Raw genomic sequence first — 92433 nt, 5'->3', positions numbered from 1 at the left:
GTTTGGCACCTCGATGTCGGCTCGTCGCATCCTGGGGCTGAAGTCGGTCCCAAGGGTTGGGCTGTTCGCCCATTAAAGCGGCACGCGAGCTGGGTTTAGAACGTCGTGAGACAGTTCGGTCCCTATCCGCCGCGCGCGCACGGAGACGTGCGGGGAGCTGTCCCCAGTACGAGAGGACCGGGACGGACGAACCTCTAGTCTGCCAGTTGTCCCGCCAGGGGCAGGGCTGGTTCGCTACGTTCGGCACGGATAACCGCTGAAAGCATCTAAGCGGGAAGCCCACCCCAAGACCACGTCTCCCACCCCCCACCGGGGGGATAAGGCCCCCAGCAGACGACTGGGTCGATAGGCCCGACATGCACCCACAGCAATGTGCTCAGTGGACGGGTACTAACCGGCCGAACGACGAACACCCACACCCCACCCCCGCGCTCGCCACCACTACACAGCCTCAACCACCCACCCCCCAACAAGGGGCACCACAACTCCATACAACACACGCCCCCGCCCCCCCGTGGCGGCGGGGTCGGTGGCCACAGCGGAGCGGGACACGCCCGGACCCATCCCGAACCCGGCAGCTAAGCCCTCCAGCGCCCGACCTACTGCACCCCCACGAGTGCGGGAACCACGGACACCGCCGACCCCCCACCACACCCACCCCCCCACAAAGGGGGGCGTTTTCATATTGAACCCACCGACATCGGCTCTCCTTCGCCGATCCACTGTGCTACACAGTCCCGTACGGTTTTCAGCAGCCGTGCCGAGGGACGCACAGGATTGGCGGAATCGATGAAACAGGGCATGAACCGTGATGGTTCTGTCCCCCGCCCGGAGATCGGTGCGGGACGTGAACCGGTTCGAGTCTCCACACATGCCTGGATCGGACGATTACTCGGTCCGTTACTGGCGATCGTGGTCTACACGGTACTCCCGGACGGGGTGACCCACGCGGGTCGTGGAGTCGCCGCCGTCGGAACACTGATGGCCGTCTGGTGGATGAGTGAGGCGCTCCCGCTGGCCGCCACGGCCCTGCTGCCCGTTGCCTTGTTCCCCTTGCTGGGGGTGGGCGACATCGAGGACGCGACCACGCCGTACGCCAACGACATCGTCTTCCTGTTCATGGGTGGGTTCATGCTCGCCCTGGCGATGCAACGGTGGGGGCTGCATCGGCGTATCGCCCTGCGCACCGTCCTGGCCGTGGGAACGCGCCCGGTGCGCATGGTGGGTGGGTTCATGCTGGCCACCGCTTTTCTGTCCATGTGGGTCAGCAACACCGCCACCACCGTGGTGATGTTGCCGATCGGCATGTCCGTGCTGACCCTGGTGTTCGAACACCTCCACGGCAGTTCCGCGGCGGAGGACACGGAGCGGGTCACCGCTACGACGAACACCGACTCGGGTCGTTTCGCGGTGTGTCTGATGTTGGCCATCGCCTACGCGGCGAGCATCGGTTCACTGGCCACACTGATCGGCACACCTCCGAACCTTTTCATGGCGGGTTTCCTGTCCGAGAACCACGGGGTGCACATAGGATTCGCGCAGTGGATGGTTTTCGGACTTCCACTGGCCGCCGTGCTTCTGGTGTTGGCCTGGTTGCTGTTGACCAGGGTGATCTATCCGACGAACATCACCGAGATTCCCGGTGGGCGGGAACTCTTCCGGAACGAACTCGCCAAACTCGGGCCGATGAACCGAGGGGAACGGTTCGTCCTCGTGGTCTTCGTGCTGACCGCCGCTCTCTGGATTCTGCGCCAACCGCTTTCCGACCGGCTTCCCTGGCTCAACCTTTCCGACGCGGGGATCGCGATAGCGGCCGCCCTGGTACTGTTCGTGATCCCGCTTCACCCCCGCCAGGGAGTGTTCGCTCTGGACTGGGGCTCGGCGGGCGAACTGCCCTGGGGAGTCCTGTTGTTGTTCGGCGGTGGCCTCTCGTTGGCCTCCGCCGTCGGGTCGAGTGGGCTCGACACGTTCATCGGTACCCGAGTGGGGGCGCTCGATAGTGTTCCGTTGCCGCTGCTGGTGTTGATCGCGGTGGCGGCGATCATCTTCCTCACCGAAATGACCAGCAACACCGCCACGGCCGCCACGTTCCTGCCGATCCTGGCCGGTGTGGCCCTGGGACTGGACACCGACACGCTGCTGCTGGTCGTGCCCGCCACGGTGGCGGCCAGTTGTGCCTTCATGCTTCCGGTGGCGACGCCTCCGAACGCGATCGTGTTCGGTTCCGGCTACGTGACGATCCCGCAGATGGTCAAGGCGGGCTGGTGGCTCAACCTGGCCGCGCTCGTACTGATCCCCCTCGCCCTGTACGGTCTCGGCGGCTGGGCACTGGGGATCACCCTCGGCTGATTCCGTTCCCGACCGGATACGGTCGAGGCAGATCGCCGGTGATGTGTGGCACAGCCTCGGTCGGCCCGGTAGGTTTTCCGGTAGGTGTGGCGGTATGGGACGTGAGGCGGCGCAGCGGGACCGTGGTGATCCGCTCGAGGAGGACGCGGAGTGCGCACGGCGGAAACCGTCGCGTGCTCGCCGTCGCTCCCCCGGAGGACCGGTGGTCACCGTACTGCTGGTGCTCTCGGCCGTGTCCCTCTGCGGAGTGGCACTGGTGCGGTTCGCCGGACTGGAGCGCGGTCAGATCTCCTCGGCATTGGTCGCGGTACTGCCCTACGTCACGGTGGGCGGTGGAGTGCTGGTGCTGCTGGCACTGGCGCTGCGGCGCTGGTTGACCGCGCTGGTGGTGAGTCTGGTGACGGCGGTGCTCGCCGTCAGTCTCGCCCCTCGGGTGATCGCCGACGAGCCCACCGAAGTCCGGGGGCGTCCCCTGACCGTGTTGAGCGCGAACGTGTACTTCGGCCAGGCCGACGCCGAGCAGCTGGTCCGGCTGGTGCGGGACAACGACGTGGACGTGCTGAGCATGCCGGAGCTGGACTCGGGGATGGTGGAGAAGCTGCGGGAGGCCGGTCTGTTCGAGACGCTGCCGTACCGTGTGCTCGCGCCGGAGGAGGACGGCGACGGCTCGGGGATCGTCGCGCGCTATCCGCTGCGCGAGCTCTCGCTGGCCTCCGACAGCACCATGCGACAGCCCTCGGCCCTGGTCGACCTGCCCGGCCAGCGGGACGTGCAGTACGTCGCGGCACATCCCGTGGTCCCGGTCGGGGGTGACACCACCACCCGGTGGAAGCACGAGATCACCTCACTGCCCGCGCCGACCACCGATCGGCAGCGGCCGGTGCGGATCCTGGCCGGGGACTTCAACGCGACGCTGGATCACACGCCGCTGCGGAAACTGTTGGGGCGCGGTTACTCGGACGCCGCCGAGCTGACCGGCCGCGGACTGACTCCGACCTGGCCGGAACTGGGACGTCCCTGGGCCCCGCCGGTCACGCTCGATCACGTGCTGGTCAGTGGGGACACCGCCGTACGCGAGTACCGCACCTTCACGGTGCGCGGCACCGACCACCGGGCCGTGCTGGCCCGACTCACGATTCCCTCCCGAACGGACGACCCCGCCGGCGGAGGCTCACACGGGTGACCGGCACGCCCCGCGCACGATCGCAGGTCACAACTCCACCGGAGGATGCAGCCGTCCCACGGTCCACACCCTTTCGCGGATGATCACGAACGTGGTGAGGGTCAGTGCCGCGACGAGGAAACCGCCGAGCACCAGCAGGTCACGTACCAGGTGTTCGGTGAGTCCTCCGGAGATGGTCACGCGCAGCCCATCGACCAGGTAGGTCATGGGCAAGTAGGGGTGGATCGCCTGGAAGAGGGTCGGTGTGGTCTCCATGGGGTAGAGGCCGCCGGAGGCGGTCAACTGGATGATCAGCAGTACCAGGGACACGGCGTCACCGACCACTCCGAAGGCGGTGCGCAGCAGATGGTCGATCGCGACGAAGGCGGTGGCGGCCAGGGTGAGCAACCCGACCGTGGGCCAGAGGTGCAGCGGATCGAGCCCCAGACCGAATCCGACCGCGGCCAGCAGCACGTTCGCCCCGAGGGCGCCGAGCAGGGCGGCGGGTAGCCATCCGCCGAGGGCGATGGTCACGGCTCGGGTCCTTCCGGCCAGCGCCCGCTGGTTCACCGGTTTCAACAGCAGGTAGGCGAACAGGCCGAAGACCCACAGCGCGATCGCGAAGAAGAACGGGGCCAGACCACGGCCGTACACGTGGGCGGGGTTCAGGTTGTCCTGGGTGATGGTGGTGGGGGAGCCGAGAACGTCGGCGGCCTGGGCGACCTGTCTCGGGTTCGTGGGAGGCACGCGGGACAGGCTCTGGTCCACCAGCTCGGACAGTTCGGTGGCCCCCTCGTTGAGCCGCCGCGCACCGGCTTCGAGTGTATCCCCGCTGGAGGCCAGGGTGGCCAGGCTGTTGGTCAGCGTGGTGGCCCCGCTGCTCAGCGCCGAGGTTCCCGTGGCGACCCGGTCGGCGGGTTCGGAGACGGCTCTGATCCGCTGCTGTATCGCGGAGACGTTGCTCCGCAGCGCGGTGAGTCGGGACTGGGTCCGCTGCGCCTCGGACAGCACCTCGTGGGCCCGGTCGTCCATGCTGTCGGTGGTGCCCGCCACGCGCCGTGCGTTCCGCAGCGTTCTGCGGTAGACGGGATCCTCGGCCAGCTCGGGGTGTTTCCGCGCCAGTTCCTCCAGTCCGCTCACCCCGTTCGACGCCCGGTCCGTCACGAAGGAGGTGGCGGTGGCGAGGGTACCGAGCCCGTTCACCACGGTGGAGTTCGTGTCCACGGCCTCGTTCACCGCCGCCGGGGCTTTCTCGGCGGTCAGCTGCGTCAGCGCGCTCAGTCGCCGGTCCAGCTGGTCGGCCGCCGTGGAGATCTCGCTGATTCCCCGGGAGAAGCTGCGGGAGCTGTCCAGCGCCCCGGAGAGCCCGTCGTTGAGACCCGAGGTGCCGTCCACGGCCAGTGAGGTTCCCTCGACGAGTTCGTCGGCGGCGCGGGAGGCGTTCGAGAGCTTGTCCCGCATGGTGTCCAGCTCGTCGTAGAGGGCGCGGGCGTAGGCGCTGTGTGCGGCGGCGTTGATCTGGTTCTGCAGTTCGGCCTCGACGGTGTCGGCCATGATGCCGACGATGTAGCCGTTGGCGTCGTTCTTGGTGATGTGCAGGCTGGCCCGTTGGGGAGAGGTGCGGGTGGCGGTGGCGAGTTTGGCGCTGAAGTCCCTGGGGACGGTGATGGTGAAGTAGTAGTCGCCCTGGCGCAGCCCGCGCCGTGCCTCGTCCTTTCCGACGAAGTTCCACTCGAACGTCCGGCGGGCGCGCAGCTGCTGGACGAACTGCTCTCCGGCGTCGATGTACTGCCCGGAGGCCTCCACCGGCTGGTCCCGGTTGACCACGGCTACGGGGACCCGGTCCAGCCTGCCGTAGGGATCCCAGTTGGACCACAGGTACAGCGACCCGTACAGCAGCGGGACGAGTACCAGGGCGACCAGCACCAGGGGACGCAGTACGCCCCCACGGAACCTGCGGAGTTCGAGCAGCGCGAGCTTGATGGCCTTCATCGCGGGGGTCCGTTTTCCTCCGAGTCCGAGTCGGACTCTTCCGGTTCGGGCAGTTCCGCCGTGTCCTCGACGGCGGGGGTGGGGGCGTCGGGGTGTTCGGCGGCGTCGTCCACCAGGGAGAAGAGGTCCGGCTGGTCGACCTCGCGTCCCGGGGCGGCGTGCTCGCCGGGGGAGACGAGCTCGGCTCCGGTGAACTGTCCTGCCGGGGGAGGAAGTCCGGTGTCCGGTCGGGTTCCCGGATTCCGGGAGGGCTCGGGATCCGGATGGGGCAGTCTGACCACCGGTTCGACGTCGGTCCGGGGTGGGTCGGTGGTACTGGCGATCACCGTGATCCCGTGGGTGCTGATTCTGTGCAGCGCCGCCCACACCCGGGTGCGTGCGGCCTCCGGCAGTCCCCGCTCCACGTCGTCGACCAGCAGTCCCGCCGGTGTGGGTGCCACCCCGAGCGCGACGGCCAGCAGCAGACGTTCAGCCGGGTGCAGTGCCCACAGCGGCGCTCGGCGGTCGGGGTCGATGCCGACGAGCGCGAAGGAGGCCGCGATGTCCTCCTCGGTGGTCGCGGCGATGACGTGGCGTTCGCGTATCGCCTCGCGGACCTTCCAGCGTTCTTCCAGCTCGAAGCCGGGGACCAGTCTCGCCGGGATGATCAGTCGGCGGGCGTGCCGGGCGTGCCGGGGCAGCCGGTGTCCGTCGACCTCGATCCTGCCCGCGACGGTGCGCAGTCTCCCGGACAGGGCGAGCAGCAGCGCTGTCCGACCCGTTCCGGAGGGACCGGCCACCACGGCGAGCTGTCCGGGGTGGATGTCGACGTCGACGTTCTCGAACACCGGTCCCAGTGGTCCGCGCGCGGTGATCCCGCGTGCGGTGACGGCCACTCCCTCGGAACGCATGGGCCCCCCTGGCGAAGGATCTGTCGTTGATCCAACCTGAACCCTTGCCGGGGGCTCGGCAACTCGAGATCGACCGCCGGGGGGTCAGTGTTCGCCGGGCAGTCCGAACCGGCCGTCCTCGGTCTGTTCCACCAGACCGTCCACGAGCAGGGAGTCCAGGGCCCGGTCGCGCTGTGCGGCGTCGTTCCACACCGCGTCCAGCTCGGCGCGTGGGACGGGACCGTCGGAGCCGCGCAGCACGTCCAGCAGCAGCCCGCGCACTTGGCGGTCGGTGCCCGCGAAGCGCTGCACTTTCTTGGGCGGGCCGTCGTAGGCGGGTTGGCCGGCTTCCAGCCAGGCACAGTTTCCGGCCAGGGGGCAGATCTCGCAGCCGGGGGAGCGCACCGTGCACACGGTCTGCCCCAGTTCCATCAGGGCCGCCGACATGCGGGAGGCCCGGTGGTCGTCGGCGGGCAGCAGCGCGTCGACGTCGGCCAGGTCCTTGCGGGGGGAGGGGTTGCCCGCGTCGGCGGCTCCGTGCACGGCCCGTGCGACCACGCGACGCACGTTCGTGTCCACCACGGGGGCCCGTCTGCCGTAGGCGAAGGCGGCCACGGCACGGGCGGTGTAGGTGCCCACGCCGGGAAGGGCCAACAGTGTGTCCACATCGGAGGGTACGCGGTCCCCGTGTTCGGTGGCGATCACCGAGGCCGCCTCGTGCAGTCGCATCGCCCTGCGGGGGTAGCCGAGCTTGCCCCAGGCGCGCAGCACCTCACCCTGGGAGGCGCCGGCCAGGTCGGAGGGGCGGGGCCAGCGGCTCATCCACTCCCGCCAGATCGGCAGCACCCGGTTCACCGGGGTCTGTTGCAGCATGGTCTCGCTGACCAGCACCCCCCACCCGTCGACGTCCGGTCCGCGCCACGGCAGGTCGCGTGCCGTGTTCGTGAACCAGTCGATCAGCTCGTCGGGGTCGAGTGGGACCCGCTCGCCCGAGGGGGTGAGTGTGTTCTGATCCGGGTTCGTCATGACCCCTCGATCGTGTCATGTCCCGTGGTGGTCCTCCCCTCCGGAGGGTGCTCCGGGGCACGGCCGGTCACGCCGAGGGGAGGGCCACCACTGTGAAGTCAGTCGAGGGCGACCTCGGTGAGACGGTCGGAGTCGATGTCGTGTACGAACGCCCGGACACTGGTGGTCTCGGTCAGGAACGGGCTCTGTCGCACGCGCCGTGCGGACTGGCGCAGGTCCTGCTCGGCGTCGCTGAAGGTCTCCACCGACCAGGTGGGTCGTTGACCGGTGACCTTCTCCAGTTCCCCCTTGAACTCCTCCTCGGTGAAGGTGCTCATGCCGCAGCGGGTGTGGTGCATCAGCACCACCTCGGTGGTTCCCAGCTTGCGCTGGCTGATCGACAGCGAGCGGAGCACGTCCTCGGTGACCGCGCCTCCGGCGTTGCGGATCACGTGCGCCTCCCCGGAGGCCAGTCCGAGCGTGCGTGCCGGGTCGATGCGGCAGTCCATGCACGTGACCACGGCGGTGCGCAGCCCGGGAGCACCCGGTACCTGCCCGTCCCAGGACTCGTGCTCGCGACGGCTGCGGGCCAGCAGGTCGTCGGTCGCGGTCACCTGAACCTCCTCGTGCCGAACGGCGTCCGGAAAGATCGTCGGTACCGAGAGTACCGTGATCCCGGACAAAGCGGATGAGCGGCCGTTCTGCGGTCCCCGGGAAGGTCATCCGTCGCGCAGGGCGCGCAGTGCGGAGCGCAGCTCGGCGACCTCGGTGACCCGGATTCCCTCGGGGGCTGGTCCGCTGTCCGGGGGAACCAGGGCGTGTTCGAAACCGAGCCGGGCCGCCTCGGCGAGCCTGCGTCCCACCGCGTTGACCCGTCGTATCTCCCCGGCGAGTCCCACCTCACCCACGGCCACCGTGCCCGGCCGCAGCGGGACGTCGAGCTTGGCCGAGGCCACCGCCAGGGCCGTGGGCAGGTCCACGGCGGGTTCGGTGACCCGCACCCCGCCGACGGTGGCGGCGTAGACGTCGTGGTCGCCGGTTCTGATGTTGCCCCGTTTGTCGAGCACCGCGAGCATCATGGACACCCGGGCGGAGTCCAGCCCGCTGACGGCGCGCCGTGGCATGTTCATCTGGGTGGGGCTCACCAGCGCCTGCACCTCGGCGAGCAGGGGACGTTTGCCCTCCACGACCACCGTGACGGCCGTGCCGGGCACCCGGGACTGCCGGTCGTTGACGAACAGGCCGGAGGGGTCGGGCACCTCGGCGATGCCGTCGTCCTCCTGCTCGAAGCAGCCGACCTCGTCGGCCGGGCCGAAGCGGTTCTTCACCCCACGCAACATGCGCAGCGTCGAGTGCCGGTCCCCCTCGAACTGCAGCACCACGTCGACGAGGTGTTCCAGTGCGCGCGGCCCGGCGACCGCACCCTCCTTGGTCACGTGCCCCACGAGCAGGACGGGAAGGCCGCGTTCCTTGGCGAGGGTGACCAGGGCGGAGGTCACGGCCCGTACCTGTGTCACTCCGCCGGGTGTTCCCTCGGTGTCACCGGCCTGCACGGTCTGGACCGAGTCCACGATGAGCAGACCGGGTCGGAGCTGTTCCACCTGCTCGACCACGGCGGGCAGCTCACTCTCGGCGCCCAGGTACAGCTCGGGGTGCAGTGAGTCGGTGCGTTCGGCCCGCAACCGTACCTGTCCGGCCGACTCCTCGCCGGTGACGTACAGCGACCGTCCACCGGCGCCGCCGGCCGCCCAGCGGTGGGCCGTCTCCAGTAGCAGGGTGGACTTTCCCACACCCGGTTCACCGGCCAGCAGCACCACGGCTCCCGGGACGATGCCACCACCGAGCACCCGGTCCAGCTCGCCGATGCCGGTGGGGACCACCCGGGCCGTGTCCAGGTCCACCTCGGCGATGGGCCTGGCCGGTGTCGTGGGGGAACCTCCGGTTGATCCGGACGATGTGGCCGGACGGAGGGAGGACTCCTCGAAGGTCCCCCACTGTCCACAGTCCGGACACTGCCCGATCCACTTGGTGACCGTGCGGCCACACTCGGTGCAGCGGTATCCGGTCCTGCCGCTTCGCGCGTTCTTGGTAGCCACGGCGGGAGGCTATCCCGTGTCACCGACGGAGGGACCGACGGTACACATTGTGGGGAAGTTCACAGTCGCGAGTGCGGGATCACTGCCCCTGGGAGTCACCTTCGAGGTCAGCGTTCGGCTGCTCCGTGGATTCCTCGCCCGTGTGGGAGTCGGAGCTCCCGGAGTCGGACCCGGAGCCGTGCTCGGCGTTCGCGTCGTGCGGGCTGCCGTGTTCGGGACGCTGCTCGGGACTGCGACCGATCGGGACCTGCAGGGTGGTCGAGCCGGCGTTCTCGAAGGTGAACCGCACGGGAACGGTCACCCCGGGGTAGATGTCCTGGGTCAGCCCGGTCAGCGTGATCCGGACCCGCTCGCGGTCGTCGTCGGAGGCCCGCACCGCGTTCGAGTTCTCCGAGGGCTCCACGGCGTAGAGCCGCCGCTGGCCGGGAATGGTCCTGGTTCCGGTGATCTCGACCGAGTCCGCGTAGCTGCTGCTGACCCGCACCAGCCGGTCCGAGCGGGCGGACTCGTTGACCAGCACCGCGTCGACCGGGGCGGTCGAGCCCTCCTCGTAGACCGCGTCCTGACCGTCGGGGAACCCGAGGGTGGCGTTGCGGATGGCCATGCTCGTCGCGTTGCCGTTGGCCCCGTAGATGGCGGCGACCTGTTCGGAGGTCTCCGCCTGCTGGCCGGTGGCGCAGCCGGAGAGCGCGACGACGGTGCCGAGGCCGAGGGCTGCGGGTACCAACCGCAGGCGAACTGCCTTGCTGTGCTGTGAGCGGCTCACGGGTGCAGCGTCCTTCCTGCTTGTCGGACAACCGGGTATGAGCCTAAACCGTTGTCGTGGACGATGTTGGTCGCACCCCTGGGCGCTACCTACCACCAGGGGAGAGGGAGGTGCGTGGTGGTGGTCGAGCTCAGCTGCTTTGCATGAGGAAAGCCTCTTTGTCAACCCCCTGTTTGCCCGCTGACCTGCAACGAAGGGATCGAGCCCTTCGAAGTGGCGTTGCTGACCATGCTAGACTGGACACAGCGAAAGGGGCAGAGGACACATGGTTTTCAAGGTCGGAGAGACCGTCGTCTACCCGCATCACGGCGCAGCGCTGATTGAAGCAATCGAGACGCGTGTGATCAAGGGCGAGGAGAAACAGTACCTCGTGCTCAAGGTCGCACAGGGCGACTTGACCGTTCGGGTCCCCGCGGAGAACGCCGAGCACGTCGGCGTGCGGGACGTCGTCGGTCAGGAAGGTCTCGATCACGTCTTCGACGTGCTGCGTTCGGATCACACCGAGGAACCGACCAACTGGTCCCGTCGGTACAAGGCCAACCTGGAGAAACTCGCCTCGGGCGATGTGAACAAGGTGGCCGAAGTGGTGCGCGACCTCTGGCGACGCGAACAGGATCGCGGCTTGTCCGCGGGGGAGAAGCGTATGTTGACCAAGGCGCGGCAGATCCTGGTCAGCGAACTCGCGCTGGCCGAGGGCACCGACGAAGGCAAGGCCGAGAGTCTGCTGGACGAAGTGCTGGCGACGACGGTCTGACCGACGGTTCGAGCAGTGTGGACGTCGTAGCTCTGGTGCCGGCCGCCGGGCGGGGAACCCGTCTCGGTGCCGGTGTCCCCAAGGCCCTGGTTCCGGTGCTGGGGGAGTCCCTGCTGTCGCGGGCCGTGCGCGGACTGCGGGACTCGTCGAGCGTGCGTCACGTGATCGTGGCCGCTCCCGCCGAGCACCGTGACCGGATGGAGCGCGAGCTCACCGGTGTGGGTAGCGGAGTGCACGTCGTCGAGGGCGGCGCCGAACGCACCGACTCGGTGCGGGCGGCGCTGGAGGCCTCCGAACGGATCGCCCCCTCGGCGGAGGCCGTGCTCGTGCACGACGCCGCCCGTGCTTTCACACCGCCCTCGGTGGTGCGCTCCGTGATCGCCGAACTGGCCGACGGCGCCTCCGCCGTGGTTCCGGTGCTGCCGGTGGCCGACACCGTCAAGCGCGTCGACGAAAACGGCACGGTACTGGACACTGTCGACCGTTCGTGGCTGCGTGCGGTGCAGACCCCGCAGGGTTTCTCCCCGGCCGTGCTACGGGCCGCCTACGAGTCGGTGGGGGAGGTGGCCACCGACGACGCCGGTTTGGTCGAGCGTTCGGGCTGGCCGGTACACACCGTGGAGGGACACAGCCACGCCTTGAAGATCACGACCTCTTTCGACCTGGCGATCGCGGAGACGGTGCTGGCTCCGGCGTGGGCGGACTCCGATGTGTACGCGCGGAACACGACCGGAAGCGGACGGTGAGCGGGCGCACGGTCGCCGTGTGACGGTGCAGGTTTAACCCGGGCGGGTGTCGCGGGAACGGGAACGGGTGAGCGTGCGGTGGGCGAACTACCCCGGATCGGACAGGGTGTCGACGTGCACCCGATCGTGGAAGGCAGACCGTGTTGGATCGCGGGGCTCTTCTGGCCCGGCCTGCACGGGTGCTCCGGCCATTCCGACGGTGACGTGGCCGCGCACGCGGTGTGCGACGCGGTGCTCTCCGCGGCGGGACTCGGTGACCTCGGTGCCGTGTTCGGCACGGCGGACCGGCGCTGGGCCGACGCCCACGGTGTCGACTTCCTGGCCGGTGTGCGGGAGCTGCTGGACGAACGGGGGTTTCGGGTCGGCAACGCCTCCGTGCAGGTGATCGGCGAGTTCCCCCGGGTGGGCAAGCGGCGCGGTGAGGCCGAGGAGGCTCTCGGGACGGCACTGGGGACCGGCGTCTCCGTGTCCGGAACGACCACCGACGGGCTGGGGCTGACCGGTCGCGGGGAGGGCATCGCCGCCGTGGCCACGGCGCTGGTGGTCCGCGACAGTCCGGTGTGATCCGTCCGCGTTCCTCCGGAAGGCCCTCAGGTGCGTGACCGTCCCGGTCGTGAACCGCCGCGGTGATGTTCGCCGCATCACGGGGGTGGAGGAGACCACTCGGCACGTACCGTGGACGTGTGACCGTGCGCGCAGTGCTTTTCGACTTCTCCGGCACGTTGTTCCGTCTGGAGCAGGACGAGTCCTGGCTCGAAGGACTCACCGACTCGGGGGGACGGCAGTGGGACCTGGAGGCCCAGGCGGAGCTGATGCGCCGCCTCACCGCCCCGGTCGGCAAGGTCGCCGAACTCCCCGAGGAGTACCAGCGGGCCTGGGAGGAACGGGACCTGGATCCCGAGCTGCACCGCAAGGTCTACCTGGAGGTGCTGCGCAGTTCCGGGGTCACCGAACAGGAGCAGGCCGAGGCCCTCTACGCCCGGCTGGTGGACCCCGACTGCTGGACGCCCTATCCGGACACCGAGCCCGTGGTGCGGGGGCTGCACGAGGCCGGGATCCGCACCGGGGTCATCAGCAACATCGCCTTCGACATCCGTCCGGCCTTCGACCGGATCGGTGTCGGTGGGCACTTCGACGCGGTGTTGATGTCCTACCTCGAAGGTGTGATCAAGCCCGACCCGAAGTTGTTCCTGCGCGCCTGCGAACGGCTGGGGGTGGCCCCCGAGGAGACCCTCATGATCGGGGACAGCGCGGAGGCCGACGGCGGCGCCACCGAGGTCGGTTGCGAGTTCGCCCTGGTCGAGCCGCTGCCCACCTCGGAACGGCCGGACGCCCTGTTGCGGGCGGTCGCCGAGCACGGCGTGCGGTTGTGAGGACGGACCTGCAGCGGGGCGGGGGGCGCCCCGTACCATCGGCGGTGTGAGCCTGTACCTGCATGACACCGCCACCCGCAGCACCCGTGAGTTCCGGCCGCGCCGTCCCGGCGTGGCCTCGTTGTACCTGTGCGGGGCAACGGTTCAGGGGATGCCGCACGTGGGGCATGTGCGCAGCGGGCTCAACTTCGACGTGCTGCGCCGCTGGCTGACCCGCAACGGTTACGACGTGCGCCTGGTACGCAACGTCACCGACATCGACGACAAGATCCTCGCCAGGGCCGCGGAGGCGGGACGCCCCTGGTGGGAGTGGGCGGCCACCCACGAGCGGGCGTTCGAGAGCGCCTACGACCGGCTCGGCTGCCTGCCCCCCTCGGCGACGCCGCGGGCCACCGGCCACATCACCCAGATGATCGAGTTGGTCGAGCGGCTGGTGGAGCGCGGCCACGCCTACGCGGCCGAGGACGGGGACGTCTACTTCTCGGTGCCCTCCTACGCCGAGCACTACGGCAGGCTCTCCGGACAGCGCCCGGAGGAGATGCAGCCCAGCGAGGACACCGCCGGAACGGGCAAGCGCGACCCCCGGGACTTCACGCTGTGGAAGGCGGCCAAACCCGGTGAGCCGAGCTGGCCCAGCCCGTGGGGACCGGGGCGGCCGGGGTGGCACCTGGAGTGCTCGGCGATGTCCACCCACTACCTGGGCAGCGAGTTCGACATCCACGGGGGAGGGCTGGACCTGGTCTTCCCGCACCACGAGAACGAGCTGGCGCAGTCCACCGCCGCCGGGGACGGCTTCGCCGCCTACTGGCTGCACAACGCCTGGGTCACCGCCGCGGGCGAGAAGATGTCCAAGTCGCTGGGCAACACGCTGGAGATCTCGGCGCTGCTGCGCCGGGTCCGCCCCGTGGAGCTGCGCTACTACCTGGTGGTTCCGCACTACCGCTCCACGGTGGAGTTCTCGGACGAGGGACTGGACGAGGCCGTGGCCACCTTCGGCCGGATGGAGTCCTTCCTGCACCGGGTGGTGCAGCGCACCGGCAACGTCTCCCCCGGGCGGGTACACGCCGAGTTCACGGAGGCGATGAACGACGACCTGGGTACTCCCCAGGCCATCGCCGTGGTCCACAACGCGATCCGCGAGGGCAACGCCGCCTTGGACTCCGGCGACGACGAGGGCGCCCGTTCCGCCGCGGCCGGGGTGCGGGCGATGCTGGACGTTTTCGGGCTGGACCCGCTGGCGGAGAACTGGGTCGCCGACAGCGGCAGGTCCGACGCCGCCCACAACGCGTTGTCCGAGTTGGTCGAGGGCCTTCTCCGACAGCGCAGCGAGGCCAGGGCCCAGCGGGACTTCGCCACCGCGGACGCGGTGCGGGACCGGTTGCAGGCGTGCGGAATCGCCGTCGAGGACACCCCCGACGGGCCGATGTGGACTTTGAAGGACTGATAGCTCGTGGCGGGTAACGACAAGCGCAGAGGCGCGGTACGCAAGTCAGGCACCAAGAAGGGCATGGTCGTCGGATCGGGTGGCCAGCGGCGCAAGGCGCTGCGCGGCAAGGGGCCCACCCCCAAGGCGGAACACCGCTACGACCACCCGGCCAAACGCAAGGCCGACGCGCGGAAGAAGGCCCAGCAGGAGCGGGAGGAGAAACGCCGGGCCGCCGAGGCCAACGGCGAGTTGGTGGCCGGGCGCAACCCGGTGCTGGAGTGCGTCCGTGCCGGGGTGCCGATCAGCGCGTTGTACGCCGCCCACGGGATCGACGCCGACGAGCGGGTGACCGAGGCGGTGCGGCTCGCCGCCGACCAGGGGATCTCCGTGGTCGAGGTGCCGCGTGTCGAGCTGGACCGGATGACCTCGAACGCGGTTCACCAGGGACTGGCCCTGCGCATCCCACCCTACGAGTATTTCGAGCCCGCCGACCTGCTCACCGCCGCGCGTGACTCGGGACTTCCCCCGCTGCTGGTCGCGCTGGACGGGGTGACCGATCCGCGCAACCTCGGCGCGATCGTGCGCTCGGCCGCCGCGTTCGGCGCGCACGGTGTGGTGGTGCCGCAGCGCCGCAGCGCGGCGATGAGCGCGGTCGCCTGGCGGGCCAGTGCGGGCACGGCCGCCAACATCCGGGTGGCCCGGGCTACGAACCTGAACCGCACGTTGCGGAGTTTCCAGTCGGAGGGGCTGATGGCCGTGGGGCTGGACGCCGACGCCGACGTGACCTCCGACGAACTGGAGCTGGCCACCGAGCCGCTCGTGGTCGTGGTGGGTTCCGAGGGGCGCGGACTGTCCAGACTGACCAGGCAGCACTGTGACCAGACGGTGTCCATTCCCATGTCCGCCGGGGTGGAGTCGTTGAACGCCTCGGTGGCCGCTGGTGTGGTGCTGGCCGAGGTCGCCCGCCGGCGCCGACTGTGACACCTCGGTCCGTGTTCCGGGTGTGGAACGGATCTCACCGCCGGATTCGGATGTGAGCCCCCGGGCGGCGACGGGTTCGGTTAGGGTTTCGCGGACAGCAACGTGGTGGTTCCCGCTTCCGCACTGACCCGTCCGGACACCGATGTCGTTCGCAACCCCGCTCTTCCTGTGGTACTTCCTGCCCGCGACCCTGGGCTGTCTGCTGCTGGCGCCGCGTTCCGCGCGGAACGCGGTGGTGGCCGTGGCCAGCCTGGTGTTCTACGCCAGCGGGGCGGGAGGCACCACGGCGCTGCTGCTGGGCTGCATCGTGGTGAACTTCCTGGCGGGAAGGCGGTTGGAGCCCGACGAGTGGGGACTCGACCGGAGCCGCAGGCGGTACCTGCTCGGTGGGGTGATCGCGGTCAACCTGGCCGTGCTGGGGGTGTGGAAGTACGCGGGTTTCGCCTCCGAGCAGGCGGCGGTGTTGGCGGGCTGGTTCGGCGGTCACCTGCCCACCTTCGAGGTCGTGCTGCCGATCGGGATCTCCTTCTACACCTTCCACCACATCTCCTACGTGGTGGACGTCTACCGGGGGGAGCGCCCCGCCCTGCGCGACCCGGTCGCCTTCGTCGCCTACATCGCGATGTTCCCGCAGCTCGTGGCGGGGCCGATCGTGCGCTACCGCGAGATCGCCGACCAGCTTCCCCAGCGACGCACCCACCGGCTGGACGACATCGCCGCCGGGTTCCCGCGTTTCGCCTGGGGGCTGAGCAAGAAGGTGATCGTGGCCGACAGCCTCGCCCCGGTCTCCGACGCGGCGTTCTCCACCTCCGCGGACGACATGACCTTCGCGATCGCCTGGGTCGGTGCGGTCGCCTACACGGTGCAGCTGTACTTCGACTTCTCGGGCTACTCGGACATGGCGATCGGACTGGGCAGGATGCTCGGTTTCCGTCTTCCCGAGAACTTCGCCCGTCCGTACTCCTCGGTGACCGTGACCGAGTTCTGGCAGCGGTGGCACATGTCCCTGTCGCGGTGGTTCCGGGACTACGTCTACATCCCGCTGGGGGGCAACCGGAACGGGACCGTGCGCACCTACCGGAACCTGGCGATCGTGTTCGTGCTGACCGGCTTCTGGCACGGCGCGGCGTGGACCTACCTGGTGTGGGGGGTGTTCCACGGGGCGCTGTTGGTGATCGAACGGGCCGCCGGACTGGACCGGCGGCCGGCGGGAGTGAACGCGCGGATCGCGCGGCGGGCCGGAACCATGGTGCTCGTGCTCGTGGGGTGGGTGTTCTTCCGCGCGCCCGACCTGGGCAGTGCCGTGGTGATGCTCGGGCACATGTTCGTTCCCGACGTGGCGGGGCTGAACGCGGTGGTGGAGGCGGCGCTCACCAACCAGCGCACGTTGATCCTGCTCGCGGCGTTGGCGGTGGTGCTGTTGCCCGCCGGAGCGGGTACGGGCACCTATCTGGAGGCGGCCCGGACCCGGGCGGCCACCGGCGCCAGGGTGGGGGTCATGACCGTGGGAGTGTGCTACGCGGGACTGCTGGTCGCCAGCGGTTCGTTCAGCCCCTTCCTCTACTACCAGTTCTGAGGGTTCGGTTGCCTCGCCGGACTGTCGGTAGGGGTACGTGGGCACCGGTGTCGGTCACCGGGGACGGGCACGGGGCAGCCGGTGTCGGAACTGTCGTTCAGACGGGTTCCGGGACCTTCGGTTCGACCTTTTTCGCGATCTTCAGGGCCTCGGCGCACTCGTCGACGTTGTCGGGTAGGCGCGGTTCGCTGACCTGGACCTGGATCATGCCGTTTCCGGCGTCGAACATGACATCGCAGATGCGGGCCTGGGTGGCTCCCTGGGTGATGGCCGTGGCCCCGGGGCGGCCGTTGACCGGGGTGCGTTCGAACATCGCCCACACCTCTTTCCGCTCGCTGGCAGCGACAGTGTTCCGGGTGTCTCTGTACAGTGTGGCCGAAATAGGGTCACCGCTGTAGTCACATCCGACTACCCAGGGCAGTAATTCTGTGTTTTTACCCGGCTCTTTCAGCCCGAAGGAGTTCAGTTCGGTCTCGGACAGGAGGGCGCACGGGTCCACTCCCGCCAGGGCGTCCTCGGAGGGTTCGGCCTGTGAGGTCGTTGTTCGTTCGTCGGCACTTCCGCCCGGTGAGCAGGCGGTGAGGCCGAGCAGTAGCGCGCTGGCGGTCACTGTCGCAACCGGTCGTGCCCACTTGTTCACCGCTGGAGCCCCCTGTCGAGGTCACTACTGACCTGGTCGTCGGTGGTCTGGTAGTTCTTCTTGGCCTCGCGGAACAACGCGGCTTTGCTCCGCAGTTCGTCGGCGAACTGCCGCAACAGGTCGGCCGCGCCGGTGGAGCCGTTGCCGGCCTTGTTCCCGAACTTGGCCGCCAACTGCCGCCCCGAGGGGTAGTCGCCCAGCCCCGGTACCTGTTGTAATTGGTTTGCGTCTTTTGCTAGAAGGTCCACTTTTTCGGCTTTTTCTTCGTAGACGGCGGCGGCGTGGTCGGCGGCGTCGGGTCTCATGCTCAGCCCGCCCTCGGCGATCTGACGTTGGATCCAGGCGTTTTAGCGCCGGATGGCTCCCAAATCTTGGCCTGCCTCGACGAATCCGGCATCCGGGTCGTTCGGGGTGCTCGTCATGATTTCCCTGCCCTGTGTACACCAGCGTCCGTCCCCGACAGCACTCTGGCCAACCCGCCCCACCACGAAGGGCGAAAACCCCGAGATCACATCGTGACCGGCGCCTCGCCACACCCGGTTCTCGGCGGCGGCCACCACGACACGGACGACGGCCCACCCGCCCGGGAAACAACACTCCAGGTTCCCGCCGCCGTAGCGGACCCGATCACGGCAGGCCGGGGATTCGCTACCGTGGGACCGTGTCCGGAAAGCAGCTTGGTACCGCCGAGAGGGTCGACGGGGATCGGGGGAGTCCCGAGTCCACCGAGCTTCCCCCCGTGCACGAGGCCTGGCTGCCCCGGGAGCATCCGCTGCACCGTCCGCGACACGGCGCGAAGCAGTACACCGCCCTGGTGTGCGCGGTGCTGTTCTTCGCCGCGCCGCTGCTGGCCTGGACCCTCGGCGCCAGGGCGAAGCCGGTGGAGAACCGCGCGTTGACCCCGTTTCCGAGCGTCACCGAGGGCTGGGGTTTCTTCACCGGGCTGGACGGCTGGGCCAGGGACCACCTCGTGTTCCGTCCCCAGGCGGTGGCCTCCATGGAGGCGCTGAGCCAGGGCGTGTTCGGCGAGTCCGCCCCGCACGACTCGGGATCCGGTGCTCCCCCCGTCGGTGGTGGAGGGAAGGAAGAACCGGAGGAAACCACCCCCGACCCCGAGGTGTTCCCCGACGTGATCCACGGCGAGGACGGTTGGCTCTACCTCGGCCACGACGTCTCCTACAAGTGCCTGCCGGAGATGAGGCTGGAGAGGATCATCGAGGGACTGCGGCGCTGGCGTTCGGTGGTGGAGGCCTCCGGTCGGCGGTTCCGGCTGGTCGTCGCCCCGGACAAGTCCACCGTGCACCCGGAGCACATGCCGGAGGACTTCGTCGGAGAGGAGTGCATGCGCGAGCTGCGCTCCCGCTTCTGGGAAAGGCTGCCCGAGGCCACCGGCGCCATCGACATGCGCGGCCCGCTGCGGGAACTCGCCGAACGGCGGAACAGTCCCGTCTACACCAAACGCGACACGCACTGGCGACACGCGGGCGGACTGGAGATGACCCGGCAGATCGCCGAGTCACTGCGTCCCGGCGTCAGCGACTCCTGGAGCGTCGAGCGGGGACGCACCTACCCGCACCGTGCGGACATCGCCGGACTGCTCGGCCGGGACGAGCAGTGGACCGTCCAGTCGTACTCGCTGGCCCCCGACGGCGGGGCGGACAACACCAGGTTCGTGGGCAGCGACTTCCACGAGCCGCTGCACGTGGAGTCGGCGCCGCGTCCCGGGATGGTCACCAAACCCACCCGGATGATCGCGGACTCCTTCACCCAGTTCGCCAGCCCCTATCTCGCGGCGACGTTCTCGGACCTGACGATCTCCCACGCGGAGAACGTGCGCGAGAATCCGCAGCGGGTGGGGGAGATGCTCGCCGAGGGCGAGGTGGTGGTGTTCGAGTTCTCCGAGCGTTTCCTGGCCGGAGGGCGCTACTCGATGCTCTCCCCGGAGATGGCCGAGGAGGTGGGCGGGATCCTGGCCGAGCACCCTGTGCGGTGAGCACGGTCGCTCGGCCTCTGCCTGGGCCGTCGGACGCCGACCCCCGGCCGTTCGGCCCCGGCGGGGACGTTTCGGTGCGGGGGTTCAGGCCGTCGCCGCCGCGCTTCCCCGGGTCAGCCTGTTGATCCGCATCCCGCCGATCCAGCGGCACAGCAGGTAGATCCCGAAGGAGATCGCCGTGACGAAGGCGCTGACCGGCACTCCGGGGGCCAGCGAGAGCAGGATCCCTCCGAGGGCGGCGGTCTCGGCGAAGACCACCGAGAGCACCGTGGCCTTCAGCGGGCTGGCGGTCACCCGGATGGCGGCGGCTCCGGGGGTGACCATGAGCGCCATCACCAGCAGTGCCCCCACCACGTGCACACCGAGTGCGGTGGCCGTGCCCACCAGCAGGGAGAACACTGGGGTGAGGACGCCGAGGGGAACCCCCCGTGCGGCGGCGACCTCGGGGTCGACGCTGGCGAACAGCAGCGGCCGGTACAACAGCGCGGTGATCACCAGCACCACCAGCGCGGCGCCGCCGAGCAGGGTGACGTCGGCCGAGCTCACCCCCACGATCTGGCCGACCAGCAGGGTGAACTTGTTCGCCGTGCGTTCGGGGTTCATCCACAGCAGCAGCACCCCGACCCCGAGTCCGAAGGAGAGCACGGCCCCGATGACCGAGTCGCGTTCGTTGTCGCGCTGGCCGAGCAGCCCGAGCAGCAGGGCCGCGAGGATCGCCCCTCCCAACGCTCCGAGGGTGACGCTGACACCGACGAGCAGAGCGGCGGCGGCGCCGGTGAAGGCGAGTTCGGCCGTGCCGTGCACCGCGAAGGACATGCGGCGGGTGACCACCAGGGGGGCCAGCACCCCGGAGACCAGGCCGAGTGCCGCCGCGGCGAGCAGCGCCTGCTGCACGAAGGGGTAGCCGAGCAGCTCGCCGGTGAGGCCGAGGTCGAACATCCTGCTCAGCGCGTCCGCCAGGCGGTTCATGTCCACCCTCCTTCGTGCACGTGGTGCTGCTGCTCCGCTTCGGCTCCGGCGACGACGAGTTTCCCGCCGACGCGGGCGACCTCGACCTCGGTTCCGTACAGTTCGGACAGGGTTTCCGAGTTCATCACCTCGTCCGGGGTTCCGACGCGGAACCGGCCGTCCACGAGGTAGAGCACCCGGTCGACCACGGGCAGCACGGGGTTGATCTCGTGGGTCACGAACAGCACGGAGGCCCCGGTCCGGCGGGCCTGGCGGGCGATGAGCCCGCTGACCCGGTGTTGGTAGGAGGGGTCCAGCGACAGCAGCGGCTCGTCACACAGCAGCACGCGGGGGTCGGAGACCAGGGCCTGGGCGACCCGCAGCCGTTGCTGTTCCCCGCCGGAGAGCAGCCCGAGCGGGGTCTTCGCGTAGTCGGTGGCGTCCACCGAGCGCAGCGCGTCGTGCACCCGCTCGGCCCTCACCCGGCGTCCTCGCAGCCCGGTTCCCCAGCGGTGTCCGTCCAGCCCGAGGCCGACGAGGTCACTGCCCCGCAGGGTGAGGCTGTCCTGCAGGGAACGCTGCTGGGGGATGTAGCCGATCCGTTCGTTGCCGCGGTGGGCCGGTTCACCGGCGATGTGGACGCTGCCCTCGGTCAGCGGGGTGGTGCCCAGCAGCACCCGCAGCAGGCTCGTTTTGCCCGATCCGTTGGGTCCCAACACGGCCAGGAACTCCCCGGGGGTCACGTCCAGGTCCAGGTCCCGCCAGAGCACACGCTGTCCGTAGGACAGTCGTGCCCCGCGCAGGCTCACGGCGGGTGGTGACTCGGGGGTCTCGGCGACCTCCTCGGTCGGTGGGTTCTTCCGGGATCTGAGGTGGGAAAGCACGGCTTCTTCCTGGGGCTCGGAAGCGATGGTCACTGGTTCGGGGACTCGGCCAGGGCGCGTTCCAGCGCGGAGACCCGGCCCGAGATCCATTGGGTGTAGTCCTGCCCCTCGGGGAGGGTTTCGGGCATCTCCACCACGGGGATGCCGTTGTTCTCGGCGCGGGTTCGGATCCGTTCGGTCAGCGACGAGGCGGTCTGCGGGTTGTGGACCAGCACCGCCGGACGTCGTGAGTCCACGAGGTCCTGCATCTCGGCGACGGTGGCCGCGGCGGGGTCGTTTCCGGACTCCACGGAGCGCACGAACGACCGGGGGGTGACGTCGTCCAGTCCGGCCCGGTCCAGTAGCAGGTCGGCGATGGGGGCGGTGGTGAGCACCTCGGTGCCGCCGTGGCGCTGTTCGATGTCGTCGATGCGTTGTTCGACCTCGTCGAGGCGGGTGCCGAGCTCGGCGGCGGCCCGGTCGAACTCGGCCGAGTGCTGCGGGCGCAGCTGTCCGAGGTGTTCGGAGATCCGTTCGGCGACTCGTTGGACCGAGCTCGGCTCGTACCAGACGTGTTCGTTGCCGGAGTGGTCGTGGTCGTGCTCGTGGTGGCCGGAGTCGGCGTGGTTCTCGGCGGTGTCGTGGTCGTGCTGGTCCTGCTCCCGCGCGGCGCTGAACGCCTCCACGCTGGGGGGCGCCTCGTTGTCGCCGGACAGGATCTGGGCGACGAAGGAGTCGTAGCCGCCGCCGTTGTAGACGACCAGGTCGGCCCGGTCGATGCGGGCCGCGTCCCGGGGGGTGCTCTCGTAGGAGTGCGGGTCGGCCTCGTTGTCGCCGATGATCGCCTCCACCTCGGCCCGGTCTCCGGCCACGGCTTCGGCGACGTTGGCCCACATGTCGGTGGAGGCGACGACGTCGAGCTTGCCGTTGGCCTCTCCGCCGCCGTTGCCGCAGGAGGTGAGTACCAGGGTGGTGGTCAGTCCGAGCAGCAGCGCGGGCACCCCGCGACGTGGGCCACCGCCGACAATACGACTACGTAAGGTGTTCACGAGGACTCCTGGCCTGTGGCGTGTCATGCGATCCCGACCGCTAATGGAAATCATTGTCAATTGAAGTCTACGCGTTGTCGCTGATCGACTGCCACCGCATCCCCTTTTCGGATGACAGTGATGCTCGTGACGTCGCGGAAGGGATCACCGCTTCCGGCGGGACGGGGACGAACGTCCCGCCGGACTCCCCGCTCACACGGTCAGCCTGGCCCCGGTGCGTGGATGGAACAGGTGCAGCTCCTCCGGATCGCGGGTGCTCACGAACACTCGCTCCCCCAGGGCGGGAGGACGGCGGCCGTCGGTGCGGATGACCAGTCGCTGTGCGTTCGCGTCGTTGTCCGGCCTGGCGTGCACCAGCGCGTCGGCCCCCAGCTCCTCGACCAGCTCGACGACCAGCGAGACCCCCTCCCGTTCGGAGGACTCCAACCGCAGCGCCTCGGGACGCAGCCCCAGGGTCACCTCGTCGAGCCCCTGGGCGGAGGCGCTGGACAGCCTCGTGCGGGGCAGCGGGATCGTGTGACCTTCGAAGAGCACCCCCTCGGGGGTGAGGCGTGTGGTTGTCAGGTTCATCGCGGGGGAGCCGATGAACCCGGCCACGAAGGAGTTGGCCGGACGTTCGTACAGCTCACGTGGGGTGTCCACCTGCTGTAACTCGCCGTCGGCGAGCACCGCGACCCGGTGGCCCATGGTCATCGCCTCGACCTGGTCGTGGGTCACGTAGAGTGTCGTGGTGCCCAGGCGGCGTTGCAGACCGGCGATGTTGGCCCTGGTCTCCACGCGCAGTTTCGCGTCCAGGTTGGACAACGGCTCGTCCATGAGGAACACGCTCGGATCGCGCACGATGGCCCGCCCCATCGCCACACGCTGACGTTGCCCCCCGGACAGCTCCCTGGGTTTGCGGTCGAGGAACCGCCGCAGGTCGAGCATGTCGGCGGCCTGCTCGACCTGCTGGCGGATGGTGCTTCTGGGAACCCTGCGCAGCTTCAGCGCGAAGCCCATGTTCTCCGCCACGGTCATGTGCGGGTAGAGCGCGTAGGACTGGAACACCATGGCGATGTCCCGTGACTTGGGTGGTACGGAGGTGACGTCGCGTCCCCCGATGTGAATGGCCCCCTCGTCGGTGTCCTCCAAACCCGCGACCATGCGCAGGGCGGTGGATTTTCCCGATCCCGAAGGGCCGACGAGCACGAGGAACTCGCCGTCGGAGATCTCCAGATTCAGCCCGTTCACGGCCCGCACCGGTGGGGATCCGGGAAAAAGGCGGGAGGCGTCGATGTAGGCGACCTCGGCCATGTGTGACACACCTTTCATCACGGGATTGGTCTGGACAAATTAACCCAGTCGTGCGCCCCCGTCACCCCCCGTCACAAGGGAAATCGCGGGAATGTGGCACCCTTTTCACGCACGGATCCGACCCGGAAACGTGGCCCGCACCGGGCGTGTTTTTCGCGTTCCGAATGCCGCCGTGCACGAATCCGGTGACATGTGATCTGGATCCGGGTTCGGAAAACTTCACCTGGGCGTACTGAACCGTTACGGTTCCCGCATGGTGCGGTCTACGAACTCGAGGCGACCCGCGACGTTGGCCTCCCTCGCCGCGGAACTCGGCGTTTCGCGGACAACGGTGTCCAACGCCTACAACCGTCCCGACCAGCTGTCCCCGGAACTGCGCAAGCGTGTGCTGGACACCGCCCGCAGACTCGGCTACCCCGGGCCCGATCCGGTGGCCCGTTCCCTGAGAACCCGCAAGGCCGGGGCCGTGGGACTGCTGTTGACCGAGAACCTCTCCTACGCGTTCCGTGACCCCGCCGCCGTCGGCTTCCTCGAAGGACTCGCCCTGGCCTGCGAGGACGCCGGACACGGGTTGCTGCTGATACCGGCCAACCCGGAACACGAGGACGTGGCCGCCGTGCACAGCGCCGGAGTGGACGGCTTCGTGGTCTACTCGGTCCCCGACGACGACCCGCACCTGGCCGCCGTGATGGAACGTCCCGTGCCCGCCGTGATCTGCGACCAGCCCAACCTCTCGGAGGTCGACCGGGTCGGCATCGACGACGGCGCGGCGATCAAGGGGCTGGCCAGGCACCTCATCGAGCTGGGTCACCGCAAGATCGGGGTGATCTGCATGAGGCTGGCCCGCACGCGCAACGACGGCCCCGCCTCCTCCGAACGGCAGGTGAACGCGCACTTCCACGTGCAGCGGGCGCGCCTGGCCGCGCTCTCCGAGGCCTTCGCCGAGGTGGGGGTCGACTGGGAACAGGTCCCGGTGATCGAACGTTTCGACCACACCCCGGAGTCCGGGGGGTCGGCCGCGGCGCAGCTGATGGAGCTGGACCCGGAGATCACCGCCGTCATGTGCACCTCGGACATCCTGGCGCTGGGGGCGTTGTCGGAGGTGCGGCGCCAGGGACGTCGGGTGCCGCAGGATCTCACCATCACCGGTTTCGACGGCATCGACGACGCCGAACGTGTCGGGCTGACCACCGTGCGCCAGCCCGTGATGGAGAAGGGACGGGCCGCCGGTCGGCTGCTGCTCGACGCCGGTGAGTCCACCGGCAAGCCCCGGGAGGTCGTGCTGGACACCCAGCTGGTCCCCGGCTCCACGGCGGGGGCGCCGCGTTCGGTCGAGGAACGCTGGTTCGGTCCGTGACCCGGTGCGCCCCCGTGCTCGCCCGGTCGTTCACCCGGCCGTCTCCCGAGGGCGGGGGCTCGGATAGTCCCGCTCGTCGAGCAGCCGGTAGGCCCGGCGGGAGACCCTGAGCAGTTCCTCCGTGGGGAGGTGTTCGTCCGGGACCTCTCCCGCCGCCGTGTCGTAGGCGTCGTGCAGCTCCACCAGCGCCTGACGCAGCTGCTGCCTCGGGGCCGCCCCGCCCAGCTCCACCAACCGCCTCACTCGGTCCAGTGCGTCCCGCACCCGCACCAGCCACGCCCGGTGCGGGGCGAGCCGGGCCACCAGCACGGCCACGGCCGCCCCCAGCAGGGTCGTCCACAGCCTGCTCGCGGCGAGCTCCTCCGGCGGGGCTGGGCTCATCATCCCCCCGACCAGCAGCGCCACCGGGGTCACGAACAGCAGCCCGAACGCGTAGTTGATCGTCACGGTCATCTCCGCCGCCCACTGCAACGCCGCCAGCAGCAGGATGATCACCCACACCCGGGGATGCAGGGACAGCAGGAGCATCCCGATCACCACCCCGCCGAGTGTGCCCGCCACACGTTGCAGCATCCGGGGGACCGACCGTGACGTGCTGGTCGCCTGGAGCACCGACACGGCCGAGACCGCGGCCCAGTAGGTGTGTCCGAGGCCGAGCAGCTGGGCCGCCACCCCCGAGACCAGCGCCGCGGTCCCCACCCGGGCCGCGAACGGCAGCAGCCAGGTGCCCGTCCCCCGGCGGGGGCGGGCCGTGGCGAGCAGCACCTCGCGCACGGCCCACCACCGCGAGGGGGGAGGGCCGGGTTCCAGCGGCCGGTCCGGGCGGGCGTATCCCGGTGGATGGAGGGGCTGACCGGTGCGGACCCGCTCGGCCGTGGCACGCAGGGACCACACGGTGGCCCGGGCCACCCGCGAGGCCCCCAGCAGCACCTCGCAGACCTCCACGGCCCGCACCAGCTCCCGGTACTCGGTACTCTCCCGCCGTCGTGCGCTCACCAGCGGCAGTCGGGTGCGGGCGTTCTCGACGGCCACGGCGGCCCGGTGTCTGCCGTCCAGGTCCGGGTTCGCCAGGTGCGCGGCGGTGGCCTCCAGCGCGGCGGCCACGGCTCGGCGTTGCGGGCGCAGTCCGGCCAGCACGGCCCCCAGGGAGCACACCCCCCAGGCGAAGGCGCCGCTGAGCGCGCAGACGATCAGGTGGGCGGGCAGCTCGCCGGGAGAGAGGGAGAGGTTCGCGCAGGCGCCGGTGGCGAAGGCGAAGATCAACCCTCCCGGCGCGCCCACGCGGGCCGCAGTGGTGGCCGCCGTGGCCACCGCTCCCACCACGGCGGTACCCACCACGGCCACCAGCTGTTGCCGCCCCGGAGACAGGCCCGACACGGCGATGAGGTCCCCGAGCGCCACGGCAACCACCATGCCCGCCGCCACCACGGCGAGGGAGCGGATCTGGTGGCGGGAGGGATCACTGCGGCAGTACACACTGGTCAGTCCGCCGAACACCGCTCCGGCGACCAGGTCCATCCGGTCGAGCTGGAACAGCGTCACCAGTGGCAGCAGCACCGACAGAAAAGACCTCAACGCCGGCCAGAAGATCGGCCCGTTGCGGTTCAGACGAAGCGTCTCCCCCAAATGCCGTGCGAGTATGGCCGAAGACACATTTTCACATAATACACAGTTATTTCACTCGTGAATGGACAGTGCCGTGAACCGTTCTTTCCGGTCCGGTCAGGACAACACGGAGGCGGCGGCAGCGGGGCCCCGCGACAGGAGACCCTGCCCGCGCCGTGACGGAGCGCGGGCGACACTCGTGCCGCGACACCGGCCGGATGCGACACCGCCCAACGGGAAGTCCCAACCGTTCCGCGCCGAGGTCTAGTAGTTCCGCCAGGCTCCCCGCTCGTAGTCGATGATCCGCGGGTGCATCAGCGTGGACGGCTCCACCTCGGCGAGCCTGTCCCGGTCGGGGGGAAAGACCCCGGTCGCCCGCAGCGTCGGGCCGTCCAGGGTCCGCAGCGGCGGCCTCCGCGAGGGCAGCCGCAGCGAGGGCGCGGTGTCCCCGGCGGTGCCCAGGTGGAACCCCCACGGCCCGAAACTGGGGATCGAGCGGGAGTAGGGCACGGTGGCCAGGCCCGCCTGTCGCATCGACGCCTCGATGCACCAGTAGGCCTCTGTGGCGAAGTACGGGGAACCGGCCTGGACGTTCACCCGCCCCCGCTCGTCAAGGGCCCGCAGCACCAGGGAGTAGAACTCGGTGGAGTAGAGCTTGGCCGTCTCGGTGGAGTCCGGGTCCGGCATGTCCACCAGCACCACGTCGAAACGCCGCCGGTTGTCCCGCAGCCAACGGAAGGCGTCGGCGGAGACGGTGTGCACCCGGGGGTCGTCGAAGGCGTGCTGGTTCAGCCTGGTCAGGCGCGGGTCCTCGCTACCGAGCCGCAGTACCGTGGGGTCGAGTTCGACCAGGGTCACCTCCTCGACGTCGGGATAGCGCAGCACCTCACGCAGCGCGAGTCCGTCCCCGCCGCCGAGGATCAGCACGTTGGAGTGGTCACCGGCCATGGCCGGATGGACCAGCGCCTCGTGGTAGCGGTGTTCGTCGACGGAGCTGAACTGCAGGTCGCCGTTCAGGTACAGCCGCGTGTCCGTGTTGCCGCTCAACGACCGCGAGCGGGTCAGCACGACTTCCTGGTACCTGGTGCGTTCGGCGAAGACCACCGGATCGTCGTACAGCGCCTGACGTGCCGTCGTCTCGAACCGGTCGGACCAGGCGAACGCCCCGCCGAGCGCCAGGCCGACCAGCAGCGAACAGACCGTCAACAGCGCGACCGGGCGTCTGCCCAGCTCCCGTCGGTAGACGGTGAGTACCAGTCCCAGACCCGCCGCCGCGTTGAGCATCCCCACCACGAGGGCGCCCTTGATCTGTCCCAGCAGCGGAAGCAGCAGGAACGGGAAGGCCAGTCCCCCCACCAGGGCGCCCACGTAGTCAGCCGCGAACATGTCGGCCACGGCCGACCCGGCCTCCTGGCGTCTGATGCGTTGCAGCAGCACCATGAGCAGCGGGATCTCCGCGCCGATCAGCACGCCCAGGGTCAGCGAGGTGGCCACCAGCATCGGCGTGTACAGGCTCAGCCAGGCGAAGGCCGCGTACAGCCCGAGCACGCTCAGCCCACCGAGCAGCGCCAGCACCAGCTCCACCGTCACGAACGCCGTCGCCGCCCACCGCTGCAACGGTTTGGCCAGCAGCGCCCCCACCCCCATGGCGAACACCATCAGGGAGAGCACCACGGAGGCCTGGCCCACGCTGTTGCCGATCAGGTAGCTGCCGAGGGCGACCAGGGCCAGTTCGTAGACCAGTCCGCAGGCCGAGCACACGAACACCGCCAGCAGCACCGCGAAACGGGCCGGGCCGCGCCGGGGTGTGGAGTCGGTCGCGGCACTCGCCGGGGTTCGTTCGGGGCCGAGCTGGTCGGTTTCCGTGCTCATGAAGGCGGTTTCGGTTCGGGGACGCGGGTCGGTGGTGTGGTCACCAGATCGCCGCGGCGATGATCGTCGCGATCACCACGTGCGCGGCGGCCGAGACCCAGATTCCCGGGTGCGTGGTCTCGGTGGAGAGTTCCTCGCCGAGCTTGCCCGGGGTGAAGGCGTCGATCACCAGGAAGGACAGCCCCATCAGGATCAGCCCGAGCAGCCCGTAGGCCAGGGTACCGAGCAGCCCGTAGGCCAGGTCGTCGGAACTGGCTGCGATGGCCGTGGTGAGGATGATGCCCACACCGAGCAGTCCGGACACCAGCAGGATGGCCGCGTTGCCGTTGCGGCGCACCCAGATCAGGTCCCGCAGTCTGGCCGGTGTGGCGAGGTCGATGAGCACGTATCCGAGGGCCATGAGAACCGCGCCGACCACGCCGTAGGCGACGGCCGCCGACAGTCCGAAGAGCAGTTGCTGGAACACCGGTTGTGCCTTTCGGTTCGGGAGGCGAGCGGGTTGCCGGTCGTTGCTGTTCCGGTCTCGGTCGGAAACCGGACGGTCACCGGGGACCGGGAGGCGGTTGCGTTGGCCCGCCGGGAGGGGGCCACTGCTGGCCCGGCCCCTGTTGGGGCGGACCCTGCGGTGGAGGAGGATCTCCCGGAGGTGGTTGGTACCCCGGTGGAGGCGGCCCCTGGGGAGGAGCCTGACCGGGTGGGGGACCGGGGGGCGGCTGTGGGGGCGTGGGCCCGCCGGGCGGTCCCTGCGGGGGACCGGGGGGACCATCCTGCGGTGGCGGAGGAGTTGGTGGCCCCTCGGAAGGCCCGGAACGCTGTCGACGGAGGCCGATCACCCCGGCCACGAGGCTGCCCACGGCGACCAGCCCGAGCACGCCCAGCCAGAGTCCACGCCCGACCCAGCCGGGGCTCGACCCGGGAGGAAGGTTCTCCCGCGGCGCCTCCTCGGAGGCGTTCTCCGGGCGGATCCTCGGCAGTTCCGGGTTGTCCTCGCTCAGCAGCAGCGGCAGCGCCAGCACCGCGTGTCCGGTGGTGTCCACCGGGGTCTCGATGAAGGACTTCGCCGTGATGCCGAGCGCGGCGAAGTCCTCGCTGCCGGGCGTGTTCAGGGAGAGGTTCGACGAGTGGGCCACCCCGATGTCCACCGCGCTCCAGTCCTCGCTGGTGCGGGAGGTGTAGGCCACGGTCACCCGCAGTTCCACCCACTCGTCGCAGACCTCGACCGGTGTCTGTGGGCCCCGGTTGGATCCCCGGTCGTGGTCGCTGTCCGTGTCCTCCACGGACCATCCCTCGTCGCCGGTGTCGGTCGAACTCCGTGCGAACATTCCGTCGCCGCCGTCGGTGAGCTTCCACCCGAAGCAGAAGCCGTAGCGCCGCGCGGGCTCGACCAGTGCCCGGGACAGTTCCGCGGACTCCTCCCGGGTGAACCGGGGGATGGAGGTGCCCGAGTAGGTCTTGCTCGTGAGGTACCTGCTGCTTTCGTCCCCCCAGAAGCGTGGTTCACCCGTACTCCCGAAACCGCCGGTGACGGCGAGGGTGACGAAGAAGGAGACGATCCCGAAGACGAGCAGCCCCACGCATCCGATCTTGGTCTTCTTCTGTTCGTCGCTCATTTGCCCGACCCGGGACCTCCCCCTCGGAAACTCCGCCCGTGCGGGCTCGTCCACCCCCAGGCGCCCCCGACCACGGGATGGTAGTGGCGGTAGGCTTGGTCGAGGTCCATCACGTGGATGACCGAGCCCCGCTTTCGGGGTTGCACGATCACCGCGTCCCTGTTGTAACGCAGGTAGACACCGGTCTCGTTCGTGTACTGCGTGATCGGTTCCCAGGCTCTGGCCACCGAGTTGGCCACCCTGCTCGGTGACTGCCTGCTGGTGTAGGCCCGGTTGTCGTCGTCGCCGGGGCGGTCCAGCCGCTCCGCCCTGGTGTAGTGCTTGGCCACGTAGCCCCGTGGGCCGGTTCCGGTGGAGAAGACCGTCACCAGCGCGACGATCAGCCCGAGCACCGCCGCCATCGCCGCGATGGCGAACCAGAATTTCGGTTTCATCGCCGTCGTCCGGCTCCTCTCACTCCGAAGCCGGGTAGACGCGCACGTCGTAACGACTGAGTTCCTCGCCGAGGGTGGGTTCCCACTCGGCCCCGTCGAAGGACTCGAAACCCAGCAGTGTGCCGTCGGAGGACTCGTAGTCGTGGTAGCGCACGCTGCCGCGTTCGTCGAGACCGGTGGTGGCCTCGCTGCGGAAGCTCGCCGAGCCGGACTCCTCGGAACGGAAGGTGCGCCCGCCCAGCTCGATCCGGGAGGGCCCCGGTTGGGGTGGTTCGGCGTCCTCCAACGGAGTCCACTGTGCCAGGATCAGGTCCGGGTCCTCCTCGACGGACAGCCACACCTGGGTGCCCTTGGCGTCGTCCAGCAGGTGTTCCGCCCAGTGCCAGCTGCCCTCGGACAGCCGCAGGGTCCCGCGGACGGTGTAGGACATGCCGCGGATCTCCACGATGTCCCCGGCCTTGAGGCGACGTGGGTCGCCGCGCAGCGCGTCCTGGTCTCCGGTGGCGAAGGGGTCCTGTGGTCGTGGCCGCTCGGGCGCGTGCCCGGAATGTTGTCGACGCACGAGCGCGAGTACGACCACCGCGACCACGATGAGGACCACCACGACGATCGGGAGGATCACGAAGATGTTCACTGCCGCCCCTTGCTGTGGATGTCCACGGTCTCACCGGTCGCGCGGTAGCCTAACCACCACGCGCTCGGTTTGTCCTCCGTTCGGAGGAAATAATGCCGTGTTCGGGAGTGAGGATATCCACGGGGCGTGGTCCCTCCCGGTCAACATCGCCCGGCCGGGAGGAGTTCTCCCCGGCCGGGCGAGGAACCGGACCCCGTCGATACGCCGGAGGCGTCACTCGGACAGCAGCTGGGCGCAGCGGATCAGTCCCAGATGCGAGTAGGCCTGCGGGTGGTTGCCCAGCGAACGCTCGGCGATCGGGTCGTACTCCTCGGGCAGCAGCCCGGTCGGCCCCGCGTTGTTCACGAGCTGTTGGAACAGCTCCTCGGCCTCGGTGCGCCTTCCGGTGAGCAGGTATGCCTCGACGAGCCACGTGGCGCACAGGTGGAACCCGCCCTCGGTGCCGGGAAGGCCGTCGTCCCTGCGGTAGCGGTAGACGGTGGAGCCGCTGCGCAGTTCGGACTCGATGGCGGTCACCGTGGAGCGGAAACGCTCGTCGACGGGGTCGATCAGCCCGGAGAGCCCCACGTGCAACGAGGCTGCGTCCAGGTCGGAGCCCTCGTAGGCGGTGGTGAAGGCCTGGACATCCGGGTGCCAGCCGTTCTTGAGCACGTCCTCGGCGATCTGTTCCCGCAGCTGCATCCAGCTCGGGTCGGCGGAACGCCCGTACTGGGCGGCCAGTTTGAGCGCCCGGTCGATGGTGACCCAGCACATCACCTTGGAGTAGACGTGGTGACGCGGCACGTCACGTTCCTCCCAGATCCCGTGGTCGGGTTCGAACCAGCGCCGGGAGACCGCCTCGGCCATGCCCTTGACCAGTTCCCAGTCGGCCTCGCGCAGTTCACCACGGGTCACGGCCAGATCGGCCGCCAGCTCCACCACCGGACCGAACACGTCCAGCTGCACCTGCTGGTCGGCCAGGTTGCCCACACGCACCGGTCGGGAACCCGCGTAACCGGGCAGGGTGTCGATCACCGCCTCGGGGCCCAGGGTTCCCCCGGCCAGCGAGTACAGCGGGTGCAGCCGCTCCGGGCCGGGCAGGCTGTCCATCACCCGGTGCAGCCAGTCCAGGAAGGCCTCGGCCTCCTCGGTGGAGCCGAGTGAGACCAGCGCCCGGGCGCTCATCGCACCGTCACGCAGCCAGCAGTAGCGGTAGTCCCAGTTGCGCACCCCCCCGATCTCCTCGGGTAGCGAGGTGGTGGCCGCGGCCATGATCCCGCCGGTGTCGGTGTTGCACAGCCCCCGCAGGGTCAACGCGGAACGCGCCACCAGATCGGGTTCCACCTCGGGCAGCCGCAGCCGCTCCAACCACGTCGTCCAGTAGTTGTTCGCCGCCGTGCGCCTCTGGGGTTCGGGAGTGTCCGAGGGGGCTAGTTCCTCGGTGCCGCAGCGCAGTTCCAGCACGGTCGGGGAGTCCTCCGACAGCTCCAGCTCGGCCTGGGCCGCCTCGTGCATACCGTCGGAGCTGATCCGCCACTGCACACCGGGCGAGTACAGCACCATCGGCTCGGAGGTCCCGTGCACCCGCAACCCACCGGGCTCGGCGGTGAGCCGCACCGGCACCTGCCCGAACTCCGGGCGCGGCACGAAGTCCACCACGGCCCGGGTACTGCCGCTGATGACCCGGATCAGGTCGGTGTGGTGGGCGTCCCTGCCGTGTTCCAGGTAGTCGGTGACCAGCAGCCGGGACCAGCGGGTCTCCACCGTCATCGTCCCCGGCACGTAACGCTGGCCGAGGGGCAGCACGCTACGGGGGGAACCGTTGCCGTTGTCGTACTGCGGCGTGGCCGGGCTGACGGAGAAGTGCCCGGCCGAGGGGCCGCCGAGCAGGTCGGCGAACACCGCGGCCGAGTCCGGCCCCGGATGGCACATCCAGGTGACACGCGCGTCCGGGGTGAGCAGCGCCACGGTGCGCTCGTTGGCGAGCATGGACAGACGTTCGATGGCCGGGGCCTGCTCCCCGTAGAGCCAGGCGCGGCGCTCCTCCATCAGCATCGCCAGCACCGTGGCCACCCCGGTGGTGTCGGCCACGCGGTAGTGGGCGAGGGTGTCACCCTCGCCGACCTTGATCCCGATGTCCGGGCCGGACAGGGTGCCGAACACGGTCTCGTCGGTGACGTCGTCACCGAGGAAGATCGCCCCGGTGGAGCCGACCTGGTGGCGTAGCGCCTCGAAGGCGTTGCCCTTGTGCGTTTCCACCACGGCCAGTTCCATCACCGACTTGCCCTCGGTGACCTGCACACCTTCCCAGGTGGCCGGGCCGGAGCGGAGTTCGTCCAGCACCGCCTCGCCGACCTCCGGCTCGGCGCGGCGCACGTGTATCGCCACACTGGCGGGTTTCGGTTCGAGGATGATGCCGGGCTGGTCCCGCGTGATGTCCTGCACGCTGCGTTGCAGCTGGGTACGCAACCGGGTCGTGTCCGGGTCCAGCTCGTGGACGAATCCGACGTCGAACTCGGAACCGTGGCTGCCGACCAGGTGGACCTCCGCGGGAAGTCGGGAGAGGGTGGCCAGGTCACGCAGCGCCCTGCCGGAGATGACCGCGGTGGTGGTGGTCGGCAGCGCCGCCAGGGAACGCATCGCGTGGACCGATTCGGGCAGGGGTTTGGCCTGGCTCGGATCCCCCACGATCGGTGCCAGGGTGCCGTCGTAGTCGCAGGCGACCAGCAGCCGAGGTGTGCGCGCGAGCTGCACGATCATGCGACGAAGCTCGGCGGGGAGGGCTTCGGCGGTCAACGCCACACTCCTGTTGAGGTCGTCGGGTTGGTATGAGGGCGGGATCGACCCTGGTGAGAGGGGTGCTCGTCGGCCCCGTCGGGGTGGCCTCCTCGCACGGTGCCCCCTGTGGATCGATCCGGTGCGTCGTTATTGACGTGGTGATTCAGCCGGCTCTAAAAGTCTGTTCCGGAGTCGGCTCGCGTGCTCGGTGGGCCGTCCTCCGCCCGGACGGTGCACCGCCCGGTGGGGCGTTCCGGTTCTCCGGGTCGAGGGTATGGCCCGGTACCCGCTCGGGTTCGACGGGCGGCGTTGCTCCCGAGCCGCGTCGTGCGTCTGGACGGCAGGTGTTCCGGGCGCCCCGCGGTTGGAGAACGGAACACGACGCCGGTGGGCACGGGGGACGTGCCCCGCCTCGGCCGTGCCGTGTTCCACCCCTCCGACGGGAGGCGCCGTGGGGGCGCCGAAGAGGTCCTCCGGAAACCCGAACCCGGTTCCGCGGGCGCGGTCGCGGGGAAGGGTGCCGGGTTCGCGGCGGAGCACGGAGCACTCGTGCTCCCCGCGTGCTCCGCCGTGTCGCGGCGCGTCGAACTCACTGCCCGGAGCCCCTCGCCCCGCAGCGGCCGAGCACCCCACCGAGAACATTCCGAAAGGCCTCTCTAAGCCTGCCGTCGCTTACTCTAGCCGGTCGGCGAAGCCCCCAGCGCCTCGAGGAACGACCGCGCCCAACGGTCGACATCGTGCGTGAGCACTTGCCTACGCAATGCACGCATCCTACGGCGGCCTTCCGCGTGATCGATGTTCAGGGCCGCGAGCATCGCGTCCTTGACCCCGTCCAGATCGTGCGGGTTGACCAGCAGCGCGCTGGTGAGTTCGGCGGCCGCGCCGGCGAACTCACTCAGGACAAGACTACCCCCGAGGTCGTTACGGCATGCCACGTACTCCTTGCAGACCAGGTTCATGCCGTCACGCACGGGAGTAACGATCATCACGTCGGCGGCGCAGTAGAAGGCCACGAGGTCCTTACGGTCGACCGAGGTGTGCAGGTAGTGCACGGCCGGGTGACCGACCCGCCCGAACTCGCCGTTGATGCTGCCGACCTTGCGCTCGATGTCCTCGCGCATCTGCTTGTAGTGCTCGACGCGTTCCCGGCTGGGGGTGGCGATCTGGATCATCGCCACGTCCTCCACCGTGGCGTGGCCCTCGGCCAGCAGCTCGTACACGGCGTCCAGCCGCACGTCGATCCCCTTGGTGTAGTCCAACCGGTCGACGCCGAGCATGATCTTGCGCGGGTTGCCGAGTTCGGCACGGATGGCCTTGGCACGCTGCTGGACCTCCTTGGTGCGGGCCAGTTGGTCCAGCTCCCCGGAGGCGATGGAGATGGGGAAGGCACCCACGCGCACCACCCGGTCGCCCACGCGCACCACTCCGGGGCGGGAGCGCACCCCCACCTGGGCGCGACTGGGCTCGAACCCAGCGAGCCTGCGGGCCAGCCACATGAAGTTCTGCGCCCCACCCGGACGGTGGAAACCGACCAGGTCCGCCCCCAGCAGCCCGCGCACGATCTCGGTGCGCCAGGGAAGCTGCATGAACAGCTCGACGGGCGGGAAGGGGATGTGCAGGAAGAAACCGATCCGCAGGTCCGGACGCAGCTCGCGCAGCATCGCCGGGACCAGTTGCAGCTGGTAGTCCTGGATCCACACGGTCGCCCCTTCGGAGCTGACCTCGGCGGCGGCCTCGGCGAACCTGCGGTTCACCCGACGGTAGGCCTCCCACCAGGAACGGTCGAAGACCGGGGGGACCACCACGTCGTGGTACAGCGGCCAGAGGGTCGCGTTGGAGAAACCCTCGTAGTACTGCCGGAACTCGGACGAGGAGAGCCGCACCGGGTACAGCCGCATGTCCTCGTCGGTGAACGGTTCGACGTCGACGTCGGGGACACCGGGCCAGCCGACCCATGCTCCCTGCCGGGCGCGGAGGAACGGTTCCAGAGCGGTGACCAGCCCGCCCGGGCTGTGTTTCCACCGTTCGGTCCCGTCCTCCAAACGTTCCAGGTCGACCGGCAGCCGGTTGGCGACGACGACGAAGTCAGCTTTCGTGGGCGCGTTGCCCTTGGTCACCGGTCTGCCTCCTAGGTCGGTTCCTGAAATCGGTTACCCGTTGTCGAGACTAGCCAATCGTGATCGGATTCGCGTGGTTCCAGCGACGCAACGGGACTGCTCGCCCCTGATCACTCGTGTCGGGGATGTGCGGGGCAAACGCGGAATATTCCGCAGGCCTGCCCCGAGGAGTCCCGGCGGGCCGGTCACCGACGGCGGGCCGGTGTTCCGCCGCGTGGCGGAGTGCCAGGAGGTCCGGATACCGGGTGTGGTCATACTCAGTCCAGCCTCCTTTCGGTGGGGCGCAGTGGTCCGGACATGCGCGGTCCGGACATGCGACGTTCCAGTCGGCCGAGGCCGGTCCGCACGGGCTGGGAGAGGAACTCACCGAGCACCACGCCGGCGCCGAGGGCCAGACCGGTGGCCCCGGCTCCCATCAGGGTGGACAGCCCGGTGGGGTTGCCCTGCACCGAGAGTTCGTACAGCGCCCGGTAGGTGGCCAGTCCCGGCAGCAGCGGGGCCACACCGGAGACCGCGACCACCAGGGCGGGGATGCGCAGTCTGCGGGCGACCACCCCGCCCACGAAACCCACGATGGTGGTGGCCACCGCCGAGGCGAGGATCGTGTTGACCTGGACCAGCGTCATGAGCTGGAAGATGCTGGCCGCGATGGCCCCGGCGGCCCCGGCCGCGACCAGCGGGCGGGGTGGGGAGTAGCTGGCCAGCGCGAAGCAGGCCGAGGTGGCGGCTCCCGCCATGGCCTGCAACGGAAGTTTGAGCAGACCGGGCAGCAGCACCACACCGCCCCCGGCCTGTTCGAGGTCCAGCCCGCCGCCGAGCGTTTCGGGAGGCAGGATGCGCTGGGCCAGGTACAGCGAGAGCACCACGCCGGAGATCAGTCCGGCCGAGGTCAGCGCCAGCTCGGCGATGCGCCCGGCCGCGGTGACGTTGTAGCCGGTGATGGCGTCCTGCATGGAGCCCACCACGGTCATGCCCGACAGCAGCACGATGATGTTGGCGGCCACCGCGAGTGCCGCGTTGGGCAGCACGCCGGTGGCGTAGAAGGCCAGGGCGACACTGGTGGCGACGGCCCCGCCGACGGTCTGCTGGAAGAAGATGGGCAGGCCGCGTTGGTTGAGGAACCGGCCGACCCGGTCGACCAGGGCGGTGGCCCCGGCCGCGATCAGGGGGAGCTGGGGGATGGTGCCTCCGCTGAGCAGCACCGCCAGCGCGGCCGCCATCCCGGCCCAGGCCAGGGTGGCCACCCAGCGGGGAAAAGGGTGGGTGGCCCTGGCGATGGTCTCCAGCTCGGCGTAGGCGTCCGAGGTGGTGAGTTCGCCGGAGGTGATGCGACGGATCAGCTTCTCGACCTCGGCCAGGCGCGTGTAGTCCAGCGAACGGTTGCGGACCACCCGCAGGGAGGTGATGGGCAGGTTCTCGGTTCCCCGGTAGCACGAGACCGTGATGGAGGTGTAGATCACGTCCACTTCGCAGTGGGGGAGGCCGTAGGCGTCGGTGACGCTGGTGATGGTGGCGCTGACGTCGGAGGCGCCCACGCCGCTGGCCATCTGGATCTCCCCGATGCGCAGGGCGAGCTCCAGGACGAGGTGGACCGTGGAGTCGTCCGGCAGCGAGGGGCCGTAGACGACGTTGCGGGTCCCGACGGTTTCGGAAGGTTCGCGCCGCCGCAGCACACCACGTGCGCGCTGCGTGATTCCCACTGCTGTTGTGCCTCCTTGCCTGGCCGTGCGCGTGGAACGTCGATCACGCTGTTCACCCCTGGAATCGGCCTCCACGGGCGCACTGTTGCACTTGCGAATGGTGTCGTCCGTCACCGGTTTCGGCGACCGATCGCCTTGGTGGGGCGGGAAGTGGAGGGGTCGAACGTGTGTTCGTGCACGTCGTTCCGTGGAAAGGAACGAGGGAGGGTGTCTCGCCCCGACACCCGAGCGTACGCGTTCCCGGTACGACGAGAATGCGATTCACCGCATCGTGGGATGCCCGTTCGGAGGCCTCGGCGAGGTCGGCGAGAAGGTCGTCGTGGCGGGACCGGTGCCCGAGAGGTCTCCGGTGGGGGATTAGGATGAGAGGGGCGTGCGTTGAGACACGCGTGCCGCTGTAGCTCAGTCGGTAGAGCACCCGCCTTGTAAGCGGATGGTCAGGGGTTCGAGTCCCCTCAGCGGCTCCACGATTGACCTGGGGTTTTGATTCCGGGTTCCCTGTGTCGACGGGCTTTATGACCCAGTTTGTGACCCAGAAGCCCTTATTCTGGATCCATGACTGGGCGTTCGAAGGGCCGTCGTCGTCAACGAGGCGCGATCGATCAACTGCCGAATGGTGCGCTACGCGTCCGGGTGTCGGCCGGTCTTGATCCGGTGACCAAGCAGCGACATCGTCTCGACTGGGTTGGCCTCAGCTAACAGGACCCCTCCGAGCAGGCCAGGTCAGTAACCGGAGATGGCAGCCCCCTGTCCACCCCGAAGGCGGCGATTCCGGCCGAGGCCGCCGAGGACATACCGGGCTGGCCGTTGTAATCGGTTTGACTGACTCCCTACGCCAGGTATGCGAATTTGCCCAACAGATAGGACTTCTCGTCGGTCAGCCCACCGCTGCCGAAGACCGTGAGGCCGTGCACACCGTGCCCATCGCGGATAGCTCGAACACGGGTGACGACCCCGTCCAGGGCGGTGTCCCCTCCACGGCGGTGAGCCGATCGCCTCGTCGCACCAACGGAGGCACCAGACGGTCTGCCACATCCGACACCGTGGGTGCTCTCCAGCCCGTCTGACACAATTTTCCCTGGTTGGCCGGGAAGTATGTCGGTCGCACCAACACCTCGTGTGGCTCCGGTGTCAACTGGGTGCCGCATTGCAGGGCGCGGTAGGGACAGTGGTTGGGCACGTCGGCAGTCCGGACACGAGCGGCCTCCGAACGGACCTCGATAAGCGGGTGCGTGCGGTAGGCGCTGCTGGCTGTCGCTGCGGGTGCCCACGATCTGTCCATGGTGACCGGCATGCTGGATCTCACCGGAGTGGCGGACTCGGTGCCGTCGCCGGAAAACACGACGTCGTGCAGGGTTCTGTTGAGCTCCTCCAGGGGGTTGCCAGCCGTTTCCTGCGTTCCAGGAACGTCTCGGAGCCCGTTGTGACAGGCAAAATGGGCGTCACCTTCAGTGCTTTTGCTCTGACCGCTTCCCGGGTGGATCGCGGAATCGTTCGAGCGGCCGGGAAGATGGCTGTCACGTCGTCGCTGCCTGTTGTTCGGGACGGGGGACGGTGACCCACGTGAAGGCGAGGGCGCCGATCCAGAGAGCGCAGGCGAGCATGCCGATCGTGTGCAGGTGGTCGGTGAAAATCTCGCTCTGTCCGGGGTTCCCGGCAACGGCGCCGTAGAGGGCGATGCCCATGGCGCCGGCGGCTTGGCGGGCGGCGTTGTTGATGCCGCTGGCCAGTCCAGCGCGTTCTGCGGGGGCGGCGCCGACTGCCGCTGAGACGACGGCGGCGGTGAGCAGCCCCATCCCGATGCCGAGGCCGATGAGCACGGGAAGCAGAGCGAGGTAGGGACTGGTGGGGGTGAGGCGGGTCAGGGTGAGCGACCCGGCTGAACCGACCAGCAGTCCTGCTGTCATCGGCAGTCGCGCTCCGTAGCGGGCTGTGAGCCTTCCGGTGATGGGGGAAAGCGCGGCGAGAGGGGCGAAGAGCGGAAGCATCAGCGCTCCGGCGACCAGCGGGGAGTGGTGTTGGACGCTCTGCAGGTACAGCGTGGTGACGAACACGGTGCCGATGCCGACGAGGTTCATCGCGGCGGCGACGAGGTTAGCGCCGGCGAAGGCCGGAACCCGCAGCAGCGAAAGCGGCAGCATTGGCGCCTTCGCCGAACGTTCCCGCAGTAGGAAGCACACTAGAGCTACGAGGCTGATGCCCGCGCTGATCCACGCTTCGGTTCCCATGCCCGCATGTCCGACGGTGATCACGGTGTAGACGAGCGCGGCCAGCGTGATCGCGGCCAGGGCCGAGCCGGGAAGATCCAGCCGGCGACGGGTCTCGGGTGCGGTGGGTTTGGCGACCAGCCACAGGGTCGCAGGCAGGGCGAGGGCCACGATCGGGATGTTGATCCAGAAGATCGTGCGCCATCCCAGGGCTGCGACGAGCACCCCGCCCAGCAACGGACCGGCGGGAAGGGCCAGAGCAGACACGCCGGCCCACACGCCGACGGCTTTCGCGCGTTCGGCGCTGTTCTGGAAGACGTGGGTGATGACCGCGAGTGTTGAGGGCAGGAGCAGGGCCGCGCCGATACCCTGGATCGCACGTCCGGCCAGCAACATCTCGATCACGGGCGTGGTCGCGCACAGCATCGAGGCAGCGGCGAACACGCCCAGCCCGGTGACCACGACGCGTCGGTGCCCGAAGCGGTCTCCCACGTCGCCGGCCACGAGCAGCAGACTGGCTAGGACCACGGCGTAGCTGTCGACGATCCACTGTTGCTGTTCGAGCGTGGCCGACAAGCCGAGCCGCATGTGCGGCAGCGCGACGTTGACCACGGTGACGTCGAGCTGTACCAGGAACATTCCTACGCACATCGTGGCCAGTATGAGTCCACGGTGCCGGGTTCGCGGCGGAGCTTCGAGATTGATCGACATGGTGGCAGCGTGCCGCGGGAACAGTTCCAGGTGTGGTGAACCGTCCGTACGCGAGAATGTGTGCCATGAGTGAGCTGTCGGGTGTGCCTGGGCGTGCCGGTGGGGACGCGGATATCAGCGTTGTGGCGACGCTGCTCGCCGATCCCGCACGCGCGAAAGTGCTCATGGCCCTGGCCGACGGACGTGCGCTCCCGGCGTCGGTGCTGGCCGACGAGGCCGGGCTCTCGCGCCAGGCGACGAGTGCCCACCTGAACAAGCTGCTCGGCGGGGGTCTGCTCTCCGTGGAAAGCAGTGGTCGCCACCGGTACTACCGCCTGGCCAGTACAGACATCGCCACCGCTCTGGAGAGCCTGGCCCGCCTTGCGCCGACCACCCCGATCCGGTCCCTGCGGCAGGGCACCCGCGCTCAAGCCCTCCGGGCAGGACGAATGTGCTACGATCACCTGGCTGGTGGGCTCGGCGTGAGTCTCCTGGCCGCCTTGCTGGAACAGCGCGCACTCCTCCGCGCCGACGGTCGCGGTACGCCACAGCGGCGTGACGGCGATCGCCTGTCGGCGCCGGTGCGGCAGCAACCGTACCAGCTGGGGCCCGAAGCCAATTACGTTCTTCCCCGCTTGGGAGTGGATCTCGACGCCCTCGCCGGAACGAAGAACCGCAGACCGCTGCTGCGGTGTTGCATGGACTGGAGCGAGCAACAACATCACCTGGCAGGTCGACTTGGTGCCGCTCTCGCCACGAGCTTCCTCGAACACGGCTGGGTGCACCGCAAACCGCGACAGCGAGCCGTCACACTGACCGATGCAGGAGCGGAGTTCCTCTGCGAGGAGCTCGGCCTCACGACCACCCCCGCAGGAACCTCCTGGCGGAGCAGCTCCTCCGCTTAGAATGGGTGGGGGAGTGGACTGTCCGTCTCTCAACGGAACGAATGGACAGCCCACCCTCCGGTTGCCAACCCGGAACTACTTCGGGGCGATGAGCTGACAGATCAGTGCCGCCCGTAGCGCAGTGCCGGCCCGAACCCCGGCGAAGTAGTGCACATTGGCGAGGTCGTCCGTTTCGATCGGCAGCTCGCCGAGCCGAGGACCTGCATGGAAGACGTGCACATTCTTGCCGACACCGGTCAGGAGACGGCGGGAGAAGACCAGATTCGGATCCAACGCTTCTCGTTCCGACTGCGTTCCCGACGAGACGTAGAACGATGGAAGCTGGAACGGGATCATGGTAACCGCGTCGACCCGTTGCACGAGATCCTCCGCGGAGAACGCGAAGCTATGGACGACGCCGCATTCGGCCATGGTGGACAGCTCGTCGTCCGGTACAGCCCCACCAGGGGGGACGAGGAATACGGCCTCGGCGATGTCGAACTTGCATAGCGTCGTCAGGATGGAGCGCGTTGTCCGTGCGTCGGGATCACCGGCAATGCCGACACGTGCACCCTCCAGCGCCCCGAGCGTCCGCTTGATCATCCATGTGTCGAGCATCCCCTGCGTCGGGTGTTCTTTCGCTCCGGAGCCCGCACTGACGACTGGCACCGGCGACACCGACGCAGCCCGGTGGCCCGCATCGTCATCAGTGTGCCTGAGGACGAGCAGGTCCACGTAGTTACCAACGACGCGGACCGTGTCTTCGAGCGATTCCTCGAAAAAGTCACCAGATCGGGTGGTGCTGGCGTCCGCGAACCCGAGCGATGTTCCACCGAGCCTCGCAGCCGCTGCTTCGAAACTGAGTCGTGTACGCGTGCTCGTTTGAAAGAAACAGGTCGCGATCGTGACTCCTGGCGCCAGCCTGGAGACTATCTGAATGTCCTGCTCACTGATCCAGTCGGCGAACTCGAACAACGCCTCTAGGTCTGCCCCAGACCACTCATCCAAGGAGACGGCGTGCCCGGGGGTGGGGAGTCGGGGAACTCCCGCAATCGTGGGATGAGACATCAGTTTCACCACCATTTTCCTTCAACCGTCTTCATGATCCACTTTTCCGTGTCGATCATTGAATAACCGGGAGTTGCGGGCAGTTGCTGAACGCCAGGAAGTTGATCGAGTCCGGTGATCGCTAGACCGAGTCGAGAGGCCAGCATTCCCTGGGCCAACGGCGGCGTCGCGGCGAAGATGGGGCATGTCATGTTCTCGATGAACCATTTCTCGAGGGCATCAGAGCTCGGAAATTCGGGCATCTCGGGAATAAACCTGCTGATGAGTCTCCGCGCGTTCTCCTCGTTCATTTCGGATCCGGGCTCTATCCCGAAATACTCCTCTGCTGGCATCGAATCATGTGTCCACTTGAAAAAGAATGTCCGGTTTCCGAATACCGGTGTCGTCGCCATGAAGTTGCAACGAGCGGAACGACGGAACGACCGGTGGAGCTTATAGCGGCTATTGATTTCGTAGAGTTCTATCTTGTCCAGGATGTAGTCACATCCCTCGACGAACTCGTCGACTGTCTCGGCGGTGATCCCCTCCGGGAACACATCGATATTGACGTCCCGCGTTGTCTGATAGATCAGCTCGGCGGTAACCTCGGCCTTGTTTCGCCCCAAGTTATCCACTTCCGCGCCGTACTGACGGTTGATGTTGGAGACTTCAAAAGTGTCCGGATCCGCAACCTTCAGGTGGCGAACACCCATCCTGGCAAGACGTTCCGCTATCGCTCCGCCGATTCCGCCGCAACCCGCGACCCCTACGACGACGTCGCGTAATTTCAGTTGGTTCTTGCGCTGTTCGTCAATGGTGTTACCGAGCCATCCAAGGTTTCGTCGTACGCGCTTCCAGTAAAAGGCGTCGTCGTACTCGGCTGTGTACCTCTTGCGCTGATTCATGTTGTCCCCAAAAGAAAGTGTTGATCGCTACCTTCGGGTAGTTCCTGAGTAAAGACCCCCCAGTTCGTCTACGTCTTTATTTTTCCTCGAATCCTCCCAGTGGGCGCAGTGGATAAATCTAATCGCGTCAAATAGAAGTTCGCAATGGTTCGAACGGGTGAATATTTGCAAAATATAAGAGAAATCGTACAAAATGTTCAAAAAGTAAAAATTGATGATAAATGCAAATATGGCATATTCCTACGTTGTTGTTACTGAGAATGGCTCTTCGTTCGTTACGCTGTCCGATGGAAGGGGTCGGCTGCCCTCACTTCCCTCCGTCTCGGCGGTGTTTGCGGTGATGAATCTCGCTGTTCAGCCCCCTTGGGGCGCGCTCGGCTCAGCGATCTGCCCGGGTGTTGGCACCGTGGTCGGTGGAGCGCTCGGGAGTATGGCGGGGGAGTTCCTTGCGACCGAGGCGGAGAGTCTGCTGACGGGCGAGTAGGCGGGACGAGGAATGTCTGAGGAGAATCCAGTGGTGCCGGAGCAGCTGCAGCCCCGTCCGGATACGTGGACTGGCGAGCCACGCCCTCCACGGGCGCCGGGATTTTTCAAGGGGGACAAGCCGCCGAAGGACCAGGATTCGGAACGCGACCGCAGCCAATGGCGCAAACCCTCGCCGCCGCCTGGACAGGGGCCGGTGTTGGAGTGGTATCGGCACAGCCGGCGCTACGCGATCGGCATGGGCGTCGCTGACTCCATGGTGATCGGAATCCTGATCGGTTTCCGGCAGGGTTTCGACTACGACTGGCTCAGCATTCCCTGGATGTGGCTCTTCCTCTCTGCGACTGGACTGGGCATGTACGGGACCTTCCGCTTGGTCGATCCGGCGGTCGGAGTCGATTGGTTGAAAGTCGGTCGCGCGTGGGTGCTGCTGTACGAGCTCACCGACATCAAAGTCCGTCACCGTGGGATGTCGATGCACCTCGACCTCAAGGACAGTGGGGTGCGCAAGGTGCAGGTAAAAGTGGATGAGTTGCAGGAGGACCGTGACATGTGGGATATCGTCTACAACGGCCTGCTGCACTCAGTGGTCACCAACGGTGCGACGACAAACTGGGCTGCGCACTCGTTCCTCTGGAGGTCCCCGAAGAGTTGGAGTGAATCGTTGCCGCTGACCATGCTCGAACGTGTGCCGTGACGTCACTGGTTCTGTTGCGAATCGCCCGCTGTCAAGCGGGTCGTGGCATCATCGTGGTGCGAAACGGGGCCGACGAGCTCGGTTAGGATCGAGCGCATCGACCGGTTGTGTGAACGTCTTCGCTGGTCACTGTCGTTGTATGTGTGGCTCAAGCTCCTTGTGAGCGGATGGTCAGAGGATCGAGTCCTCTCAGTGGGTGTCCACAGCACACGGGGTGATCCGCGTTCGGCAGTCCCGAAGGGACACACCCGCACACCCGCGGTCGAGTTCCGCGTGATCGGGACCGCTTACACTCGACGGTCCTGCCCTGTCGTCCCGCGCTCGGTTGAGCGGTCCCGACTTGCCACTGGGGGTTGCGTATGGCGGACCCCGCCCTCGTCCGGACGGCGAGTGAGCTCGCCTCCTCCGCCCATCTGGCCTGCGCGCGCTTCCGGGGGACCGACCCGCTCGTGGTCGGGCGCACCCGCCGACAACTCGCCGCCGAACTCGGCTCCCCCGACGACGCGGGCAGCGTTCCCCAGGCCCGGTGGATGCGGGCGATGACCTTCGCCCACCTGGTGCGCGACACGCGGTTCTCCCGGCGGACGGTCACCACCACGCTCGGCGCGCTCGGGATGGACCGTCCCACCGAGGTCGTGACCACCGACGCGAACGGCGACGCGGCCGACACGGCCGGGTCGCTCGCCCACGCCCACACACGGGCCACTTCCCACGGCGCGGCCACGCTGCTGCACGGGCTCGCGCTGCCGGACTCCGAACCCGCCGACGAGCAGGAGGCCCCCCACGTCGCCCCCGACTTCGCGGTGGTCGTCGCCGCTGGCGGCGACGGTTCCCGACTGGTCCTCGGCGTGGCCAAGGACTACGAGCGGCTGCGTTCCCGCATCGACGACGCCCGGCTGCTGAAGGGGTTCCTCCAGGTGGCCTCGGCGGCCGAGTCCGTCGAGGCACGACTGCGCCTGCCGAGCGGGATGTCGCTGCACTCCCACGGTGCGCTCGCCGTGCCCCGCAACGCCTTCCTCCAGCCCGAGGTGTTGGTGGAAGCGCTCGACGACCACCGGGCGGAGGTGCGGACGCGGCTGGCGCAGCGACGTCGGGAGTCCGCGCGGACCCCGCCGGTGACCGCGGAGAACCTTTCCGAGCACGTCGCCCGGCTGCGGGCCACCTTCGACCCGGAGACCTGCCCGAGGTGCCCGCTGTTCTCCTACTGCCGCGACGAACTCCGCACCTCCACCGACCCGAGTGACCTGCTGGTGGAGCTGGGAGTCCCCGCTGAGGCACGCCCTCGGCTCCTCGGGCTAGTGCACGGCACGGACGAAGGTGCCGCCCCGGTCTCGTTGGTCGAGACCGTCACCGCCACGCTGGAGGGAGTCGCCCGCCGCACCGGACAACGGCGTGTGGACCAGGCCGGGGAGCCGGGCACCGTCAACGTGGTGCTGGCCAAGTCGGACTCCGCCGCGCTCGGCGTGTACGGGATGGCCACGCGACGCGTCACCGCCGGGGGACGCGAGCCGTGGGAGAGCACCGTGTTCGACGAACCGCAGTCCCCGTGGACCCGTCGTGAGGTGATGCGGCTGCTCGGAGCGGAACTGTCCGCGGCGATGACCGAGCGGCGCGAGGCGGGCGGAGACGTTCCGGATCCGGTGCACTTGGTCGTGCCGGACCAGCCGACCGCCGATGTTCTCGTCTCGATCGCCGACAACCTGGCCGGTGTCGAACTCAGCAGGCTGCGCTGGGAACGGGACGTCCGGATGGGGCGTGAGCCCCGGACGTTCGACGGGGAGCCCGCCGAGATTCCTCCCCCGTTGGAGGAGCCCGCGCGTACGGCCGTGTCCTTCCTGCTGGAGGAGGACCGCGCCCGGGCGATGAGCCTGCGCTGTCCGCTGGTCGACCTGCGGGCCGCTCTCGCGCGGCAGGTGGTGGCCGGAGGCCCCGTCGTGGCCTCCCAGCGCCTGGACTACCTGGTGATCTGGGCCGAGTCCGTCATCGACGGGCCCGTGAAACCGAGGGAGATCGAGGACGCGGTCGAAGCCCGCCCCCACACTCCCGGTGCCCGGCTGACCAACCGGACTTCGGACTCCCTGCACGAGGCACTGACCGCAGTGGACTCCCGAGGGGAGTCGGGAAGCCGGTACGCGGCGCTGGTGACCGAGGAGCTCGACTACAAACGCGAGATCCTCGACCGTGCCCTGGACTTCCTGGCGGCCGTGCCGGATTCGCGGGTACGCCGGGTCCACCGGGAGATCGAACGGGTCGCCCAGCGGGTGTGGCGCGGGCGGCTGGCGTTGCACGCCTCCGACCTGGTGCGTTTCGGGCGGACGCACCGCTCGTGGCGCAACAGGATGGTCACCGCCATCGAGCGGGACGACAAGTGTCACCAGCGGTTGCTGGCGCTGGCGAACCCCCGGGCCGCCGAGGAGCTGGCCACCGACGCCGGCACCCGCGAGCTCGCCGTCGCCACCGTGGTCTCGGTCGGTCCGGTGGTGCTGGACGTCGACTCCCGCCGGATCGGCGACGGCACCCGGATCGTGCTGCTGCACGTCAACGGCACGGCCCGCGTCGAGGACCCCGGTGTCGAACTCACGGTGCAGAAGAGCAACGTTCGGTTCTCGGGGATGTCGATCGGCCCGCTGGCCAGCGTCGACGACGGGACACCCCGGCGTTTCGTGTGGACACCGGAGACCGTTGCCGAGCTGGCGGCCGGGGACCGGCTGGTGGTCGCCGACTTCGCCTGGTTCTCGGGGAACACGGGCAACCGCTTCCTGCCGGTCGACCGGCCGCCGGTCGACGACTGCTCGGCCCCCACGCCGACGTGCGAGCCGCACTCCCACGCCGAGGATCCCGAGGCCCACGAGCACTGTTGCCGCCCGCACGAGGACGTCGAGGCCGAGCACTCCGACCGGCTCGCCGAACGACGCGCTCGCGGGGAACTCAACCCGCGGGTGTGGCCGCCGCTCGTGGACTCCGACGCCTTCGAGGTTCCCGCCGCGGGCACACCCGTGGGGGAGGTGACGGCCGGGCCGGTGACCGCACCGCCGGATCACATGACACTGGAGGACCTGGAGTGATGTCGTGACGGTCGAGTTCTCCCAACCGGCCTCCCCGGGGAGCGGGCGTGTCCACCACGCTCGGGCGGCGAGGGGCAACGCCGTGGTGGCCGAGGAGGCGACCGAGGTGCTGCGCCGGGCCCTGTCCGGGAAGGCACCGCTGGAACGTCTGCTGATCAAGGCCGCCGCCGGTGCCGGCAAGTCGTTCGTCCTGAGGAACCTGGTGGTCGAGGCCGTCGAACACCCCGACTGCCGCCGGGTGGGGGTCGTCGCCTTCACGAACAAGCAGATCCACCCGCTGGCGGCCTCCCTCGGTGGACTGCTGGGAGAGGATCAGGTGTGCCTGTTCGTCAGCGGCAGACGACGCGAGGAGGTGCCCGAGCAGGCGAGGTCGCGGACGAGCGTGGCCACCACCGCCGCCGAGATCCCGCCCGAGTGCCGGGTGGTCGTCTCCACCTCCCACCGGCTCGGCACACCCGGTGAGCTGGACCGGTTGGGCGAACACGTGGGTGCCGGACACAACGGGGAGACGGTGTTCGACGCGTTGTTCGTCGACGAGGCCTGGCAGCTTCCGCACCACCTGTTCGACCGGGTCGCCCCGGCCTCCCCGCTCACGGTCGGGGTCGGTGACGTCGGACAGCTCCCGCCGCTGGAGGCGGGGCGGAACCCGTGGCGGGGCGATGCGGGGTTCAACCCGTACCGCGCGTGGCCGACCGACTTCGACGGCCAGGAAGGCACCTGGTCGGTGGAGCTTCCGGCGGTGTGGCGTCCGGCTGCCGGTCACCTCGACCTGTGGCGGGCGTTCTATCCCCAGTGGAGCGAGCTCGACTGTGTGGCGGCCCCCGGCGACAGGAGGCTGGTCGTCGACGGGCTTCCGGGGGAGGCGGGGGCGGTCTGGCGGCAGGTCGGCACCGGGGTGCCGACACTGCTGGAGGTGGCGGGGCTGCCCGAGCCCGAGGCCGCCGACGTCGACCCGCCGTTGCTGGGCACGGTCGAGTCGTTGCTCGACGAGCTGCTCGGCTCGGGGTTCGCGCTCGAACAGGCGGAGTACGACACCGAGGGTTCCCCGACGGGGAACACGCTCACCTCGCGTCCGGGGGACGGTGCGGGTGAGCCGCTGGTCGCGATCCTGGCCACGCGCAACCAGGCGGTGGACGACGCCGACGACCTCGCCGAGCGGCTGCGGCGGAAGTACTCGCTGGCCGGGACCGAGATCGTGGCCTCCACGGTCGACTCGTGGCAGGGGCAGACCAACCGCCTCACGGTCGCGATCCACCCGTTGAGCGGGGCCTCGCGGCTCGACGAGTTCAACTCGGCCTTCGGGCGGCTGGCCGTCACCTGCACCCGTGCCACCCACGGGCTGCTGCTGCTGACCCGCCCCGGCATCGACGGGCTGCTCGACCAGGCCCCGGCCCGGCCGGGAACCCCGTTCGGCGAGCCGGGCACCCGGCAGCTGCCGCGCCAGACCCACCGGCGCATCCTGGAGACCTTCGCGCGCGGCACCCTCACCGTCGGGGAGGGGTAGCGGTACCGCGTGTGTCCCGAGGGGATCTCCGGCGCCGGAGCACGGCCGCGGTCGCGGAGCGTTCCGCCGCCGGGCGAGTGTCGGTGCCCGGCGGTAGTTTCCCGACCATGGAACAGCGGATCAGCCTCGTCACCCTCGGTGTCGCCGACCTCCGGCGGGCCAAGGAGTTCTACGAGCGCTTGGGATGGCAGGGCCAGGAGCTGGAGCGGACCGTGTTCTTCCAGACGGGCTGCATGGCCTTCGCGCTCTGGGGCAGGGCGGAACTCGCCGCCGACAGCGGCCTGGCCGGTGAGAGTGACGGCGGGTTCGGTGGAATCTGTCTCGCGCACAACGTCCGCCACCAGCACGAGGTCGACGAGGTCATCGAGACCGCACGGCAGGCGGGAGCCACGGTGACCCGTCCCCCTGCCGAGACGTTCTACGGCGGTTACGCCGGGGTGTTCACCGACCTCGACGGGCACGCCTGGGAGATCGCCTACAACCCCGGTTTTCCGCTCGCCCCGGACGGTTCCGTCACCCTCCCCGACTTCGGTGCCAGTTAGTCGCCCGTCCCGGACGGGCGCCGGGGCGGGCGCCACACGGCGGGAGCCGAAGACGAGTCACTGGCGGGGTTTCAAGCGGGCGTGGGGCAGCTCCGGGGCGGGCAGGGTGTCTCTCCACTGCGGGGGGAACCGCCCGTACTGGCGCGGTTGTCCGGTGTTCGGGTGTGCGCGTTCGTGCTGCCACCGCTGACGGTGGGCGACGATCTCCTCGTGGTCTCCTCCGACGAAGTTCCACCACATGACGATCCGCTCCCCGAGGGGACGCCCGCCCAGCAACAGCATCCGTGCCGGATCTCCCGGTGCGGCCTGGAGGGTGAGCCGGTCGGGGCCGGTGTCCCGACAGACCAGTTCTCCGGAGTTCGCCCGGACCCCGGCGACGGTCACCGCGCCGGTGTCCACGAGCACTCCGTGTTCGAAGGTGGGGTCGACCTCCAGGTCCAGTTCTCTTCCCGGCCGCAGGGTGATCTCGGCGCCGAGCAGCGGGGTGTAGGTGGGTACCGGCGAACTCCGGCCGAGCAGGCTGCCCAAGAACACCGACACGCGGGCTCCGTCCCGTTCCAGTGGTGGCGGTGCGTAGCTGTCGAACGCGGGGTCGGTGAGGCGGTGGCGTTCGGGCAGCGCCACCCACAGCTGCGCCCCGCGCAGGACACCTGTGTCCGCTGTGGAGTGTTCGGAGTGGGCGATTCCGGACCCGGCTGTCATCAGGTTGAGTTCGCCGGGACGAACCAGCGCGTGCGTTCCGCGGGTGTCGCGGTGCTCCACCTCGCCGTCGAACAGCCAGGAGACGGTTTGCAGTCCGGTGTGCGGATGCCCGGGCACCCGCATGCCGCCGGTGGTCGCGACGTCGTCGGGTCCGTAGTGGTCGACGAAGCACCAGGCCCCGATCAACGAGCGTTGCCGCTGTGGCAACGTGCGGCGCACCGTCATCGCCCGCGGCCCACCCAGCGGCACCTCCCGGGGCCGCAGCAGCCGGGTTCCCCCGCTCTGGTCTTCGGCGTTGGTGCAGGTCAGCTCCGCCGGGGCGGTTTCCAGGTTGCTCATCGTCTCCCCCTCACGGCGGGGTGGTCCGGTCGGTGTCCCCCGAGTATGCGGCACGGTGGCGTGGAGGGACCGCTGGAGCGGCGCGGCGGTACCTCCGCCGGGAACACGGTGTGGTGGGTGATGCCGGAACCGGGATGGGCACCTTTCTGCTGGAAAACGCCGCCGAACTCGGCCGTGCCGCTGGGGTGGGCATGTTCCGACTCGACTGCGCGGAGTCCAACGAGGTGCTGCGTTCCTACTACGCTGTCCACGGATTCCACGAGGTGGGGCGACACCACGTGCCCGGACTGTTTCCCGTGACCCTGTTCGAGAAGCGGATCTGAGTCTTCCGGCCGCCGCTCGCTGTTCGGTGGCGGGCGGTGATCACGGGCGGGCAGACTGTCCGTATGGTCACTCGTTCCGACGTCGACGTCGCCCTGGACCGCGTGTCCGGACACATCAGACGCACACCGGTGCTGGAGCTTTCCGCCCAGGAGTTTCCCGAGGCGGCGAAGGTATGGCTGAAACTGGAACAGCTGCAGCTCACCGGCTCGTTCAAGGCTCGTGGTGCGTTCAACCGAGTGCTGTCCGCCTCGGAGGAGGAGCTTGCCGCCGGGGCGGGCGTGGTGGCGGCTTCCGGCGGCAACGCGGGACTGGCGGTGGCCCGCGCGGCGGCGCGGCGGAACCTGCCCGCCCGGGTGTACGTCCCGCAGACCGCTCCGGAGGTGAAGGTGGCCAAGCTGGGCAGACTGGGCGCGCACGTCGTGCGGGTGGGGCGCGAGTACGCCGCGGCCTACGACGCCGCGATCGAGGACGCCGCCGACTCCGGGGCGTTGTTCTGCCACGCCTACGACCAGCCCGAGATCTGTGCGGGCCAGGGCACGTTGGGTTCGGAGCTGCTCGACCAGACCGGCGGCCAGCTGGACACGATCCTGCTGGCCGTCGGAGGTGGCGGGCTGATGGCCGGGGTGGCCGCGGCCACCGAGTCCCGCGCGCGGGTGGTGGGTGTCGAACCCCGTGCCATCCCCACGCTCACTTCCGCGCTGGCGGCGGGGAAACCGGTCGACGTGGACGTGTCCGGGGTGGCCGCCGACTCGCTCGGTGCCTCCCGCCTCGGGGGGATCGCCCACCGGGTGGCCGTGCGTACGGGAGTGGAGTCGGTGCTGGTCGACGACGCCGACATCCGCTTCGCGCGGGAACACCTGTGGCGCGAGTACCGCCTGGTGGTCGAACACGGCACCGCCTCCGCCTGGGCCGCGCTGTTGTCCGGGGCCTACCGGCCCTCCGAGGGGGAGCGGGTGGCCGTGGTGCTGTGCGGGGCCAACACCGATCCCGCCGACCTGGGATGAGTCCCGAACCCGGGGAGCCGAACGGTCTCCGACGTGGGCCGGGCCGCACCGGGTCCGGTGAACGCGGAAACCGGTGCGGCCGGACGGTTCGGCGTGGCTCAGGCGGAGCTGCTCTCGCGTTCACCGCCCGCCAGATGGTTGTCCACGGCCTCGGCGATGTAGGCCAGGCCCGCCTCGCTTCCGGGTAGCGTGTCGACCAGGGTGAGGAAACCGTGGGTCTGTCCGGGGAAACGCCGCTGCCACACCCGCACCCCGGCCTCCTCCAGTCGTCGCGCGTAGGCCTCCCCCTCGTCGCGCAGCACGTCGTGTTCGGCGGTCAGCACCACGGTCTCCGGCAGCCCGGAGAGGTCCTCGGCCCGCAGCGGGGACGCCTCGGGGGCGAGGCGGGCCCGCACCTCGGGGAGGTAGTGGTCCCAGAACCAGATCATGGTGTCCCTGGTCAGGGTCACCTGGTTCTCCGGCGCGGTGTAGGAGGCGGTGTCGAGGTCGCAGTCGGTGACCGGGTAGACCAGGATCTGCATGGACGGTTGGGCCGTGGCGGTGGCGGCGGCCCGCGCGGAGACCACAGCGGCCAGGTTGCCGCCGGCACTGTCCCCGGCGACCAGCAGCGGAACCGGGCCCGCGGCGAGTCGTTCGCGTTCGCGGTCGGCCCACAGCAGTGCCGCCCAGCAGTCCTCGACCGCGGCGGGATGGCGGTGTTCCGGCGCCAGCCGGTAGTCCACCAGCACCACCGAGCATCCGGTACGAGCGGCCAGCACCCGGCCGAACACCTCGAACTCGTCGACGCTGCCGAGCACCCACCCCCCACCGTGGTAGTAGACGATCAGGGCACGTGGGGACTCCACGGGATGCAACACGCGGGCCGGGACGGTGCCGTCGGGGCCCGCTGTTTCGACGTCCTCCACACTGTGCATCTCGGGGGCGGCGGCGGTTGTGGAGGAGAGCTGGCCGACCATGGCCGCACGGGCCTCGGGCACGGTCAGCTCGTGCGGTGGTGTGGCGTCGCTGTCGGCCATCGCGGCCACCAACGCCCTGGTTGCCTCGTCCAGAGCCATGCGGAACAACTCCCCGGTCGTCTCGGCGGGAACAGCACTGTACACAGTGGTGTGTGCTCGTGACGTTCGACGCAACGGCCGGTGCTGTTCCGGTATTCCGGGCGGACGCGCCCTGACGGAGGAGTCCGTCAGGTGTGCTCCTCCGAGTGCACCCGCGTGGTCCTCTCGGTGGCCAGGCGGATCTCGGCGGCGAGCTGGGGGATGGGCATGGCCACGGTGGTCTGCGAGATGTTCACCGGTGTTCCGGTCATCCTGGTGCTGGTGCGCAGCAGGAACCCCTTGAGTCCGGGGACACGTCGCAGGAGCTTCTCCGGGTCGTCGAGCACGATGCTCAGCACCCGCTGGGTTCCGTCGACGTCGGCCATCGCCCCGGCTATCTCGTCCCACGGGATGAAGCCGACGCTGGTCAGCGAGGCGTGGTCGCGCAGCCCCGCGTTGTCCAGCAGCACCACCGGTCTCGGCCGGAACAGGCGCAGCGCGCCGTAGACCAGGCACGCGCCGAAGAAGGCCACCCCCAGCCCGCCCGTGGCCAGGAACAGTCCGGCCCGCGGGGCCGAGCGCATGGCGGTGAGCGCCTCGTAGCACATGAACAGTCCGAACAGGGCGAACACCAGCGCACCCAGTGTCACCAGCGACAGCCGGACCCTGTTCGGGTACACCGCCAACAGGTAGCCTGGCTCGCCCGGGCTCGCGGACCGCTGGAACGTGTTCATCTCTCCTCCTGGCTCCCGCCTGGTGGCCGCGTGTGTCAGGTGGTGGGCACTCCCGGAGCGGAAAGCCTGCCATCCCGGCGGGAACGGGATGGTACCGGGCGGGCGGGAGGGGCCGATTCTGCCTAAAACCGGCCGCTGGTGCTCAGTCCTTCGACGGCGGCCGTGGCCAGCAACAACAGCACGACCACTCCGGCCGTCCACAGTGCGCTCGGGATGAGCAGTGCGCTCAGCACGACCAGCACGGCACACGTCGGATGGGCGAGTCCGGGCCGGTCCTGGCCGGGCAGCACCCCGAACAGCCAGAGGCTCAACAGCACCACGGCGACGGCGACCGCCAGCGGCAACGCCGCCCAGCGTTGCGTCCCCGGTGCGGCGGTGCTCTCGGCGAGCAGACGCGCGGCCCCGCCGACGGCACCCATCGCCCCGACGAGCAGGTAGTGTCCGTACTCCCAGATCCGGGCTCCCCCGCCCGCGGCCACCGTGGCGTGCGGCACCGCGTGGTACAGCCACAGCAGCGCCACGGCCGCTGTCGCCGTGGTGACCGCGACGACGAGCAACGGCCCGTTGCCGGGGGACTCCAGCCCGAGGCGGAGGGCGTACACGGTGGCCACGATCACCTGGGCGGCCACGGTCAGGGTGAAACGCCCGTAACGACCGGCGAGGTGGCCGGGGTTGGTGGGCAGCGACCCGCCTCGCCGCGCCCACGGAGGTACGGCGACCTCGCAGAGCGCCAGCACCAGGAACGCGGCCAGCATCCACCGTTCCGGCAGTGCGAGCCTGCCGAACCAGGCCAGCTGCAACAGCACCATACCGAGGGCGAACCGCAGGCAGGTGGCCCGGCGTGCCGGGTCTCCCACGGCCGCGCGGACCCACTGCGCGGCCAGCGGCAGCCGCATGACCGCGTACCCCACGGTGATCACGACGAAGTCCCGTTCCGCCACGGCACCGGGCACCCCCGCGGCGAGTGTGGCCGCCCCGAGGATGAGCAGTGTGGTCACCATCCAGGTGAGACCGTCGTCGGTGTCGTAGGCCGAGCAGAACCACGCGAAGTTGAGCCAGGCCCACCAGATCGCGAAGAACACCATCGCGAATCCGAGTACCGCCGTACCGACCGCCCCGGTGCCCAGCAGTTCGGCCAGCCGTACGGCGGCGAAACCGGAGGCCGCGGAGAAGGCCAGGTCGAACAGCAGTTCCAGCTGGGTCTGCCCCCGCGACTCGGCGGGGTTTCGGGCACGCATGGGCCGGTACAGCGGCCGAGCCAGGGATCCCGCGCGGGCCGCCATGCCTCAGGCGTGCGCGACGGTGGGTCGGGCGCTGCTGGAGTAGACCGCCAGCCCCAGCATGCACAGCGTGGACAACCCCGCCAGCACGATCGGGGTTACGGCGTGGGTGACCAGTGCGAACACCGCCAGCAACACCAGCAGCAGCAGGACCACCACCCGCGAGACGGCGAGTTTTCCGGTGCGGGCGCGAATGTAGAGCAGGTTGCCCAGCAGGTACAGCCCCGGCCCGCCGGTGACGCAGCCGACGACGGCCGCGTCGAGGTGCCCCAGCGGGTGCAGCGTCACCTGCTCGATGGAGACGGCCAGCACGATCGCCCCGGCGATCATGACCGCGTGCGCGTAGGCGAACGCCGACCGGGCGATCGCCGTCTGGTGGCTTCCCTCCGGGTCGTGTTCGACCTCGTGGCTGATGCGGAAACCGAAGTAGTTCCACCACAGCAGCACCAACCCGGCGAAACCGAGCACGGTGGCGGCGATCACGGGTGCGGTCAGCTCCACGTCGATGAGCGCGAAGCCCATGATCAGGATCGACTCGCCCAGCGCGATGATGAACACCAGGCGGTTGCGTTCGGCCAGGTGTTCGCGGTGCAACGGCCAGGTGTGCTCGGGTCGGTTGCCCAGCCCGGGCAGGTAGAACCGCACCAGGGGGGCCGCGTAGTCGACCACCACCGCCACCACCCACAGCCACAGCTGGTGGGCGGGGGCCAGTGCGCCCGCGATCCAGAACACCCCGGCCAGCACGCTCCAGACCAGCAGGTGGGTGTAGTTCCTGCCGAGGGGCAGCCCCCGGCACGCCCACACCACGAAGGCGGTGCGCACCACCTGGAGGAACACGTAGCAGCCCGCGAACAGCAGTGCCTCGTCGTCGAAGGCGGCGGGCAGGGACACGGACATACCCAGCGCGGCCAGCATGAGCACCGCCAGCAGCACCCGCACCGCCGTGTGTTCCGGGTTGAGCCAGTTCATCGCCCACGCCGTGTAGTTCCATCCCCACCAGACGGCCAGGAACAGCACGGCCGTCTCGACGATGCCGAGACCGGTCAGGTGCGCGAGCAGGAAGTGGGACAGCTGGATCACGGCGAAGACGTACACGAGGTCGAAGAAGAGTTCGATCGCGCCGACCTCCGGGGCCTCGCCCGTACGGCGTTGCCGGAGTACGGATTCCCCGCCGCTGGTGTGCATGGGGCGGAGAGTAGCAACCGGACGGCCCTCGGTCCCGGAAGGCGACGCCCGTGTCGGTGCGCGAGGGGAGTTCCTCGGCGTTCCCGAGTGGCCACGAACTGCGTCCCGGAACGGGAAAAGGTCGGCTGCCCTGCGGTTATCGGTTCCGTTTGTGGGGCTACGAAAAGGTTGTGTTTCCCGGGCCGCGGGGCGGCCGCCTAGCGTCGACGGTGTGGTCGGTGCCGACGCGCCGACCGTGCCGACACGAACGGGGAGGGACGAGCATGACCGGCACGTTGAGTGACAAGGTGGCCGTGATCGGCGGAGGGGCCAAGAACCTGGGCGGGTTGTTGGCCACGACCTTCGCCGAACGGGGGGCTAAGGTCGTGGTGCACTACCACGGCGACTCCTCGGCCGAGGACGCGGACAGGACCGTCGAGGCCGTGCGCCAGGCTGGGTCGCGGGCGGTCCCGGTGCAGGCGGAGCTGACCCGACTGAGCGAGGTACGGCGGCTGTTCGACACGGCGGTGGACACCTTCGGCGGCGCCGACATCGCCGTGAACACCACCGGGATGGTGCTGCGCAAGCCGATCCTGGAGACCACCGAGGAGGAGTACGACCGCATGTTCGCGGTCAACGCCAAGGCGGGCTACTTCTTCATCCAGGAGGCCGGGCGCAGGCTCCGCGACCACGGCAGGATCATCAGTCTGGGCACCTCGTTGCTGGCGGCGTTCACCGACGGCTACTCCACCTACGCGGGGGGCAAGGCGCCGTTGGAGCACTTCACCCGGGCGGCGGCCAAGGAGTTCGCCGACCGGGGGATCTCGGTCAACACCGTGGCTCCGGGGCCGATGGACACTCCGTTCTTCTACCCGCAGGAGACGCCCGAGCGGGTGGAGTTCCACAAGTCGCAGGCCATGGGCAACCAGCTCACCCGGATCGAGGACATCGCCCCGATCATCGAGTTCCTGGCCACCGACGGGTGGTGGTTCACCGGCCAGACCCTGTTCCCCAACGGCGGCTACACCACCCGCTGAGGAACGAGGCCGTCGAGGACAGCGGTCGGAGGCTACCCGGGCCGGGGCGCCTCCGGAGGAGGTGGTCTCGCCACGCGCCCGCCCGCGCGTTCCCGGTTAGGCTGGTCGTGGTCACCACCGCGAACCGGGACGCGACACATGGGTCTGGACCTGCACAAACTGCACCATCTCGTCGCCGTGGCCGAGGAGGGCAGTTTCACCCGCGCCGCCAAGCGGCTGCACCTGTCCCAGCAGGCGCTGTCCACCTCGATCCGCGCCCTGGAACGGGAGGTCGGCGTGGCCCTGCTCGACCGGGGTGCCAGCACGCTCACCGTGCTGCCCGCCGGACAGGCCCTGATCGCCGACGCCCGGATGCTGCACGGCCTCGCCCGTTCGGCGGTGCACCGGGCCCGCCGCATCGGCCGAGGGGAACCCGAAACCCTCAGCGTCGGTCACACCCCGGCCGTCACCGGTGAGGAGGTCACCACCCTGCTGGCCCGGGCACACCGCACCCGTCCCGAGCTGGCCTCGCGCATTAACCAGCGTTACCCGCACGAACTCGTCGAGCAGCTGCTGGCCGGAGACCTCGACCTCGGTCTGTGCCGGGCCATGACGCCCGTCCACGGACTGACCCGCAGCCTGCTGACCCACCACCGTCTGCACGTGGCCGTGGCCGCCGAGCACCACTTGGCCGACCGCGCCACCGTCGACCTCGCCGAGCTGGCGGAGGAAACCGTCATGGTCTGGGGGACACCGGGCCGTTCCGGTTACACCGACCTGCTCGTCGAGCACTGTCGTCGGGCCGGTTTCGAACCCCGCCTGCGGCGCAACCCGGTCCAGGGCACCCCGCCGACCACCGCCGTGCTCGGCACCGACCACATCGCCTTCGTCACCGCCGCCCCGGGCTGGGTGGCGGACGGTCGGGTCCGCGTGCTCGAGCTGCGACCGCCCCACTTCGTTCCCCTCCACGCGCTCTGGCCCCAGCACACCACCCACCACGCCCGCGAGGCCTTCCTCGCCGCGACGACCGACTGACTCCCCGGCTTCCCGACCACCGGCGAGGGCCCTTCTCCGGTGTCTCCGGTGACTCCACGGCGTCCATCCGGGATGCGGGCAGCCGCGCCGACGCGGGCCGTTTCGTACGTGCCACCCGGCGGGTCCGGTGTGGTGTTCCGCCGTATCGTGGCCGGGGCCGGCTGTTCGTTTGAACCACTCGTGCCGTGGGTAACAGCCGATCAAGCGACAACGTCGAACCACGAAACGGAGTTCGCGGTGGGTATTCTCAGCTGGATCCTGTTCGGACTGATCGCCGGAGCGGTGGCCAAGCTGATCCTTCCGGGCAAGGATCCGGGCGGGATCATCGTCACCATCCTCATCGGCGTCGTCGGTGGGTTGCTCGGTGGCTGGATCAGCACGACCGTCTTCGACGGGGCGGGAGTGTCCGGTTTCAACCTCGCCAGCTTCCTCTGGGCCGTGGTCGGCTCGCTGATCCTGCTGGTCCTGTACCGCCTGGTCTTCCACCGCAGCAGGTCGTAGTGCGCACGGCCGCCGTGCCGCTTCTCGGTGGAACCGGCACGGCGGCCGTGGGACTCAGCGCAACGCCAGCGGCAGGTAGGTCGCCCCGCGCAGCTCCTCCGCGTCGATGGTGTGCGGGGTGTAGTCGATCTCGGCCAGCCGTTCCCGCATCCGCCGCACCGGGTCGGCCCTGCGGGTCGGGCTGCCGATCATGATCGCCGCCCAGGGCTGTTCGGTGGAGCGGAAGAAGACGCGGGTGTCGAAGGTGCGCCCGAGCTGTTGCCAGGGGCGGCGCAGGCTCTCCACGGTCTCGGCGGTGGGAAAGCTCAGGTGCGGCCTGCTCACGTGGGTGCTGAGCACCCCGCCGGGGGTGAGCAGCCTCCGGTAGGTCTCGAAGAACTCCTGGCCGTACATGGCGTTGTGGCCCTCGGTGGAGTCCTGGTCCTCCTCGGGCAGGTCGAGCACGATCACGTCGTAGCTGTCGCCGCGCCGCAGCGCCTCGGCGACGAAGTCCGCCCCGTCGGCGTAGTGCAGTCGCACGGGGCCTTCCCAGTGCTCGGCACGTTTCACGTCCTCGGGGGTGTAGCCGAAGGGCAGGTGGTCGGCGCACAGCCGCACGCACTCGGGGTCGATGTCGACGTGGTCGACGCGTTCCGCGCCGAGTTCGGCGGCGATCTGGGGCACGGGCCCTTCGCTGCACCCGATGACCAGCACCCGTCGCACCCGTTCGGCCAGCAACGCGGCCGGTATCAGTTCGGCCTCGTGGAAGGCCAGTTGTCCGCACTCGGCGCTCTGGGGGTTGTCGTCGCAGAACAGGGTGACCCCGAGGCGGGTGCGTGCGATCAGCATCCGTTGGAACTCGGTGTCGGCCGTGCAGTGCACCTCGTGCAGCCGCCACAGATCCGCCACGTCCTCGCGTATGGGTTCGCGCAGCCAGGAGCCCGTGGTGTTCGCCATCCTCACCGCCGTTTCCTGCTAGCCGATGCGGGCCGAAAGTCAGTTCGGAGTCACTCCGAATACAGCGTAGGAGCGCCCGGAGGGAAGTGCTGTGGGTGGGTCTCCGGGCACGTCCGGATCGAGTGAGCTCATTTCATGTATTGCTACTCGACAGTAGCTCGTGTGTACTCTCTCCGTTGTGTCTCGGATCACTCTAGAGCAGACTTTTCCGGATCCCGGAAGCGGGGTGGGACGGTCTGCCCTTCCGTTCGGAAAGGAAACGACACCGTGCGCCGATTACTCACGCTCGCCGCGGCGGCGCTCACCACGCTGCTGTGTGCCCAGCCCCTCGCCCCGCTCGCCGGCGCCGCCGAGCAGACCGGTTTCGCCGTCAGCAGGGAGGCCATTCCCGGCGCGGGAGGCGTGACCCTGGACGCCAAGGTCGTCGAACCGACCGGTCCGGCGCGGGGACCCCGCCCCCTGCTGGTGATGCCCGCCAGCTGGGCGGTGCCCAACATCGAGTACCTGGGCGCGGCCTCCCGGCTGGTGCACGACTCGGGCTACGTCGTGGTCACCTACACCGCCCGGGGGTTCTACGCCTCCGAGGGAGAGGTGGAGGTGGCCGGTCCGGAGGACGTCGCCGACGCCAGCCGCGTGATCGACTGGGCGGTGTCCCACACCTCGGCCGGTGCGGAGAACGTCGGCATGGCCGGGATCTCCTACGGGGCCGGGATCAGCGCCCTGACCGCCGCCGAGGATCCCAGGGTGGACGCCGTGGCCGCCATGAGCGGCTGGGCCGACCTGGCCGCGTCGCTGTACCCGAACGACACGGTCAGTGCGGGCGCCGCCGAACTGCTGCTCGGCATCGGGCACGTGACCGGACGTTTCGGGGAGGACCTGCGTGAACTGGAGCGGGCCTACCGCGAGCACCGCACGGAGGAGGCGCTGCACCTGGCTCCGGAGCGTTCCCCGGCCAACCGGGTCGAGGAGCTCAACGAGAACGGCACCGCCGTGCTGCTGGCCAACGCCTGGCAGGACTCGTTCTTCCCTCCCAAGCAGATCACCGACCTGTTCGGCGCGCTGAACGGGCCCAAACGGCTGATGCTGGCCCCCGGCGACCACGCCACCCCGGAGGCCTTCGGCGCCGCCGGTCTGCCCAACCGCATCTGGGAGCGGGCCACGGAGTGGTTCGACCGGCATCTGCGCGGGGTGCGCAACGGTCTCTCCGACAGCGCGGTGGAACTCGAACCGCTCAACGGCTCCGGGTGGCGTGAGTACCCCTCCTGGGAGGCGGTGACCACCGAGACCAGTCGGTTCCGCCTGACGGAGCCGGTCTCCGACGGCTTGCTGCGTCCGGAGACCGGCGAGCTGGTCGAGGGGCCGGTTTCCGACTGGCAGCACCGGATCGACGTGGGGGATCCCACCCTGGCTCGCAGCGGCACCGTCATGCTCAGCGGCCTGCTTCAGGGCTTCGCGCGTGTTCCGGTGGGGGTCTCGGTTCCCCTGGTCGACCGGGACGACGCGGCCGTGTGGAGCTCGGAACCACTGTCGTCCGAGGCCACGGTGAGCGGCACCCCGCGGCTGCGGCTGCCGGTTACCCCGACCGGGCGGGAGGTCTCGCTGTTCGCTCATCTCTACGAGGTGGGGCCCCTGGGCAAGGGAAGTCTGATCACCCACAAGCCGATTACTGTGCGTAATGACGAGTCGGGAGTGCCGAGCGAGGTGGACCTGGCACTTCAGCCTGTGGTGTGGAACGTCTCCGCGGGTAACCGGCTGGTGCTGGTGGTGGACACGGTGGACGCCCGGTACCGGGAGGAGGGCGGCGGCTCCGTCGCCTTCGGCTCCTCCTCCACGGCTCCGGCGGAGCTGCGCATACCCTTCGGATGAGGTGGCGCGGGGCGCGCTCCTCCCGAAAACAATCAAGGAAACCTGGTTGTCCGGTCGGTTTTCGCGTTGACCGACCGGGCTTCCGGGAAACGACACGAATTGTGTGCGGGCGGAAGCGCAGCGCGTTTTTCGGATGGGAAGATCCCATTCTTCAGACCGGCCGGTAAGCGAGTGTTCCACAATTCCCGGAAGTGCCTGTACCGTGGAACCATGACGGATGTTCGGCCCCCCGGGGTACGGGGTGGCGGCGCTCGCGGAGGGCCCCACCGGGGTTCACTGAGCCGCATATCAGGGGATATGTACGCTCGGGGCGTGGACATGCAGCGCCCCAGCGCCGCACGCATGTTCGATTACTACCTGGGGGGGACGGCCAATTTCGCCGTGGATCGACAGGCCGTCGACCGGTTGCTGGGGGAAGTCCCCGAGGTGCAGGTTTACGCGCGCGCAACACGCGCTTTTCTCGGAAGAATGATTCGCTTTCTCTGTGGTCGCGGAATTGATCAGTTCCTCGATCTGGGTTCGGGAATGCCCACGGTCGGCAACGTGCACGAGGTCGCCCAGCGCCGGTGCCCCGAGGCCAGGGTGGCCTATGTGGACATCGAGCCGGAGGTGGTGGCCCACTCCGGACAGCTACTGCGTGGAACCGAACGGGTGACGGTCACCCAGGCGGACATCCGGGATCCGGAGACCGTGCTGGCCGCCCCGGGGGTCACCGAGCTGCTGGACTTCAGCCGTCCTGTGGCGGTGTTGGCCGTGTCGATCCTGCCGTACGTCTCCGACGAGGACGACCCGGTGGGGATCATGGCCCGCTACCGGGACAGTTGCCCACCCGGCAGCTATCTGGCCGTCTCCCACGGGACGGCGCTGACCATGTCCGCCGAGCAGGTGCACAGCAGTGAGAACGCCTACCGCGACACCCACACCCCGGTGATCATGCGTGACCCGGAGCGGATCCGGGAACTGCTGCCCGGATACGAACTGGTCGAACCCGGCCTGGTCCCGCTGCCCGAGTGGCGTCCCGAACCGGACGTCAACGCCGCCCAGGACGGCACGGCCTCGGCGAACGGGGTCGCCGCCGTGGGATACCTGCCGGACGAGCCGCTGCGGGCGTGATAAGAGTCGGAGCCGCTCGGCGGTCGCGGAGCGCCGAAGGTGTTCGTTCCGGTGTCAGCGGGCGGTCTGTGGTGAGCGACAGGGGAGGACTTCATGTCGTGTCCTTTCTCAGGCCATGACGAGGTTGCCGAACGAGATGACGAGCACCCCCACGATGCCGAGCCACAGGACGAGCCGCGACGTCCTCGTAACACGTTGATTTCTGGTAATCAGGGCAGTCGAGGTCAGGCAAAGTAGGATGCTCACGAATCCGAGGCTTGCGGAAAAGATTTCCCAGATCATGGACCGCCCGTAGTCTCTCGCTCGTCGACGTCGGTTCTCTCTCAGAGACTTTATTCTACCGTGGATCGACCGTGGATCGACGTTTCCCGGTTCGGCCGACAGCACGCCATCGTCCGTGCGGCACCGTGAGGATCGAAGGGATGGATCTTCAGGAGGTTAGCTGTCCACGGCGGTCTGTTTCCCCTGCCCACGGGGCTGGATCCCCGGAGGTTCGTCCACAGCGGAGTGATTTATCGCGGTGTGTGCGCTCTCGACGGTTCGAAGAACTCGCCGCCCGGAACTGTCGCGGTGAGGTTGACACCTCGGAAAAACCCGCCCGAGAGTCTTGCCGGATGTGGCGTGTTTCCCGTCTTCCCGTCCGGAACGAATCGTGCGAATCGGTGGTTTTTCCCGGTGTGCGACTTCGGAAGGGAGATGTTTCGGACGAACGGTAACAATCTGATCCTTTTCGTGTTCGAAACTGTTCGGATGTTTCCCCTCGTGCTTTTTCCGTGTGTTCTTCCTCTCCGTGCGGGTGTTCGACGGGATCGTTCGTGCGGGTGTGGTGCCGCTCGCGGGGCTCCTTCCTGAGGGAGTCGTCTCCTGCGGGGCTGCCGATGTCCGAGATCGTGCTGTTCGGTGTGCAACCTCACGCCGGAGTGTTCCGTCAGACGGGACTCCCGGTCGCGTGGTTGGCGACTAGTGACCAAGTAGTTGACCTGGCCACTCTTTCGGGTGACCTTTGGACGCGTTCCGATCACAAAGCGACGAGATCGCCGTCCACGAAGGAGCCCATCTTGTCCTTAGCGCGCATCGCATCCCGGGCAGCCGCCGCGGCACTGATCGCCGTCGGCATCGCCGCCCCGGCTCAGGCCGCCGCCTCCGCCGAGACCCCCGCTCCCGAACCGATGATCATCGACGGCGACTACGCCACCGACGCCCCCTGGGCCGCGCGGATGTTCGCCGACGGCAGGGAGATGTGCAGTGCCAGTGTGATCGCCTCCCAGTGGGTGCTCACCGCCCAGCACTGTGTCCAGGGAGCCAACCAGATCAGCTTCCGGGTGGGCAGCCTGGACCAGACCCAGGGACGTGAGGTCTTCGCCGCCGCCGGCGGAGTCCACGTGCACCCCAGCGCCGATTTGGCCCTGGTGAACGTGCGCAGCAGCGTCGACGTCGAGTACGCCCCGCTGGGCGAGCGCGGCGACGCCCAGCTCTGGGAGACCGTGCAGACCTACGGATGGGGAGCCACCTGCACCGACCGTCCCGAGGCCGAGTGCCAGTCCCAGCGGCTCAAGGTCGCCGACGTCACCGTGACCAACACCTCCTGCTCGGACTACCGCGGCGGCACCGCGATCTGCGCCTACCGCGGTGACGGCATCCCCGCCGGCGGCGACTCGGGCGGGCCGATGTTCGCCAACGCCCCCGACGGCGAGTACGTGCAGGTGGGCGTGGCCTCCACCAGTGACCGTTCCAGCCGTACCGCCTACACCAGCGTCGCCGAGTACCGGGGCTGGATCGAGTCCTACGCCGGGGTGTGACCGGCGACACTGAACAGCACCGCGTCACCGGCGGTCCCCGTCCCGGGGGCCGCCGGACGTGTGTCCGGGGCGTGGCGCGGGTCCGGTGAGCCTCCGTCGCGGGGTTCCTCAGGAGGCCGCCGCGAACCTGACCCGCATGGAGAAGACCTCCTCGTCCTCCAACAGCGCCCTGAGCAGGAGCGTGTGACCGCGCTTGTCGGAACCGTCCACCTCGGCCCGCAGCTCCACGTCCCGTTCCGCCGGTACGAGACGGCTGGCGTGGATCAGTTCCAGATTCCACGGGATCCGGCCGGACGCCGGTGCGATCCTTTCCCCCAGCCTCATGCCGAGGCGTTCCAGTCCGGAACCGAGCATGGCGATCGGCAGGGTGGGAAATCCCGGGAAGTGCCCGGGACAGTCCTCGAGACGGGGCGTGATCGTGGCCGAGGCCGATCGCGTGTCCAGCCGCACCCGCCGGAGTTCGGGAGGAGTGGCGTACGGGCTCGTCGTCGGGGACGCCGGTTCGTCGTCGCGACGTGTGTGGGAGAACACCCGCTCGAAGGCCTCGGCGGAGAACACGGCGAACTCCAGCTCCAGCCGGAAGAGCGGTTCCTCCGAGGAGGTGAGGATCGTGCTCGTGGTGGTGGCCGCGCGTTCCGAACGGAACTCCCCGGTGGCGTGTCCGGACAGGGGGCCCGTGGGCTGGACCCGAGTGCTCAGTCTGTCGAGACCGCCCCGGTAGGCCAGATAGTAGTGACGACGTTCGTCCGAGGTGCTGGAGGCCGCCGCGCACAGTCCCAGGATCGCCGAGTGCCGCGCGGCCTCGGACATGCTCAGCGGAGCCTGGTCACCGGGTGGCTGTTCCACGGGCACGGCGCAGACCGCCTCCCCCGTGCGGGGGAAACGCACCCCACGCAGCGCGAAGTAGGGCTCACGGACGCCTACCCGCTGGTATACGTTCTCGTCGATCTCCGTGTTCATCGGTGCCCTTCGCCCGGCTCGGTCACGGGGCGACCCGCCGTGTTCTCCGAGTACCGGCCTGGAAACCGGCGAGACGGTCGCCCGCCTTCCCCGGCGAGGGTGGACACGGTGGCTGACTCACCGCTGACAGGACGCTGACGCCCCTCGGTGGTCTCAGCCCAGGCTCAGGTACCTGCGGTCGTTGAACTTCTCCCCGACGCAGGAGGAGCCGAGGTCGTGACCGATGCGTTCGATCACGTCGGCCAGCTCCAGCCTGTTGAGCCAGTCCCGGGGCAGGGCCGCCGTGCCGTGGCGTGCGCCGAGGATCGCCCCCGTGATGGCGGCGGTGGTGTCGCTGTGCCCGGAGTGGTTGACCGACAAACGCAGCGCGTCACGGAACTGCTCGCGCTTGGGCAGTGCCAACGCGCAGTACACCCCGATGGCCAGCGCCTCGGGGCCGACCCATCCCTGCCCCAGTCGCTGGATGTAGGAGGTGCGCACGTCGATCCGGGCCAGGGTGGCCGCGTCGGCCAGGGCAGTGGCGGTCTCCCCGTCCTCGCGCAGCACCCGCCCGGCGGCCTGGTCCACCGCCTGCGGGAGGCGTCTGCCCTGGACCGCCAGCAGGTGGATCAGGGCGGCCATGGCTCCGGCGGAGGCCCATCCTCCGGGGGCTCCGTGGGTGAGGGCGCCGAACTGGCAGCCCAGGGTGTAGGACATCTCCACGGTGGGGGCGAAACCAGCTGCGGCCGCCCGGTCGACAGCACCGCATCCCTTGGAGGTGTTGGCGGGCTGGTCCGGGGTGCCGAGAATCTCCTCCTGCAGGGCGCGCAGGCTGGTCAGGCCGGGGGAGCGGTTGGCGTAGAGCTCGTGCTCGGCCATGAGGCCGGTGGCCCCGTAGTGGGGTTTGCTCTCCTGTTGGGTGATCAGCCACCGTCGGTAGGCCGCCGCGGTGGCTTCCACGGGACGCCACTTGCCGCCGTTGTTGCCGGTCGCCCAGGCGTGCAGATAGCCCTCGCCGGTGAACAGCAGCATCTGGGTGGCGTCGCCGAGCAGGGCCTGTGGTGGTGGTTCGACGACTCCCTCCGGTCCGTAACGGGTGCGTATCTCGCCGTGGTCGGCGAACTCGACCGGCACGCCGAGGGAGTCACCAAGAGCAGCACCGAGCAGGCACCCCACGGCACGATCCACCACTGTGGACGATGTCGACACGCGGGATACCTCCACAGTGCTCCGGGTGGTGTTCGGGCGCGAGTCCCGACTCTACTGGGCGTCGTGAGTGCCTGTCTTGGAACCGTGTCCGCGAGACCGGGGGTCGAGGGGAGGGTGGCCCCTCTCCGGGCGGGACGCGCACCGGGCGGTGACGGGTTCTCGCCACGCCCCTCGGATGCGGACGTGACGGTCGTCCCGGACTCTCCGGGGTGACTGCCCTGTTCACGTGGTGTTCTCCCGCTGGTCCGGAACCGGTTGCCGGGCACTCCCCCGTCGAGCGTGGCAGACGGGTGACACCCGGTCTCATTCGAGTTTGCTCACATTTTGTGGTTTTTTCCTCCCTGGGAAGGTGAACACTCCCCCATTGGGGTGAGCTGAGGTGAAGCCTGCCACGTCTGTCGGTTCGTGTGGTTACCGTGGATCGGTTTCGTCGACATTCATCCACACGAGGGAACTTTCGTTCATAACGGAAAAACGGGAAAACTGACGTGGGACCGATCTTCGGGGGGTTATGCCACCGGACGACAGCTCTCCCGGCGGGCCGAGCCACGGCTACGAGTTCAGACTGCTCGGTCCGTTGGAGGTGCTTCACCACGGCGTGAGTCAGCCGCTGGGCAACTCCGCCGTGCGCAGCGCGCTCGCCTGCCTGCTGCTCGAACCGAACCAGGTCGTGTCCATGGACCGGCTCATCGACGCGCTCTGGGGAGAGCACCCCCCGCGCACGGCGCGCACGATCATCCACGGCTACGTCTCCAGGCTGCGCAAGCTGCTCACCCCTCGGGAGGGTGAAAGTGACCCGGAGGCCCCCGAGATCGTCACCCGTTCCCCCGGATACCTGCTGCGGGTGGACAGCGAGCGCATCGACGCCCACCGCGCCCGCGCGCTGATCAACCGGGCCGGCAACCTGGAACCGGCGGAGCGTTCCCGCGCGCTCACCGAGGCGTTGAACCTCTGGCGGGGTCCCGTCTTGGCCGACATCTCCTCCGACAGGTTGCACCGCATGGTCGCGCCCAACCTGGACGAGCTGCGCCTGATGGCGCTCGAGGAACGCGTCGCCGCCGACCTGGAACTCGGCAGACACCGCGAGCTGGTGGTCGAACTGTCCGAGCTCGTGGAGCGGTACCCGCTGCGGGAACGCCTCACCGGCCAACTGATGCTCGCCCACTACCGTTCCGGGCAGCGTGCCCGCGCCCAGGAGTGCTACCACGAGCTGCGGGAGTGGCTCTCGGACGAACTGGGACTCGACCCCGGCCCCGACCTCCGCACCCTGTACGAGCGGATGCTGCGCGACGACGAGAGCCTGCTGCTGCCCCGGCGAAGCCCGACGGGCGGTTCGGGCTGCGCCGAGACCGGGGTCACCGCCAGTCCCGCGGAACTGCCACCCCGGGTGGCCGGTTTCGTGGGACGCTCCGCCGAGCTGGCCGCCCTGGACAGGATGCTGGACGAGGAGGACCGGGGCTCCGCGAGCCTGCTGGCCGCCGTCACGGGAACCGCCGGGGTCGGCAAGAGCGCGCTGGCCGTGAACTGGGCCCACCGTGTGGCCGACCGGTTCCCGGACGGACAGTTCTACGCCGCGCTGCGTGGTTTCGACTCCGAACGCCCGCCGCTGTCGCCGGGGGAGGTGCTGACCGGATTCCTGAAGACGCTCGGCATCGCCGACGACGTCATCCCGGTCGAGTTGGGGGAACGCGCCGCGCTCTACCGCTCGCTGCTGGCGAGGCGCCGCGTGTTGATCCTGCTCGACGACGCCAGGGACGCCGACCAGGTGCGGCCACTGCTGCCGAACAGCTCCGGCTCGCTCGTACTGGTGACCAGCAGGCGCAGACTCGACGGCCTGGTCGTGCACAACGGGGCCCGGACGTTGCCGTTGGAGACGCTGTCCCCGTCGGCGGCGGTGGAGCTGTTGGACACGGCCGGAGTTCCGGGAAGGGCCAGGTCCGAGCCGCAGGCGGCGCGCGAACTGGCCGAGCTGTGCGGAGGGCTGCCGTTGGCCCTGCGCATCGCCGCCGCGCGGCTGGCCGCGAATCCGGGGCGGGCGGTGCGGGAGCTCGTCGGTGAGCTCACCTGTGAGCGGGACAGGCTCTCCGCCCTGGACATCGACGACGCCGACACCAGCGTCCGCCGGGCCTTCGACATCTCCTACCGGAGTCTGCACCCCTGTCAGGCGCGGACCTTCCGCCTGTTGGGGCTGGTTCCCGGCCACACCTTCACCTCCCACGCCGTGGCCGCGCTGTGCGGGACGGACCCGGACACGGCCCGGCGCAGGTTGCGCGCGTTGACCCTGGCCCACCTGGTGAGCGAGCCCAAACCGGACAGGTTCGCCATGCACGACCTGCTGCGGCTGTACGCGGGTGAGCTGCGTGACTCCGCGGCGGAAGGGGAATCCGACGAGCGGCCGGAGTCCGCCCTGCGCGGTCTGACCGAGCACTACCTGGCCGCCGCCGACCACGCCAGACGGTTCCTGCGTCCACCCCGGGACGAGCTGGACTTCTCCGGGTGGGAGTGGGCGGTGCCGGCCATCTCCGGCAGGGAGCAGGCGCTGGAGTGGTTCGACGCGGAGTGGGCGAACATCGTCGCCGTCATCGACGCCGCCGTCCGGCATGGCTGGGACCGCGTGGTGTGGCAGCTGGTGCGGTTGCAGTTCAACTACCTGATGGTGCGGTGTCCCTGGGAGGACTGGGTGCGGATCTACACCAGGGGGTTGGAGTCAGCACGCCGGTTGGACGATCCCGACGGCAAGGTGCTCATGCTGGCCGGTCTCGGGGTGGTGCACTCCCGCTCGGGGACCCCGGAGGTGGCACTGAAGTACTACGCAGAATCGTACTATGTGGCCTCCACCCTCCCCGAACGGGGGAAACTGGCCATGACCCAGGTGAACATGGCCAGCGCCCTGTTCCGAACGGGGCGTTACGCGGACGCGCGGCGGCACTGCGAGGAGGCGCTGTGCACCTACCGCGCCGAGGGGGACCGCTACGGCGAGGCCGGAGCCCTGAACAACCTGGCCCAGGTGGATCAGGTCTTCGGGCACCACTCGGCCGCCCTCGACCGGTTGCGTCAGGCCGAGCGGCGCTACCGGGAGGCGGACGATCTCGAGATTCTGGCCATGGTGTTGAACAACTGTGGTGAAGTGTGTGTGGAACTGGACAGGATGGACAACGCGCGACGCTACTACGGGGAGGCGCTCGAGGTGGCACGGCAGTGCGGCTCCACCATGCGGCAGGCCGCCGCCTACCTGGGCCTGGGCGACGTCGCCTCCCTGCGCGGTGACACGGCAGTGGCGCGTCGTCGCTGGGAGACCGCGCTGTCGATCTTCGAGGCGGGCGGTTCCCCCCGGGCGGCGGAGCCGCGCGCACGGCTGGCCGAGCACGGCTCGGCCGGGGGAGAGTGAGGCACCGGTCAGGGGTGCGTCCGCGTTTAGTCGTCGTTTAGTCCGTGATTAGTCGCTACTGCCAATCTGTGCCATGTGCGCTTCGGCAGTCGCGGACACCGCGGACCGGAACGCACCGCGCGGTGACTCCTCGGGGGGAACGGGGTCATCCGCGCACAGCGGCGTGCGGGTGTGGTCCTCGGGCCGCACACTGCCGCCGAAGGGGTCAGGTTGGTCCGGGCAAGGGGGACCGGAAGGACATGGGGGTGAGCGCGGGCTCCGTGTGCTGGGGGTACGGACGGCACGGAGTCCGCGCTCGTGTTCTCGGCGAGGTCCTTTTCGGAAGACCTCGGGGTCATCCCGGGAACGAGGCGGGTTCCCGCTCCGAGTCCTCCGTGGCGGAGGACTCCACCGGCAGGGGGCGGGGTCGTTTGGGTCCGAGACCGTCGCCGGAGGAGACCCCACGGATCCGGCGGCCGACCCACGGGCCCAGGTGATGTCCGACCCAACGCAGGTCCTCGCCGCGACGTTCGCTCCACGGCCGGTGGGGTTCCGGGGGCCACGGTGCGCGCCAGTCCCCGGCGGGCTCCAGCCCGAGCACCTCGGCGGCTCGCAGGGCGACGCGGCGGTGCCCCTCCGGGGAGAGGTGGAGTCGGTCCGCGCTCCAGGCGCGCCGGTCCTGAAGCACCCGCATGGACCACAGGTCGAGGACGTGGCATCCGTGACGCTGGGCCGTGGCCCACAGGTGCGAGTTGTAGGTGCCCACCTTGCCGCGCACCAGCCGCATCACCGGCGTCTGTCTGGTGTCGAACCCGGTGCCGATCAGCACCTCGGCCCCGAGGGCCCTGATCCGGGCGACGGCCGCGTCGAACCGGCGGGCCAGCTCGTCGGGATCGGTGAACGGGCGGATGATGTCGTTGCCCCCGGCGGTGAAGGCGACCAGGTCCGGCTGTGTCTCCAGGACACGGGGGAGTTGTTCGTCGAGGATCTGGTCCAGCAGCTTGCCGCGTACCGCGAGGTTGGCGTAGCGCAGCTCCGGGTTCGCCACGGCCAGCTCCTCGGCCAGCCGGTCGGCCCACCCGCGGAAGCTCTCCCCCTCGGGACGGGGGTCGTTGAGACCTTCGGTGAAACTGTCGCCGAGGGCCACGAACGTGTTCCAGCGTGAGGCGGTGCCGTCCCCTTCCGGCTTCCGCCCGTGTTCCCCCAGCGTTCGCTGTCGCTCGTAGCTCATGCGACTGCCTTTCGTGCTCTATGTGTCCTTTTTCCGCGGAGCCGCCACCGGGCAACACCCTGGACCCGTGTTGTTGACCTACGCCACCGTCGGTACGTGTTCGGTGATGAACAGCACTTTCCTTCCGACGAGATTCTTTTTCACCCGAAGGGCGACTTTTCCGGGCGAACATGTGGTTTCGTATCGTTGAACACGCTCGTCGACCGATGCGGACGAAAGTAGCCCGAAAGGCGCGCACGAACGTACGAGAGCTGCTACCGTCCGGCGAGGGTGAGACGATGATCAAGGGGACGTGTCGAGATCGGGAGTGGCCGAACGGTGCCGCATCGATCACCTGAACGGGGAACGCGAAGCGGAACTGGTGACGTCGGAGCGGGTGTGTCCGTCGGCAGCGTCGAAGCTCTGGGGGAGTCGTGACGAGTCCACGTGATCCGATGGCCGGGACGACCGGACAACGACGACAGTCCCCGGGGTTTCCGCACCGGCGACAGCGTCCCGAGACGTCACCCGGAGGTGCTCCGCCCGCCTCCGGCGGCAACGGTGCCGAGGGCGCGGGCAACGCGCGCCCGACGGCCCCACCCCAGCACGGAGGAACCGTGGCGGAAACGCCGGGACAGCCCCAGCGGGCGGGCCAGCCCGAGACGTCGCCCCCCGCCGGTTTCCCGGTACCCGACCGTTTCGACCTGCGCGCGGAGTTCACCGCGGCGGCCGTACAGTCCGATCCGTTGGCGCTCTACACCCGGCTCGAACGGTTACCGCAGCACTTCGCCCAGCGGTTCCCGCGTCGGAATCCTGGTTCGTCGACGACGGGGACGAGTTCGGTGCTGTCCGGAGACCTCGACGGTGGTCCGGTTGGGTCGAGCGGGGAGACCGCTCCGGAGGAGACCGCCGCGCGGGCCCCGGCGGGCGCCTCCGGTGCGTCCTCGGTCGGATCCGCCCGGCACCTCCCGCATGTGGCGGGTTCCCTCCCGGAACCGGCACCCACCACCCACGCTCGGTCCACAGCGGAGGGTGTTCCGTCCGCGGAGCCGAACGTGTCGACGGCAGGGGATGCCGGGGACGCGGAGCCGGAACGTTCGCCGACACCGGCCTCCTCCGCCCCGTCGACGGGGGAGAACGCGGATCCGCCCGGCCCGGCCGAACGCACCGAGATGATCATCGGTGTGGCCGGCCCGTTGGCCTCGGAGCCCACCGGGGTGGACTCCGCCGGTCGGCGGGAGAAAGCTCACGGGGCGGAGCCCTCCGAGGACGACCGACCGACGACGCGGATCCCGCCGGTGCCCGCCGAGGCGGAGGGGGTGTCCTCCGCACCGGATCTCGCCCGTCGGCGGTCTCCGGCCACGGAGAATCCCGGTCCCGAGCCGGGTTTCTCCGCCCCCGCCGCGCCCGGGACACCGGGAAGGAACCGACCGGTGAGCAACGGCGTGGACGCGGCGAGCCCCCCCGGCCACGGTGGCCCCGTTCCCGGGGGCCCGGTCCCACCCCCGGCAACCCCGAGGGGCACCCCCGGCCCGACAACGCCGCAGGGACCGCCCGGAACTCCGCCCGCCGGGCCGCCCGGCGGTCCCGTCCCCGTTCCGGGCGAGCGGTCCGGCGCTGGACCGGAACGCCGTGGGGCGGAGTCACCCTCCGGTAACTCCTCCGGGGAAACTCCCCGGGACCGGACGGGTCCGGAGGAGCGATCAGCGGGCGAGGGGCCCCGTTCCGGCGTGCGTCCCCCGAGGTACGAACCCCGCCCGGACGGGGGGTTCGGCCCCATGGGATCGGGTTCGTGGGTGGCCGGGGGGATGAGTTCCCGCTTCGCCTCCCGCGCCAGGGAACGCCCGGAGAACGAGGAGCAGGAGGACTCCGACAGGCCACGTCTCAACGAGCTGCGCAGCGGACAGGGCTACCACTTCGAGGACGAGGACGAGCGTCCGCGTTTTCTCGTGCACACCGACGACGCGGCGGGTGGTGCCGACTTCGGGGAGGACCGGCTGGTCGCCCCGCCCGTGATCGGCGAGGGGCCGGTGGGATACGGCTTCTGACGAGGTCTTCGGCACGGTCCGGTCCGTCTCCTTCGCGGAGGACGAGGACCGGTTTTCGAGAACAGGCAGGTGAGCGGGGGCGACCGTTACCCCGCGAGCACCTTTGCGAGGGACGCCCGTACATGGTCGAGACGATCAACCTTTCCCTGTCCGCTGTCGGCGTGCTGGGAGCACAACTGAACCTGGACGTGCGGCAGTACCCGTTCGAGTTCCCTCCCACCGGCGGGACTCCGGAGGAACGGGACGAGCTGACCAGGAGGGCGTGGGCCGAGTTGGAGTCGGCCGGTCTGGCCAGCGGGGGAGAACCCGAACCCGAGGTGGCCGACGCCCTGTACCTGATGTGCAGTTCCGAGGTCTCCGTGGCGGCGGCGGGACTGCTGGACATCCGCGGCGGACTGCGGTTGGCCGCCCGCGCGGTCTCCACCGGGGAGGTGGGGGTCGTCGGCGTGATCACCGCGCACGGACTGCGACTGGACTTCATGGACCCCGAGACGCTGCCCGAGGTGTGTGTCCGGCTGCTGCCACGGGCACCCGCCGGCAGGGGCGGACCCGTGCGGGTTCCCGTGGAGACGCTGCGGCAGCGGGCGCGGAACACCGGTGAGGAGCGGGACGCGGGCCCCACGGAACCGGAACTGCTCGCCCGGGCCCCCAAGTACCGCATCGGGCACTTCGTGGTGAGCGGAAACGAGGGGGAGCCGTCCCGACTGCCCGGGATCGTGTGGTTCGACACCGAGCACGGCCGGTACTCGATGCGTCGTGCCGATGACTCCGGGGGGTCGGTGCTCGACTGTTCCCCGGTGGACCACCGGGGGCTGGTCGCGCAGCTCACCGAATCGCTCGAACGGGTGAGAAGGAACTAACCCTCGTAGGGGAGTGTGACGTAGGACAGGGCACGTTCGGCGACGAGTGCGTCCTCCGGATCAGGTAAGGCAGGCTTAAGTTGTGAGCCGTGACAGCGCCGCCACCGAGACCGGTGGCCCCGACGAGCGCGATTCGTTGATGCGGGTGCTCGGTGGGCGTGCCTCCGCCGTCGACGCCAGTGTGCCCCCCGTGGCCTTCGGGGCGGTGTGGGCGTTCAGCGACGGTTCGATCGCCGCCGCCGGGGTCGCCGCCGTCGGAGTGGGGGCGGTCATCGGGGCGTGGCGGCTGATCCGGGGGGCACGTCCCCTCGCGGTGCTGCTCAGTCTGCTGGCCGTGACCGTGGGGGCGCTCGTCGCGCTGCGCACCGGGCAGGCCGCCGACTTCTACCTGATCAGGGTCGCCTCCAACGCGGCCAGCGGACTGGCGTGGATGACCAGCATCGCGGTGCGGTGGCCGCTGCTCGGCCTGGTGGTGGGCACCCTGCTCGGGCAGCGGACGACGTGGCGTCGCGACCCCGAGCTGCTGCGGGCCTACAGCAGGGCCAGCTGGGTGTGGGTCGGGCAGTACCTCACACGACTGGTGGTCTTCGTCCCGTTGTGGGCGGCGAACGCGGTGGTCGCGCTGAGCGCGGCCCAGGTGGTGCTGACCTGGCCGCTGGTGGCGTTGTGCGTGGCCACGAGTTGGTGGGTGCTGCGGCGCACCCTGCCGGCCGACCACCCCGGGATACGGCACGTGCGCGAGTCCGGCTGAGCATCCCCACCGGAACTCGGACTTCCTCAGGCCTGCCGATGGAGCACGGAGTCGGTTCGTTCGCCGAACCACCGCTCGTGCAGCCGCAGCGCCTCGCCCTCGTCGACCAGTTCCCGGGCGGCCAGCCAGGCGGCCCCGATCGCCCCCGAGCCCGCCGTGATCGGCTGTGCCCGGCTGTGCTCGGCCAGCTCGCTACGCACCGCCTGCCCCAACGGTCCCTCCGCGCACAGGAGGCCGCCCGCCAGCACCACGGGCTCCTCGTCCGACTCCGTGTGGACGGACAACACGTCGGTGGCCAGCATGTGGGCCGCGCGGGAGACGATTCCCCGGGCCTTTCCGCCCCCCTCGGAGGCCGAGGCCGTCACCAGCGGCGCCAGTTCGGCCAGTTTCACCGGCCGGTCTCCGACGAACGAGATGAGGCGGCGGCACAGCAGCGCGTCCGACTCGTTCCTGGGCTGGTCGGCGAGCACCTCGTTGAGCACGGAGGCCACCAGCGGGTCGTTCTTGCCCGTCCCCCGTTCGAGGGCCCGGAGCGTGACGCGCACCGCCTCCCGTCCGAGCCAGAAGGCCGAGCCCTCGTCCCCCAGCAGCCACCCGTGGCCGCCCACCGTGCGGGACAGCGCGTGGTTCTCGATACGGGCCACGATCGAGCCGGTTCCGGCGATCAGGGCGGTGCCGTTCGGCTCCGGGGTGCCCGCGGCGAAGGCCACCTCGCTGTCGGAGACGGTGCGCACCTCGCAGCCTAGCCCCAGGCTGCGCCAGGCCTGTTCGTAGCGACCGGCGATGCCGGGATCGCTCAGCTTGCTGATGCCGGCCATCCCCAGGACCGCGGCACCGACCCGTCTCCGGTCGACCCCGGACAACGCCGAGCGGGCGGCCCGGGTGGTCTGTTCCACGGCGTACTCGGGTGAGTGGGAGTTCGGGTTGCCCCCGCCCGCGTGTCCGACCCCCAGCACGCGGGAGTCCAGGTCGGCGAGGACCGCGCGGCTGGAGGTGCCGCCCACGTCCAGACCGAGGACCAGTCTCGTGTCGTCGGTGGTGTCGGTCATGCTCTTTCCGTCCCCCGTGCTCGTCGGTCGTGTCGCCCGGCGTAGCCTGGCGGTGCCCGTCCCACCCCGCCCCCTCGGTGGGACGGGCTTTCACATGTCCGTCCCCGGTGCGCGGGGCGGTCACCTCACAGTATCCCGGTCAGCGGGTGCGCGTGACCTTGTTCAGTCCCCGGGGCCGGTCCGGATCCTCCCCGCGTTCGAGAGCCAGGGTGAGCGCCAGGCGCTGCACGGGCAGCACCTCCAGCACCGGGGCGAGCTCCTCGGCGGAGTCCGGCAGCTCCACCGCGTGGGAGTTGGGGACCGCCTTCGCGGCGGAGCCGATCGCGCAGACGTCCGCGCCGCGTTCGTGCACCGTCTCCAGTACCTCGGTCATCGCGGTGCCCCCTCGACCCGAACTGCACAGTGCCAGCACGGCCGTTTCGGTGTCCACGGCCGCCACGGGGCCGTGCAGCAGGTCGGCTCCGCTGTAGGCACGGGCGGAGAGGTAACTGGTCTCGGCCAGTTTGAGGGCGGCCTCGGCGGCCGTGGCCGAGGAGTACCCGCGTCCGGTGGTCAGCACCCGGTCGGCGAACCGGTAGCGCCGCACGGCCTCGTCCAGTTGTTCCGTGGGTTCCAGGGCGCGTTCGGCCAGCTCGGGCAGCCCTCGGGCGCGCTCCGCCTCGCCACCGCGGATCGCGTCCACCAGCAGGTACAGCGTGAGCAGCGTGGCGCTGTACGTCTTGGTGGCCGCCACGGCGTGTTCGGGTCCCGCCGCGATGTTCACCGACATCTCCGCCGCCTTGTTCAGCGCGGAGTCGGGGTTGTTGGTCACGGCCACGGTGGTGGCCCCGTTCCTGCGGGCGTTCTCGGTCACTTCGAGCAGGTCCGGTGAACCACCGCTCTGGCTGACCGAGACGAGCAGCACGTCGGTGAGGTCCGGCTGTGCGCCGTACAGGGTGGTGGTGGACGGTGAGACCAGTCCGGCCGGGAGCTGGAGCAGCACCTCCACCAGGTACTTGGCGTACAGCGCCGCGTGGTCGCTGGAGCCGCGCGCGGCCAGCAGGACGAAACGGGGGCCGCGCTCCGCCACACGCCGGGCTACCTCGGTCAGCGCGGAGCGGTCGGAGAGCAGGCCGTCGAAGACCGCGGGCTGTTCGGCGATCTCGGAGCTCATGTTCCTGCCGGGATGCTGGGACTGCTCGCCGGCCCCGGCACCGGGGTGCTCGGTCATCTCGTCGTCCGTCCTTCACCGTGCGACAATTCGGTCTAGACCAATCCTACCGGTGGGCTCCCCCGGTGCGACAGCCCCGAGCCACCTCCGTAGGTTTCCGAGCGGGGGTCCACCACCGGTTCCGAGTCCGGCATGCTGGAGTCAGTGGTACTGATCGCCCCGTTCAAGGCGCGACGGTAGGAGGAAGAATGCTCGAAGCGTCGGTGCCCGGCGGGGCCGACACGCCGACGAAGAACCAGCGCGAACCCAAGTACTGGGGGTTGAAGCAGCACCTGCTCGACATGCTCCGGTCCATGCCGGCCGGATCGTCCATTCCCACCGAGCGCGCGTTGGCGGCCGAGTTCGACGTCTCCCGCACCACGGTGCGACAGGCGCTGGCCGAGTTGACCGTGGAGGGTCGCCTGCTGCGCGTGCAGGGCAAGGGCACCTTCGCGGCCCAGCCCAAGGTAGCCCAGCGCCTCCAGCTGAGCAGCTACACCGAGGACATGAGGGCTCAGGGCAGGCATCCCGACTCGCGGCTGCTGGAGATGAACGAGGAGTCGGCCGAACGCGAACTGGCCCACCTGCTCGACATCCCCGCGGGCAGCCCGATCCTGCGGATGCGCAGGCTGCGCCTGGCCGACGACGAGGCGATGGCGATCGAGACCACGCATCTGCCGCTGACCAGGTTCAAGGGACTGACCAAGCTCATCGGGGAAGGCGGATCGCTCTACCAGGTGCTGCGTGAGCAGTACGGGATCTCCTTCGCCAGCGCCGAGGAGACGATCGAGACGGCCCTGGCCAGCCCGGAGGAGGCCGAACTGCTGGGCGCCGACGTGGGCCTGCCGATGCTGCTGCTGTCCCGCCACTCCTTCCACGGGGACGGAACCCCGGTGGAGTGGGTGCGCTCCATCTACCGCGGGGACCGCTACAAGTTCGTCGCCAGCCTCAACCCCCCAGCGAGCTGACCAGCAGCGCCGGATCGACGTTGCCGCCGCTGACCACGGCGACCGTGGTGGTGTCCGGAAGTTCCCGGCTCCGGTGCAGCCAGGCCGCCGTCGTCACGGCCCCGCTGGGCTCGGCCACCAGTCCGGGACCTCTCGCCAGGTAGCCGACCGCCTCGGCGATCTCCTCCTCGGTGACCGTGACCACGTCCTCGACGAACGCCGCGAGGTGGGCGAAGGTCAGCTCGCTGGGCTGGGCCGTGAGCCCGTCGGCGATCGTCCTGGTGCGTGTCCGCACCGGCCATTCCACCCGCCGTCCCGCCCGCAGACTCTCCCTGGTGTCGGCGGCCAGCTCCGGCTCCACCCCGATCAGCCGGGTCCGGAGCTCCGCCCCCGCCAGGGCGGCCCCCACCCCCGAGATCAGTCCCCCTCCGCTGACCGGAACCAGCACCGTGGCCTCGGACACCCCGCGCGCACGCAGGTCCTCGGCGATCTCCAGCCCCACGGTGGCCTGCCCGGCGATCACCGTGGAAGCGTCGAAGGGCGGGATCAGGGCGGCGCCGTTCTCCGCCGCGATCTCCCACGCCCGTCGTTCCCGGTCGGTCACGTCCACCAAGACGATCTCGGCTCCCAGCGAGCGGGCCGCGGCGACCTTGGACTCGGGGGCGGAGTGCGGCACCACCACGGTGGTGGGCACGTCGAAGACCCGACCCGCGTGGGCCACCGCGCGCGCGTGGTTGCCGCTGGAGTAGGTGACCAGCCCCCTGTTCCGGGTGCGCTCGTCCAGCACGGCCGTGGCGTGCAGCGCCCCGCGGAGCTTGAAAGCCCCGGTCGGCTGAAGGCTCTCGGGTTTGAGCAGCAGCGGCCGGGTGCCGTCCCCGACGGGGAGCAGCGGGGTGCGCACCGGCCCGTGGTGCTTCGGCAGCCGCGCGAGGACTTCCCGGGCGGCCACGGCGTCGGCGTGGGTGGTCAGCGACATGGGGACATCCTCTCCGATCGTGTTCGCCGGTCTCGCCGGGTGTGCGCCCCCGTGCGTCGGCCGGTGTCCGCGTTACACCGAAGTGGGGGTGTTCACTGGAGGGCCGTGCTCGGGAGCAGCGCGCTGCGCTCCGACGTTGGTGGGAGGGAATGGTCAGATCCGGCTCTGTTGGGAGTGCCATGAACTCGTTGGACCCGTTCGCAGCGACACCCCTCCGCCGTGAACGTGCGGGCGACAGGCCTCACGCGGTGCCGCGACCGCGGGCCCGGCGGAGCGGATCCGCTTTTCGGTCACACGGTGGAGCCCCTGGTGAACCGGATCGGGCAGTGGTGCCGGCGCGGAAGGCCTCGCGGGTATGACCGAGCGCGAACGTCCCGGATCCCCACCGCGAACCGAGGAGGCCGAGCAGGACGGGAAGAAGGGCCTGTTCGGCAGGCTCGACCTCTCGCCGACGCAGGTGCTCGGTACGGCGTTGGCCTCGGTCACCGCCGCCTTCCTGGGCGGGAGCCTGGGGATCGCCGGTACCGTCTCCGGAGCCGCGTTGACCAGTTTGGTGATCACCGTCGGTGGCGCCGTGTACCAGCGTTCGCTGGAGACCACCAAGGAGAAGGCCGCCAACGCCGCCCTCCGCCGCCCCGGCAGGCGAACACCCGGGCAGGGCGGGGACGAGGCCACCCGCCGGATTCCCGCCGGATCGGCCGCCACGCCCGGTGAGGGGCAGGCCACCCGGGTGCTGCGGCCGTGCTCACCGGAGGCCACCACGGACAGGATCCCGCTGTCGGGCACGGACGACGTTCCGTCGGCAGAGGGCGCCCCGCCCCGCGCGCGGCGTGGGATCCGCTGGCGTGTGGTCGCCGTGACCAGCGGGCTCGCCTTCCTGCTGTGCATGGTCGTGGTCACCGGTTACGAGGTGCTCACCGGCGACTCCGTGTCCGGCGACTCGGGGGGAACCACCGTGGGACGGATGCTGCATCCCCACGGAGGCGGGCAGTCCCGGGAACCGGGCGGTGAGGAACTGCCCGCCGGGTCCGAGTCGGTCGAACCGACCGCTCCGGAAACCACGGAGCCCACACCGGACTCCTCGGCTCCCACCGAGCCCGAGCGGTCCGCGGAGAACCGGCCCCCCACGGGCACCTCCGCGCCGCCCCCGACGACCTCCACGAAGACGACCGAGGAGACCACCTCCACCCGGCCGACGGAGGACGTGGAAGGGGGCGGCCCTTCGACGGGGCCCTCGGAAACCCCCGAGTGAGCCTTTCCCCGGCGGCTCGGCGGAAGGCGGCTGCGCTCCGGTGCCCCCCGGGCTTCCGCCGAGCCATCGGGGCGCCCGGGCACGGACCTCGCGGGTCAGCCACGGGCGGGGGAGTCGTGCAGCACGCACTCCGTGCAGTAGCCCGTGCCGGAGCGCCACATCTGGCAGCACGTCCGTCGCCGTGTCCACAACCCTTCGGGTGTGGCCGCCACCCGCAGCAGGTCCTCCCGGCCGGTGGCGGCACGCAACGCCAGCGCGCTCGCCAGCGTGTCCCCACCGATGCCGTCCCGGTCGGCGCGGCGCAGCACCTCGCCGACCAGCCCCACCGCGTTGCCCCAGTACTGGTCGCTGTCGGCGGGTGGGCCGCCGGTTTCGGCCAGGCCCCGGGTGAGGGGGGTGATCACCCTCGACACCTCCGCCCACCAGCGGCTCGCTCGGTCCTCGTCGGTGCCCGTGCGAACCACCGGCCCCGGCAGCAGGCCGTGCAGGAAACCGTCCGGGGCCACCACGGCCCGCGTTCCGGGTGCCGAGGGGAAGTCCATGCCGAGGTGGTACTCGGGAACCGTGGCGCACAGCATCAGCCAGCAGGCGCGGAAGGCGACCAGCACCGTTCCGGCGCGGTGGTGCTCGAAACCGGCGCGTCGCTGCCAGTGCCGCACGTTGTCCGCCAGGTACGGCTGCTCCGGGTCGCAGAACCGTTCCCAGGCGACGGTCGTCGTCTCCGTCGTCGTGTGCCCGGGGCGGGCGAGTGCACGGGTGCCCGCCGTGAGCGGGTTCGGATCGGTGTCGGACTCCACGCCCCCATTCCACGTCATGGAACGGTGTCCCGTGTGCGGACCGGGCGAAACGATGAAGAGATGTTCATCTCTTCCGTGGGTAGTTGTGCGCGCCGGACCCGCCTCCCTAGTGTTCCGTTCTGCCGCAGTGCACGGGAAGCCGGTGTGAGTCCGGCGCGGTCCTCGCCACTGTGACCGGGTAGCGAGTCCTGGAACGCCACTGGACACGACGGGTGTCCGGGAAGGCTGGACAGTGTGGATCCGGAAGCCAGGAGACCGGCTGCGGCACACGCCAGATTCCACGAGCGATGGAAGGAAGGTTGTTCGATCATGACGACCGTTCCCGCTGCTGACCCCCTGTCCGCTGTTCCCCGTGTCCGGGTCCCCGCGTGGGCGTGGGCGGTGGCCGTGCTCTCCCTCATGCTGATGTACGTGGTGTTGCAGGAGAACGGGGCCGTGTTCGCCCAGACTGCCGAGGTCATCCACGAGTTCACCCACGACGGCAGACACGCCCTCGGCGTGCCGTGCCACTGAACGGGAGGCGATCGTGGAGAACTCGTTCGGTCGCATCCTGCGTGACGGGGTGCTCGCCGGTCTCGTGGCCGGAGCGGCGGCGGCGCTGGTCGCCCTGCTGGTGGTCAAGCCGCGGATCCGTGCCGCGCTGCGGATCGAGCAGGAGCGCGCCCATGCCGGTGGTGGTCACGCACATTCCCACGAGGAGATGTTCGGCCGCCTGACCCAGGTGATCGGTGGCATGGTGGCGGCCGTGGTGGTGGCGGTGGCGCTGGGCGCGCTGTTCGCCGTCGTGTTCGCCCGCCTGCGGCACCTGCTGCCCGCCCGCACCGAGTTCGGTCGCACCGTGCAGCTGGCCGTGGTCGGATTCTTCGCGTGGTCCCTGCTGCCCGCGTTGAAGTATCCGGCCAATCCTCCGGGGGTCGGCGGCACCGACACCGTCACCTACCGCACGGTGACGTACTTCTCGGTCATCCTCGCCGGGGTCGTGATCGTGGCGTTGGCGTACCTGCTGCGCGGGTACTGTCTGCGGCACGGGTGGTCCTCGCCTGCCACGGTCACGGTCACCGCGCTGGCCGTGACGCTGCTCAGCGTCCTGGTGCTGTGGGCCTGGCCCGACAACCCGGACCCCATCCCGGCCGACGTGCCCGCCGGGCTGCTCTGGCGTTTCCGGCTGTCCTCACTGGCCGAACTGGCCACGTTGTGGGGTGTGCTCGGCCTGGTGTTCGGGCTGCTCTCCGAACGGCGGGTGGCCGCCACCAACGGCGCGCAGCCGGTCACGGCGGCGTCGTGACGCCGGTGTAGCGGATGAGCCCGTCGGTTCCGTCGAAGCGGGCGGGACCGACGGGCTTTTCGTGTCGTTGTGTTCGTTGTTTTCCAGTCACTGGAATTACGTGACTGTCCGAGCCTGAAGCGCTCATGAGGTGACATCGCCTATTTTAGATGGTGTCATGCGTGTCCTCGCATGTATGGCAGACAGTGACCACTTATCTGACCACCGGCGATCAGTACGACTCAGCCAGTAGTGGCACCTGTGAAGCATACGGAGGACAAGAATGACCGGGAACTCGTATATCAGTCCCACACAGCTTCAAGGGCGAGTCTGTTCACTGCGAGATCCGATTCGGGAGAGTCCCTACATACGGAAAGTGATGTTGCTGGGTTCTAGTACTGCACATAACCTCAATAATCCGTACTCCTCGGAAGTCCCGCTTCAACGTCTCTGCCGCCTCCGTAACGCCTCTTCTAATGAAGACTCCAGTAACAGCGTGTGGGGAACTCGGACGGCGTACTGCGCGGTGTTCTGCCCGACTTCGCTCGTTTATAGCTAGGACTCTGATGCGGGCAGTCTTGTTCACCGATGGGAGAGGTGGTCATGTATGTTTGTGTTCTCAAATGCGTTTGCGAGGGACTCCCGGTCGGCAATCCTCGCCCGAGCAGCCATGCTTGCCGTCGTTGGTTGACGGTTGCTCGGTTGTTGGCTGTGGTGTACTCGGTGCCACTGTGTTGCGAAACAGGCTCGGATAGGCCGAACAACAGGATCCTTCGAATGAGTCGGTACATGTTTGTCTCCAACAGTAGGGACCTTCACCAAAGGACTATACATACCAGTATAGTTACCTTCAATGGGGTAGGGCAGGCCGTCTGCGGGCATCCTGGTGAGACTGTGTCCCACGTGGTGCAGTAATGGGCCATGATCGTGGTTGGCGGTGGATCGGTTGTCGCAGCGGTGCCACTTTCCCGGGGCATCTCCGGTTCCAGCGGTGGACTCCAAGCAGGGCTGGGGCCTCGGTCGTACCGGACCGTGTCGGACGAGTGCAGCGGCCTGGGCTACATCGAGTGGGCTCGTGCGGTGGTCGATGCGGCCCTCACGCTCACCACAAAAGGGATCACTGATGGATCCGGCCCTGTTCGCTCGGGAATATCCATCTGGAAGATCCAGCTGTTATCCAACTAGGCCGGACTCCCCTTGGGATGGTAGTAACGGCCGCGAGTTCCCTGGCAGCCACGAAATGCCCTGGTCAACGCCATCCCGAAGGTCCACTTCCAGCAGGGATTACGGTGAGGTGCCGCCAGAAAGCCGCACGCCGACAACGGCTACGAGATGGTGACACGAGCTTCGCGCATGGTTACGGCAGTGGGACACTGTCCCCGTATCGCTCGTACCGGCCCGCCTCCAGCCACACATCCGGCCGCCACCGATGGGGCGTCGAATAGAGCCCGTCCTGGTTACCTGGCTATCGCCGCCTGAACCAACGCAACAACCACGCTCCGTGTCAATAAAGTGGCTAACCATGATAGATCCGAAGCTTTCTATTGATCTTGATGGTGGACTTCGCCCGATCGGTGTTCCGACGACCTGCCTGGTCATATCAGGATCGGCGAAGAGCGCTAACGGTGCTCGGCAGACTTCTTCCGTGTCCGGAGCTGCACACGGCTCATGTCAAGGAACCTGGTCAGCGCCTCTTCCATGATCACCATCCCCCGATGGGGATACTCGGTGTAATCGGCTGTTTGTCTGCGGTCAGCACCGCCGATGGATCTGACATCGCCGATAACTCCTGCTCAAAGCCTTATGCCCCTAAGACGCAGGCTCTGTCACGAAAGGAACTCAAAAGGTCTAAACCACTTACTCGTGTCGGTTGATGTACCGTAAAGACATGAGTCCGACAGACAGGAGCAACGCAATCGACGAAGAGTCGCTGACCCCTGCCGCGGCCAAAGTACTCGAATGCGCCTCGGATTTGTTTTATCGTGAGGGTATCCGTGCGGTTGGCGTGGAGGCGATCGCCGAGGCCGCAGGTGTTACCAAAAAAACATTGTATGATCGTTTTGGTTCCAAAGAGGAGCTCGTCGCTGCCTATTTGCGGGTACGTGACCGCCGTTGGCGTGATTTCCTCACCAGATACGTCGACAGCCACGCGGTCACTCCACAGGAACGGATACTAGTCGTGTTCGATGCACTGGAATCATGGATGGCTGGCGAAGATCCACGCGGGTGTGGATTCGTCAATGCGCACGTAGAGCTCACCGACGAGACACATCCGGGTCGGGCGGTCATCACAAGCCAGAAACAGTGGTTTCTCAATTACCTAAACGAGCTGTGCACTCAAGCTGGTCTGCACAACTCCGGTGATGCGGCAGGCCGTCTCCTTCTCATCCATGAGGGGGCTACGGTAACCAACTCCATGAACAGCGTTGAAAACTCAGCGAACAAAGCTAAAGATCTCGCGGCCACTATCGTCCGTGACGAACTCACCTCTACCCAATATACATCCACAGGCTGATCTGCCACGGATGATATATCGAGTATGCGATCATCCGAACGTGGGTTAACCAGAGGTGCCCTGCCATGGCTTGGTTGTGTCGTAACTGGGGAAGGAAGAGCAGAGAAGGTTCTGTTTGACAGCTTGTGCGGAGTCAGGACCTGGTACCTTCCCGGCTTCTGACCTCGCATGGTCCGGGGGCGGTGGAGAGGTACCTCTCATGCCGCTACGAAATTCTGGCAAGAATTCGTGTCGCCCTTGGTTATAGCGTGTTGCTCGCTGTTTTGGCCGCGACGCTCTGCGGATCGTGCTGTTGGGGTGCGCGGTAGCGCAGTATGGCACCAGACAGTGCGGAGAGCGCGCAGATGGTGAATGCCACGATGTAGCTGGTGTGGTCGATGAGTGCTCCGGCCAAGGGAGAGCCAATGATTTGGCCGAGGGCGATCATCAGGAAGGAAACGCCTACCCCGGTCGCGGGATGGCCGGGATAGATGCGAGTGCTCCACACGAGGACGAGGCCACAAAGCGCGATGTAGGAGGCGCCGAAACAGGCTCCTCCGAGGATCGTGACCACTGCCGAGGCTGGCCATAGCGCCAGAAAGACTGTTGCGCCGGCCAGAAGGATCATGGTCAGACTCCAGGAGGCAGGTAGCCCCAGGGAAGCGGTGATGTGCCCGCTAAAGGCGCCGAGCAGGCCGGCCACTCCGATGACCGTCCACATGAGAGTAGATAAGGCCTCGGAGGCGTTACCCTGCGCGGTGACAACGGAGCGTCCGAATGTCCAGACTGCTGAGCTTCCCAGTCCCATCAACAGTGCTGCGATGGCTAGTCGTGCCCCGCCAGGAGGCATCAATTGGCCTGTACTGGGGTTGTTCGCCGGACTGTGGTTACCGGCGGGGACTGTGACCGCGATCCAGACGCTGATCACAGCGGAGATGATACCGAAGGTTGCCCAGGCCCATCGCCAGTTTTGTAAGAGGGCTAACGCGATCGGACCGGACAACAGTACACCGACGCCGGTCCCAGCGTTGACGATCGACTGTGCTTTGTCCTGTCGAGTTAACGTGATGGTGCGTGCGATCGCCTCAGCCATGGGAGGAGACGCCAGTCCAGTGCTCGATCCGGCGACGAGGATGCCGAGCGCCAGTACGGAGCCGGTGGGTGCGCAGGCAACCAACAGCGTACCTATCGTGGCCAGCACACCAGCCCCTAGAGCAATCGCCCGGGGGCCGAAGCGACTGGTTAGCCAGAAGCTCGCAGTGATCGCGAGGCTATAACCGATGTAGCTGCCGGAGCCGATCACTCCCAGCACCGTCGACCCCAGCGTGAAGGCCCGTTCGAACACCGGTGCGAACAAACCGTAGGCGAATCGTGCGAAGCCGTAACATACCCCGATCAAAGCCGTGCCCGCACAGACCATCGATGTGGTCCCCGTCAGTGCCCGGCGTGGCGATTCCGATCGAGTGTTCATAACAACTGTATAGCACTAGAACAAGCGTTCTAGCAAGAGGGTGTATCATATCCCTATGATGGCATCGAGGAAACGCGGTGCGGCGCGTGATCGTATCCTCGCCGCTGCCGATGAACTGTTCTACTACGACGGTATCGCCGCGACCGGGATCGACGCGGTCGTCGATCGCGCTAATGTTGCCTTGGGGTCGATGTACAACCACTTCGAGAGCAAAGATGCACTTGTCGTGGCATACCTACAACGTCGCGATCAGCAGTGGCGCGCCACCTGGGAATCCACTATCGCCGACTGCGTCACCCCTTACGAGCGCATCCTGGCCATCTATGATGCTCTTGAGCGGTGGGTTTCCGAGCGGGGAGCCGAGCAGGGATGCGCGCATGTGGCTGCGCTCGTCCAGCTTCCGCCGAACCACCCTGGGGTATCGGTCGCTTATCGACACAAAGCCTATATCCGCGACCGGCTGACTGAGCTAGTTCGTGACGGTGGTTACTCCCGTCCGGGTGAGATAGCGGGTGATCTCACCGTGTTGTATGAAGGTCTGCTGGCCAACATGCTTGTCACTCAGCAGCCCTCTGCCGTCGCCGGCGCACGCCGGATGGCCGCGGCGAGGCTGGCCGGAAGGGCGGCATCAGCCGTGTAGCTGACGCCCGTACGTCCGATACCGGCCCCCACACCAGCACACGCGCCCGCTGCCGCTTCTCGACAGGAGTGAACCAGTCAGCCACTCGCTGCATCAGCGCGTCCAGTTCCGTCCGCCATTCGGCAGAATCCATGCTGCGACCTGCGGCCACCACCGTGTGATCGTCAGTTGCCTCCACGGCATCGCATGATCACGCTGTGGCCGTCTTTCGTTGCGTACCCCTTACCAACAACGATCACACAAGACTCCTGGTATGGATGGATTTTCGAGAGCGATCGTTCTACCAGAAGCTTATTATTCCAGTATGGATGGGGACCGTATACCAGTTCAGGAACGAAAACATTCGAATGTGATGTATATCTCTATAACAGAGGGTATTTTGGTTGTTCGGTTGCGTTGCCTGATCAGCATGTTGCAGAGTGTGCTTCGTCGGACACGGCGCGGACAGTTGGCGAAGAGTGGGATGCTGTTATCCGCTTACTGCCACAGGGGAAGTTCTCCGCGTCGTAACCAAGGTTGGACTGTTTTGGGGAAAAATGACAGAGTTAACCTCGGTAGGACAATCCACCGTCGAGCCAGAGCCGGATGGCCTGACAGAAAAAGCACTTCTCTCCGCACGAACGTATTCAGATCCGGAGTTCTTGGAACTTGAGAAACGTTATATATTCGGGAGAACATGGCAGTTCGTCGAGTTTTGTCACAATCTCGCAAATCCAGGGGATGTACGACCGGTAGAAGTCAACGGGCAGCCAATTATCTTACTTCGAGATAGCAACGGCGAACTTAAAGCGTTCCACAACGTGTGTAGTCACCGTGGCAGTCAGCTCGTGTGTGAGCCCGCTCAGAATCGCAAGACGCTTGTATGTCCGTATCATGCTTGGATATATGATCTTGATGGAAAACTTTTCCGGGCACGTCATTTTGCCGGTGTTGACCAATCGCAGATTCCCACAACTCCCGAGGAAGAAATTTCTCTCAAACCAGTCAAAGTAGCTGCGTGGCTCGACTTCATCTTCGTCAATCTCGACGACCAAGCCGTACCTTTTGCGCAGGTAATCGAGCCATTAGAGCAGCGCTGGGCAGACTACGATTTCAGGGATATCACCTACTCGACATCGTTGCGGTATGATTTTCAAGCTAATTGGAAGCTAATTGTAGAAAACTTCCTCGAGAGTTATCACGTACCGTTTATTCATCAGACACTCAACACCTACTCGCCGTTTGTAGAACGATACCAGATATCAATCTCCGATGAGATGCGTGGTATTGGCCAGGGAACCTACCAGCCACAGTACAACGACGGGATCGAGCTTCCTCGTTGGCCGATCCGATCCGGAGCTACAGCCAAGGCCGAGTACTTTAACATTTTCCCGTCTTTCTTTGTGGGGGTTATGCCCGATCACTTTTTCGCCTGGTCTCTGGAGATTCAATCACCCACCAGAACAGTTGAGCATCTGCATTTCTATTTCTGTGGTGAAGAGGCCGCCCATGATCCTCGGTACGAAGGTTGCCGTAAAACGACACTGAACAATTGGAAGCAAGTCAACGATGAGGACTGGGATATCATCCAGCGGATGCAGTCCGGAATGAGATCGTCGTCATTCGAACGAGCTCTCATGTCGCACAAAATGGAAAGAAATATAAACGGTTTTCAACAGCGAGTCCTTGGCGCGGTTGGGCATGATCACACCTATGGGTCTGAGGGGGATCGATGACAAGTCAGCAGAAAGATGCTACTAGTTTCGACATCATCAAACGATCGCACCAGCTCGATGGTGGTACGGATAACTTGAAGCGGTATTATCGTACATGGGCGGTTTCCTATGACCATGATGTAGCTAGTGAAAACTACTCTGGGCCCACAGCTTTGTGCGATATCCTGGAAAAGGTCTGCGGACCACCACAGCCAACCACTCGAGTACTCGATGCGGGATGCGGAACAGGGCTGGTGGGGTTGGAACTCGTCGAACGTGGTTATACCACGATCGACGGATGCGACCTGAGTCCTGAGATGGTCGACGTCGCGAGCAAAACCGGCGCCTATAGATGGCTGCAAGGAGATGTCGACCTTAACTGGGATATAGACTCGTCACTTGTCGATTCCTATGATGTGGTAGTTGCCTGTGGCGTCTTCACAGTCGGTCATGTCCTACCACTAGCGCTTAATCAACTGATCAAAGCAACCCGGCCCGGTGGCTTGGTCGTAGTCAGCACACGCGAAAGCTACTTGAAACAAGTATCTTTTGTCGAACACGTACAATGGCTCGAATCCGAGTCCCGTGCCAAACTCGTCGAGCGGCAGGATGATGAACCGTATATCGCTGAAGAGCCCGCAACCTATTGGGTACTGAGACGCATCACCTGATCGCCTAGTTATGTGTCGAGTGCTGATCAACCCACTGGTTGTCAGCACTCGGCATCGCACGGGGAGCTGTGTGTGCTACATCTGTTCGCCGAAACCGGCCTGATTGCTGTTACCGTATTTCGAGATAGGGTCATATTAGGTGGACAGGGCAAGCTATTGGCGAACACAACCTCCTACGATACGAGATTTCCTCTCCATATATCCGGCCTTGCCTGTCATATGCGGTTGTGTGGCCACAGTGACTACTTGGGTGCGGATGCAGTCCGTCCGTATGTGAGCAACTATCACTGTGAACTACACGGTCCAAGAGTCGGGTCGCGCGCCTACTGCTATATGAGTAACTCTCGAGCTATTTCGCGGGCCTCGGCCAGTAAGCCCCTGTCGTGGATGCCGTGGTGTGTGAATGCACCCTCCAACAACAGGAAGAGATGCCGTCCCAGACGTTTTGGGTCCTTTGTGGCTGGTTGCTCTTCGGCGATGAGTTCGACGAACCGCTCTTCGACGGCTCGTTTGTGATAGCGGATGACGGCGTATGCTGGGTGATCTGTCGGTAGCTCGGCCGCCGCGTTGTGGAACGCGCACCCACGGGTGATGGTACGAGCGTCCTCGGCGTAGATGTCGAAGAAGGCCAAGGCACGGGGTGGTTCGGCGATGTCAAGACGTTCTTCGAGATTCTGCCACCATACTAAGTGACGGTTTTTCAGATACCTGGTGATAAGGGCGTCTTTGGAGCCGAAGTTGTTGTAAAGGGTACGCTTGGTTACACCGGACTCGGCGGCGATCGTGTCCACACCCACTGCGTGGATGCCGTACTCGTAGAACAGCTTGGACGCGACCTCGAGTATTCGTTGCGCTCCCCGGGTCAGGTCATGGATGTTTGCTGCTTCATACTCCACGTGTAACCCCCTTGACTTTCACAGACCTGTGTAAATATCCTTAGTCCAAATTATACAGTCAGTGTATAGGTGTCAGGGGAGGTGGCTTGTACACGTGTTCGGGTCCGCGAGCTTCATGCTCGTGGTTTATGTCATCGAAGTTGGCGAGAGATATGCAGCTCAGTGAGCGATGAATCGCCGAAGAGTGACCCAGTACTGACGTGAATCGTATGAGCGGCTGCCTTATGGTGTCCACAGCATACCTCGAAGTGTGCTATCCAGTGATGAGTCGGTGTAGCCATTCGTGTCGGGTTAAAATTCGATGACGGTGTCCCTGAGCTGCGCTGCACCCTACTTTATCGAGCTGAACCATGGCACGCGCTTGGTCGTCACGTCGTATGGTATTTTAAGGAGTTTTTGTGGCTTCTCCGGCAGAAGCAGAGCAGAGATCGAATTTCCTGGCAGCAACCTGGCGAGGTCTGTCCAAACCGGTATTCATTCCGGCGTTATTGATTATATTCGCCGCGTTGACGTTCACCACGTGGTACGGGGCTGCTTATGGTGATGACGCTGAGACAGCATTCACCAATTTACGGGACGGCATCGGTGAGACAGTCGGCTGGTGGTACATTCTCCTTGTCACAAGCTTTCTGATCTTCGCTTTCTGGGGGGCTTTGTCCAAAGCGGGCAATATCCGGCTCGGGCGAGACGACGAGAAGCCGGAATTCTCTTTGTTTTCCTGGTTCGCGATGCTTTTCTCCGCAGGTATGGGCATCGGCCTGGTTTTCTGGGGTGTGGCAGAACCGTTGAATCACATGACGTCCCCTCCAGAGATCGCCGACGTCGAAGCCGGCACGGCGGAAGCGGGCCGTGCCGCCATCGGACAAGCCCTGTTCCACTGGGGATTGCATGCTTGGGGCATCTACGTTGTCGTCGGTCTCGGATTGGCCTACATGTCCTTTCGGCGCGGTCGACCGTTGTCGATGCGGTGGCTGCTCGAGCCGATCTTCGGTCGCAGACTCATCGAATCCTGGCTAGGTCACATCATCGATGTCTTCGCCATAGTGGGAACCATTTTCGGGGTCGCTACCTCTCTCGGGCAGGGAGCTCTGCAGATCCAGGCGGGTCTGGCTTACCTGGGATGGTTCGATCCCTCTGACACTCTTCTGCTGGTTCTGGTGATGTTGATCACCGCAGTCGGCACTGTCTCAGTGATTACCGGTCTGCACAAGGGGCTGCGCCTACTCTCGAACGCCAACATGATGTTGGCAGCGGTCCTGGCGATCTGCGTACTGCTGATCGGACCGACAATCTTCCTGTTCCAGTCGGTGGTCCAGAACACCGGCGAGTATGCCCAGGTGATCCCTCAGCTCATGTTCGTCACCGGCGCGGGGGCCAAGGACGATTGGACGGTAAGTTGGACCCTGTTTGACCAGGGTTGGTTCCTCAGTTGGGCACCGTTTGTCGGTATGTTCATCGCCCGTGTCTCCCGAGGACGTACCATCCGAGAGTTTATTTTCGGCGTCATGTTGGCACCTACGGGTATCGCGATCCTGTGGTTCACCATCTTCGGCAGTACCGGAATTCATTACCAGCTGACGAACGGCACGATGATCGGCGAAGATGGTATCATCGACACCAACACTTCGCTATTCCTGCTTTTCGAGAACCTTCCCGCGGGCGGGGGAGTAGTTGTTGCGATGTCGGTGATCGCGATCCTGGTGATTACGCTGTTCTTCGTTACCTCTTCCGACTCGTGTTCACTCGTGGTCGACGTGCTCGCGCACGGAGGTCGTACCGAAACTCCGTGGCTGACCCGTCTGTTCTGGGCCGTGATCCTCGGTGTGGCGGGAGCATTGTTGCTTCTCGCCGGTGGTGAAGCAGCACTCACC

The 92433-nt window shown here is 68.1% G+C and carries 77 protein-coding genes, 1 tRNA gene, 1 rRNA gene, 1 riboswitch and 2 other annotated features (1 of these 82 only partly in view); of the genes, 39 read left to right on the top strand and 40 right to left on the bottom strand.

Annotated features, from left to right (window positions below):
* Positions 1-7 precede the first annotated feature (7 nt).
* Positions 8-117 (top strand) — a sequence feature (23S ribosomal RNA rRNA prediction is too short).
* Between the two features lie 24 nt (positions 118-141).
* Positions 142-402: a sequence feature (23S ribosomal RNA rRNA prediction is too short), on the top strand.
* Positions 403-525: 123 nt separating this feature from the next.
* From rrf to ACTMO_RS0116595, 3 genes are all read left to right on the top strand, one after another.
* Positions 526-643: ribosomal RNA gene (gene rrf / locus ACTMO_RS0116605) — 5S ribosomal RNA — on the top strand.
* Positions 644-789: 146 nt separating this feature from the next.
* Complete coding sequence (locus tag ACTMO_RS0116600; protein ID WP_019855810.1) at positions 790-2349, top strand: SLC13 family permease; 1560 nt, start codon at positions 790-792, stop codon at positions 2347-2349.
* A gap of 94 nt (positions 2350-2443) precedes the next feature.
* The gene (locus tag ACTMO_RS0116595; RefSeq protein ID WP_019855809.1) at positions 2444-3532 is read left to right on the top strand and encodes an endonuclease/exonuclease/phosphatase family protein; all 1089 of its coding nucleotides are present in this window, start codon (positions 2444-2446) and stop codon (positions 3530-3532) included.
* Between the two features lie 27 nt (positions 3533-3559).
* Here ACTMO_RS0116595 and ACTMO_RS0116590 read toward each other — a convergent pair whose 3' ends face one another.
* From ACTMO_RS0116590 to ACTMO_RS21340, 6 genes are all read right to left on the bottom strand, one after another.
* Entirely contained in the window at positions 3560-5503 is a 1944-nt protein-coding gene (locus tag ACTMO_RS0116590) for a YhgE/Pip family protein (RefSeq protein ID WP_019855808.1), read from the bottom strand.
* On the bottom strand, positions 5500-6393 hold the full coding sequence (locus ACTMO_RS0116585) for an ATP-binding cassette domain-containing protein (protein WP_019855807.1): 894 nt from the start codon (positions 6391-6393) through the stop codon (positions 5500-5502). Before ACTMO_RS0116585 ends, ACTMO_RS0116590 begins: the two co-directional genes overlap by 4 nt.
* Positions 6394-6477: 84 nt before the next feature.
* Positions 6478-7398, bottom strand: coding sequence for an HhH-GPD family protein (locus ACTMO_RS0116580; protein ID WP_019855806.1), 921 nt, complete (start codon positions 7396-7398; stop codon positions 6478-6480).
* 98 nt (positions 7399-7496) lie between these two features.
* The gene (locus ACTMO_RS0116575) at positions 7497-7991 is read right to left on the bottom strand and encodes a beta-class carbonic anhydrase (RefSeq protein WP_026449328.1); all 495 of its coding nucleotides are present in this window, start codon (positions 7989-7991) and stop codon (positions 7497-7499) included.
* Between the two features lie 105 nt (positions 7992-8096).
* Positions 8097-9473 (bottom strand): DNA repair protein RadA, encoded by a 1377-nt coding sequence (gene radA, locus ACTMO_RS0116570; RefSeq protein WP_019855804.1) that lies wholly within the window; start codon positions 9471-9473, stop codon positions 8097-8099.
* 79 nt (positions 9474-9552) lie between these two features.
* The gene (locus tag ACTMO_RS21340) at positions 9553-10239 is read right to left on the bottom strand and encodes a copper chaperone PCu(A)C (protein WP_019855803.1); all 687 of its coding nucleotides are present in this window, start codon (positions 10237-10239) and stop codon (positions 9553-9555) included.
* Between the two features lie 265 nt (positions 10240-10504).
* Here ACTMO_RS21340 and ACTMO_RS0116560 point away from each other — a divergent pair, with 265 nt between their 5' ends.
* The 7 genes from ACTMO_RS0116560 to ACTMO_RS0116530 all read left to right on the top strand — a co-directional run bounded on the left by ACTMO_RS0116560 (position 10505) and on the right by ACTMO_RS0116530 (position 17095).
* Complete coding sequence (locus tag ACTMO_RS0116560) at positions 10505-10993, top strand: CarD family transcriptional regulator (protein WP_019855802.1); 489 nt, start codon at positions 10505-10507, stop codon at positions 10991-10993.
* A gap of 17 nt (positions 10994-11010) precedes the next feature.
* Positions 11011-11739 (top strand): 2-C-methyl-D-erythritol 4-phosphate cytidylyltransferase, encoded by a 729-nt coding sequence (gene ispD / locus ACTMO_RS0116555; RefSeq protein WP_019855801.1) that lies wholly within the window; start codon positions 11011-11013, stop codon positions 11737-11739.
* Between the two features lie 78 nt (positions 11740-11817).
* Positions 11818-12303: a 2-C-methyl-D-erythritol 2,4-cyclodiphosphate synthase gene (gene ispF / locus ACTMO_RS0116550; RefSeq protein WP_019855800.1), complete on the top strand. Its 486-nt coding sequence runs from the start codon at positions 11818-11820 to the stop codon at positions 12301-12303.
* A 119-nt stretch (positions 12304-12422) separates the two neighbouring features.
* Positions 12423-13112 (top strand): HAD family hydrolase, encoded by a 690-nt coding sequence (locus ACTMO_RS0116545; protein ID WP_019855799.1) that lies wholly within the window; start codon positions 12423-12425, stop codon positions 13110-13112.
* Between the two features lie 46 nt (positions 13113-13158).
* Positions 13159-14556 carry a cysteine--tRNA ligase gene (gene cysS, locus ACTMO_RS0116540; RefSeq protein ID WP_019855798.1) on the top strand — a complete coding sequence of 466 codons (1398 nt, stop codon included), beginning with the start codon at positions 13159-13161 and terminating at the stop codon, positions 14554-14556.
* Between the two features lie 6 nt (positions 14557-14562).
* Positions 14563-15519, top strand: a complete 957-nt coding sequence (gene rlmB, locus ACTMO_RS0116535; protein ID WP_019855797.1) for a 23S rRNA (guanosine(2251)-2'-O)-methyltransferase RlmB — start codon at positions 14563-14565, stop codon at positions 15517-15519.
* 142 nt (positions 15520-15661) lie between these two features.
* On the top strand, positions 15662-17095 hold the full coding sequence (locus ACTMO_RS0116530) for an MBOAT family O-acyltransferase (RefSeq protein ID WP_019855796.1): 1434 nt from the start codon (positions 15662-15664) through the stop codon (positions 17093-17095).
* Positions 17096-17192: 97 nt separating this feature from the next.
* Here the strand turns inward: ACTMO_RS0116530 and ACTMO_RS0116525 are convergent, their stop codons facing one another.
* Complete coding sequence (locus tag ACTMO_RS0116525; RefSeq protein ID WP_019855795.1) at positions 17193-17705, bottom strand: DUF3558 domain-containing protein; 513 nt, start codon at positions 17703-17705, stop codon at positions 17193-17195.
* Positions 17706-17731: 26 nt separating this feature from the next.
* Positions 17732-18040 carry a hypothetical protein gene (locus tag ACTMO_RS23100; RefSeq protein ID WP_157062923.1) on the bottom strand — a complete coding sequence of 103 codons (309 nt, stop codon included), beginning with the start codon at positions 18038-18040 and terminating at the stop codon, positions 17732-17734.
* Positions 18041-18396: 356 nt separating this feature from the next.
* Here ACTMO_RS23100 and ACTMO_RS0116515 point away from each other — a divergent pair, with 356 nt between their 5' ends.
* Complete coding sequence (locus ACTMO_RS0116515; RefSeq protein WP_019855793.1) at positions 18397-19728, top strand: alginate O-acetyltransferase AlgX-related protein; 1332 nt, start codon at positions 18397-18399, stop codon at positions 19726-19728.
* An 84-nt stretch (positions 19729-19812) separates the two neighbouring features.
* Here the strand turns inward: ACTMO_RS0116515 and ACTMO_RS0116510 are convergent, their stop codons facing one another.
* The 4 genes from ACTMO_RS0116510 to ACTMO_RS0116495 form a co-directional block, all read right to left on the bottom strand.
* Positions 19813-20697: a metal ABC transporter permease gene (locus ACTMO_RS0116510; protein ID WP_019855792.1), complete on the bottom strand. Its 885-nt coding sequence runs from the start codon at positions 20695-20697 to the stop codon at positions 19813-19815.
* Positions 20694-21560, bottom strand: coding sequence for a metal ABC transporter ATP-binding protein (locus tag ACTMO_RS0116505; protein WP_019855791.1), 867 nt, complete (start codon positions 21558-21560; stop codon positions 20694-20696). Before ACTMO_RS0116505 ends, ACTMO_RS0116510 begins: the two co-directional genes overlap by 4 nt.
* Before the next feature lie 29 nt (positions 21561-21589).
* Positions 21590-22588, bottom strand: coding sequence for a metal ABC transporter solute-binding protein, Zn/Mn family (locus ACTMO_RS0116500; RefSeq protein ID WP_245556221.1), 999 nt, complete (start codon positions 22586-22588; stop codon positions 21590-21592).
* Between the two features lie 192 nt (positions 22589-22780).
* Entirely contained in the window at positions 22781-23881 is a 1101-nt protein-coding gene (locus tag ACTMO_RS0116495) for an ABC transporter ATP-binding protein (protein WP_019855789.1), read from the bottom strand.
* A 253-nt stretch (positions 23882-24134) separates the two neighbouring features.
* Between ACTMO_RS0116495 and ACTMO_RS0116490 the strand changes: the two genes are divergently transcribed.
* Positions 24135-25238, top strand: coding sequence for a LacI family DNA-binding transcriptional regulator (locus ACTMO_RS0116490; RefSeq protein ID WP_084792196.1), 1104 nt, complete (start codon positions 24135-24137; stop codon positions 25236-25238).
* A 30-nt stretch (positions 25239-25268) separates the two neighbouring features.
* Here the strand turns inward: ACTMO_RS0116490 and ACTMO_RS21330 are convergent, their stop codons facing one another.
* From ACTMO_RS21330 to ACTMO_RS0116445, 9 genes are all read right to left on the bottom strand, one after another.
* Positions 25269-26891, bottom strand: a complete 1623-nt coding sequence (locus tag ACTMO_RS21330; RefSeq protein ID WP_245556220.1) for an FUSC family protein — start codon at positions 26889-26891, stop codon at positions 25269-25271.
* A gap of 216 nt (positions 26892-27107) precedes the next feature.
* Positions 27108-28715, bottom strand: coding sequence for a polyamine aminopropyltransferase (locus ACTMO_RS0116480; RefSeq protein ID WP_019855786.1), 1608 nt, complete (start codon positions 28713-28715; stop codon positions 27108-27110).
* A 40-nt stretch (positions 28716-28755) separates the two neighbouring features.
* A complete protein-coding gene (locus ACTMO_RS0116475; protein ID WP_019855785.1) occupies positions 28756-29181 on the bottom strand; it encodes a DUF350 domain-containing protein in 426 nt (141 codons plus the stop codon).
* A gap of 76 nt (positions 29182-29257) precedes the next feature.
* On the bottom strand, positions 29258-30325 hold the full coding sequence (locus ACTMO_RS23530; protein ID WP_026449325.1) for a hypothetical protein: 1068 nt from the start codon (positions 30323-30325) through the stop codon (positions 29258-29260).
* Complete coding sequence (locus tag ACTMO_RS0116465) at positions 30322-30759, bottom strand: DUF4247 domain-containing protein (protein WP_019855784.1); 438 nt, start codon at positions 30757-30759, stop codon at positions 30322-30324. Before ACTMO_RS0116465 ends, ACTMO_RS23530 begins: the two co-directional genes overlap by 4 nt.
* Positions 30760-30778: 19 nt before the next feature.
* Positions 30779-31393, bottom strand: a complete 615-nt coding sequence (locus tag ACTMO_RS0116460) for a DUF4178 domain-containing protein (protein WP_019855783.1) — start codon at positions 31391-31393, stop codon at positions 30779-30781.
* A gap of 213 nt (positions 31394-31606) precedes the next feature.
* Positions 31607-34168 (bottom strand): trehalose-phosphatase, encoded by a 2562-nt coding sequence (otsB, locus tag ACTMO_RS0116455; RefSeq protein ID WP_019855782.1) that lies wholly within the window; start codon positions 34166-34168, stop codon positions 31607-31609.
* Between the two features lie 659 nt (positions 34169-34827).
* Positions 34828-36267 (bottom strand): alpha,alpha-trehalose-phosphate synthase (UDP-forming), encoded by a 1440-nt coding sequence (locus tag ACTMO_RS0116450; protein ID WP_019855781.1) that lies wholly within the window; start codon positions 36265-36267, stop codon positions 34828-34830.
* Positions 36268-36524: 257 nt separating this feature from the next.
* Positions 36525-37967: a threonine/serine exporter family protein gene (locus tag ACTMO_RS0116445; protein WP_019855780.1), complete on the bottom strand. Its 1443-nt coding sequence runs from the start codon at positions 37965-37967 to the stop codon at positions 36525-36527.
* 391 nt (positions 37968-38358) lie between these two features.
* Between ACTMO_RS0116445 and ACTMO_RS0116440 the strand changes: the two genes are divergently transcribed.
* A tRNA-Thr gene (locus ACTMO_RS0116440) sits at positions 38359-38434 on the top strand.
* A 1050-nt stretch (positions 38435-39484) separates the two neighbouring features.
* On the opposite strand, the gene ACTMO_RS0116430 is transcribed toward ACTMO_RS0116440, so the two are convergent.
* Positions 39485-40885, bottom strand: coding sequence for an MFS transporter (locus ACTMO_RS0116430; protein ID WP_051099101.1), 1401 nt, complete (start codon positions 40883-40885; stop codon positions 39485-39487).
* Positions 40886-40950: 65 nt separating this feature from the next.
* Between ACTMO_RS0116430 and ACTMO_RS0116425 the strand changes: the two genes are divergently transcribed.
* The gene (locus ACTMO_RS0116425) at positions 40951-41769 is read left to right on the top strand and encodes an ArsR/SmtB family transcription factor (RefSeq protein ID WP_051099100.1); all 819 of its coding nucleotides are present in this window, start codon (positions 40951-40953) and stop codon (positions 41767-41769) included.
* Between the two features lie 75 nt (positions 41770-41844).
* Here ACTMO_RS0116425 and ACTMO_RS0116420 read toward each other — a convergent pair whose 3' ends face one another.
* Both ACTMO_RS0116420 and ACTMO_RS0116415 read right to left on the bottom strand, forming a co-directional pair.
* A complete protein-coding gene (locus ACTMO_RS0116420; protein WP_281167522.1) occupies positions 41845-42816 on the bottom strand; it encodes an aspartate carbamoyltransferase in 972 nt (323 codons plus the stop codon).
* A 5-nt stretch (positions 42817-42821) separates the two neighbouring features.
* On the bottom strand, positions 42822-43700 hold the full coding sequence (locus ACTMO_RS0116415; RefSeq protein WP_026449323.1) for a ThiF family adenylyltransferase: 879 nt from the start codon (positions 43698-43700) through the stop codon (positions 42822-42824).
* A gap of 517 nt (positions 43701-44217) precedes the next feature.
* Here ACTMO_RS0116415 and ACTMO_RS0116405 point away from each other — a divergent pair.
* The 4 genes from ACTMO_RS0116405 (at position 44218) to ACTMO_RS0116390 (ending at position 49991) form a co-directional block, all read left to right on the top strand.
* Positions 44218-44880, top strand: a complete 663-nt coding sequence (locus ACTMO_RS0116405) for a hypothetical protein (protein ID WP_245556217.1) — start codon at positions 44218-44220, stop codon at positions 44878-44880.
* A 359-nt stretch (positions 44881-45239) separates the two neighbouring features.
* Complete coding sequence (locus tag ACTMO_RS0116400) at positions 45240-47945, top strand: hypothetical protein (protein ID WP_019855773.1); 2706 nt, start codon at positions 45240-45242, stop codon at positions 47943-47945.
* A 4-nt stretch (positions 47946-47949) separates the two neighbouring features.
* Positions 47950-49449, top strand: coding sequence for an AAA family ATPase (locus ACTMO_RS0116395; protein WP_019855772.1), 1500 nt, complete (start codon positions 47950-47952; stop codon positions 49447-49449).
* Positions 49450-49556: 107 nt separating this feature from the next.
* Positions 49557-49991 carry a VOC family protein gene (locus ACTMO_RS0116390; protein WP_026449322.1) on the top strand — a complete coding sequence of 145 codons (435 nt, stop codon included), beginning with the start codon at positions 49557-49559 and terminating at the stop codon, positions 49989-49991.
* A 57-nt stretch (positions 49992-50048) separates the two neighbouring features.
* Here the strand turns inward: ACTMO_RS0116390 and ACTMO_RS0116385 are convergent, their stop codons facing one another.
* Positions 50049-51032 (bottom strand): pirin family protein, encoded by a 984-nt coding sequence (locus tag ACTMO_RS0116385; protein ID WP_019855770.1) that lies wholly within the window; start codon positions 51030-51032, stop codon positions 50049-50051.
* A 134-nt stretch (positions 51033-51166) separates the two neighbouring features.
* On the opposite strand from ACTMO_RS0116385, the gene ACTMO_RS21325 reads away from it, so the two are divergent.
* Together ACTMO_RS21325 and ACTMO_RS0116375 are read left to right on the top strand one after the other, a co-directional pair.
* Positions 51167-51355 carry an N-acetyltransferase gene (locus ACTMO_RS21325; protein WP_157062922.1) on the top strand — a complete coding sequence of 63 codons (189 nt, stop codon included), beginning with the start codon at positions 51167-51169 and terminating at the stop codon, positions 51353-51355.
* 63 nt (positions 51356-51418) lie between these two features.
* A complete protein-coding gene (locus ACTMO_RS0116375; protein WP_019855768.1) occupies positions 51419-52360 on the top strand; it encodes a threonine/serine dehydratase in 942 nt (313 codons plus the stop codon).
* Positions 52361-52458: 98 nt separating this feature from the next.
* On the opposite strand, the gene ACTMO_RS0116370 is transcribed toward ACTMO_RS0116375, so the two are convergent.
* From ACTMO_RS0116370 to ACTMO_RS0116355, 4 genes are all read right to left on the bottom strand, one after another.
* Entirely contained in the window at positions 52459-53415 is a 957-nt protein-coding gene (locus ACTMO_RS0116370; protein WP_026449321.1) for an alpha/beta hydrolase, read from the bottom strand.
* Positions 53416-53543: 128 nt separating this feature from the next.
* Positions 53544-54128 (bottom strand): STM3941 family protein, encoded by a 585-nt coding sequence (locus tag ACTMO_RS0116365; protein WP_019855766.1) that lies wholly within the window; start codon positions 54126-54128, stop codon positions 53544-53546.
* A 122-nt stretch (positions 54129-54250) separates the two neighbouring features.
* Complete coding sequence (locus ACTMO_RS21315; RefSeq protein ID WP_033401567.1) at positions 54251-55411, bottom strand: low temperature requirement protein A; 1161 nt, start codon at positions 55409-55411, stop codon at positions 54251-54253.
* A gap of 3 nt (positions 55412-55414) precedes the next feature.
* Complete coding sequence (locus ACTMO_RS0116355; protein WP_019855764.1) at positions 55415-56593, bottom strand: low temperature requirement protein A; 1179 nt, start codon at positions 56591-56593, stop codon at positions 55415-55417.
* A 263-nt stretch (positions 56594-56856) separates the two neighbouring features.
* On the opposite strand from ACTMO_RS0116355, the gene ACTMO_RS0116350 reads away from it, so the two are divergent.
* From ACTMO_RS0116350 to ACTMO_RS0116340, 3 genes are all read left to right on the top strand, one after another.
* On the top strand, positions 56857-57609 hold the full coding sequence (locus ACTMO_RS0116350) for an SDR family oxidoreductase (RefSeq protein WP_019855763.1): 753 nt from the start codon (positions 56857-56859) through the stop codon (positions 57607-57609).
* Positions 57610-57747: 138 nt separating this feature from the next.
* Positions 57748-58623, top strand: a complete 876-nt coding sequence (locus ACTMO_RS0116345) for a LysR family transcriptional regulator (RefSeq protein WP_019855762.1) — start codon at positions 57748-57750, stop codon at positions 58621-58623.
* A 237-nt stretch (positions 58624-58860) separates the two neighbouring features.
* Positions 58861-59124, top strand: a complete 264-nt coding sequence (locus ACTMO_RS0116340; protein ID WP_019855761.1) for a GlsB/YeaQ/YmgE family stress response membrane protein — start codon at positions 58861-58863, stop codon at positions 59122-59124.
* A 54-nt stretch (positions 59125-59178) separates the two neighbouring features.
* Here ACTMO_RS0116340 and ACTMO_RS0116335 read toward each other — a convergent pair whose 3' ends face one another.
* Entirely contained in the window at positions 59179-60060 is an 882-nt protein-coding gene (locus ACTMO_RS0116335; RefSeq protein WP_033402016.1) for a spermidine synthase, read from the bottom strand.
* A 267-nt stretch (positions 60061-60327) separates the two neighbouring features.
* On the opposite strand from ACTMO_RS0116335, the gene ACTMO_RS0116330 reads away from it, so the two are divergent.
* Together ACTMO_RS0116330 and ACTMO_RS0116325 are read left to right on the top strand one after the other, a co-directional pair.
* Positions 60328-61926 carry a CocE/NonD family hydrolase gene (locus ACTMO_RS0116330; protein ID WP_019855759.1) on the top strand — a complete coding sequence of 533 codons (1599 nt, stop codon included), beginning with the start codon at positions 60328-60330 and terminating at the stop codon, positions 61924-61926.
* A 318-nt stretch (positions 61927-62244) separates the two neighbouring features.
* Entirely contained in the window at positions 62245-63039 is a 795-nt protein-coding gene (locus ACTMO_RS0116325) for an SAM-dependent methyltransferase (protein WP_245556311.1), read from the top strand.
* Positions 63040-63147: 108 nt separating this feature from the next.
* Here the strand turns inward: ACTMO_RS0116325 and ACTMO_RS23095 are convergent, their stop codons facing one another.
* A complete protein-coding gene (locus ACTMO_RS23095; RefSeq protein ID WP_157062921.1) occupies positions 63148-63285 on the bottom strand; it encodes a hypothetical protein in 138 nt (45 codons plus the stop codon).
* 812 nt (positions 63286-64097) lie between these two features.
* Between ACTMO_RS23095 and ACTMO_RS0116315 the strand changes: the two genes are divergently transcribed.
* Positions 64098-64838 (top strand): S1 family peptidase, encoded by a 741-nt coding sequence (locus tag ACTMO_RS0116315; RefSeq protein ID WP_019855756.1) that lies wholly within the window; start codon positions 64098-64100, stop codon positions 64836-64838.
* A 108-nt stretch (positions 64839-64946) separates the two neighbouring features.
* On the opposite strand, the gene ACTMO_RS0116310 is transcribed toward ACTMO_RS0116315, so the two are convergent.
* Complete coding sequence (locus tag ACTMO_RS0116310; protein WP_019855755.1) at positions 64947-65798, bottom strand: hypothetical protein; 852 nt, start codon at positions 65796-65798, stop codon at positions 64947-64949.
* Positions 65799-65951: 153 nt separating this feature from the next.
* A complete protein-coding gene (locus ACTMO_RS0116305; RefSeq protein WP_245556216.1) occupies positions 65952-66986 on the bottom strand; it encodes an ADP-ribosylglycohydrolase family protein in 1035 nt (344 codons plus the stop codon).
* A 511-nt stretch (positions 66987-67497) separates the two neighbouring features.
* On the opposite strand from ACTMO_RS0116305, the gene ACTMO_RS0116300 reads away from it, so the two are divergent.
* Positions 67498-70374 carry an AfsR/SARP family transcriptional regulator gene (locus tag ACTMO_RS0116300; RefSeq protein WP_019855753.1) on the top strand — a complete coding sequence of 959 codons (2877 nt, stop codon included), beginning with the start codon at positions 67498-67500 and terminating at the stop codon, positions 70372-70374.
* Positions 70375-70708: 334 nt separating this feature from the next.
* Here the strand turns inward: ACTMO_RS0116300 and ACTMO_RS0116295 are convergent, their stop codons facing one another.
* Entirely contained in the window at positions 70709-71584 is an 876-nt protein-coding gene (locus tag ACTMO_RS0116295; protein WP_019855752.1) for an SGNH/GDSL hydrolase family protein, read from the bottom strand.
* A gap of 413 nt (positions 71585-71997) precedes the next feature.
* On the opposite strand from ACTMO_RS0116295, the gene ACTMO_RS0116285 reads away from it, so the two are divergent.
* The 3 genes from ACTMO_RS0116285 to ACTMO_RS0116275 all read left to right on the top strand — a co-directional run bounded on the left by ACTMO_RS0116285 (position 71998) and on the right by ACTMO_RS0116275 (position 75222).
* Positions 71998-73611 carry a hypothetical protein gene (locus tag ACTMO_RS0116285; RefSeq protein WP_157062920.1) on the top strand — a complete coding sequence of 538 codons (1614 nt, stop codon included), beginning with the start codon at positions 71998-72000 and terminating at the stop codon, positions 73609-73611.
* A gap of 122 nt (positions 73612-73733) precedes the next feature.
* Positions 73734-74471, top strand: a complete 738-nt coding sequence (locus ACTMO_RS0116280) for an ESX secretion-associated protein EspG (protein WP_019855750.1) — start codon at positions 73734-73736, stop codon at positions 74469-74471.
* 82 nt (positions 74472-74553) lie between these two features.
* Positions 74554-75222, top strand: coding sequence for a DUF3159 domain-containing protein (locus ACTMO_RS0116275; RefSeq protein ID WP_019855749.1), 669 nt, complete (start codon positions 74554-74556; stop codon positions 75220-75222).
* A 26-nt stretch (positions 75223-75248) separates the two neighbouring features.
* Here ACTMO_RS0116275 and ACTMO_RS0116270 read toward each other — a convergent pair whose 3' ends face one another.
* Together ACTMO_RS0116270 and ACTMO_RS0116265 are read right to left on the bottom strand one after the other, a co-directional pair.
* The gene (locus ACTMO_RS0116270) at positions 75249-76271 is read right to left on the bottom strand and encodes an N-acetylglucosamine kinase (protein WP_019855748.1); all 1023 of its coding nucleotides are present in this window, start codon (positions 76269-76271) and stop codon (positions 75249-75251) included.
* A gap of 139 nt (positions 76272-76410) precedes the next feature.
* Entirely contained in the window at positions 76411-77481 is a 1071-nt protein-coding gene (locus ACTMO_RS0116265) for an SIS domain-containing protein (protein ID WP_019855747.1), read from the bottom strand.
* A 188-nt stretch (positions 77482-77669) separates the two neighbouring features.
* Here ACTMO_RS0116265 and ACTMO_RS0116260 point away from each other — a divergent pair, with 188 nt between their 5' ends.
* Entirely contained in the window at positions 77670-78428 is a 759-nt protein-coding gene (locus ACTMO_RS0116260) for a GntR family transcriptional regulator (protein WP_019855746.1), read from the top strand.
* Here ACTMO_RS0116260 and ACTMO_RS0116255 read toward each other — a convergent pair.
* A complete protein-coding gene (locus tag ACTMO_RS0116255) occupies positions 78409-79383 on the bottom strand; it encodes a threonine ammonia-lyase (protein ID WP_019855745.1) in 975 nt (324 codons plus the stop codon). The genes ACTMO_RS0116260 and ACTMO_RS0116255 overlap by 20 nt on opposite strands.
* Before the next feature lie 355 nt (positions 79384-79738).
* Here ACTMO_RS0116255 and ACTMO_RS23955 point away from each other — a divergent pair, with 355 nt between their 5' ends.
* Positions 79739-80635 carry a hypothetical protein gene (locus ACTMO_RS23955; protein ID WP_019855744.1) on the top strand — a complete coding sequence of 299 codons (897 nt, stop codon included), beginning with the start codon at positions 79739-79741 and terminating at the stop codon, positions 80633-80635.
* Between the two features lie 95 nt (positions 80636-80730).
* Here the strand turns inward: ACTMO_RS23955 and ACTMO_RS0116245 are convergent, their stop codons facing one another.
* Positions 80731-81432: a hypothetical protein gene (locus tag ACTMO_RS0116245; protein WP_019855743.1), complete on the bottom strand. Its 702-nt coding sequence runs from the start codon at positions 81430-81432 to the stop codon at positions 80731-80733.
* 108 nt (positions 81433-81540) lie between these two features.
* Positions 81541-81710, top strand: a riboswitch (cobalamin riboswitch).
* A 31-nt stretch (positions 81711-81741) separates the two neighbouring features.
* On the opposite strand from ACTMO_RS0116245, the gene ACTMO_RS0116240 reads away from it, so the two are divergent.
* The 3 genes from ACTMO_RS0116240 to ACTMO_RS22545 all read left to right on the top strand — a co-directional run bounded on the left by ACTMO_RS0116240 (position 81742) and on the right by ACTMO_RS22545 (position 85211).
* Complete coding sequence (locus ACTMO_RS0116240; RefSeq protein WP_019855742.1) at positions 81742-81945, top strand: CbtB domain-containing protein; 204 nt, start codon at positions 81742-81744, stop codon at positions 81943-81945.
* A 13-nt stretch (positions 81946-81958) separates the two neighbouring features.
* Complete coding sequence (locus tag ACTMO_RS0116235) at positions 81959-82717, top strand: CbtA family protein (RefSeq protein ID WP_019855741.1); 759 nt, start codon at positions 81959-81961, stop codon at positions 82715-82717.
* A gap of 1867 nt (positions 82718-84584) precedes the next feature.
* Complete coding sequence (locus tag ACTMO_RS22545) at positions 84585-85211, top strand: TetR/AcrR family transcriptional regulator (protein ID WP_084792387.1); 627 nt, start codon at positions 84585-84587, stop codon at positions 85209-85211.
* Positions 85212-85452: 241 nt separating this feature from the next.
* Here the strand turns inward: ACTMO_RS22545 and ACTMO_RS21305 are convergent, their stop codons facing one another.
* A complete protein-coding gene (locus ACTMO_RS21305; RefSeq protein WP_051099098.1) occupies positions 85453-86661 on the bottom strand; it encodes an MFS transporter in 1209 nt (402 codons plus the stop codon).
* Between the two features lie 55 nt (positions 86662-86716).
* On the opposite strand from ACTMO_RS21305, the gene ACTMO_RS0116220 reads away from it, so the two are divergent.
* The 3 genes from ACTMO_RS0116220 to ACTMO_RS22535 all read left to right on the top strand — a co-directional run bounded on the left by ACTMO_RS0116220 (position 86717) and on the right by ACTMO_RS22535 (position 89666).
* Positions 86717-87301, top strand: coding sequence for a TetR/AcrR family transcriptional regulator (locus tag ACTMO_RS0116220; protein WP_019855738.1), 585 nt, complete (start codon positions 86717-86719; stop codon positions 87299-87301).
* Positions 87302-87837: 536 nt separating this feature from the next.
* Entirely contained in the window at positions 87838-89016 is a 1179-nt protein-coding gene (locus ACTMO_RS22540; RefSeq protein WP_084792195.1) for an aromatic ring-hydroxylating oxygenase subunit alpha, read from the top strand.
* The gene (locus ACTMO_RS22535; protein WP_084792193.1) at positions 89013-89666 is read left to right on the top strand and encodes a class I SAM-dependent DNA methyltransferase; all 654 of its coding nucleotides are present in this window, start codon (positions 89013-89015) and stop codon (positions 89664-89666) included. Before ACTMO_RS22540 ends, ACTMO_RS22535 begins: the two co-directional genes overlap by 4 nt.
* A 329-nt stretch (positions 89667-89995) precedes the next feature.
* On the opposite strand, the gene ACTMO_RS0116215 is transcribed toward ACTMO_RS22535, so the two are convergent.
* Positions 89996-90562 carry a TetR/AcrR family transcriptional regulator gene (locus ACTMO_RS0116215; RefSeq protein ID WP_019855737.1) on the bottom strand — a complete coding sequence of 189 codons (567 nt, stop codon included), beginning with the start codon at positions 90560-90562 and terminating at the stop codon, positions 89996-89998.
* Positions 90563-90960: 398 nt separating this feature from the next.
* On the opposite strand from ACTMO_RS0116215, the gene ACTMO_RS0116210 reads away from it, so the two are divergent.
* A protein-coding gene (locus tag ACTMO_RS0116210) for a BCCT family transporter (RefSeq protein WP_084792191.1) crosses the window boundary here: on the top strand, positions 90961-92433 show its 5' portion. 546 nt of this gene lie beyond the right edge of the window; the window shows 1473 of its 2019 coding nt (coding positions 1-1473); it begins with the start codon at positions 90961-90963; its stop codon lies off the right edge, out of view.

The sequence above is a fragment of the Actinopolyspora mortivallis DSM 44261 genome, assembly GCF_000384035.1.
Lineage (GTDB): Bacteria > Actinomycetota > Actinomycetes > Mycobacteriales > Pseudonocardiaceae > Actinopolyspora > Actinopolyspora mortivallis.
This window is presented reverse-complemented; position numbering and strand designations above follow the sequence as displayed.

Bases quoted from the DNA above. Each gene is read 5' to 3' on its own strand.
- ACTMO_RS0116600 (WP_019855810.1), top strand. From the start codon at position 790: ATGAAACAGGGCATGAACCGTGATGGTTCTGTCCCCCGCCCGGAGATC.
- ACTMO_RS0116595 (WP_019855809.1), top strand. From the start codon at position 2,444: ATGGGACGTGAGGCGGCGCAGCGGGACCGTGGTGATCCGCTCGAGGAG.
- ACTMO_RS0116590 (WP_019855808.1), bottom strand. From the start codon at position 5,503: ATGAAGGCCATCAAGCTCGCGCTGCTCGAACTCCGCAGGTTCCGTGGG.
- ACTMO_RS0116585 (WP_019855807.1), bottom strand. From the start codon at position 6,393: ATGCGTTCCGAGGGAGTGGCCGTCACCGCACGCGGGATCACCGCGCGC.
- ACTMO_RS0116580 (WP_019855806.1), bottom strand. From the start codon at position 7,398: ATGACGAACCCGGATCAGAACACACTCACCCCCTCGGGCGAGCGGGTC.
- ACTMO_RS0116560 (WP_019855802.1), top strand. From the start codon at position 10,505: ATGGTTTTCAAGGTCGGAGAGACCGTCGTCTACCCGCATCACGGCGCA.
- ACTMO_RS0116530 (WP_019855796.1), top strand. From the start codon at position 15,662: ATGTCGTTCGCAACCCCGCTCTTCCTGTGGTACTTCCTGCCCGCGACC.
- ACTMO_RS23100 (WP_157062923.1), bottom strand. From the start codon at position 18,040: ATGAGACCCGACGCCGCCGACCACGCCGCCGCCGTCTACGAAGAAAAA.
- ACTMO_RS0116510 (WP_019855792.1), bottom strand. From the start codon at position 20,697: ATGAACCGCCTGGCGGACGCGCTGAGCAGGATGTTCGACCTCGGCCTC.
- ACTMO_RS0116495 (WP_019855789.1), bottom strand. From the start codon at position 23,881: ATGGCCGAGGTCGCCTACATCGACGCCTCCCGCCTTTTTCCCGGATCC.
- ACTMO_RS0116490 (WP_084792196.1), top strand. From the start codon at position 24,135: ATGGTGCGGTCTACGAACTCGAGGCGACCCGCGACGTTGGCCTCCCTC.
- ACTMO_RS0116480 (WP_019855786.1), bottom strand. From the start codon at position 28,715: ATGAGCACGGAAACCGACCAGCTCGGCCCCGAACGAACCCCGGCGAGT.
- ACTMO_RS23530 (WP_026449325.1), bottom strand. From the start codon at position 30,325: ATGAGCGACGAACAGAAGAAGACCAAGATCGGATGCGTGGGGCTGCTC.
- ACTMO_RS0116465 (WP_019855784.1), bottom strand. From the start codon at position 30,759: ATGAAACCGAAATTCTGGTTCGCCATCGCGGCGATGGCGGCGGTGCTC.
- ACTMO_RS0116430 (WP_051099101.1), bottom strand. From the start codon at position 40,885: ATGTCGATCAATCTCGAAGCTCCGCCGCGAACCCGGCACCGTGGACTC.
- ACTMO_RS0116425 (WP_051099100.1), top strand. From the start codon at position 40,951: ATGAGTGAGCTGTCGGGTGTGCCTGGGCGTGCCGGTGGGGACGCGGAT.
- ACTMO_RS0116420 (WP_281167522.1), bottom strand. From the start codon at position 42,816: ATGTCTCATCCCACGATTGCGGGAGTTCCCCGACTCCCCACCCCCGGG.
- ACTMO_RS0116415 (WP_026449323.1), bottom strand. From the start codon at position 43,700: ATGAATCAGCGCAAGAGGTACACAGCCGAGTACGACGACGCCTTTTAC.
- ACTMO_RS0116400 (WP_019855773.1), top strand. From the start codon at position 45,240: ATGGCGGACCCCGCCCTCGTCCGGACGGCGAGTGAGCTCGCCTCCTCC.
- ACTMO_RS0116390 (WP_026449322.1), top strand. From the start codon at position 49,557: ATGGAACAGCGGATCAGCCTCGTCACCCTCGGTGTCGCCGACCTCCGG.
- ACTMO_RS0116385 (WP_019855770.1), bottom strand. From the start codon at position 51,032: ATGAGCAACCTGGAAACCGCCCCGGCGGAGCTGACCTGCACCAACGCC.
- ACTMO_RS21325 (WP_157062922.1), top strand. From the start codon at position 51,167: ATGGGCACCTTTCTGCTGGAAAACGCCGCCGAACTCGGCCGTGCCGCT.
- ACTMO_RS0116375 (WP_019855768.1), top strand. From the start codon at position 51,419: ATGGTCACTCGTTCCGACGTCGACGTCGCCCTGGACCGCGTGTCCGGA.
- ACTMO_RS0116370 (WP_026449321.1), bottom strand. From the start codon at position 53,415: ATGGCTCTGGACGAGGCAACCAGGGCGTTGGTGGCCGCGATGGCCGAC.
- ACTMO_RS0116365 (WP_019855766.1), bottom strand. From the start codon at position 54,128: ATGAACACGTTCCAGCGGTCCGCGAGCCCGGGCGAGCCAGGCTACCTG.
- ACTMO_RS21315 (WP_033401567.1), bottom strand. From the start codon at position 55,411: ATGGCGGCCCGCGCGGGATCCCTGGCTCGGCCGCTGTACCGGCCCATG.
- ACTMO_RS0116355 (WP_019855764.1), bottom strand. From the start codon at position 56,593: ATGCACACCAGCGGCGGGGAATCCGTACTCCGGCAACGCCGTACGGGC.
- ACTMO_RS0116350 (WP_019855763.1), top strand. From the start codon at position 56,857: ATGACCGGCACGTTGAGTGACAAGGTGGCCGTGATCGGCGGAGGGGCC.
- ACTMO_RS0116345 (WP_019855762.1), top strand. From the start codon at position 57,748: ATGGGTCTGGACCTGCACAAACTGCACCATCTCGTCGCCGTGGCCGAG.
- ACTMO_RS0116335 (WP_033402016.1), bottom strand. From the start codon at position 60,060: ATGGCGAACACCACGGGCTCCTGGCTGCGCGAACCCATACGCGAGGAC.
- ACTMO_RS0116325 (WP_245556311.1), top strand. From the start codon at position 62,245: ATGCAGCGCCCCAGCGCCGCACGCATGTTCGATTACTACCTGGGGGGG.
- ACTMO_RS0116310 (WP_019855755.1), bottom strand. From the start codon at position 65,798: ATGAACACGGAGATCGACGAGAACGTATACCAGCGGGTAGGCGTCCGT.
- ACTMO_RS0116300 (WP_019855753.1), top strand. From the start codon at position 67,498: ATGCCACCGGACGACAGCTCTCCCGGCGGGCCGAGCCACGGCTACGAG.
- ACTMO_RS0116295 (WP_019855752.1), bottom strand. From the start codon at position 71,584: ATGAGCTACGAGCGACAGCGAACGCTGGGGGAACACGGGCGGAAGCCG.
- ACTMO_RS0116280 (WP_019855750.1), top strand. From the start codon at position 73,734: ATGGTCGAGACGATCAACCTTTCCCTGTCCGCTGTCGGCGTGCTGGGA.
- ACTMO_RS0116270 (WP_019855748.1), bottom strand. From the start codon at position 76,271: ATGACCGACACCACCGACGACACGAGACTGGTCCTCGGTCTGGACGTG.
- ACTMO_RS0116265 (WP_019855747.1), bottom strand. From the start codon at position 77,481: ATGACCGAGCACCCCGGTGCCGGGGCCGGCGAGCAGTCCCAGCATCCC.
- ACTMO_RS0116260 (WP_019855746.1), top strand. From the start codon at position 77,670: ATGCTCGAAGCGTCGGTGCCCGGCGGGGCCGACACGCCGACGAAGAAC.
- ACTMO_RS0116255 (WP_019855745.1), bottom strand. From the start codon at position 79,383: ATGTCGCTGACCACCCACGCCGACGCCGTGGCCGCCCGGGAAGTCCTC.
- ACTMO_RS23955 (WP_019855744.1), top strand. From the start codon at position 79,739: ATGACCGAGCGCGAACGTCCCGGATCCCCACCGCGAACCGAGGAGGCC.
- ACTMO_RS0116240 (WP_019855742.1), top strand. From the start codon at position 81,742: ATGACGACCGTTCCCGCTGCTGACCCCCTGTCCGCTGTTCCCCGTGTC.
- ACTMO_RS22545 (WP_084792387.1), top strand. From the start codon at position 84,585: ATGAGTCCGACAGACAGGAGCAACGCAATCGACGAAGAGTCGCTGACC.
- ACTMO_RS21305 (WP_051099098.1), bottom strand. From the start codon at position 86,661: ATGAACACTCGATCGGAATCGCCACGCCGGGCACTGACGGGGACCACA.
- ACTMO_RS0116220 (WP_019855738.1), top strand. From the start codon at position 86,717: ATGATGGCATCGAGGAAACGCGGTGCGGCGCGTGATCGTATCCTCGCC.
- ACTMO_RS22540 (WP_084792195.1), top strand. From the start codon at position 87,838: ATGACAGAGTTAACCTCGGTAGGACAATCCACCGTCGAGCCAGAGCCG.
- ACTMO_RS22535 (WP_084792193.1), top strand. From the start codon at position 89,013: ATGACAAGTCAGCAGAAAGATGCTACTAGTTTCGACATCATCAAACGA.